The 114,508-nt window shown below is 58.8% G+C and carries 110 protein-coding genes (2 of these 110 cut by a window edge); 43 read left to right on the top strand and 67 right to left on the bottom strand.

From position 1 onward, the window contains the following. Positions 1–643, bottom strand: the beginning of a protein-coding gene (locus B9Z37_RS09255; protein WP_108312742.1) for a DNA translocase FtsK. Its footprint begins 1,757 nt before the window's first position; 643 of the gene's 2,400 nt are visible here — the first part of the coding sequence; its start codon is at positions 641–643; its stop codon lies beyond the left edge, outside the window. A 163-nt stretch (positions 644–806) separates the two neighbouring features. Between B9Z37_RS09255 and trxB the strand changes: the two genes are divergently transcribed. The 3 genes from trxB (at position 807) to rpmG (ending at position 2,588) form a co-directional block, all read left to right on the top strand. Further along, positions 807–1,766 (top strand): thioredoxin-disulfide reductase, encoded by a 960-nt coding sequence (gene trxB, locus B9Z37_RS09250; protein ID WP_108312741.1) that lies wholly within the window; start codon positions 807–809, stop codon positions 1,764–1,766. Between the two features lie 391 nt (positions 1,767–2,157). Further along, positions 2,158–2,391: a 50S ribosomal protein L28 gene (gene rpmB / locus B9Z37_RS09245; RefSeq protein ID WP_026039317.1), complete on the top strand. Its 234-nt coding sequence runs from the start codon at positions 2,158–2,160 to the stop codon at positions 2,389–2,391. A 26-nt stretch (positions 2,392–2,417) separates the two neighbouring features. After that, the gene (gene rpmG, locus B9Z37_RS09240; RefSeq protein ID WP_006298735.1) at positions 2,418–2,588 is read left to right on the top strand and encodes a 50S ribosomal protein L33; all 171 of its coding nucleotides are present in this window, start codon (positions 2,418–2,420) and stop codon (positions 2,586–2,588) included. A 340-nt stretch (positions 2,589–2,928) separates the two neighbouring features. On the opposite strand, the gene B9Z37_RS09235 is transcribed toward rpmG, so the two are convergent. After that, a complete protein-coding gene (locus B9Z37_RS09235) occupies positions 2,929–4,140 on the bottom strand; it encodes a DesA family fatty acid desaturase (protein WP_108312740.1) in 1,212 nt (403 codons plus the stop codon). 112 nt (positions 4,141–4,252) lie between these two features. Continuing rightward, positions 4,253–5,551 carry an RsmB/NOP family class I SAM-dependent RNA methyltransferase gene (locus B9Z37_RS09230; RefSeq protein WP_108312739.1) on the bottom strand — a complete coding sequence of 433 codons (1,299 nt, stop codon included), beginning with the start codon at positions 5,549–5,551 and terminating at the stop codon, positions 4,253–4,255. Between the two features lie 57 nt (positions 5,552–5,608). Between B9Z37_RS09230 and B9Z37_RS09225 the strand changes: the two genes are divergently transcribed. After that, complete coding sequence (locus B9Z37_RS09225; protein ID WP_108312738.1) at positions 5,609–5,845, top strand: DUF1653 domain-containing protein; 237 nt, start codon at positions 5,609–5,611, stop codon at positions 5,843–5,845. 36 nt (positions 5,846–5,881) lie between these two features. On the opposite strand, the gene purN is transcribed toward B9Z37_RS09225, so the two are convergent. Continuing rightward, positions 5,882–6,469 carry a phosphoribosylglycinamide formyltransferase gene (gene purN / locus B9Z37_RS09220; RefSeq protein ID WP_108312737.1) on the bottom strand — a complete coding sequence of 196 codons (588 nt, stop codon included), beginning with the start codon at positions 6,467–6,469 and terminating at the stop codon, positions 5,882–5,884. 194 nt (positions 6,470–6,663) lie between these two features. Between purN and B9Z37_RS09215 the strand changes: the two genes are divergently transcribed. Both B9Z37_RS09215 and B9Z37_RS09210 read left to right on the top strand, forming a co-directional pair. Further along, positions 6,664–7,845 (top strand): acyl-CoA dehydrogenase family protein, encoded by a 1,182-nt coding sequence (locus B9Z37_RS09215; RefSeq protein WP_108312736.1) that lies wholly within the window; start codon positions 6,664–6,666, stop codon positions 7,843–7,845. Between the two features lie 10 nt (positions 7,846–7,855). Then, on the top strand, positions 7,856–8,971 hold the full coding sequence (locus tag B9Z37_RS09210; RefSeq protein WP_108312735.1) for an acyl-CoA dehydrogenase family protein: 1,116 nt from the start codon (positions 7,856–7,858) through the stop codon (positions 8,969–8,971). 124 nt (positions 8,972–9,095) lie between these two features. On the opposite strand, the gene B9Z37_RS09205 is transcribed toward B9Z37_RS09210, so the two are convergent. After that, complete coding sequence (locus B9Z37_RS09205; protein WP_240606676.1) at positions 9,096–9,992, bottom strand: DNA ligase; 897 nt, start codon at positions 9,990–9,992, stop codon at positions 9,096–9,098. 111 nt (positions 9,993–10,103) lie between these two features. Beyond that, positions 10,104–10,661 carry an HNH endonuclease gene (locus B9Z37_RS09200; RefSeq protein ID WP_108312986.1) on the bottom strand — a complete coding sequence of 186 codons (558 nt, stop codon included), beginning with the start codon at positions 10,659–10,661 and terminating at the stop codon, positions 10,104–10,106. Between the two features lie 180 nt (positions 10,662–10,841). Between B9Z37_RS09200 and B9Z37_RS09195 the strand changes: the two genes are divergently transcribed. The 3 genes from B9Z37_RS09195 to lspA all read left to right on the top strand — a co-directional run bounded on the left by B9Z37_RS09195 (position 10,842) and on the right by lspA (position 15,446). Next, positions 10,842–11,879, top strand: a complete 1,038-nt coding sequence (locus B9Z37_RS09195; protein WP_108312734.1) for a bifunctional riboflavin kinase/FAD synthetase — start codon at positions 10,842–10,844, stop codon at positions 11,877–11,879. A 107-nt stretch (positions 11,880–11,986) separates the two neighbouring features. Further along, positions 11,987–14,899, top strand: coding sequence for an isoleucine--tRNA ligase (gene ileS, locus B9Z37_RS09190; protein ID WP_108312733.1), 2,913 nt, complete (start codon positions 11,987–11,989; stop codon positions 14,897–14,899). 31 nt (positions 14,900–14,930) lie between these two features. Further along, a complete protein-coding gene (lspA, locus tag B9Z37_RS09185; protein WP_108312732.1) occupies positions 14,931–15,446 on the top strand; it encodes a signal peptidase II in 516 nt (171 codons plus the stop codon). 56 nt (positions 15,447–15,502) lie between these two features. On the opposite strand, the gene B9Z37_RS09180 is transcribed toward lspA, so the two are convergent. Beyond that, positions 15,503–16,486 (bottom strand): quinone oxidoreductase family protein, encoded by a 984-nt coding sequence (locus B9Z37_RS09180; RefSeq protein ID WP_108312731.1) that lies wholly within the window; start codon positions 16,484–16,486, stop codon positions 15,503–15,505. A 124-nt stretch (positions 16,487–16,610) separates the two neighbouring features. On the opposite strand from B9Z37_RS09180, the gene B9Z37_RS09175 reads away from it, so the two are divergent. The 10 genes from B9Z37_RS09175 (at position 16,611) to B9Z37_RS09130 (ending at position 28,515) form a co-directional block, all read left to right on the top strand. After that, complete coding sequence (locus tag B9Z37_RS09175) at positions 16,611–17,510, top strand: DMT family transporter (protein WP_108312730.1); 900 nt, start codon at positions 16,611–16,613, stop codon at positions 17,508–17,510. Positions 17,511–17,688: 178 nt separating this feature from the next. Beyond that, positions 17,689–18,444 carry a Crp/Fnr family transcriptional regulator gene (locus B9Z37_RS09170; RefSeq protein ID WP_108312729.1) on the top strand — a complete coding sequence of 252 codons (756 nt, stop codon included), beginning with the start codon at positions 17,689–17,691 and terminating at the stop codon, positions 18,442–18,444. A 130-nt stretch (positions 18,445–18,574) separates the two neighbouring features. Next, positions 18,575–19,105 (top strand): thiamine pyrophosphate-binding protein, encoded by a 531-nt coding sequence (locus tag B9Z37_RS09165; RefSeq protein WP_108312728.1) that lies wholly within the window; start codon positions 18,575–18,577, stop codon positions 19,103–19,105. 22 nt (positions 19,106–19,127) lie between these two features. Further along, positions 19,128–19,847, top strand: coding sequence for a thiamine pyrophosphate-dependent enzyme (locus tag B9Z37_RS09160; RefSeq protein WP_240606675.1), 720 nt, complete (start codon positions 19,128–19,130; stop codon positions 19,845–19,847). Beyond that, a complete protein-coding gene (locus tag B9Z37_RS09155) occupies positions 19,844–21,460 on the top strand; it encodes a GMC family oxidoreductase (RefSeq protein ID WP_108312727.1) in 1,617 nt (538 codons plus the stop codon). Before B9Z37_RS09160 ends, B9Z37_RS09155 begins: the two co-directional genes overlap by 4 nt. Before the next feature lie 44 nt (positions 21,461–21,504). Further along, the gene (locus tag B9Z37_RS09150) at positions 21,505–23,811 is read left to right on the top strand and encodes an arylsulfatase (protein WP_108312726.1); all 2,307 of its coding nucleotides are present in this window, start codon (positions 21,505–21,507) and stop codon (positions 23,809–23,811) included. 33 nt (positions 23,812–23,844) lie between these two features. Further along, positions 23,845–24,834 (top strand): Bug family tripartite tricarboxylate transporter substrate binding protein, encoded by a 990-nt coding sequence (locus B9Z37_RS09145; RefSeq protein ID WP_108312725.1) that lies wholly within the window; start codon positions 23,845–23,847, stop codon positions 24,832–24,834. A 2-nt stretch (positions 24,835–24,836) separates the two neighbouring features. Further along, complete coding sequence (locus B9Z37_RS09140) at positions 24,837–26,621, top strand: N-acyl-D-amino-acid deacylase family protein (RefSeq protein ID WP_240606674.1); 1,785 nt, start codon at positions 24,837–24,839, stop codon at positions 26,619–26,621. Positions 26,622–26,661: 40 nt separating this feature from the next. Then, positions 26,662–27,645, top strand: coding sequence for a Bug family tripartite tricarboxylate transporter substrate binding protein (locus B9Z37_RS09135; protein WP_108312723.1), 984 nt, complete (start codon positions 26,662–26,664; stop codon positions 27,643–27,645). Between the two features lie 123 nt (positions 27,646–27,768). Further along, positions 27,769–28,515, top strand: a complete 747-nt coding sequence (locus tag B9Z37_RS09130) for a sulfite exporter TauE/SafE family protein (protein ID WP_108312722.1) — start codon at positions 27,769–27,771, stop codon at positions 28,513–28,515. 75 nt (positions 28,516–28,590) lie between these two features. On the opposite strand, the gene B9Z37_RS09125 is transcribed toward B9Z37_RS09130, so the two are convergent. From B9Z37_RS09125 to B9Z37_RS09065, 13 genes are all read right to left on the bottom strand, one after another. Continuing rightward, positions 28,591–30,915, bottom strand: a complete 2,325-nt coding sequence (locus B9Z37_RS09125) for an arylsulfatase (protein ID WP_108312721.1) — start codon at positions 30,913–30,915, stop codon at positions 28,591–28,593. 422 nt (positions 30,916–31,337) lie between these two features. Beyond that, positions 31,338–32,138 carry an SDR family oxidoreductase gene (locus tag B9Z37_RS09120; RefSeq protein ID WP_108312720.1) on the bottom strand — a complete coding sequence of 267 codons (801 nt, stop codon included), beginning with the start codon at positions 32,136–32,138 and terminating at the stop codon, positions 31,338–31,340. Between the two features lie 17 nt (positions 32,139–32,155). Beyond that, a complete protein-coding gene (locus B9Z37_RS09115; RefSeq protein ID WP_108312719.1) occupies positions 32,156–33,055 on the bottom strand; it encodes a DMT family transporter in 900 nt (299 codons plus the stop codon). Positions 33,056–33,057: 2 nt separating this feature from the next. Continuing rightward, positions 33,058–33,663 (bottom strand): alpha/beta hydrolase, encoded by a 606-nt coding sequence (locus B9Z37_RS09110; RefSeq protein WP_240606673.1) that lies wholly within the window; start codon positions 33,661–33,663, stop codon positions 33,058–33,060. Between the two features lie 188 nt (positions 33,664–33,851). Beyond that, positions 33,852–35,474, bottom strand: a complete 1,623-nt coding sequence (locus B9Z37_RS09105) for a gamma-glutamyltransferase family protein (RefSeq protein WP_108312717.1) — start codon at positions 35,472–35,474, stop codon at positions 33,852–33,854. A 1-nt stretch (position 35,475) separates the two neighbouring features. Beyond that, a complete protein-coding gene (locus tag B9Z37_RS09100) occupies positions 35,476–36,450 on the bottom strand; it encodes a Bug family tripartite tricarboxylate transporter substrate binding protein (RefSeq protein ID WP_108312716.1) in 975 nt (324 codons plus the stop codon). A 157-nt stretch (positions 36,451–36,607) separates the two neighbouring features. After that, entirely contained in the window at positions 36,608–38,119 is a 1,512-nt protein-coding gene (locus B9Z37_RS09095) for a tripartite tricarboxylate transporter permease (protein ID WP_108312715.1), read from the bottom strand. Positions 38,120–38,132: 13 nt separating this feature from the next. Next, complete coding sequence (locus B9Z37_RS09090) at positions 38,133–38,621, bottom strand: tripartite tricarboxylate transporter TctB family protein (protein ID WP_108312714.1); 489 nt, start codon at positions 38,619–38,621, stop codon at positions 38,133–38,135. A gap of 147 nt (positions 38,622–38,768) precedes the next feature. Continuing rightward, positions 38,769–39,539, bottom strand: a complete 771-nt coding sequence (locus B9Z37_RS09085) for a class I SAM-dependent methyltransferase (RefSeq protein ID WP_108312713.1) — start codon at positions 39,537–39,539, stop codon at positions 38,769–38,771. Positions 39,540–39,565: 26 nt separating this feature from the next. Next, complete coding sequence (locus B9Z37_RS09080) at positions 39,566–40,162, bottom strand: DNA-deoxyinosine glycosylase (protein WP_108312712.1); 597 nt, start codon at positions 40,160–40,162, stop codon at positions 39,566–39,568. Beyond that, positions 40,159–40,983, bottom strand: a complete 825-nt coding sequence (locus B9Z37_RS09075; protein WP_108312711.1) for a TatD family hydrolase — start codon at positions 40,981–40,983, stop codon at positions 40,159–40,161. Before B9Z37_RS09075 ends, B9Z37_RS09080 begins: the two co-directional genes overlap by 4 nt. Positions 40,984–40,991: 8 nt before the next feature. After that, the gene (gene lolD, locus B9Z37_RS09070) at positions 40,992–41,684 is read right to left on the bottom strand and encodes a lipoprotein-releasing ABC transporter ATP-binding protein LolD (protein ID WP_108312710.1); all 693 of its coding nucleotides are present in this window, start codon (positions 41,682–41,684) and stop codon (positions 40,992–40,994) included. Beyond that, positions 41,677–42,945, bottom strand: coding sequence for a lipoprotein-releasing ABC transporter permease subunit (locus B9Z37_RS09065; RefSeq protein WP_108312709.1), 1,269 nt, complete (start codon positions 42,943–42,945; stop codon positions 41,677–41,679). Before B9Z37_RS09065 ends, lolD begins: the two co-directional genes overlap by 8 nt. 198 nt (positions 42,946–43,143) lie before the next feature. On the opposite strand from B9Z37_RS09065, the gene B9Z37_RS09060 reads away from it, so the two are divergent. Genes B9Z37_RS09060 through recJ form a run of 3 tightly spaced genes read left to right on the top strand, consistent with a single transcriptional unit; the run spans position 43,144 to position 46,689 of the window. Beyond that, complete coding sequence (locus B9Z37_RS09060; protein WP_108312708.1) at positions 43,144–43,986, top strand: acid phosphatase; 843 nt, start codon at positions 43,144–43,146, stop codon at positions 43,984–43,986. 46 nt (positions 43,987–44,032) lie between these two features. Next, positions 44,033–44,983, top strand: coding sequence for a hypothetical protein (locus B9Z37_RS09055; protein ID WP_108312707.1), 951 nt, complete (start codon positions 44,033–44,035; stop codon positions 44,981–44,983). Continuing rightward, complete coding sequence (gene recJ / locus B9Z37_RS09050) at positions 44,980–46,689, top strand: single-stranded-DNA-specific exonuclease RecJ (protein WP_108312706.1); 1,710 nt, start codon at positions 44,980–44,982, stop codon at positions 46,687–46,689. The genes B9Z37_RS09055 and recJ overlap by 4 nt, the downstream gene beginning before the upstream one ends. A 76-nt stretch (positions 46,690–46,765) precedes the next feature. Here the strand turns inward: recJ and coaD are convergent, their stop codons facing one another. From coaD to B9Z37_RS09035, 3 genes are all read right to left on the bottom strand, one after another. Next, complete coding sequence (coaD, locus tag B9Z37_RS09045; protein ID WP_108312705.1) at positions 46,766–47,272, bottom strand: pantetheine-phosphate adenylyltransferase; 507 nt, start codon at positions 47,270–47,272, stop codon at positions 46,766–46,768. A gap of 51 nt (positions 47,273–47,323) precedes the next feature. Continuing rightward, a complete protein-coding gene (rsmD, locus tag B9Z37_RS09040; protein WP_108312704.1) occupies positions 47,324–47,971 on the bottom strand; it encodes a 16S rRNA (guanine(966)-N(2))-methyltransferase RsmD in 648 nt (215 codons plus the stop codon). Positions 47,972–48,121: 150 nt separating this feature from the next. Then, a complete protein-coding gene (locus tag B9Z37_RS09035) occupies positions 48,122–48,412 on the bottom strand; it encodes a cell envelope biogenesis protein TolA (RefSeq protein WP_108312703.1) in 291 nt (96 codons plus the stop codon). A 282-nt stretch (positions 48,413–48,694) separates the two neighbouring features. On the opposite strand from B9Z37_RS09035, the gene B9Z37_RS09030 reads away from it, so the two are divergent. Continuing rightward, entirely contained in the window at positions 48,695–49,225 is a 531-nt protein-coding gene (locus B9Z37_RS09030) for a hemerythrin domain-containing protein (RefSeq protein ID WP_108312702.1), read from the top strand. 3 nt (positions 49,226–49,228) lie between these two features. On the opposite strand, the gene B9Z37_RS09025 is transcribed toward B9Z37_RS09030, so the two are convergent. Both B9Z37_RS09025 and B9Z37_RS09020 read right to left on the bottom strand, forming a co-directional pair. Further along, positions 49,229–50,581, bottom strand: a complete 1,353-nt coding sequence (locus B9Z37_RS09025; protein WP_108312984.1) for a M16 family metallopeptidase — start codon at positions 50,579–50,581, stop codon at positions 49,229–49,231. 59 nt (positions 50,582–50,640) lie between these two features. Continuing rightward, positions 50,641–52,092 carry a M16 family metallopeptidase gene (locus B9Z37_RS09020; RefSeq protein ID WP_108312701.1) on the bottom strand — a complete coding sequence of 484 codons (1,452 nt, stop codon included), beginning with the start codon at positions 52,090–52,092 and terminating at the stop codon, positions 50,641–50,643. 28 nt (positions 52,093–52,120) lie between these two features. Here B9Z37_RS09020 and ftsY point away from each other — a divergent pair, with 28 nt between their 5' ends. The 3 genes from ftsY (at position 52,121) to B9Z37_RS09005 (ending at position 55,396) form a co-directional block, all read left to right on the top strand. Then, entirely contained in the window at positions 52,121–53,209 is a 1,089-nt protein-coding gene (gene ftsY, locus B9Z37_RS09015) for a signal recognition particle-docking protein FtsY (RefSeq protein ID WP_108312983.1), read from the top strand. Between the two features lie 143 nt (positions 53,210–53,352). Next, positions 53,353–54,285, top strand: a complete 933-nt coding sequence (rpoH, locus tag B9Z37_RS09010; protein WP_108312700.1) for an RNA polymerase sigma factor RpoH — start codon at positions 53,353–53,355, stop codon at positions 54,283–54,285. Positions 54,286–54,391: 106 nt separating this feature from the next. Next, positions 54,392–55,396 carry a Bug family tripartite tricarboxylate transporter substrate binding protein gene (locus tag B9Z37_RS09005; protein WP_108312699.1) on the top strand — a complete coding sequence of 335 codons (1,005 nt, stop codon included), beginning with the start codon at positions 54,392–54,394 and terminating at the stop codon, positions 55,394–55,396. Positions 55,397–55,432: 36 nt separating this feature from the next. Here B9Z37_RS09005 and B9Z37_RS09000 read toward each other — a convergent pair whose 3' ends face one another. From B9Z37_RS09000 to B9Z37_RS08980, 5 genes are read right to left on the bottom strand one after another with little or no spacing between them, the layout of a single operon-like run. Next, on the bottom strand, positions 55,433–56,026 hold the full coding sequence (locus tag B9Z37_RS09000; protein ID WP_108312698.1) for an SCO family protein: 594 nt from the start codon (positions 56,024–56,026) through the stop codon (positions 55,433–55,435). Between the two features lie 6 nt (positions 56,027–56,032). After that, positions 56,033–56,923 carry a heme o synthase gene (cyoE, locus tag B9Z37_RS08995; RefSeq protein ID WP_108312697.1) on the bottom strand — a complete coding sequence of 297 codons (891 nt, stop codon included), beginning with the start codon at positions 56,921–56,923 and terminating at the stop codon, positions 56,033–56,035. Further along, the gene (locus B9Z37_RS08990) at positions 56,920–58,083 is read right to left on the bottom strand and encodes a COX15/CtaA family protein (RefSeq protein WP_108312696.1); all 1,164 of its coding nucleotides are present in this window, start codon (positions 58,081–58,083) and stop codon (positions 56,920–56,922) included. The genes cyoE and B9Z37_RS08990 overlap by 4 nt, the downstream gene beginning before the upstream one ends. 3 nt (positions 58,084–58,086) lie before the next feature. After that, complete coding sequence (locus B9Z37_RS08985; RefSeq protein ID WP_108312695.1) at positions 58,087–58,800, bottom strand: SCO family protein; 714 nt, start codon at positions 58,798–58,800, stop codon at positions 58,087–58,089. After that, positions 58,751–59,494, bottom strand: a complete 744-nt coding sequence (locus B9Z37_RS08980; RefSeq protein WP_108312694.1) for an SURF1 family protein — start codon at positions 59,492–59,494, stop codon at positions 58,751–58,753. The genes B9Z37_RS08985 and B9Z37_RS08980 overlap by 50 nt, the downstream gene beginning before the upstream one ends. Positions 59,495–59,508: 14 nt before the next feature. Here B9Z37_RS08980 and B9Z37_RS08975 point away from each other — a divergent pair, with 14 nt between their 5' ends. Further along, positions 59,509–59,736 (top strand): twin transmembrane helix small protein, encoded by a 228-nt coding sequence (locus tag B9Z37_RS08975; protein ID WP_108312693.1) that lies wholly within the window; start codon positions 59,509–59,511, stop codon positions 59,734–59,736. A 65-nt stretch (positions 59,737–59,801) separates the two neighbouring features. On the opposite strand, the gene B9Z37_RS08970 is transcribed toward B9Z37_RS08975, so the two are convergent. From B9Z37_RS08970 to B9Z37_RS08940, 8 genes are all read right to left on the bottom strand, one after another. Continuing rightward, a complete protein-coding gene (locus B9Z37_RS08970; RefSeq protein ID WP_108312692.1) occupies positions 59,802–60,683 on the bottom strand; it encodes a cytochrome c oxidase subunit 3 in 882 nt (293 codons plus the stop codon). Between the two features lie 43 nt (positions 60,684–60,726). Then, entirely contained in the window at positions 60,727–60,954 is a 228-nt protein-coding gene (locus tag B9Z37_RS08965) for a DUF2970 domain-containing protein (RefSeq protein ID WP_108312691.1), read from the bottom strand. Further along, a complete protein-coding gene (locus B9Z37_RS08960; RefSeq protein ID WP_108312690.1) occupies positions 60,951–61,577 on the bottom strand; it encodes a cytochrome c oxidase assembly protein in 627 nt (208 codons plus the stop codon). Before B9Z37_RS08960 ends, B9Z37_RS08965 begins: the two co-directional genes overlap by 4 nt. 10 nt (positions 61,578–61,587) lie before the next feature. Beyond that, positions 61,588–61,704, bottom strand: a complete 117-nt coding sequence (locus B9Z37_RS14660) for a cytochrome oxidase small assembly protein (RefSeq protein WP_407067231.1) — start codon at positions 61,702–61,704, stop codon at positions 61,588–61,590. 5 nt (positions 61,705–61,709) lie between these two features. Further along, the gene (gene ctaD / locus B9Z37_RS08955; protein ID WP_108312689.1) at positions 61,710–63,326 is read right to left on the bottom strand and encodes a cytochrome c oxidase subunit I; all 1,617 of its coding nucleotides are present in this window, start codon (positions 63,324–63,326) and stop codon (positions 61,710–61,712) included. 32 nt (positions 63,327–63,358) lie between these two features. Next, positions 63,359–64,531, bottom strand: a complete 1,173-nt coding sequence (gene coxB / locus B9Z37_RS08950; RefSeq protein ID WP_108312688.1) for a cytochrome c oxidase subunit II — start codon at positions 64,529–64,531, stop codon at positions 63,359–63,361. Positions 64,532–64,609: 78 nt separating this feature from the next. Next, positions 64,610–65,086, bottom strand: coding sequence for a DUF2244 domain-containing protein (locus B9Z37_RS08945; RefSeq protein WP_108312687.1), 477 nt, complete (start codon positions 65,084–65,086; stop codon positions 64,610–64,612). A gap of 95 nt (positions 65,087–65,181) precedes the next feature. Next, complete coding sequence (locus B9Z37_RS08940) at positions 65,182–66,096, bottom strand: biotin synthase (RefSeq protein WP_108312686.1); 915 nt, start codon at positions 66,094–66,096, stop codon at positions 65,182–65,184. Between the two features lie 268 nt (positions 66,097–66,364). Here B9Z37_RS08940 and B9Z37_RS08935 point away from each other — a divergent pair, with 268 nt between their 5' ends. Together B9Z37_RS08935 and trmL are read left to right on the top strand one after the other, a co-directional pair. Then, a complete protein-coding gene (locus tag B9Z37_RS08935) occupies positions 66,365–66,928 on the top strand; it encodes a ComF family protein (RefSeq protein WP_338066590.1) in 564 nt (187 codons plus the stop codon). 59 nt (positions 66,929–66,987) lie between these two features. Next, entirely contained in the window at positions 66,988–67,485 is a 498-nt protein-coding gene (gene trmL, locus B9Z37_RS08930; RefSeq protein WP_108312684.1) for a tRNA (uridine(34)/cytosine(34)/5-carboxymethylaminomethyluridine(34)-2'-O)-methyltransferase TrmL, read from the top strand. Here trmL and B9Z37_RS08925 read toward each other — a convergent pair. Next, on the bottom strand, positions 67,476–67,931 hold the full coding sequence (locus B9Z37_RS08925) for a MaoC family dehydratase (RefSeq protein ID WP_108312683.1): 456 nt from the start codon (positions 67,929–67,931) through the stop codon (positions 67,476–67,478). The two genes, trmL and B9Z37_RS08925, sit on opposite strands and share 10 nt — an antisense overlap. A gap of 110 nt (positions 67,932–68,041) precedes the next feature. Then, the gene (locus B9Z37_RS08920) at positions 68,042–68,653 is read right to left on the bottom strand and encodes a hypothetical protein (protein WP_108312682.1); all 612 of its coding nucleotides are present in this window, start codon (positions 68,651–68,653) and stop codon (positions 68,042–68,044) included. 105 nt (positions 68,654–68,758) lie between these two features. Here B9Z37_RS08920 and B9Z37_RS08915 point away from each other — a divergent pair, with 105 nt between their 5' ends. Continuing rightward, positions 68,759–71,356, top strand: a complete 2,598-nt coding sequence (locus B9Z37_RS08915) for a cation-translocating P-type ATPase (RefSeq protein WP_108312681.1) — start codon at positions 68,759–68,761, stop codon at positions 71,354–71,356. A gap of 37 nt (positions 71,357–71,393) precedes the next feature. On the opposite strand, the gene B9Z37_RS08910 is transcribed toward B9Z37_RS08915, so the two are convergent. From B9Z37_RS08910 to pstS, 13 genes are all read right to left on the bottom strand, one after another. Then, complete coding sequence (locus tag B9Z37_RS08910; RefSeq protein WP_108312680.1) at positions 71,394–72,728, bottom strand: ATP-binding protein; 1,335 nt, start codon at positions 72,726–72,728, stop codon at positions 71,394–71,396. Next, complete coding sequence (locus B9Z37_RS08905; RefSeq protein ID WP_108312982.1) at positions 72,725–73,423, bottom strand: response regulator; 699 nt, start codon at positions 73,421–73,423, stop codon at positions 72,725–72,727. Before B9Z37_RS08905 ends, B9Z37_RS08910 begins: the two co-directional genes overlap by 4 nt. 32 nt (positions 73,424–73,455) lie before the next feature. Then, positions 73,456–74,193 (bottom strand): cytochrome b/b6 domain-containing protein, encoded by a 738-nt coding sequence (locus B9Z37_RS08900; RefSeq protein ID WP_240606672.1) that lies wholly within the window; start codon positions 74,191–74,193, stop codon positions 73,456–73,458. 65 nt (positions 74,194–74,258) lie between these two features. Next, positions 74,259–74,720 carry a diheme cytochrome c gene (locus B9Z37_RS08895; protein ID WP_240606671.1) on the bottom strand — a complete coding sequence of 154 codons (462 nt, stop codon included), beginning with the start codon at positions 74,718–74,720 and terminating at the stop codon, positions 74,259–74,261. A gap of 8 nt (positions 74,721–74,728) precedes the next feature. Further along, a complete protein-coding gene (locus tag B9Z37_RS08890) occupies positions 74,729–75,136 on the bottom strand; it encodes a DUF1924 domain-containing protein (RefSeq protein ID WP_108312981.1) in 408 nt (135 codons plus the stop codon). Between the two features lie 125 nt (positions 75,137–75,261). Continuing rightward, complete coding sequence (locus B9Z37_RS08885) at positions 75,262–76,146, bottom strand: sterol desaturase family protein (protein ID WP_108312677.1); 885 nt, start codon at positions 76,144–76,146, stop codon at positions 75,262–75,264. 241 nt (positions 76,147–76,387) lie between these two features. Next, complete coding sequence (gene phoR / locus B9Z37_RS08880) at positions 76,388–77,722, bottom strand: phosphate regulon sensor histidine kinase PhoR (RefSeq protein ID WP_108312676.1); 1,335 nt, start codon at positions 77,720–77,722, stop codon at positions 76,388–76,390. A gap of 14 nt (positions 77,723–77,736) precedes the next feature. Next, the gene (gene phoB / locus B9Z37_RS08875; protein ID WP_108287687.1) at positions 77,737–78,432 is read right to left on the bottom strand and encodes a phosphate regulon transcriptional regulator PhoB; all 696 of its coding nucleotides are present in this window, start codon (positions 78,430–78,432) and stop codon (positions 77,737–77,739) included. Beyond that, positions 78,429–79,127 carry a phosphate signaling complex protein PhoU gene (gene phoU / locus B9Z37_RS08870; RefSeq protein WP_108312675.1) on the bottom strand — a complete coding sequence of 233 codons (699 nt, stop codon included), beginning with the start codon at positions 79,125–79,127 and terminating at the stop codon, positions 78,429–78,431. Before phoU ends, phoB begins: the two co-directional genes overlap by 4 nt. 14 nt (positions 79,128–79,141) lie before the next feature. Continuing rightward, positions 79,142–79,921, bottom strand: a complete 780-nt coding sequence (pstB, locus tag B9Z37_RS08865) for a phosphate ABC transporter ATP-binding protein PstB (RefSeq protein ID WP_108312674.1) — start codon at positions 79,919–79,921, stop codon at positions 79,142–79,144. Between the two features lie 23 nt (positions 79,922–79,944). Next, the gene (gene pstA / locus B9Z37_RS08860) at positions 79,945–80,793 is read right to left on the bottom strand and encodes a phosphate ABC transporter permease PstA (protein WP_108312673.1); all 849 of its coding nucleotides are present in this window, start codon (positions 80,791–80,793) and stop codon (positions 79,945–79,947) included. A gap of 21 nt (positions 80,794–80,814) precedes the next feature. Beyond that, complete coding sequence (gene pstC, locus B9Z37_RS08855) at positions 80,815–81,801, bottom strand: phosphate ABC transporter permease subunit PstC (RefSeq protein WP_205872575.1); 987 nt, start codon at positions 81,799–81,801, stop codon at positions 80,815–80,817. Between the two features lie 109 nt (positions 81,802–81,910). Beyond that, complete coding sequence (gene pstS, locus B9Z37_RS08850; protein WP_108312671.1) at positions 81,911–82,927, bottom strand: phosphate ABC transporter substrate-binding protein PstS; 1,017 nt, start codon at positions 82,925–82,927, stop codon at positions 81,911–81,913. Positions 82,928–83,125: 198 nt separating this feature from the next. Between pstS and B9Z37_RS14350 the strand changes: the two genes are divergently transcribed. After that, positions 83,126–83,380, top strand: coding sequence for a hypothetical protein (locus B9Z37_RS14350; protein ID WP_146179725.1), 255 nt, complete (start codon positions 83,126–83,128; stop codon positions 83,378–83,380). A gap of 86 nt (positions 83,381–83,466) precedes the next feature. Here the strand turns inward: B9Z37_RS14350 and B9Z37_RS08840 are convergent, their stop codons facing one another. Further along, positions 83,467–85,692 (bottom strand): PhoX family protein, encoded by a 2,226-nt coding sequence (locus B9Z37_RS08840; protein ID WP_108312980.1) that lies wholly within the window; start codon positions 85,690–85,692, stop codon positions 83,467–83,469. A 183-nt stretch (positions 85,693–85,875) separates the two neighbouring features. On the opposite strand from B9Z37_RS08840, the gene B9Z37_RS08835 reads away from it, so the two are divergent. The 4 genes from B9Z37_RS08835 to ppx all read left to right on the top strand — a co-directional run bounded on the left by B9Z37_RS08835 (position 85,876) and on the right by ppx (position 90,199). Beyond that, a complete protein-coding gene (locus B9Z37_RS08835; protein ID WP_108312669.1) occupies positions 85,876–86,919 on the top strand; it encodes an ArsJ-associated glyceraldehyde-3-phosphate dehydrogenase in 1,044 nt (347 codons plus the stop codon). Position 86,920: 1 nt separating this feature from the next. Continuing rightward, the gene (gene arsJ, locus B9Z37_RS08830) at positions 86,921–88,207 is read left to right on the top strand and encodes an organoarsenical effux MFS transporter ArsJ (protein WP_108312668.1); all 1,287 of its coding nucleotides are present in this window, start codon (positions 86,921–86,923) and stop codon (positions 88,205–88,207) included. Positions 88,208–88,230: 23 nt separating this feature from the next. After that, complete coding sequence (locus tag B9Z37_RS08825; protein ID WP_108312979.1) at positions 88,231–88,587, top strand: ArsR/SmtB family transcription factor; 357 nt, start codon at positions 88,231–88,233, stop codon at positions 88,585–88,587. 109 nt (positions 88,588–88,696) lie between these two features. Further along, positions 88,697–90,199 (top strand): exopolyphosphatase, encoded by a 1,503-nt coding sequence (gene ppx / locus B9Z37_RS08820; RefSeq protein ID WP_108312667.1) that lies wholly within the window; start codon positions 88,697–88,699, stop codon positions 90,197–90,199. A 40-nt stretch (positions 90,200–90,239) separates the two neighbouring features. On the opposite strand, the gene B9Z37_RS14345 is transcribed toward ppx, so the two are convergent. Then, positions 90,240–90,641 (bottom strand): hypothetical protein, encoded by a 402-nt coding sequence (locus tag B9Z37_RS14345; RefSeq protein ID WP_146179724.1) that lies wholly within the window; start codon positions 90,639–90,641, stop codon positions 90,240–90,242. Between B9Z37_RS14345 and B9Z37_RS14340 the strand changes: the two genes are divergently transcribed. Continuing rightward, positions 90,631–90,861: a hypothetical protein gene (locus B9Z37_RS14340; RefSeq protein WP_146179723.1), complete on the top strand. Its 231-nt coding sequence runs from the start codon at positions 90,631–90,633 to the stop codon at positions 90,859–90,861. The two genes, B9Z37_RS14345 and B9Z37_RS14340, sit on opposite strands and share 11 nt — an antisense overlap. 6 nt (positions 90,862–90,867) lie before the next feature. On the opposite strand, the gene B9Z37_RS08810 is transcribed toward B9Z37_RS14340, so the two are convergent. The 8 genes from B9Z37_RS08810 to B9Z37_RS08775 all read right to left on the bottom strand — a co-directional run bounded on the left by B9Z37_RS08810 (position 90,868) and on the right by B9Z37_RS08775 (position 99,032). Continuing rightward, positions 90,868–91,329: a SixA phosphatase family protein gene (locus B9Z37_RS08810; protein ID WP_108312665.1), complete on the bottom strand. Its 462-nt coding sequence runs from the start codon at positions 91,327–91,329 to the stop codon at positions 90,868–90,870. A gap of 4 nt (positions 91,330–91,333) precedes the next feature. Further along, complete coding sequence (gene ppk1, locus B9Z37_RS08805) at positions 91,334–93,418, bottom strand: polyphosphate kinase 1 (protein ID WP_108312664.1); 2,085 nt, start codon at positions 93,416–93,418, stop codon at positions 91,334–91,336. A gap of 45 nt (positions 93,419–93,463) precedes the next feature. Beyond that, on the bottom strand, positions 93,464–94,531 hold the full coding sequence (locus B9Z37_RS08800) for a glycosyltransferase family 4 protein (RefSeq protein WP_108312663.1): 1,068 nt from the start codon (positions 94,529–94,531) through the stop codon (positions 93,464–93,466). After that, entirely contained in the window at positions 94,528–95,448 is a 921-nt protein-coding gene (locus B9Z37_RS08795; protein WP_108312662.1) for a UDP-2,3-diacylglucosamine diphosphatase, read from the bottom strand. The genes B9Z37_RS08800 and B9Z37_RS08795 overlap by 4 nt, the downstream gene beginning before the upstream one ends. Then, on the bottom strand, positions 95,445–96,290 hold the full coding sequence (locus B9Z37_RS08790) for a GNAT family N-acetyltransferase (RefSeq protein WP_108312661.1): 846 nt from the start codon (positions 96,288–96,290) through the stop codon (positions 95,445–95,447). Before B9Z37_RS08790 ends, B9Z37_RS08795 begins: the two co-directional genes overlap by 4 nt. A 138-nt stretch (positions 96,291–96,428) precedes the next feature. After that, positions 96,429–96,665 carry a DUF2789 domain-containing protein gene (locus tag B9Z37_RS08785; RefSeq protein ID WP_108312660.1) on the bottom strand — a complete coding sequence of 79 codons (237 nt, stop codon included), beginning with the start codon at positions 96,663–96,665 and terminating at the stop codon, positions 96,429–96,431. Positions 96,666–96,677: 12 nt separating this feature from the next. After that, positions 96,678–98,426: a PHA/PHB synthase family protein gene (locus tag B9Z37_RS08780; RefSeq protein ID WP_108312978.1), complete on the bottom strand. Its 1,749-nt coding sequence runs from the start codon at positions 98,424–98,426 to the stop codon at positions 96,678–96,680. A 111-nt stretch (positions 98,427–98,537) separates the two neighbouring features. Further along, complete coding sequence (locus B9Z37_RS08775) at positions 98,538–99,032, bottom strand: RrF2 family transcriptional regulator (protein WP_108312659.1); 495 nt, start codon at positions 99,030–99,032, stop codon at positions 98,538–98,540. 121 nt (positions 99,033–99,153) lie between these two features. Between B9Z37_RS08775 and B9Z37_RS08770 the strand changes: the two genes are divergently transcribed. Genes B9Z37_RS08770 through B9Z37_RS08745 form a run of 6 tightly spaced genes read left to right on the top strand, consistent with a single transcriptional unit; the run spans position 99,154 to position 105,281 of the window. Continuing rightward, positions 99,154–100,146 (top strand): MerR family transcriptional regulator, encoded by a 993-nt coding sequence (locus B9Z37_RS08770; protein ID WP_108312658.1) that lies wholly within the window; start codon positions 99,154–99,156, stop codon positions 100,144–100,146. Between the two features lie 24 nt (positions 100,147–100,170). Next, positions 100,171–100,710, top strand: a complete 540-nt coding sequence (locus B9Z37_RS08765) for a hypothetical protein (protein WP_108312657.1) — start codon at positions 100,171–100,173, stop codon at positions 100,708–100,710. Continuing rightward, on the top strand, positions 100,707–102,314 hold the full coding sequence (locus B9Z37_RS08760) for an FAD-binding domain-containing protein (protein WP_108312656.1): 1,608 nt from the start codon (positions 100,707–100,709) through the stop codon (positions 102,312–102,314). Before B9Z37_RS08765 ends, B9Z37_RS08760 begins: the two co-directional genes overlap by 4 nt. A 4-nt stretch (positions 102,315–102,318) precedes the next feature. Continuing rightward, positions 102,319–103,650 (top strand): DASH family cryptochrome, encoded by a 1,332-nt coding sequence (locus B9Z37_RS08755; RefSeq protein ID WP_108312655.1) that lies wholly within the window; start codon positions 102,319–102,321, stop codon positions 103,648–103,650. Between the two features lie 11 nt (positions 103,651–103,661). Next, positions 103,662–104,300 (top strand): trimeric intracellular cation channel family protein, encoded by a 639-nt coding sequence (locus tag B9Z37_RS08750; RefSeq protein WP_108312654.1) that lies wholly within the window; start codon positions 103,662–103,664, stop codon positions 104,298–104,300. A gap of 18 nt (positions 104,301–104,318) precedes the next feature. Further along, positions 104,319–105,281, top strand: a complete 963-nt coding sequence (locus B9Z37_RS08745) for a DMT family transporter (protein WP_108312653.1) — start codon at positions 104,319–104,321, stop codon at positions 105,279–105,281. 432 nt (positions 105,282–105,713) lie between these two features. Here the strand turns inward: B9Z37_RS08745 and B9Z37_RS08740 are convergent, their stop codons facing one another. From B9Z37_RS08740 to B9Z37_RS08725, 4 genes are all read right to left on the bottom strand, one after another. Further along, positions 105,714–106,841 (bottom strand): hypothetical protein, encoded by a 1,128-nt coding sequence (locus tag B9Z37_RS08740; RefSeq protein ID WP_108312652.1) that lies wholly within the window; start codon positions 106,839–106,841, stop codon positions 105,714–105,716. 219 nt (positions 106,842–107,060) lie between these two features. Next, on the bottom strand, positions 107,061–108,671 hold the full coding sequence (locus B9Z37_RS08735; protein ID WP_108312651.1) for a UvrD-helicase domain-containing protein: 1,611 nt from the start codon (positions 108,669–108,671) through the stop codon (positions 107,061–107,063). 331 nt (positions 108,672–109,002) lie between these two features. Then, positions 109,003–111,156 carry a 3-hydroxyacyl-CoA dehydrogenase NAD-binding domain-containing protein gene (locus B9Z37_RS08730; RefSeq protein WP_108312977.1) on the bottom strand — a complete coding sequence of 718 codons (2,154 nt, stop codon included), beginning with the start codon at positions 111,154–111,156 and terminating at the stop codon, positions 109,003–109,005. A gap of 22 nt (positions 111,157–111,178) precedes the next feature. After that, complete coding sequence (locus tag B9Z37_RS08725) at positions 111,179–112,426, bottom strand: acetyl-CoA C-acetyltransferase (protein ID WP_108312650.1); 1,248 nt, start codon at positions 112,424–112,426, stop codon at positions 111,179–111,181. Between the two features lie 140 nt (positions 112,427–112,566). Here B9Z37_RS08725 and B9Z37_RS08720 point away from each other — a divergent pair, with 140 nt between their 5' ends. After that, positions 112,567–114,508, top strand: partial view of an alpha/beta hydrolase family protein gene (locus tag B9Z37_RS08720; RefSeq protein ID WP_167394354.1) — the 5' portion only. Its footprint extends 89 nt past the window's final position; only the first 1,942 of its 2,031 coding nucleotides appear in the window; its start codon is at positions 112,567–112,569; the stop codon falls past the right edge of the window.

Below are 114,508 nucleotides of genomic sequence, written 5' to 3'. Positions count from 1 at the left end.
CATCAATGCGCGCACCGACCTGCTCTGCCAACTGCCCCCATGAGAAGCGGAACACCATCGCGACACCAGCCACCACCAGCGCAATGCTCATCAATGCAGCACCGGTAAAGCCCAACCATCGGACGCTGGTGGCCCCCACCAAATAACCGACCACACCGCCACTGTGCCCTGGCAGATGGGACTCAAGCCTGTAAAAACGCGCCCACTCGATGCTGGCACTGGCCGCAACCAGAACCAGCAAACCGATCCAAAAAATCCAACGGCTGCGCCGCCAATAAGCTGGCAAGTGCGGCATGTCTTCGCCTGATGGACCTCGCATCCAGCGGGCCAAGCCGACCAACCAGGCACGACCCGCAGCGGCCAAGCACCACCAAGCCGAATAGCCCAGCCCGAAATACGCCAAATCGGCCAACCAGGCACCTACCCGCCCAACCCAGTTGCGCACCACTGGGCCGCTGCCCGAGGTAGACCAGGCGGGATCGGAGGGTTGATAACTCAAAAAAGCCAGCAGGCACAATAAAAGCAAAGTGCCGCCCAGCAAAAGGACGATTTCTTGCGCAAATCGCGACCAAAAAGTCTGGGGCGCTTCAACCTCCGGGGCACGGGCCGTGGGGTTGGTCAATGTGTGCAGTGAATAGGTCATAAATTAAGCCTCAAGCTTACCCGATCAAGCCGACCTCGGGCAGCGCAGAAGCCCTGCGGAAACCCTCTCGGCCCCCTGCCTTTGGTGGTTTCTTACAATCACCGCACTGGATGTACTGCATCCACTTTGTCTTTCAACTGACCGATTAACCCGATTGCACACCATGTCTGCCACACCCAAACACGCCCAAGTCCTGATCCTCGGCTCTGGCCCTGCCGGTTACACCGCTGCTGTTTATGCCGCTCGAGCCAACCTGAAGCCTTTGTTGATCACCGGCATGGCGCAAGGCGGCCAGCTCATGACCACCACCGAAGTCGACAACTGGCCAGCGGACGTGCATGGCGTACAAGGCCCCGAGCTGATGCAGCGCTTTCAGGAGCACGCAGAGCGCTTCAACACCGAAATCGTGTTTGACCACATCCACACCGTGAAACTCGACCAGCGCCCCTTCACCCTGATCGGCGACAGCGGCACTTACACCTGCGACAGCCTGATCATTGCCACAGGTGCTTCGGCCAAATACCTGGGCCTGCCATCCGAGACCGCATTCATGGGCCGTGGCGTGAGCGGCTGCGCCACTTGCGATGGCTTTTTCTACCGCGAGCAGCTGTGCTGCGTGGTCGGCGGCGGCAACACCGCAGTCGAAGAAGCCCTGTACCTGTCCAATATCGCCAGCACGGTCTATTTGATTCACCGCCGTGACAAATTCAAGGCCGAGCCGATTTTGGTGGACAAGCTGATGGAAAAGGTGGCCGCTGGCAAGATCGTGCTCAAAACCTTCCAGACTCTGGAAGAAGTGCTGGGTGACGACACCGGCGTGACCGGCGTGCGCCTGAAAAGCACAGTGGATGGCAGCCTGGAAGACGTCGAACTCAAAGGTTGCTTCATTGCCATTGGCCATGCCCCCAACACCGAGATTTTCCAGGGCCAGCTGGAGCTGGAAAACGGCTACATCGTGACCCAAGGCGGTTTGAAGGGCTTTGCCACCCAAACCTCGGTGCCTGGCGTGTTTGCCGCTGGCGATGTACAAGACCATGTGTACCGCCAGGCCATCACCAGCGCGGGCACGGGCTGCATGGCGGCGCTGGATGCTCAGCGCTTTCTGGAACAGAACAACGGTTAACGCACCCGCGTCTTCGACACGGACGGGAACCTCAGCACAGCTGTATTGAAAGTCCCGCTAACAGTCAATGTGAGATGGGGGTGCCTGCAGGGGTGATGTGGCAAAGCGAAGCGCCTCTGAACCCCGGCAGGCACCCCCATCTCACAACCCACAAGGGGCAAACGTCGCCCTTTAAGCACTGGACCAACTGGCGCAACGATCCAAGCCATCGCTTTGAGGCTATAATTCAAGGCTTTGCTGGAACTGCCCGGGTTGTCATTCGGGATCACGGAGTCAGCGATCTGGGATACCGCCACCCATCTTGGCGAGGTGAGGCTGGAGCGCCAGGCCCCATGCAAGTCTGCATGAGACCCATCGGCACCGGCTGTTTTAAAAGTATCGGAGTGTCCACATGGCACGCGTTTGCGACGTAACGGGCAAAGGCCCAATGACGGGAAACAATGTTTCCCACGCCAACAACAAAACCAAGCGCCGGTTCCTGCCGAACCTGCAATACCGTCGTTTCTGGGTTGAAACAGAAAACCGTTGGGTGCGTCTGCGCGTTTCCAGCGCTGCTCTGCGCCTGATCGACAAAAACGGCATCGATGCCGTGCTCGCAGATCTGCGTGCACGCGGTCAAGCCTAAACCCAGAACATTAGGAGTCATACACCATGGCAACCAAAGGCGGACGCGAAAAAATCAAGCTGGAATCCACAGCTGGCACTGGTCACTTCTACACGACCAGCAAAAACAAAAAAACCATGCCCGAGAAAATGTCGATCATGAAGTTCGACCCCAAAGCTCGCAAGCACGTTGAATACAAGGAAATCAAGCTGAAGTAATTCAGTCTGAGCCTTCTCACAAAAAACCCGCTGGATACAGCGGGTTTTTTTATGCCTGAACAAGGTGAATGTGCCGGGCCGTACAGCTTCAATCTGCCAGCCTGGATACGTCTTTGGCAATTCGAACCCGTCAGAGCCTAAGTGGCTTCAACCGTCATGGATACCCGCATGCGCGGGTATGACAAATGGGCACAGCTATGACATGCGGCAACAGGTATGACATGCGGGCGCGGGCACAACAAATGGGCACGGGAGTATGACAAACGTCTACTCCAAAGCCTCCCATTGTCCAAAACAAACAGGGCCCAAAGGCCCTGCTGTTGACTGAACGTTGAAACGATCAGGCCGTCTGACGGACTGCGCGCAATTTCACGGAAAAGTCACGCAAAGCAGCGATGCCGCTTTCTTCAGCGCGGCGGCACCAGGCTTGCAAATCGGCTGCCAGTTGCTCGCGTGAATGCGATGTGTTGAGCCAGATTTGGCTCAACTCTTCGCGCATTTGCACCATCTTGTCGAGCACCGGACTCGCAGCACGGGCTTGCTTGAGTTGCGCCTGTGCTGCTGCCGGGACCTTGGCCGCATCGCGGTGCAACCAGCGCTGGGCCGCTTGCAAGGCGTTGGCATCCAGCTTGAGCTTGCTGCCTTCTTGCTGCATCACCGCGCGCACATGGCGTGCATAACCTGCCATCACTTCGTAACGGTTGGCGATCAGGGCTTCGAGCGTCTTCTCGTCTGCGACGGGGCGAATGTCACCATAAGCCAAACGGGGCGCCGTCTTTTTGACGGTGGCCATGCCCAAGGTTTCGAGGACACGGATGTACAACCAACCGATGTCGAATTCGTAAGGCTTGACCGACAGCTTGGCCGATGTGGGATAGGTGTGGTGGTTGTTGTGCAACTCTTCGCCACCGATCAGGATGCCCCAAGGGGAAATGTTGGTGCTGGCGTCATGCGCCTCGAAGTTGCGGTAACCCCAATAATGGGCCGCACCGTTGATGATGCCGGCTGCTGTGATCGGGATCCAGGCCATTTGAACCGCCCAGACCGTCAGGCCCAGAAAACCAAACAAGGCCACGTCGATGATCAGCATCAGCGCCACACCCTGCCATGAAAAGCGGGTGTACAGATTGCGCTCAATCCAGTCGTCAGGTGTGCCGTGGCCATAGCGCTTCATGGTTTCCAGGTTCTTGGACTCCTTGCGATACAGCTCGGCACCGGTGAACAACACGGTCTTGATGCCATAGACATGCGGGCTGTGCGGGTCTTCTGCTTGCTCGCACTTGGCATGGTGCTTACGGTGAATGGCGGCCCATTCCTTGGTCACTTGGCCGGTGGTCAACCACAGCCAGAACCGGAAGAAATGCGAGGGAATGGCATGCAAGTCCAAAGCGCGGTGCGCTTGGTGACGGTGCAGAAAAATCGTGACACTGGCGATGGTGATGTGGGTCAAGCCCAGGGTGACCAGCACCATTTGCCACCACGACAAGTCAAACAGGCCGTGGCCCATCCATTGAACCAACGCATCTAAAAAAGCCCAATCAGGCAACAACATGAGTCTGTCTTTCTACTGGCGCCTGATTTCAGGCAATTTGTCAATTTTAAGTTTTCCGTCCTCAAAAGGACAGCTATTTCGACCGAATCCGCACGCAAAGCGTCTTAAATGGTTACTTTCTAACCCATGCTGCGGCAAAAAAACCATCCGTGGCATGGCGATGCGGCCACAAGCGCAAGAATGTGCCGCTCGGTAGGGCGTCAGGGCTGGCATCTGCCGATGGCGCAGGAGAACACAAGCTCGCGGCGTCTGGCACCTTGAGTCGCTCCAGCTCTTGCGCCACATTCAAGGGCACAAAGTCAGGATTGGCCGCGCTGAAAGCTTGTGCAATCAGCTCATTTTCTTCCGGCAAGACACTGCACGTGGCATAGACCAAGCGACCGCCCGACTTGACCATGCGTGAGGCGCTTTGCAAGATGGCCAGCTGCTTCTCGGTCAACTCCTGCACAGCTTGGGGCTTTTGACGCCATTTCAAGTCAGGGTTGCGACGCAAGGTGCCCAGACCAGAGCACGGCGCATCGACCAGCACGCGGTCGATCTTGCCGGCCAAACGCTTGACGCGGTCGTCGCGCTCATGCGCAATGGCTGCAGGATGCACATTGGACAAACCGCTGCGGGCCATGCGGGGCTTGAGCGCATCCAGGCGGTGACCCGATACGTCAAAGGCATACAGGCGGCCCGTGCTGCGCATGGCCGCACCCAGCGCCAGCGTTTTACCGCCCGCACCGGCACAAAAATCCACCACCATTTCACCGCGGTGAGCGTCCACCAGCAAGGCCAGGAGCTGCGAGCCTTCGTCTTGCACCTCGATCGCGCCACGGGTGAAGGCATCGGTCTTTTGCAAAGCAGGCTTGCCTTCAAGGCGCAAGCCCCATGGCGAGTACGGCGTGGGTGTAGAGGGGATGCCCGCTTGCGCCAATTCTTTCTGAATCTCGCTGCGTTTGGCTTGAAACGTGTTGACACGCAAATCGAGCGTGCCCGGTTGTTGCAAGTTTTCGGCCAAGGCCCAGAAATCTTCGCCCAGTTGGGCTTGCAAAGCCTGCGCCATCCACTCAGGCAGGTTGTGGCGGTGCGGGGCCATCAGGGCATCGGCAGGTATGGCGTCGCATGTGGCCAACCATTGTTTTTCGGTGTCGTTCAGGGCCGCAGCCAAAAAGTCCCGCGGACCAAAGAAGCCCAAAATGGCCAGCTTGCGTTCTTTGGGACCCGAACCGGAGCGCGCCAATTGCTCAAACAGCAATTTCTTGCGCAAAACGGCAAAGGCCGTTTCGGCCAAAGTGGCCCGCTCACGCGGACCGAGCGAGCGGTGCTCGCGAAAATAGCGCGACACGACGGCGTCGGCGGGATGTTCAAATTGAAGAACCAGCCTGACCAGATCGGCACAGGCGTCTAAAAGGGCTTTTGGATGCATGAGGCGTATTGTCCCATCCCTGCCCTTGCAAATTGAACCCTCTTCCAGAAAGCACCCATGTCCGAGCCACTGCCACCATTGACCGAAACCCCAAAAGGCCTGTACCAACACTACAAAGGCGGGATGTACCGTGTGCTGGGGACCGTGCGGCACAGTGAAGACCTGCAAGCCATGACGCTGTACCAAGCCCTTTATGGGGAACAAGGCCTCTGGGTAAGACCTGCGGCCATGTTTGCAGATGTGGCGGAATTCAACGGGAAAGTCCAACCCCGCTTCACACGCGTCGGGGATTGACAAGGGCCTGGCAGATCGGTGGCTGAAGCCGTCGACCTACAAAGGCAGGTTTCGCAGAAATTCAGCCACGGCGCGCGGATACATCAGGTGCTCTTGTGTGAGCACCCTTGCAGCGAGGTCTTCCGCGCTGTCACCCTGCAGTACCGGCACCACCGCCTGGGCCAGAATGTGGCCATGGTCGAGTTCTGCGGTGACTTGGTGCACTGTGGCACCCGCAAACTGGCAACCCGCATCAAGCGCGCGCTGGTGTGTATTCAGCCCAGGGAACGCTGGCAACAAAGAAGGGTGAATGTTGAGCAAGCGCCCTTCGTAATGCGCCACAAAAGCAGGCGTCAGGATGCGCATGAAACCTGCCAAAACCACCAAGACAGGTTCAAAGCGGTCGATCTCGGCCATCAAGGCCTCATCAAAGGCTTCACGGCTGGAAAAGCCTTTGTGGTCCACAACTGCCGTGGCTATGCCGTGGTCCTTGGCGAAACGCAGCCCTTCAGCATCGGCACGGTTGCTCACCACCGTGGCCACGCGAGCGTTCAAGCGCTCGCCCCAGCGGCCTTGCTCTGCTGCACGCACGATGGCAGCCATATTGGAGCCCGAGCCAGAAATCAAAATGACAATGTTTTTCATGGTTTGTGCCCGATTATCCCCGCACCGCCGCGCCGTTAAACCGAATGAACCCAGCGCGTAGGCGAGCGACCGGGTTCATTTTTGTCGCAACCAGGACAGGCCTGCCCCGGTGGGGCATGATAAAAAGCACGACCGTTTGATTTTGCTCACACTGCGCATTGCTGCAGCCATCACCCCACCGGAGAAAGTCCCCCATGGATTTGGCATTCACCCCCGACGAACTCGCGTTCCGCGACGAGATCCGCACCTGGGTCAAGGACAACTTGCCCGCTGACATTTCACAAAAAGTGCACGCCGCCATGCGTTTGACGCGTGACGACATGCAGCGCTGGGCCAAAATTTTGGGCAAAAAAGGCTGGCTGGGCTGGGGTTGGCCCACACAGTTCGGCGGCCCCGGCTGGACTGCGGTGCAAAAGCATTTGTTTGAAGAAGAATGCGCCTTGGCTGGCGCCCCCCGCGTGGTGCCCTTTGGCCCCGTCATGGTGGCCCCGGTGATCATGGCTTTTGGCAATGCCGAACAGCACAAGCGCTTTTTGCCCGGCATCGCCAGCGGCGAAGTCTGGTGGAGCCAGGGCTACAGCGAGCCGGGTTCCGGCTCGGACCTGGCGTCCCTCAAGACCCGTGCCGAGCGCGTGGGTGACAAGTACATCGTGAACGGCCAGAAAACCTGGACCACGCTGGGCCAGTATGGCGAATGGATCTTCTGCCTGGTGCGCACCAGCACCGAAGGCAAGCCACAAACCGGCATCTCTTTCCTCTTGATCGACATGAAGTCGCCCGGCATCACCGTGCGCCCCATCAAACTGCTAGACGGCGAGTGCGAAGTCAACGAGGTCTGGTTTGACAACGTCGAAGTGCCCGCCGAGAACCTGATTGGCGAAGAAAACAAGGGCTGGAACTACGCCAAGCATCTGTTGGCCCACGAGCGCACCAACATCGCCGACGTGAACCGTGCCAAACGCGAACTCGAGCGCTTGAAGCGCATCGCCAAAGCCGAAGGCGTGTACGACGACCTGCGCTTCCGTGACGAAATCGCCAAGCTCGAAGTGGACATCGTGGCGCTGGAGATGCTGGTGCTGCGCGTGTTGTCGGCCGAAAAGTCCGGCAAGAACTCGCTCGACATCGCAGGCCTACTCAAGATCAAGGGCAGCGAAATCCAGCAGCGCTACACCGAGCTGATGATGCAAGCGGCGGGTCCCTTTGCCCTGCCCTTCATCTTTGAAGCGATGGACGCAGGCTGGCAAGGCAACTTCCCTGGCGGCGTGGTGGCCAATGCGCCCCTGGCCGCCAACTACTTCAACATGCGAAAGACCACCATTTACGGCGGCAGCAACGAAGTGCAACGCAACATCGTCGCTCAGACAGTTCTGGGTTAAGGAGACACACATGGATTTCGATTTTTCTGACGACCAGGAACAACTGCGCGACGCGGTCCGCAAATGGGTGGACAAGGGCTACGACTTCGAGCGTCGCCGCGCCATCGTGGCGGCGGGCGGTTTTGACCGCAGCGCCTACGGTGAACTGGCCGAATTGGGTCTGACGGGACTGTATGTAAGCGAAGACCACGGCGGCATGGGCATGGGCCCCACCGAAGCCATGGTCACCATGGAAGAACTCGGCCGCGGCATCGTGCTGGAACCCCTGACCCAGACCTTGATCACCAGCGCCACACTGCAGACCCATGCACCAGCAGCCCTGCAAGCCGCTTGGTTGCCCCGCATGGCAGCGGGCGAAGCGATCGTGGTTCTGGCCCACCAAGAACGTGGTGCTCGTTACCAACTGAACCGCTGCGCCGCGCTGGCCAACGAATCGGGTGGACAGTGGTCCGTGACGGGCACCAAGAGTGTGGTGGCTGCAGGCGATCAGGCCGATGCCTATGTGGTGCCTGCCATGGCCAATGGCCAACTGGCCTTGTTCTTGGTCGAGCGCAGCGCCAGCGGCGTCAGCACCCAGGCCTACGGCACACAAGACGGCGCACGTGCTGCAGAAGTGGTGTTGAACAAAGCGCCCGCGCAGCTCATCACCTTGAATGGCCTCGTCGCCCTTGAAGAAGCCGTGGACATTGGCATTGCCTGCGTTTGCGCCGAAGCCGTTGGTGTGATGGACAAGACTTTGGCCATCACCGTGGACTACATGAACACGCGCAAGCAGTTTGGCGTCAACATCGCCAGCTTCCAAGCTTTGCGTCACCGTGTGGCCGACATGAAAATGCAACTGGAGCTGGGCCGCTCCATGAGCTACTACGCCACACTCAAGCTGCATGCGCCAGCCGAAGAGCGCCGCCGTGCGATGGCCCGAGCCAAATACCAACTGGGCGTGTCCATGCGCTTCATTGGTCAGCAAGCGGTCCAACTGCATGGCGGCATCGCCGTGACGGACGAATACATCGTGAGCCACTATTTCAAGAAATTGACGCAGCTGGACATGACCTTTGGCGACACCCTGCACCAGCTGGGTGAGGTCTCAGCCCGCATGCAGGAGACTGCTGGCGTGTTCGCCTGAGGTCAACCCCAGGCCTTGGTTTTTTGTGGGAGGCTGCCCCTGCAGCCGAATGTTCGCGGTATCGCGTGCAAGTATTCGCGAGCAGGGGCTCGCTCCCACAGGCGACCTCACTTTTTTCTGCGCTTTACTCCGCCTCACGCACCCGCACAAAGCTGGCAAAACGCGGCAAACCTGAGGGCGTGCGGTCACGGTAGCGGTAAGTCACCCAAACGCCCACCGGGGGTGGATCACGGCGCAGCGCATCGCTCAGGCCTGCGCCCAAGGCAAACCGCTGACCTGAGGGCATCTGCACCAGCAAAGCGCCCGTCTGCCCCTGCAACCGCCCCTTGCCCGGTTGGTACCCCACCACCCGACCTTCTTCGTCGGGTTCGGGTTTGAGTTTGTACAGTGCCTCGGTACGGCCTGAGCGCCAATGGGCGTCGGTCCGGTGCAACACCAAGCCTTCACCACCATCACGCACGGTTTGTTGCAACAGCGACTGCAAAGCCGGGGCATCTTGCACAGCCTCTTGTGTCACCGACACCAACCAAGGCACTCGGGCTGCCTGCACGGTAGTTTGAACCAAGCGCACCCGATCTTTGAACGGGGCAGCGTGTCCGGGAACGTCAAACACCAGGTATTTCACCGCACGCCAGGCCTCGTCATCGGGCACCGCTTTGCGCACCACACCCGACAAACGGTCAAACTGCCCTCGCCCCATCCAAAGTTCACCGTCAAGTGGCATCGAGGGCAAGGCAGCCACAAACCATGCGGGAGCGCTCAGAACACGGCCACTGCGAAATCGCAAAACTTGTCCGTCCCAGACTGCGCGCACGCCGTCGAACTTTTCGCTCACCCAAAAGCCTTGCGGCGACCGACCAGGGGGCCAAGATGTGGCCAGTTGCACTGGCGCTTCATTGGCCGAGGCGTTGGGTGCGAGCAAGGGGATGCTGGTCAGCACCGCCAAGGCTTGCCGTCGGGTCATGGCCCAACTTGGCGCTGTTTCGTCAACACGTGTGAAGCCGTGTGCCTTGGTTCGCATGGTGTTCTCCCTGATGGCTCAGGATCTTGAAATCTGAGCCTTTTATTTTCAGAAAGCCATGATGCGACTGTTTGCCAGCCAGTGCAAGGGCCCCATCAAGGGCTAGCAGCTTTACCCCATCAAGCGGGAGTTTTTGGGCACATGCGCCATCAAGAAGGCCATCTGATCAGCCAGAATGCGGCGGTTGCGCAGAATGAAGTCTTCCCACAGGCTGGGAATGTAGGGCGCATACAACAGCGGCATGCGGGCCTGCTCGGGGGTGCGGTTGCTTTTGCGGTGGTTGCACGAACGGCAGGCCGTGACCACATTCATCCAGTGGTCGGGGCCGCGCTGAGCCAAGGGCACGATGTGCTCACGGGTGAGGTCTGCCTCATGAAAATGCCCACCGCAATAAGCGCACACATTGCGGTCACGCACAAACAGTTTGGTGTTGGTCAACCCAGACCGCATCTCAAACGGGTTGATGCGGGGCACCCCCTGGGTGCCGATGATGCTGTTGACCGTGATGATGGATTGCTCGCCCGTGAGCGCGTTGTGACCGCCATGAAAAACCGCCACTTGCTGGCCCGCCTCCCAACGCACCTCGTCGGCTGCGTAATGGGTGACCGCCTGCTCCAGAGTGATCCACGATTGCGGCAAGCCTTGGGCCGAGAGTTTCAAAACCTTCACAGACGCCTCCATCCAACAGTTCAAAGACCACTGACACGAAAAGTTCCGTCTCGATTCTGCGCCACCGGCATGGGGCCCCGGTTGAGAGGATCGGGCTCAGTCACAATATACCCTCTTACATTGACAAAACCGTGAAGGCTGGCGCATGGCCAGCCCACCGGACAGGACACCCCAAACGACATGAAGGTTTTTCGCGGCTTCCACCACCCTGATCTGGCCCCCGCCTGCGCCCTGACCATTGGCAACTTCGATGGCGTGCACCGCGGCCACCAAGCCATGCTGGCGCTCTTGCGAAGCGAAGCGGCCCACCGGGGCGTGCCCAGCTGCGTGATGACCTTTGAGCCCCACCCGCGCGACTACTTCGCCAAGGCCCTGAACAAGCCAGAGTTGGCCCCCGCCCGGATCGCCACCCTGCGCGACAAACTGCAAGAGCTGGAGCGCTGCGGGGTCGACCAGGTGGTGGTGGTGCCCTTCGATGCCGAATTGGCCAGTCAGTCCCCCGAAGACTTCATCCAGAGGGTGCTGATCCAAGGCCTGGGCGTGCGCTATGTGCTGGTGGGTGACGATTTCCGCTTCGGTGCCAAGCGGGCGGGTGACTACGCCATGCTCGACGCCACAGGCCAGCGTCTGGGCTTTGATGTGGCCCGCATGAACAGCTACGAGGTGCATGGCCTGCGCGTGTCCAGCTCGGCCGTGCGCGACGCGCTGGGCCAGGGCCGCCTGCAAGACGTGCAAGCCCTGCTGGGCCGGCCCTACAGCATCAGCGGGCATGTGGTGCACGGGCGCAAACTCGGGCGCGAGCTGGCCGCCACAACCGAAGGCGCAGGCGACGGCTTTCGCACCCTGAATTTGCGTTTTTCGCACTGGAAACCGGCTGCCAGCGGCATCTTTGTGGTGCAGGTGCACGGCCTGGCCAACCAGCCCATCCGGGGCGTGGCCAATCTGGGCATCCGCCCCTCCCTGGACCCGAATGACGTCAACGGCGGGCGTGTGCTGCTGGAGACCCACGCCTTCGACTGGCCCGCCCATCTGGGGGCCGAGGGGGGCTACGGTAAAATCATTCGTGTGGATCTGCTGCACAAACTACACGACGAGCTCAAATACGACGGTCTGGACGCCCTGACAAAGGGCATTGCCAAAGACTGCGATGACGCGCAAGCGTGGTTTGCCTCCCGCCATGGTGAAACCAGCCGCCAAACCACCCGCGACCGAATTTGACGCTCACGCGTCCCGGCGCACCGCAAGTGCCACACCTCCTTGGGCCCGTTTGCACTGCCCACCTTTTGCTCCCAGCGGCTTGATGGCCGCCCCCTCGGATTTCTCTCATGTCTGAACAAAACACCCCTTCCAGCCCAGACTACCGCGCCACGCTCAACCTGGCAGACACCCCCTTCCCCATGCGCGGCGACCTGCCCAAGCGCGAGCCGGGCTGGGTGAGCGAGTGGAACGACGGTGGTTTGTACAAGAAACTCCGTGCCGCCCGCCAAGGTGCCCCGCTGTTTGTGCTGCACGACGGCCCGCCCTATGCCAACGGCAAACTGCACATCGGCCACGCGCTCAACAAAGTGCTCAAAGACATGATCGTCAAGTCCAAGCAATTGGCGGGCTTTGACGCGCAGTACATCCCCGGCTGGGACTGCCACGGCTTGCCGATCGAAAACGCGATTGAAAAACTGCACGGCCGCAACCTGAGCCGCGACGACATGCAGGCCAAAAGCCGCGCCTTTGCCACCGAGCAAATCAACCAGCAGCGCGAAGACTTCAAGCGCCTGGGCGTGCTGGGCGACTGGGAGCGCCCTTACCGCACCATGGACCCAGCCAACGAGGCTGGGGAGATCCGCGCCTTCAAACGCGTGATCGAGCGCGGCTTTGTCTACCGTGGCCTGAAACCTGTGTACTGGTGCTTTGACTGCGGCTCGTCGCTGGCCGAGTTCGAGATCGAATACGCCGACAAAAAAAGCGACACGCTGGACGTGGCCTTTGAAGCCGACGACACCGCTGCATTGGCTGCGGCCTTTGGCCTGAGCGCACTGCCCGAGTCACTGGCCACGGGCAGCAAAAAAGCCTTTGCCGTGATCTGGACCACCACCGCCTGGACCATCCCCGCCAACCAAGCGCTCAATGCCCACCCCGAGCTGGAATACGCGCTGGTGGACACGCCCCGTGGCGTGCTGCTGCTGGCCACCAGCTTGGTCGAAAAATGCCTGGAGCGCTACAAGCTGCAAGGCACCGTGATCGCCACCGCTGTGGGCGAGAAGCTGCGCGGCCTGGTCTTCCGCCACCCGCTGCACGACACCGTGACTGCCGAAGAAGGCGGCGAATACAGCTACCGCCGCAAATCGCCGCTGTACCTGGCCGACTACGTGACCGCCACCGACGGTACAGGCATCGTGCACTCGGCCCCGGCCTATGGCGTGGACGACTTCAACTCCTGCGTAGCCAACGGCCTGAAATACGACGACATACTGAACCCGGTGCAAGGCAACGGCGTGTATGCCCAAGAGCTGCCCTTCTTTGGCGGTCAGCACATCTGGAAAGCCTGCGCCCGCGTGCTCGAGGTGCTGGGCCAAAGCGACCGCTTGATGGCCACGGTGGAAATCACCCACAGCTACCCGCACTGCTGGCGTCACAAAACCCCCGTGATTTACCGCGCCGCTGCCCAGTGGTTTGTGCGCATGGACGAGGGCGAGGGCGTCTTCACCCAAGACAAAGCCCCCAAGACCCTGCGCCAGCTGGCATTGGACGCCATCGAGCAAACGCAGTTCTACCCCGAGAATGGCAAAACCCGTCTGCGCGACATGATCGCCAACCGCCCCGACTGGTGCATCTCACGCCAGCGCTCATGGGGCGTGCCTGTGCCCTTCTTCTTGCACAAAGACAGCGGCGAGCTGCACCCGCGCACCATGGCCATCCTGGACCAGGCCGCTGACATTGTGGAAAAAGGTGGCATCGAAGCTTGGAGCCGCGTGACGGTGGAAGACATCTTGGGCGCAGCCGATGCACCCAGCTACACCAAGAGCACCGACATTTTGGAAGTCTGGTTCGATTCGGGCAGCACCTTCCAGCATGTGCTGCGCGGCAGCCACAAAGACGCGTATGGCGTGCCGCCTTTCCACAGCTCCCCGGACAATTCCAGCCCTGAGGCCGACTTGTATCTGGAAGGCCACGACCAACACCGCGGCTGGTTCCACAGCTCGCTGCTGCTGGGCTGCGCCTTGTACGACCGCGCCCCTTACCGGGGTCTGTTGACCCACGGATTTGCCACCGATGGCCAAGGCCGCAAGATGAGCAAGTCGCTGGGCAACACCGTCGAGCCGCAAACCATCACCTCCAAAATGGGCGCCGAAATCGTGCGCCTGTGGGTGGCCAGCACCGACTACTCGGGCGACCTCAACATCGATGACAAGATCCTCGCCCGCGTGGTCGACGCCTACCGCCGCATCCGCAACACCCTGCGCTTCTTGCTGGCCAACGTGAGCGACTTCGACCCGGCGACCGACACCGTGCCCGACGACCAACTGCTGGAAATCGACCGCTTTGCGCTGGCCCGTGCGGCCGAATTGCAAGCCGACATCCGTGTCCACTTCGACGCTTACGAATTCCACCCCGTGGTCTCCAAACTGCAAATCTATTGCTCGGAAGACCTGGGCGCGTTCTACCTGGACGTGCTCAAGGACCGCCTGTACACCACCGCCCCCAAGAGCCTGGCCCGCCGCAGCGCACAAACCGCTTTGTGGCGCATCACCCACGGCATGCTGCGGTGGATGGCACCTTTCCTGTCCTTCACGGCCGAAGAAGCCTGGGGCACCTTCGGAAAATCGGAATCCATCTTCATGGAAACCTTCAGCGACTTCGGCTCGGCCGATGCGGCGCTGCTCGCCAAGTGGGCACGCATCCGCGAGATCCGCGATCTGGTAAACAAAGACATCGAAACCCTGCGCACCGCAGGCCAAGTGGGCGCATCATTGCAAGCCGAAATCACCTTACAAGCGCCTGCCGCCGACCACGCCCTGTTGGCCAGCTTGGGCGAGGACATCAAGTTCGTGTTCATCACCTCCAAAGTGACTTTGCAGACTGGCGAACAACTGGCCGTGCAAGTAACGCCCAGCCAAGCCACCAAATGCGAACGCTGCTGGCACTACGCCGACGACGTAGGGCAGGATGCGGCACACCCCACGATTTGCGGTCGCTGCGTCAGCAACCTGCACGGCGCGGGCGAAACCCGCTTGATCGCCTGAACTTCACGCACAGAAAAGACAAGGCAAGCCCATGGCCAGCTCCAAAAAATTCGGCAAAAGCGGCTCCAGCAAAAGCCAAAGCATGGTGCTCTGGCTGGGCATTGCCCTGCTGGTGCTGCTGATCGACCAGTTCACCAAGGTGCTGGTGCTGGGCGCTTTTCAGTTGGGTGACAGCACGCCGATCACCTCGTTTTTCAACCTGGTGCGGGCACACAACCACGGTGCGGCATTTTCGTTTCTGGCAGGTGCAGGCGGCTGGCAGCGCTGGTTCTTCACGGGCATCGGCGTGGTTGCGGCCTTGTTCATGGTCTGGATGCTGCGCTCGCATGCGGGCCAAAAACTCTTCAGCCTGGCCATCGCCCTCATTCTGGGCGGTGCCATCGGCAACGTGGTGGACCGCCTGCTGCACGGCTATGTGGTCGACTTCCTCGACTTCTACTGGGGTGCTTGGCACTTCCCAGCTTTCAATGTGGCCGATGCCGGCATCAGCGTGGGCGCAGCCTTGCTGATCTTGGATGAAATTTTGCGGGTGCGGCGCGGCCGCTGATTCGCATCCACCCACAAAAAAGCCCGCCGTAGCGGGCTTTTCAATTCAGACCCGTTTTACAGCGTGATGATGGTGCACCCTGTCGTCTTGCGCGCTTCCAGCGCGATGTGCGCGTCCTGGATGTTGGCCAGCGGGAAGGTCTGGTCGATGTGGATCTTGACCTTGCCGCTCGTCACAGCCTCGAACAAATCATCGGCCATCTCTTGCGTGCTCTCGCGCGTGGTGATGTGGCTGAACAAGGTCTGGCGCGTCACATAGATCGAGCCCTTGGGGCCGAGGATGCCCGGTGCAAACGGGGCCACAGCGCCGGATGCATTGCCAAAGCTGGCCATCAGACCAAACGGGGCCAGGCAGTCGAGCGACTTGTCCCAGGTGTCCTTGCCCACCGAGTCGTAAACCACTTTCACGCCCGCACCGCCAGTGATTTCCTTCACTTTGGCCTGGAAATCTTCGGTCGAATAATTGATGCAAAACTCGGCGCCGTTGGCCAAAGCCAGCGCGCACTTGGCATCACTGCCGGCCGTGCCGATCAAGCGCAGGCCCATGGATTTGGCCCACTGGCAGGCGATCAGGCCCACACCACCCGCTGCGGCGTGAAACAGAACAAAGTCACCCGACTTCAGCCCGCCCTGGGGCAGCGTGCGCTTGAGCAAATATTGCGCCGTCAGGCCTTTGAGCATCATGGCTGCGCCCGTCTCGAACGAGATCGCATCGGGCAACTTGCACACGCACTTGGCGGGCATCACGCGCACTTCGCAATAGCTGCCAGGCGGCTGGCTGGCGTAGGCGGCGCGATCACCCATTTTGAGGTGAGTGACACCTTCGCCCACGGCCTCGACCACGCCAGAGGCTTCCATGCCCAGCTTGAGCGGCATGGGCAGCTGGTAGAGGCCGCTGCGCTGGTACACATCGATGAAATTCAGCCCGATGGCCTTGTGACGGATGCGGATCTCGCCGGGGCCAGGTTCGCCCACGGTCACATCGACCAGTTTCATGACTTCGGGACCACCGTTTTGGTCGATCTGGACGGCAAGGCTCATGGGAAAATTCTCCTGAATGGGTGAAAGCAAACGATGCGTGACTTTGCCACGAATCTCATGACTGCGTGTGGGGTGGGGACAGCTCTGCGACAGCGGGAAAACCCGAATACCGATACAGTGCCGCATGTCTCAAAAACTCTCTCCAGTCACCGCCTTGCTGCTGACCGTGCCGCCGCTCATGTGGGCGGGCAATGCGGTGGTGGGCCGCTTGGTCACGGACCTGGTCCCACCCATCACACTCAACTTCCTGCGCTGGCTGGTCGCCTTCTTCATTTTGCTGCCCCTGGCCTGGAAAGTTTTGCGCCCAGGCAGTGGCCTCTGGTCGCACTGGCAACGGTTTGGTCTGCTGAGCCTTTTGGGCGTGGGCTGCTACAACGCGCTGCAATACTTGGCGCTGCAGACTTCGACACCCCTGAACGTGACGCTGGTCGCGGCCAGCGGGCCATTTTGGATGCTGGTCATCGGTGCGCTGTTTTTCAAAGCACCCGTGCGGCGCAAACAACTGCTGGGGGCGATGCTGTCCATCACTGGCGTACTGGTGGTGCTGTCTCGCGGCGATTGGCAACAGCTCTTGGCGGTACGTTGGGTCATCGGCGACTTCTTCATTTTGCTGGCCACGGCCTGCTGGTCTTTGTACAGCTGGCTGCTCAGCCGCCGCGACGAACCCGAAGCCATCCGCAACGACTGGGCTGCCTTTTTGCTGGCGCAAGTGGTGTTTGGGCTGGTCTGGTCGGGCTTGTTTGCCGGGCTCGAATGGGGCCTAACCGATGCACACATCACCTGGGACTGGCCACTGATGGCGACCCTCGCCTTTGTGGCCGTGGGTCCGGCTGTGCTGGCCTACCGCTTCTGGGGCCTGGGCATCCAGCAGGCGGGCCCGGCGGTGGCAGGTTTCTTTGCCAACCTCACGCCGCTGTTTGCAGCAGTCCTGTCGGCCGCGTTCTTGGGCGAGCTGCCGCACCTGTACCACGTGGCGGCGTTTTCGCTGATTGTGGGCGGGATTGTGGTGTCGGCCAGGCAATGAGCCGCAAGGGTTTTGCACAGCTGCTTCAGAAATTTCTGATGTTGGACCGAGCTGAGTTAAGCTGAGCAGATAGCTAAAAGATCGTGCTGTTGATAGCAATTCGAAAAATAAAGTCCGAAAATATGTGGCAATCGAACAAAAGTGTGGCCTTTATTGAATTTAAAGATGGTGATTCTTGATGGAAAAAATTGTCAAAGCGAAGGCAAGTCAAGGTCCCTTTGGGCTTGTTGGTTCGTCATCTCCACAAGAACTTGCACAGCAACTTTTGGAGCGGTCGCCTGCATTCAATACATGTTCGCAAACAGTACTGAGTGCATTGATCAACATTGGAAGACCCAAGGAAGTTACAAAGGGCGAATACGTTTGCAGATCGGGCAATCCCGTCACCCGTGTCTGCATGCTCCTTGATGGCGTTCTAGAAATCGCCCGCATCCAGTCAGATGGTCATCGCCACCTGGTTGGACTGGCACTGCCCGGAGACTTCATCAGCTTCACAGGAATGATTGATGGTGGTGCGCATTTGCATGATGTGCTTGCGCGCAACGATGCATTGGTCATGGAGTTCAGTGCACAAGAATTTTCGAATTTGCGTCAGCAACACATCAGTTTGGTCATGGCTTGTGAACGTTTGTTGGTGCGACGGATGAGACTGATGTATGACCGTTTGGCAGCCGACCCAGCATGGGTTTTAGAAAATAGACTGGCTCATATGCTGTGCATGTGCGCAGATCTTTTTGCAAAGAAAGAGGCTGTTGTCGCTACCGACATCGACATTGGTCTTTCGCAAACCGATGTCGCAGACATGCTCGGAATCAGCCGTCAAAGTGTGAATTTCGCATTGAAAAAGATGGAGACTGAGGGGCTGGTGCGATTGCACTACTCCCGAATTTCTGTCGCCAACATGACTGCGCTGAAACAACTTGCGGAAAGTTGATTGTTGCCGGCGAGGTGCCATTCACTTCAGTTTGGCTTGGTGCCAATTTTTGATCGAATTGTCTGAGTTCTGACAGACTTGACGAGTGAGATCAACCAGACTCTGAGCAACTAATTAACTGGAATTGCTCATGAGTCTTGGTGAATTTTCCATTTCTGCGAGTGCATGTGTGAAGGCACTCACGCGCAATCAAGTTGACCATGTGGTGACCGTGCCGGACTGGATCCAGCTGTCACTGCACGATCGCCTGAACAAGGGGGTTGAAGGCATCCGCGTGATCAATGCCTGCAACGAGAACCAAGTCGTCACCGTTGCCGCAGGCCTGACCATTGGCGGCAAACGTCCGCTGGTGATGATGCAGAACCAAGGCCTTTACAACTGCTTCAACACCCTGCGCGCAGTCTGCCTTGATGCGCACATCCCTATGGTTTTCCTGGTCGGCCAGTTCGGCCGCGAGTTCAGCAACATCGGCCACCCCACATCAGAGTCCGCTCGAAGCATGGTGCGCATTGCTGAACCGTTCCTTGCATCCATCGGCGTACCCTATCACCTTCTGGACAAGGAGGAGGACCTGATGAAGTTGGATCAGGCCTATGAACAGGCACAACAACAGCGTACGGCGGTGGTCTTGCTTGTGGGCGCGCCCATGGCATGGCGTTGAAACAAGCAGGAGCGAGACGATGATGAATTTTGTGCAAGCTGTAGGTGTGGTCGCCAAGGGTAAGGGGGACGGCATCGTCGTCGCCACCATGGGAGCCATGTTCATATTTGACCGCATTGAAGGGGCCGATGGCAATGCCAATGGCGTACCACTGGTCAGCGGCAAGGCCGGGCTGGTACTGGGCCTGGGTGTGGCCAAGATCAAGACCGTGCTAAAACCCGCGCACGCCGAAGCCGCCAAGGGCTCGTTTGCTGGGCGCATCAACTCGGTACCGCTGATGGGCGGTGCCGCCGGCTTGGCCTTGGGTCTGGCTCTGGCGCGGCCGGATAAAAAAGTGATCGTCATGGATGGCGACGCCAGCCTGCTGATGGAGCTGGGTGGCCTGGCCACCGTGGCCCAGCAGGCGCCGAAAAACCTGCTCCACTGCGTGGTGCACAACGGCACGCAATTCACTGGACTCGACAACATGTCGACCCCAACGTCTGATTTCCAATTCGCCGAAGTGGCACTCAAGTGCGGCTATGTGCACGCCGAGCGCATCGCCGATGGCGCAACCTGGGCCGAGCGCTTTCCCCTGCTGCTGGCCATGAATGGCCCGGTGTTCGTCGAGCTGATGGTGGAGCCCGTACCCAAACAGACCAAGGACGGTTTTGAAGCTTGGGAACTGCCAGCCAATCAGTACACGCGCATGGGTGATGAAGCACTGGCTTTGCAAGACTGGCTGGCCCAGGATGCCGCATGAACATGCCCACCGACACCTACGATTTCATTGTGGTGGGGGCGGGCTCGTCTGGCGCGCCGTTGGCCGCGCGCCTGAGCGAGAACGGAAAGCACAGCGTGCTGCTGCTCGAAGCGGGTCCAGCAGACACCAATCTGTGGACCCGCATCCCTGCAGGGGTTGTGAAGGTGTTGCAGCAGGGCAAGGTTATCCGGGACTTTTTTACCGAACCCGATCCGCAGATGAAGGACCGCAAGATCTACTGGCCGCGCGGCTGGGTAGTGGGCGGCTCCAGCACGGTGAACGGCATGATCTGGGTGCATGGCACGCCTCACGAATACGACAAATGGGCGCAGGACGGCTGCCCCGGCTGGGCCCATGCGGACCTGCTGCCATGGTTCAAGAAAATCGAGAGCTTCACCGGTGGTGATCCGGACCGTCGAGGCAGCAACGGGCCAGTCACGGTCACCGAGTTCAAGCCGGTAGATGCCTTACCAGACGCCTTCTTGGACTCACTGGAACAGGCCGGTGTGACGCCGCGCGTGAAGGACTACAACGAACGCGGTTATGGCGGCAGCTATTTGCAATTCAACACCCGCAACGGCGTGCGCTGCAACACCCGCATGGCCTACCTCGACGATGCCATCGGGCGGCCCAACCTGACCTTGAAAACCGGCGTACTGGTCGGGCGCGTGCTCATCGAAGCTGGCCGTGCCACAGGCGTGTTGGCCAAAATCGACGGGGTCGACGTCACCCTGCATGCGCGGCGCGAAGTTATTTTGTGCGGCGGGGCGTTCAATTCGCCCCAGTTGCTGGAACTGTCAGGCGTGGGCAGACGGGAGGTGCTGGCGCAAGCTGGGGTGTCGCTGCTGCACGAGCTACCCATGGTGGGCGAAAACCTGAGCGAACACGTTTACAGCCCAGTCATGTACGAAGCCACGCGCGACGTGAGCTGGAACCGAGACCTGAGCAGCCCCCTCGGGCAAGCCAGACTGGCTTTGCGTTGGTTGACACAACGCGATGGCCCGCTCTCGTCAGTCACCATCACGGCTCAAGCCTTTGCAGCGATGCAGCCCGGCAGCACCGACGCCGACCTCAAGCTCCAGATTCAACAGGTCAGCAGTCCAGGAAACCGTGGCGCAGGAAAGATCGAGCTGGACACCTTCGATGGCATCACCCTCGCCTCTTTCCAAATCCGTCCGCGCTCGCGCGGGCATGCGCACATTCGCAGCCGCGACCCCGCAGCCGACCCAGTGCTGGTGTCCAACCACTTCACCCACCCAGACGATCTGAACGCTTGTCTGCAGGGGCTCAAGTTGTCGCGCAAGACCGCCGAGACCGGTCCCTTGTCGAAGCTGATTAAGCGCGAGGTGCGCCCGGGCCCAGAAAGGGCCAGTGACGAAGCCCTGGTGGACTATCTGCGCGCTACTGGTGCCACGGCCTACCATCCGGTGGGCACTTGCCGCATTGGCACAGACGCAGCGCAGTCGGTGGTCGACCCGCAATTGCGCGTGCATGGCATCCGCGGACTGCGCGTAGCCGACGGCTCCGTGATGCCCTCCATCGCTTCCACCAACACCAACGCCATCTGCATTGCCATAGGCGAGCGCGCGGCGGATTTCATCCTGAACGACTAAGCGCTGTTCATGGCCGAACCCACTTCCGCAGGAAAGCTCAATTCATGACCAAGCCAGACAACAGACGCAACGGCGACCCTGGGGCGCATTTCCAGGGCCACATCGAGCAGCTCATCAAGGACTCGACACCTTGGTGGCCTCAGACCAAGAGCCAACGCGTACATGGCAAGCCCAACGTGGTGGTGATCTACCTCGACGACTTGGGCTTTTCCGACTTAGGCTGCTACGGCAGTGAAATCGCCACGCCCCACATTGATGCCCTCGCCGCAGGCGGCCTGCGATTTGCCAACTACACGACGGTTCCCATGTGCTCGCCCGCGCGCGCGGCATTGCTGACAGGCAAGAACCCTCACTCAGTGGGCTGTGGCTGGATCGCACACGCCAACCCGGGCTTCCCGGGCTACTCGGGCGAGATCGCGCCCGATGCGCCCACCCTTGCCGAAATTCTGGGTGATGAGGGTTACAGCACCATGATGGTGGGCAAATGGCACAACACTTGGAGCCACAACGTTCACGAAGCCGGTGACCACAGCTCGTGGCCCTTGCAACGCGGCTTTGACAAATTCTACGGCTTCATGGATGCCGAGACCAGTTACTTCCAGCCCGAACGCCTGTACGAGGGCAACAACCCGGTCGAAGTGGACGCTTATCCCGACGACCACTTCGCCACCGACGACTGGACCAACCGCGCCATCCGTTGGATGAAAGAGCACCACGCCAGCGAGCCCGATCACCCGTTTTTTCTGTACACGGCATTCAACGCGCCACACATGCCGATCCAGGCCAAGGTGCAGGACATCGACAAATACAAGGGCCGCTACAACCAAGGCTGGAACGTATTTCGCCAGGCCCGCTTCGAGCGCCAGCGCGCCATGGGCCTGCTCGACGAGCGCCACCAGCTCGCCCCCTTGCCGCCTGGTGTACCCGAATGGGACAGCCTACCCGCTGAGCGTCAAGAGCTGTTTGCCAAATACATGGAGTTGTATGCCGCCCTGGTGGACAACATCGACCAAAATGTGGGCCGCATCGTCGGTTTCCTCAAGGAGGCCGGTCTGCTGGACAACACCATCATCGTGCTCAGTTCCGACAACGGCGCCAGCGCCGTCGGCGGGCTGGAGGGCACGCCCAACTACGTGGACCAGCGCGAAGGCCAGCCAGTTGACCACGCCCGTGCGCTGCAAATGGCGCGCGATGGCAGCCTGGGCCAGGACGAATCTCTGCCTGCCTACCCGACCGGCTGGGCGCAGGTGTCGAACACGCCGTTCCGCTTTTTCAAACGCACGCCCCTGAACGGCGGCATCCGCGTGCCCTTTGTTCTGCATTGGCCCGACAAAATCAAGGATGCTGGCGCGATCCGCCGCGAGTGGATTCACGTCACCGATGTCACGCCCACACTGCTTGACGTGTTGGGCATCGCGCACCCGCAATCGAGCCACGGCTTTGATGCCCGCAAGCCCGATGGCGTGAGCTTCGCGCCCATGTTGGTGGACGGCAGTGCGCCCACACAGCGCAGCCGCCAGCACTACGAGCTGGAGGTGAACCGCGCCTACATCGAGGGTCACTGGAAAATTGCATCACTGCAGCCGCGCGGCGGCGTGATCGCCTCTTTGGACAACTGGATGCTGTTTGACTTGGCGACCGATCCTTGCGAGACCACCGATCTGGCGGCGCAGCAGCCCGAGCGGGTGGCCCGCATGGCAGCCGCATTCGATGCCGATGCGCGCGCCAACTACGTCTATCCGCTGGACAACCGGGCGCTGGAGCGCGCGGTTACGATACCGCCCTTCATGGCCGACACGGTCAACCGGCCGCGCACGTTCTTCGCCGGCACGCCGACCGTGGCGCGCGCCATCGTGGCCCCGCTGCTGGGCGACCGCCACTTCACCATCCGCAGCCGGTTCGACTGGCAGCCCGGCCAAGAGGGCGTGATCTTCGCCATCGGCGAGGCCTTTGTCGGCCTGGTGCTCTATGTCATGGACGGGCAACTGCATTTTGTTTTCCACCGCTGGATGTCACCAGTGGAGCTGCCGCCAGTTGCGTTGGTAGCGGGCGCACAAGATGTCGTGCTCGAATACCGCGCCCTAGGCCAACGCCGCGGAGAAGGACGTCTGCTGGTGAACGGCATAGAGACTGTGCCCTACACCGGCATGTCCCCCACCATCATTGGCATCCACGTTGAGGGTATTGACATCGGCATGGACCGCCGCCAGCGTGTATCGCACCGCTATGCATCTAAGCGCACCTTTCCCTATACCGGGACGATTGACCGCGTGGTGATCGAACCGGGCCCCCAGGCTCCAGGCTCCATCATCAACTCGATTGAAGCGAACATCCATCGGCAACGCGATTGATGGGCTGACATAAATACCAACCAGGAGACAAGCATGAAATTTTTTAAAAATCGCCGAACATTGACTGGCATCACCGCTGCGGTGGTACTGGCTTGCCTTGCACCGATGGCCATGGCACAGACTGCTGCTGGACCCGACACCTACAAGATTGTTGTGCCACTGCCAGCAGGCGGTGGCGTGGATGTGTTTGTCCGAAAGCTGGGCGAAGCACTCGCCAAAAATCTGAATAAATCAGTGATCGTGGACAACAAGCCCGGTGCTGCCGGTCAACTCGCGGTGCAGGCCGTGGCCAGCGGTCCGACCGACGGAAGCGCAATCCTGTACATGCACTCGGGTATTCTGACGGTTCAAGAGATAACAGGCCGTATGAACGTGTTGCGCGACTTCAAGCCCATCGGCAAAGTCAGTTCGTCTCCGCATGTGCTGGTGGTTTCCGCCGCATCACCCTACACCACACTGGCCGACCTGATCAAGGCGATGCAATCTGCGCCTAACAAACTCAATTTCGGCAGTGGCGGCAAGGGCTCGCCCACCCATTTGATGTTCGAGCAGATGGATGAAAAATTCCCAGGCGGACTGAAGGCCACGCACGTACCCTTTAAGGGGGCGATCGAGGGCGTTTTCGCCGTAGTGAGTGGATCGATCGACTTCGTCTTTGCGCCACCCGGTGCGGTGATGGAACAAATGAAAGCTGGGAAACTGCGAGCACTGGCAACCACCGGTGCCGTGCGCATGCCTCAGCTGCCAAACATACCTACCGTGGCCGAAGGCGGCATTGGCAACTACCAGGATGAACCTTGGGGTGGACTGGTGGTCGCTGCCGCAACGCCGGATGCCCAAGTCAACCGTCTCGTCAATGCACTGAAAGCCGCTGTGGCCGAACCCGCATTAGTGGACATGATCAGCAAGGTGGGCGGCAAGTTGGAAATCAACCCATCACCCGCCGCCTTTGCGACTCAGATACGAGAAGAACTTGTTGTCAATAAAGCAATGGTCGTCAAACTCGGACTGAAAGCAGAATGAACATGCTGGACACCCTCATCAAAGGTGGCACCGTCATCGACGGCACCGGAACCGAGCCCTTCGTTGCGGACGTAGGCATTCGAGATGGTCGAATCACTGCCGTGGGCCAAATCGACGAACCCGCACAACGCACCATTGATGCCAAGGGCCTGCACGTGCTGCCTGGCTTTGTGGACATCCATACACACTACGACGGTCAAGCCTCATGGGACGAAACCTTTGCACCGAGTATTTACCACGGTGTGACCACCGTTGTGATGGGCAACTGTGGGGTCGGCTTTGCACCCGTGCGCCCAGGAGATCGAGACGTCCTGATTGACCTCATGGAGGGTGTGGAGGAGATCCCTGGAACCGCGCTCACCGAAGGCATGAAATGGAACTGGGAAAGCTTTACCGACTATGGCCGAGCCCTCGACGCCCAGCCGCATTCCCTCGATTTCATGACGCTGGTGCCGCATGACACACTGCGCCTGTATGTGATGGGCGAGCGCGCTGCACGCGGCGAGCCGGCCACGGCCGATGACATCGTGCAGATGCAGGACCTGCTGCGCCAAGCGCTGCTGGACGGAGCCTGTGGCCTGGCTGTGGGCAGCACTGAAACACATCGCACAGCCCAAGGGCGGATGACCCCATCGTTTGAGGTGTCGCCGGTCGAGCTCAACAGCCTTGCCGCCGTGCTCAAAGACCTGCCTTACCGCGTGCTACAAGGCATCAGCGACTTCGCCAGCCCACGGGGTGCGCCTGCGGAAGAAAAAGCCCGCTTTGACTGCGAGTACGCCAAGCTCGAAGACATGGCCAAAGTCGCTGGGCGGCCCATTTCCATCACCTGGATGGACCGCGTCATCGCGCCTCAGCAAAGCCAATGGTTGGGCGATGCTTCGCTGGCCAGCGCAGCCAAAGGAGTCGACGTCAAGCTACAGGCCTCACCACGCGGAATTGGCGTATTCAACGGGCTGGACACCACGCTCAACCTGCTGGCCGCATTCCCAAGTTATCAAGCCATTGCGCATCTACCGGCAAAGGATCGCGCAGCTCAACTGCGCGATCCCGCCACTCGGGCACGCATCCTATCGGAAGCACCGGTGAGTTTGTCGGTCGAAGGCTCGTCGGTGCCACCGCTGGCAGACTTCGTGATCCAACACTTCGAGCAAATTGCCTTCACACTGTTCCCATTGCTGCCCAGTGCAGATGGCAGCATGGACTATGAACCGCTGCCCGAGCTGTCGTTCGGGGCCCAAGCCAAGGCGCGCGGAGTGTCTGCCCGCGAACTGATGTACGACCACCTCGCGCAAGGCGATGGCAACAACTTGGTCTATTTTCCGATCCACAACTACCTCAACGGTTCGCTAGACCGGGTGCGCGAAATGCTGATGCACCCCCACGTGCTCTGCTCACTGGGTGACGCAGGTGCCCATGTGGGCACCATCTGCGATGCCAGCATCTCGACCACGATGCTCGCGCATTGGGGGCTGCAACGCACACGGGGTGAAAAGATCGCGCTGCCACAGGTGGTGCAAATGCTGACGCAGCGCAACGCATTGCACATGGGACTGAGTGACCGTGGTGTCATCGCTGCGGGCATGAAGGCCGACATCAACCTCGTCGACTTCGATCGCCTCGCCTTACCCATGCCCGAGATCGTGCGCGACTTGCCCATGGGCGGTCGCCGCATGATCCAGAAATCCATGGGCTATGTAGCCACATTGGTCTCAGGGCAGGTCGTGATCGAGAACGGCCACATCACCGACGCGCGACCCGGACGCTGGACACACGGGGCAAAAGCCTAAGACAGATACGTTGAACCAAAACATTCGAAAGGGATCCCCCATGACAAAGCAACTCATCTGCCGACGCTTGGCCTTGTGTTTGGCTGGCGCATCGCTGCTTGGTTCGGCGCTGCCAGTGCTTGCGCAGACCGACTTTCCAAACCGTCCAATCAAGATCGTCATTCCTTTGCCAGCCGGCGGTGCAGCCGATGTAGGTGTTCGCACCATGGCGCTGGAGTTGGAAAAGTCGCTCAAACAACCCGTGGTGGTCGAAAACAAACCAGGTGGTCTGTTCATGCTGGGCTTGCAGTCGGTGCTGTCTGCGCCAGCCGATGGTTACTCGGTGATGCATCTGAATCTGGGCATGGTGGGCGTGCAGGTGGTGCAAAAGAAGTTTGATTTGAACAAGCAGTTGATTCCACTGACCATCGCGGGCGATACACCCATGGTGCTGATGGTTGGTCCAAACTCACCGCATAAAACCATGAAAGACCTGGTGGCTTTTGGGCGTGCCAACCCTGGCAAGCTGAACTACGCAACACCAGGCCAGGGCGCCATTGAACACCTCAAAATCGCACAGATGGAAAAAGCGGCAGGCTTCACAGGCGTGAATGTGGCATACAAGGGTGGTCCCGACATGGTCAAAGCCGTCATCGGTGGAGAGGTGGATTTCACTGTGGCACCGGCCATCTTCGCCATGCAGTTCGCACCCAAAGGTCAAGTAAGAGTTCTGGCTGCGATCGATCAGACCCGACTCAAAGAGTTTCCGGATGTGCCCACCATCGTCGAAGCGGGCGTGAACGTCTCGCCCCTGCGGATCTGGTCTGGCTTTGCTGTCCATCCAGATACGCCGCCCGCCATCGTGCAGCGCTTGCAGCGAGAACTGGCGGCAGCGGGAGTATCCCTCCCGGTGGTTGAGAAACTGACCCCTTTTGGCATGACGCTGAAATCCAGCAAGACATCGGAAGAATTCCGCCAGCAGATCGCTTCGGATGTACTTTGGATGAGCGAAGTCGTCAAAGACCTGAAGCTCGAACCGAACTGAAGCACCGATGCAGGTCAGTGGGCATGTGGCCCTCATTACGGGGGGCGCGACCGGCACGGTCATGGCCAAGGAGCGTCACGGTGTCTGAGGGTTTACGATACACCATTGACTTTGAGCTTGCTCATGGGTGACATCAGTTCTGTGGCCCTGCTGTGGCTCGGAACATCCGTGCTGTTGGCCTCCGTTGTTCGAGCCATGACCGGTTGGGCTTTCTCGATCATTGCGGTCCCCATGCTGAGTTTGGTGTTTCCACCCGAACAAGCGGTGGTGCTGAACATCCTGCTGGCGCTCGCCGCCACTTTGAAGAATGTGCCGGCAATGCGAGGCCAGATCTCGCGTCGGATTTTTTTGCCCTTGCTGTTCTCGGGGCTGGTAGGTACGCCGATGGGTTACTGGCTGCATACCATGGTGGGCGATGCGGGCCTGCGCTTGGTTATGGGCCTATTGGTACTTGCGTTGTCGGCAGCCATGCTCCTGATACCGCCCCGTCACCAAGCCTTGACTCTGCCGGCGCTGGCGCTCGCAGGGCTGGCCTCAGGCGTGTTAGGAGGTGCCGTGGGCATTGCCGGGCCGCCGGTGGTGGTGTTGTTCATGCTCACCGCAACCGACATAGGCCAGGCCCGCGCGACTCTTGCACTGGGGCTGTTGACTGTGTGTCTTTTGGCGACCTGCGCCTACCTGTTTGGCGGCCACATCACACCACCGGTGATGCTGCTCTTTGCTCTGGCCTTGCCAGTGGTATTGCTGGGCGATACGCTCGGCAACCGGTTGTTCGCCCGCTACGGCGGCCACACAGCGCGACGCGTGAGCGTCGTACTGACATGTGCGTTGGGGCTTCTAAGCATAGCCCGCGCCCTGCTCGGGCCGTGAGGAACGCTGTGCCGTTTCAGTTTTTCACGGCACTGTAGCGCTAAACAGCAGCACGAATCCTTGCAAGGGTGCTGATCAGTTCTGTCTGGCCGCAGCCCGCAGTCGGGCTTGCACGGCTGCTTCGTCCAGCACCATCGGCGAATCGGCAGGTTGGTCACCGGGCTCAAGTCTCACCAGGTCAATTTGACCGCTGTAGCGGAACGCACCTCGGTCGGCGTAGCGTTCGCTGATGGCTCGGCGCTTGTTGATGCCCACGCTCAGACCACCCGAGGGCAGGCGCACCATCGTGGGCGAAAGGTCTGCCCCCGCAGCAACGACCTGTCCGTTCAAGCTGAAGTGGCCTTGGCCTTTGCGATCGCCGAGAGCTCGGTAGTTCAACACGAAGTCCTGTGTACCTGGCGTCAACAGGATCGGGATCAACTCGATGGGGCGATACCAGAGCTGGTAGGTGAAGTGCAGCGCACCGTCCATAACGAACAGCACCATACCGCTAAAGTGATCACCCAGCGCCACGATCACACCTTCGTCGCCGGTGCGCCATTCAAACTGTGCGCGGAGCACGAAATCCCTGTCAGCGATCATGGGCGAAACAGTCACACCGGGAATGGCTTCGCTCTCGCGATAGAAGTCGCGCGGAACAAGGGCTTGTGCCAGCTCGTGCGGCGGTAACGTGATGGCGCGCCTGTCATCGCGGTTGTCAATGGGGTAGACATAGTTCGCCGTGGCTTCGACCTCAAACTCAGCAATCAGACGTTGCAGCACCTCGGGCTGGCTAGCGGCCACGTCCTTCACCTCCGTTGGATCGCTGGCGATGTGAAACAGCATCCAGTTGTTCAGATCGAGTGGTTGCAGTGGCGGTTGAAGCGAAACGATTTTCCACTCGCCACTGATATAACCGCGGTTGCCCTGCAGCTCGTAGTACTGTCGCTGGCGTTGCACCGGGGCATCGACTTGGCGCAGCGAGGTAGCAAAGCTCTTGCCATCCATGGAACGCGTGCGGTAACCGTTGTGCACCGAGGGATAGCGACCACCGGTCAGGTCGAGCAGGGTCGGCAGCAAGTCGGTGACGTGGATCCATTGGGAGCGCAATCCACCCGGGTCGGCCAAGCCCTTGGGCCAGTGTGCGACAAAAGGTACCCGGATGCCGCCGGCCATGGGTGTGCGCTTGTAGAACCGGTACGGCGTGTTGGACACCTGTGACCACCCGCTGGGGTAAGCCGCGTAGGTGGCGTCGTCGCCGACGGCGTTCGTCTCCACCAGGCGGCGCACCAGCGCAGCGTCTTCCGGAAAACCCTGGCGACGGTCCTGCAGGTTCATCACGCCGGTCGGACCGCCGATGGAATTGGCGCCGTTGTCCGATGTGATCATGATCAGCGTGTTGTCCAGTTGGCCGCTTTTTTCCAAGAAGGCCAGCAAGCGCCCCACGTTCTGATCGACGTTGTCCACCAGCCCTGCGTAACACGCCATGTAGCGTGCGTAAAGTTCTTTCTGCTCGGCCGGCAAGCTTGCCCACTCGGGGATGCCGGGATTGCGCGGTGGCAGTACGGCGTTGGGTTCGATCAGCCCCATGGCCCGCTGGCGCTCGAAACGCGCCAGCCGCAAGGCGTCCCAGCCGGCCTCGTAAACACCGTTGTATTTGGCTTGGTCTTCGGGCTTGGCCTGATGCGGCGTGTGCGGCGACTGGAATGCGAGGTAAGTGAAGAAGGGTTTGTCCGGCGCGCTGGCGCGGTTTTCAGCAATCCAGGCGATGGCGCGGCTGGTGTAATCATCTGGGGCAAAGTAGCCCTCTGGGTAGCCATCCACCTGTGCCAGCTGGTTGCCTTCGAGCATGCGATCGGGCTGGTAGTAGCTGGTCTCGGCCCCCATGAATCCGTAGAAACGGTCGAAGCCACGTTGCAGGGGCCAGCCACTGTTGTCAGCGGCGCTGTGCAGGTTGCGGTCGTAAGTGTTGTGCCATTTGCCCAGGGCCATGGTGGACCAGCCCTGTTCGCGCAACAACTCGGACATCAATGGCGCATCCCTGGATATTTCGCCACGGTAACCCGGGTAACCCGGATCATTGTGCGTCAGCCAGCCACAACCAACACTGTGCGGGTTCTTGCCCGTCAGCAGAGCCGCGCGGGCCGGCGTGCACATGGGCACTGTGGTGTAGTTGGTGTAGCGCAGTCCCTGCGCGGCAAGACGGTCGATGTTAGGGGTTTGAATCTCACCACCGTAACAACCGAAGTCGGAGAAGCCCAGGTCGTCGAGCAGGATCACAATGATGTTCGGACTGCCTTGTGGCGCACCCAGTCGAGGCGACCAACTTGGCGAGGACTCTGGCAACGTTTGGCCGATATGACCGGAAAATTGGGCACTTGGGTCGGCGACTTTCAGCGATTGCGAGTCTTTGGAGGGCATGTAGGTACCTTACGCATAAATGGGCATTCGGTAACGCCAAATGCCATCAATAGATCGATGGCTAATTTTATGGAGCGTGATCGTTCATGAATGTCAAAACACCGACATATGGCTACCTTTGCGCTAGTGGTTCGCCCTAGGATCCAGCAAGACAAAGCGTTGAAACTCTGTGCGCGAATTCAATTGCCTTCCGTCATCTGTGATTTAGCCATGTTGGATGCAGCTGTGAGCTGTAGACCGGTCACTGGATGCACTGCATAGCGAACGACCGGTTATGGCAGGCGCCAAACATCAGCCTCAGCCTCGGGATGTCCGCTACCAGCCAAAAAAAGACCACTGACCGCAAGCTCAAATATCAAACCAAGGCAACAGCAATGGCCCGACAGCCATTGCAAAACTTCAGCTCAGTCACCAGACCGCTGTCAAAACGTCCCCGGATAAGCCCCGCCATCGGCCAACACGTTCTGGCCCGTCATGTAAGCCGCGTGCTGGCTGCACAAAAAGGCGCAGATGGCACCAAACTCTTGCGGGTTGCCGTAGCGCCCTGCCGGGATTTGCGCTTGCTGGATGGCGCGCATTTCTTCCACCGTTTTGCCTTGCTTTTGCGCCATCGCGGGCAGCGTCGAGCGGATGCGGTCGGTGTCGAACTTGCCGGGTAGCAAGTTGTTGATGGTCACGCCCTGGCCCGCAATTTTGCTGCGCGATGTGCCGGCCACAAAACCCGTCAGGCCACTGCGGGCGCCATTGGACAAGCCCAGCACGTCGATGGGCGACTTCACCGAGCTGGAGGTGATGTTGACGATGCGACCAAAGCCGCGTGCGGCCATGCCGTCCACCGTGGCTTTGATCAACTCAATCGGCGTGAGCATGTTGGCATCGATGGCCTTGAGCCAGGCCTCGCGGTCCCAGTCACGAAAGTCACCGGGTGGCGGGCCGCCTGCGTTGGTGACCACGATGTCGTAGTCTTTGCCGGGGCCACCCGCCACGTTCCAGATGGCTTCGCGCCCAGCTTCGGTGGTGATGTCTTGCGCCACGGCGATCAACTGCACTTTGCCACCCGTTTCGGCACGCAAGTCATCCACTGCCTTGTTCAGCACTTCGGCGCCACGCGCCACCATGACCACGTTCACGCCTTCCAGCGCCAATGCCCGTGCGCAACCCCAGCCCAAGCCTTTGCTCGCGCCACCCACCAAAGCCCACTTGCCTGCAATGCCCAAATCCATTTTCGCTCCTGTTGATTTCAAACTTTGGGTGCGCGTGTCACCCAAAAAACACCCGACAGCACCAGCACGGTGCCGCCCACAATCCATATGTTGAAAGGCTCACCCAAAAGGACCACACCCATGAGCAGCGTGGACATGGGGCCGATCATGCCGGTCTGCGCCGTCAGGCCCGAGCCGATGCGTTCGATGGCCATCATGACCAAGACCACGGGCACCGCCGTGCAAGCCGTGGCGTTGAGCAGTGACAACCAGATCACGGGCTCGGGAACCTGCGCCAGCGACAACGGGCGCAGCACCGCAAATTGAGCAATGCACAAGACACACGCCACCGAGGTGGCCCAGCCCGCCAAACGCAGCGAACCAAGCCGCTGCACCATCTGCCCGCTGTAACTCAGGTACAGCGCATAGCTGATGGCACTGCCCAACACCAGCGCCGCGCCCAGTACGGCGTTTTTGCCGTCGAGTGCCGCTTCATGGCCGAACACCAGCATCACACCGGCATAGCTGATGGCCATGCCCACCCCTTGGTGGTAGCTGATTTTGCGGCGATACAAGAACCAGCCCAGCACCAGCACCAGTGTGGGGTTGAGGTACAAGATCAGGCGCTCCAAAGAAGCGCTGATGTATTCCAAGCCCCAGAAATCCAGAAATGAGGCCAAGTAATAACCGCTGAAGCCCAGACCCAAAATGCCCAGCCAGTCACGCTTGGCGATCCGGGGTTTGCCGCGTCCGGCCCACCAGGCCATACACAAAAACAGGGGCAAGGCAAAGAGCATGCGCAGCATGACCAGAGTGACGGCATCGACACCATGGCGATAAGCCAACTTGACGATGATGGCTTTGCCGCTGAAGGCGATCGAACCGGCCATGGCCATGATCAGGCCAGTGGTCAGATGGGCATTTCTTTGTGCTTGCATCGTCAACGCCCAATCCGGCCCCATATCCATTGCACAGCCTCGTCCGCGGCCAGCTCGGGCGTGTTGGCATGGTTGGCATTCAGCACAAGATACCGGCTGTCAGGGTGTGGCGGCAATTTTTGATAAATCGCAGCTGAGGCAGAGGGGTACAGCATGTCTTGCTTGCCGATCGCCCAAAACACCGGGACGGGTTTTCGAAACGCGGCAGCACTCAGACCCATATTGCCCCAGCCTTGCGGGTTGAAATAACTCCACAAAGCTGTGGCAGTGGTTTTGATCGGGCGACGTTGCCCTTGGTTGATGTCGTTCATCTCGATCAAGGTGTCGCCCTGACCCGATTGCACCAACTGACGCGCCGCATCGACACTGCGCCGCACATCGGGCACTTGGTCAAAGACCTCGGGCACATGGCCTGGAGCCATAGGCAAGACAGCGTCCGCATCGCCAACCTGGGCCATGTAGGCCAGTGTGGCATTGGCACCAAAACTCTGGCCTCCCACTGCTACCCATTGGATGCCTGATTGACGCAAGGCCAGAACTGTGGACTGAATTTGTGCCAGCGCGTCGGCGTAAGGGCGGTCGTAAAGTCGATGACGTGACCATGGCATTTCAAGCATCCGAACCTGGCAATAGGGTTCAATTTTTTGAGCTATGGGCTTGAGATAAGGCGATTGCGCTGTGCCCCATTTGCCATGCAAGAGCACCACAGCACAGGACAGCGGTTGTGCCGATGCAAGAGCGCATGCCCATGCCCCCACAACCAGCACAACCCCACGCAACAACAGCGCCTGGCGCATCAAAAGCCCACAGCCTGCCCATCACGGCGCGGGTCGCTGGCGGCCATGTAACCTTCCACGCCCGGATTGCCCATGCGCCAGATGAACTGGCCGGCACCAAAGTCTTGGTAGGAGTCGTTGATGACGTCCAACTCGTGACCACGGGCGATCAGGCCCTGCACGGTCTGGCTGTTCATGGCGGCTTCGACGTTGATGTTCATACCGGTGTTGTAACGCCAGCGCGGTGCATCGCATGCGGCTTGAGGGTTTTGCTTGTAGTCGAGCATGCGCACCAGGGTTTGCATGTGGCCTTGGGGCTGCATGTTGCCGCCCATCACGCCGTAGCTCATGACGGGCTGACCGTCTTGGGTCAGGAAAGCGGGGATGATGGTCTGGAAAGGCCGCTTGCCGGGCATCACCAAGTTGGCCTTGTTGGGGCCGTTCAGGTTGGTGCTGAAACCGTGGCCCCGGTTTTGCAGGCTGATGCCGTAGTTCGGTTCCACCACACCGGAGCCAAAGCCCATGAAGTTGCTTTGGATGAAGCTGACCATCATGCCGTTTTCATCGGCCGCCGTCAGGTAAATCGTGCCGCCCTTGACCGGGTTGCCCGCTTGGAAGTTTTGCGCCTTCTTCATGTCGATCAGCCTGGCGCGACTGGCCAGATAAGCCGGGTCGAGCATCTGCTCGGGCGTGACCTCCATGTAGCGCGGGTCGGCCACGTAGCGGTACACGTCGGCAAAGGCCAGTTTCATGGCTTCGATTTGCAGGTGCTGCGAATCCACGCCGTCGACCGCGTGGCTGGCCAGGTCGAAGTTGGACAAGATCCCCAAGGCGATCAGCGCCGCGATGCCTTGCCCGTTGGGCGGGATCTCGTGCAGGGTGTAACCACGGTAGTCTTGCGCAATGGGCTTGACCCACTCGGGCTTGAAGTCGGCCAGGTCTTTGGCCGTGATGCTGCCGCCGTTTTCCTTGGCGAACTTTTCAATCGCCTCGGCAATCTCGCCACCGTAGAGGGCTTGACCCTTGGTGGCCGCAATGGCTTTGAGGCCACGCGCCGCGTTCTTGAACTGAAACAGCTCACCCACTTCGGGGGCGCGGCCCCAGGGCAAAAAACTTTGTGCAAAACCGGGTTGTGACTGCAGCTCGGGCGTGGCCGCAGCCCACTTTTGCTGCACCACCACAGGGATCAAATAACCGCGCTCGGCCACCTCGATGGCGGGCTCAAGCAAGTCAGCAAAAGGCAGCTTGCCAAAGCGCTCGCTCAAGGCAACCCAACCGGCCACCGCGCCGGGCACGGTGACCGAGTCGAAGCCGCGCTTGGGCGGTGTGATTGCGTCAGCGCCGTATTTGCGGTGAAAGTAGTCGGGCGTCCAAGTGGCAGGGGCAGGACCAGACGAGTTGAGGCCGTGCAACTCTTTGCCGTCCCACAAAATGGCAAAAGCATCCGAACCCAAACCGCAACTCACGGGCTCGGTCAGCGTGATCACCGCTGCAGCGGCAATGGCGGCGTCAACCGCATTGCCGCCCTTGAGCATCATGCGCAAGCCGGCTTGGGCGGCCAAAGGGTGCGAGGTGGAAACGATGTTGCGCGCGAACAGCGGCAAACGGGTGCTGGTGTAGGGGAACTGGTGATTGAAGTTCATGTCATTCCAAAGTGATCTTGCGCTCGGTGATGATTTTTTTCCACTTGGCCGATTCTTTCGCCAGCATGGCGGTGAACTGGGCTGGCGTACCCCCCACAGGCTCAATGCCAAACCGTTGCAGCTTGTCCAACACCTCGGGGTCTTGCAGCACTTGATTGGCAGCCATGTTCACGCGGCTGACCACTTCAGGCGGCAACCCTTTGGGGCCAAACAAACCAAACCAAGTGTTGGACTCGTAACCGGGCAAGACATCGGCGATGGGCTGCACACCCGGCGCCAGCGCTGTAGGCTTGAGCGTGGTCACGCCCAAAGCGCGCAAACGGCCATCGCGCACGTGCGGCAAACCGGTGGGCAAGCTGTCAAACAGCACATCCACCTTGCCACTGACCAAATCGGGAATGGCCAAGGCTGTGCCCTTGTAGGGAATGTGGACGACAAACACATCGGCCTGCGCCTTGAACAACTCTGCCGACAACTGGACGATGGTGCCATTGCCGCTCGACGCATAGTTCAAGCGGCCAGGGTTCTTCTTGGCGTGATCGATCCATTCCTTGACGGTTTTGGCGGGCGAGCTGTTGGGCACCAGCATGATGCTGGGCGCATTGCCCACTTGGCTGATCGGAGTGAAGTCTTTGACCGCGTCATAGGGCATGCGCGGGTTCAGGTTGGGCCCGATCGAGTGCGTGCTGGAAGTGGACAGCAGCAAGGTATAGCCATCTGGGCTGGCCTTGGCGGCCAGGTCCGAGCCCAAGGTGCCGCCCGCGCCGGGGCGGTTTTCGACCACCAGCGTTGTGCCCATTTTTTCGCCCAGCTTTTGCGACAAGGTGCGCGCAAACAAGTCGGTGGCCCCACCCGCCGGGAATGGCACGATGAGGCGGATGGGCTTGGTCGGGTAGGACTGGGCTTGCACGGAAGTCGCACAAACCAGCCCCACAAAAGCGGCCAGCAGGGTATGGATCACATCGTGTCTTTTCATGAAGTCCCCAAAAGCAAAAAAACAGGGCCCAAGCCCATGCAAAAGTGATTTTGGCAGAGCTGAGGCCGGGATGACGCCCTCTGGTGACATGCCCCTTGGACGCACCAAAGAAAACGGCCTCCAAGGAGGCCGCTTTCGCATTCAAAGCATCAATCGGTCATTCTTCGACGAAAGCCTCTTCACGCTTGGACTTGATCGAGGGCAAGGCCACGATGACCAACAGCAGCAAGGCCGCAGCCAACAGGCCCGCAGACAGAGGCCGCGTCACAAAAACGCTCCAGTCGCCACGCGACAAGAGCATGGCCCGGCGCAGGTTTTCTTCCATCATCGGGCCCAGAATGAAGCCCAGCAGCAGGGGCGCTGGCTCCATGCCCAGCTTGATGAAGGTGTAGCCGATCACACCAAACATGGCCACCATCCAGATGTCCCAGGTGTTGTTGTTGGTCGAATACACACCGATCGCGCAAAACAGCACGATGGCAGGGAACAACCAGCGGTAAGGCACCGTCAGCAGCTTGATCCAGATGCCGATCAAAGGCAGGTTCAAGATGATCAACATGGCGTTGCCGATCCACATCGAAGCGATCAGGCCCCAGAACAACTCGGGGTTGCTGGTCATCACCTGAGGGCCAGGCTGGATGTTGTGGATCGTCATCGCACCCACCATCAAGGCCATCACAGCGTTAGGCGGAATGCCCAGTGTCAGCAAGGGGATGAAGGAGGTCTGCGAGGCCGAGTTGTTGGCCGACTCGGGCGAGGCCACACCACGGATGTTGCCTTGACCGAAAGGCACTTCGCCGGGGCGCAGCTTGGTTTTCTTCTCGATGGTGTAGGCCGCAAAAGCCGCCAGCAAAGCACCGCCACCAGGCAAGATGCCCAGGGCCGAACCCAAAGCCGTGCCGCGCAAAACCGCAGGAATCATGTTCTTGAAGTCTTCGGCATTGGGCATCAAGCCAGTCACTTTGGCGGTGAAGACTTCACGGTCTTCCTCAGGCTTGGACAGGTTGGAGATGATCTCGCCGTAACCAAACACACCCATGGCGATGGTGATGAAACCCACACCGTCGGTCAGTTCAGGAATGTCGAAGCTGAAACGGGCCACACCCGAGTTCACGTCGGTACCAATCAGGCCCATGAGCAAACCCAAAACGATCATGCCCACCGCTTTGATCAGGGAACCCGAAGCCAGCACCACGGCCCCGATCAAGCCCAGAATCATCAGCGAAAAGTATTCGGCAGGACCGAACTTGAAAGCGACTTCGGTCAAGGGACCGGCGAAGGCCGCCAAAATCAAGGTACCCACGCAACCGGCAAAGAAAGAACCCAGACCCGCCGCTGCCAAAGCAGGACCGGCACGGCCTTTACGGGCCATCTGGTAACCGTCGATCATGGTCACGACCGAAGAGGCTTCACCCGGCAGGTTCACCAAAATAGCGGTGGTCGAGCCGCCGTATTGGGCGCCGTAGTAAATACCTGCCAACATGATCAGCGCAGCCACGGGGGGCAGCGCGTAGGTGGCGGGCAGCAGCATAGCGATGGTCGCCACAGGACCCACGCCAGGCAAAACGCCGATCAGTGTGCCCAGCAAACAGCCGATAAAGGCGTAAATCAGGTTTTGAAAGGTGAAAGCCACCCCAAAACCAAGGGCAAGGTTGTCAAACAGTTCCATGAATTATTTCTCCTCAACCGGTGATGAATGTGGGCCAGACAGGGAACTGCAGCTTCAGCAGCAGCACGAAAGCGCCGTAACTGCCGGCCGACAGGACCGCGGCCAGAATCAATACTTCTTTGAGCTTGAAGGTGTCACCCGCCAGGCTGACCACCAATGTGGTGCCGAAAATCGCGACGATCAAACCCATGGCTGGCACGCCAAAAGAAGGCAAGCCTCCCAGCAAAATGCCAAACAAGACGTTGCCGGCAATGATGAAAACCAAAGGCTTCCAGGCCCATGCACCGATCTTGTCACCGTCCTGAGTCTCCACCGTCAAGGCTTTGAACATGACGAAGGCACCAATCAGTGCCAACAAAACGCCCAACAGCAGCGGAAAGTAGCCAGGCCCCATGCGGGCACCGGTGCCCACGGTGTAGTTGGTCGCACCATAAGCAAAGGCAGCGCCAGCCACGGTGTAAAACAGGCCGGAAAAAAAGTCTTTTTGACTCTTGATGTTCACGAGATATCTCCTCTGATTTGAGTTGACGAGATTCTGCGTGAACAATCTGGTTTTAACGATGTGGGTTACACCTATGTTTCCGAGGTGACAAACACATGGTTTACCCTGATGCGAAGCCGGTTCGAGCTGCCTGTGCAGCCCGCAAGATCATTTAACCAAGGGCTTGAACACCTTGAGCCATTTGGGTGCGGGCAAGCCCCACTTCTCCTCGATATTGTCAGCAGCAGCGGTCAACGCTTCGCGTTGAGGCCGGCTGGCGGTTCGCTGCGCCAGCACAATGGCGTTGCCCTCGCGTGTGGGCTTGAATGCCCACACGGCGTCTTCGCCAAAAGCGGCGCAAATTTTCTCCACACTTTCGCCATAACTGGACGAACGGCCAAACAGGTTCACCGTCATGCAGCCTTGTTGGCTGAGCAGTTCACGGCAATGGCGGTAAAAGTCGGGGGTGTCCAGCACCGGGGCGGCGGCTTCTTCGTCGTAGAGGTCGACCTGCAACGCATCGACCGTGCCGCGCCATTCGTCCTTCTGGATTTCCAGCGCGGCATCGGCCAGCACCACGCGCAAGCGCTCGTCGTCGGGCGGCAAACGGAACCAGCCCCGGCAGGCATGCAGCACGCCGGGGTTCAGCTCGATCGCGGTGCAGGTCATCTTGAGCTTTTTGTAGCAAAACTTGGTGATCGTGCCGGCACCGAGGCCCAACTGCATGGCATGAGCCCCCTTGACTTCGTCGTGCGGGAAAAACAGCAGCCAGCCGAACATGCGCTGCACGTACTCCAGTTCGATGTCATAGGGCTTGTCCAGAAACATCGAGCCCTGAATCCACTCGGTGCCCAAGTGCAGGTAGCGGATTTTTCCATCTTCTGAGAAATTGACTTCGGGCAGTTCAATGGCTTTGTCGGCGGCTTTTTTGCGGGTCATTCAGGGTTTCCGTGCGGGTGCGCCGTTCAGGCGTCAGGTGTATCGGGTCGGTCAGGGGCATCGCCAGACAGCAGGCCATGCGCTTGCATGACCGCGCCCCAGGCAACGCGTTTTTGATCAAAGGTCCATGAAGCATGGGCGGGACTGGTCGATGGTAGGCGATGCAGCGTGACTTGCTCAGCCAATCCGGCTTGCAGCAGTGATTTTTCAACCGCCTTGGCATGCCGAAAGCTCTCGCCCCCGTTGTGAGCGATACCGCTCAGCCGGGGACAGCGTTGCAACAGGGCCGGAAAATTGTTCAATTGGGCCTGACGGATCGCGCTGTCCAGACTGCCCTCGCGTTCGCATTGCGCGTACACATCCCACACGCCCACACCTTGCGCCAGCAAACATTGGCAACGGCGGGCATGGTCTTTGTCGCCAGGCCAAGGGGCCTGCGGCCACAAGGCTTGCATGATGCGCCAAAAATGGTTTTGCGGATGGGCGTAATACTGCTGCAACTGCAAAGACTTGACGCTCGGAAAACTGCCCAGCACCAGCACACGTGTATCAGCGCAAACCAGTGGCGGCAAGCCTTGAAGAAGAAGGGACGCCGAGGCATCGGTCTGCACAAGCCCGTTCATATCTGAGCCAGTTTGGGCAAGACCCGCAGCGCATTGCCCGTGCTGGCGCTGGCCAGCTCGGCCAGCGACGCACCGCGCACATCGGCCAGCACCTGCGCGATGCGGAGCAGCTCGGCCGGACTGTTGCGGCCTTGGGCTGCGCCTTGGGCACGTTGTTCGGCGGTTTGGTAAAGCCACTGCGGCGGAATGTCGGGTGCGTCGGTTTCCAGCACGAGCGCACTCAAAGGCAAATCGCGGGCCAGGCGGCGCAACTGCAAAGAGCGCTCATAAGTCAGCGTGCCGCCAAAACCCAGCGCAAAGCCCAGGTCTACAAAAGCCTGCGCCTGCTGGCTGCTGCCATTGAATGCATGCGCGATGCCGGAAAGCACCGGGTACTGGCGCAGACCTTTGATCAAGAGGTCGGCCGAGCGCCGCACATGCAAGATGACAGGAAGGCCGTGCTTTTGCGCCAGCTTCAGCTGCTCGGTGTAAAAAAACCATTGGCGTTCGCGCATTTCGGGGGTGCACAGCGCAGGCACAAAAAAGTCCAGCCCGATCTCGCCCACCGCCACCAGCCTCGGGTCGCTTGCTCGCTCGCTCAGGGCCTGGTCCAGCGCCAGCAAGTCACTGTCCTGCGCGTGCGGCACAAACAAAGGGTGGATGCCCAAGGCGTAAGCGTCGCCGTGCCGCTGGGCCAGCTGCGCCACATCGGTCCAGTGCTTGGCGTGCACCGCCGGAATCACGCAACGCGTCACGCCCGCTTGACGGGCCGCTGCGCGCACGGCGTCGCGGTCGGCGTCAAACTCGGCAGCGTCCAGATGGCAATGCGTGTCGATCCACATTCAAAAATTCAGACAGGCGCTTGCAACACACCCTTGACCAGATGCAGCTGCCGGTCGCAACGTGCGGCCAGGGCTTGGTCGTGCGTGACCACCACAAAGGCAGTGCCGCGCTCGCGGGCCAGTTGCAACATCATGGCAAACACACCGTCCGCCGTTTCGCGGTCCAGGTTGCCGGTGGGCTCGTCGGCCAACACGCAGGCCGGGTCGTTCACCAAGGCGCGGGCCAGGGCAACGCGCTGGCGTTCACCCCCCGACAACTCGGCCGGTCGGTGATGCAGACGCTCCCCCAAACCCACACGCTGCAGCCACTGCGTGGCCACGGCGGCGGCTTCGGCGCGGTCCTGGCGGCGAATCCACAGCGGCATGGCCACGTTGTCCAGAGCACTGAACTCGGGCAGCAAGTGATGAAACTGGTAGACAAAACCCAGGTAGCGGTTGCGCCACTGGCCTTGCTCGGCCGCACTCAAGGCCGACAACAGCTGCCCCTTGAGCTGCACCGAACCCTGTGTGGGCGCGTCCAGCCCGCCCAGCAAATGCAGCAAGGTGCTTTTACCCGAACCCGAAGCGCCCACGATGGCGAGCGTCTCACCCGCGTACACGGCCAGGTCCACGCCTTGCAATACGGTCACATCCAGACGTCCCTCGGTGAAACGCTTGGTCAGGCCGTGGGCCTGAAGCACCACAGGGTTCATGTCATTCATAACGCAGTGCCTCCGCCGGGTTGACCTGGCTGGCCCGCCAGCTGGGGTAGAGCGTGGCCACAAAGGCCAACACCAAAGAAATGATAGCCACCGGCAAAATGTCGCTGGCCAGCGGCTCGCTGGGCATGCGGCTAATCAGGTAAATGTCGCGCGGCAAAAAGCTGGCGTTGAACAGCTTTTCCAACGCGGGCACGATCACGTCGATGTTGAACGCCACCAGCAGGCCCAGCAACAAACCACTCAGGGTGCCGATCACGCCCACCGTCGCGCCCTGCACCACAAAAATGCCCATGATGCTGCGCGGGCTGGCCCCCAGCGTGCGCAAGATCGCGATGTCGGCGCGTTTGTCGGTCACCGTCATCACCAGCGTGCTGACCAAATTGAAAGCCGCCACCGCCACGATGAGCGTGAGGATGATGAACATCATGCGTTTTTCGACCTGCACGGCCGCAAACCAGGTCTTGTTTTGTTGGGTCCAGTCGCGCACAAAAAACTGCGGGCCCAAATCCAATTGCAAGTCACGCGCGACTGCACGCGCCAGGTGCAAATCACGCAACTTCAGGCGCACGCCGCTGGGGCCTTCCAGCCGGAACATGCGGGCAGCGTCATCCACATGCATCAGCGCCAGCGCCGAGTCGTATTCGTAATGGCCGGAAGAAAACAGGCCCACCACACCCATCTGCTTCATGCGCGGCACCACGCCCGCAGGCGTGACTTGGCCGGACGGCGACACCAAGGTCACTGGGTCACCGGTCTGCACGCCCAGGTTGCTGGCCAGGTCGCGCCCCAGCACCAAGCCAAACTCGCCCGCTTGCAAGCGCGACAACACGCTGGCTTGGCTGTCCGATGACAAGTCGCTGACTTCCGGCTCCAGCGCCGGGTCAATGCCGCGCACCAGCACGCCCTTCATGTCCTCGCCCCGCGCCAGCAACGCCTGCGCGGTGATGAAGGGCGCAGCACCCACCACCTGCGGGTGGGCCTTCAGCCGGGCCAACAAGGCAGGCAAATCGGCCACGGCCGCGCCGTCGGCGGCATACACCTCGATGTGTGACACCACGCCCAGCATGCGGTCGCGCACCTCTTTTTGAAACCCGTTCATCACGCTCAGCACGATGATGAGTGCCGCCACGCCCAGGCCAATGCCCATCATGGACACGCCCGAAATGAAAGAAATGAAGCCGTTGCGCCGGGTGGTCCGGCCTGCGCGCGTGTAGCGCCAGCCCAGCACCAGCTCGTAGGGAATGTTTTTGAAAAATGCCATAGGCCGCTATTGTGACCAATCGGTCAATGCCTCGATGAAACCGTAGAAACATTTGGCAAGCATGGTGTTTTCACTTAGAAAGTCGCGGCAGTGACGGTATTTGAATGGCTTTGAATCAAAACTTTGGCATCTTGGACCATGACATGCGTTGGCTTGGGGTCAAGGTCGCATGCATCACTTGCCAAAAGGAGACAAGCCATGAGCCATCCACGCGCCACCTTGTGTGCCATTGCCGCAGCCGCACTGCTGAGCGCCTGCCAGACAGCCCCTGTCCAGCCCACCGCGCCGTCCACCTCGGCCGAGGAGGTGGGGGAATTCCGCAAAGGCTCGGGCTACCTGAACGGTTACCTCGACCGCAAAGCCTTGCCCGATAGCCTGGCCTTGGTGCCCCCACCACCCCCACCGGGCTCGGCGCGCCAAGCGGCTGACCTGGAAATGCACCAACAAACCCGAAACCTGCGCAACACGCCACGCTGGGAACAGGCCGCCAAGGATGTGAACCTCAAGTTCCCAGAAGCAGCGGGGGTGTTTTCATGCGCACTCGACATGCCGATCTCGCACGAAGCCACGCCCCACTTGAACATGCTGCTGCGGCGGACCCTGATCGATGCGGGTCTGGCCACCTACAAGGCCAAAGACCACTACAAGCGACAACGTCCTTTTGCACAGTTGGGGGAAAGCACCTGCGCGCCCAAAGAAGAGGCCCAATTGACGAAAGACGGCTCTTACCCGTCGGGCCATGCGGCCTTGGGTTGGGCGTGGGGGCTGATCTTGGCGGGCGCAGCCCCTGACAAAGCAGATGCCTTGTTGCAACGCGCCCATGCATTTGGCGACAGCCGCATGGTGTGCGGGGTGCACTGGCAAAGCGATCTGGAGGCCGGACGCGTGGTGGGTGCCGCCGCCGTGGCGCGCCTGCAGGCCGACCCGGTGTTTCAAGCACAAGCGCAATTGGCCAAAGCCGAAATTGCCGCCGCCCGTGCCAAAGGCCTCAAGTCAGATCGGTCCGACTGCGCGGCAGAGGCGGCAGCCCTCAAGCGCTGAACGCGCGCTACCTTGGCGTGCATGGGGCCTGCGACAATCAGGCCCCATGCACCTGATCATTCCCTATGCGGCCAGCCACAGCCTGCAAAGCCCCGAGGCCTTGGCCCACTTGCAGTTGCCGAATTTGCGGGCCCTGCTGGCCGTCTTGCAGCGCCAAGAGGTGCTGCAAGACGGCGCTGAAACGCCTCTGCACATGCCCCATGAGCGCCTGCATGCCCAGGCCTTGGGCTGGGGGACAGGGGCGACCACCCTGCCCTGGGCCGCTTGGCAAACTAGGCAAAGCAGCCCCGAACCGCAAGCCTGGATGACCCCCTGTCATTGGCAAATTGGTATGGACCAGGTGGTCATGCTCGACCCCGCCAGTTTGTCCCTGTCAGATGAGGAATCGCAGCAATTGCTGCAGGCCATGCAACCGTTCTTGCAAGAAGACGGTCTGCAAGTCACCTGGCACAGCGCGCTGAAATGGCATGTTCAGGGCAGCATGCTGGCCGATCTGAGCTGCGCCTGCCTGGACCGGGTGATCGGTCAAAACGTGAAGGACTGGATGCCTACCGGCACGGCCGAACGCCCCTTGCAACGCCTGCAAAGCGAAATGCAAATGCTGCTGTACAACCACCCAGTGAACAATGCACGCGACGCACGCAGGCAAATCGCCGTCAATTCTTTTTGGCTGCACGGAGCGGGCACGCTGCCGGTTGATGCGGCCATCTCTGCACCCCACTTGGAAATACCCGACGCCCTGCGTCACAGTGCTTTGCGCGGCGATGTGCAGGCCTGGCGACAAGCCTGGCAACAACTCGATGCGACGGCCGTGGCCGACTTGCTGGCCCACTTCAAAGCCACCGGCCAGGCCACGCTGAGCCTGTGCAGCGAACACGCGGCGCACACCTACACGGCAGAGCCAGCCGGCTGGCACCAGCGCACAACACGCGCATTCCAACGTCTCTTCAACAAAGCCACACCTGCAGCGGCTCTTCAAGCCCTCATCACCCCATGAATTTGCTCACCCGAGATGTGCCTCCCCGCAGCGCCTGGGCGCTGGAACAAGCGGGCATCCACCCCCTGCTGGCCCGCCTGTATGCCGCCCGTGGCGTCCAATCCAAAGACGAACTCGACGACGCCCTGAACCTGCTGCTGCCCCCGGCCGGCATGCTGGGCACGCACGAAGCGGCCAAGCTGCTGGCCGACGCCATGGCGCAAAACAAGCGCCTGTGCATCGTGGCCGATTACGACTGCGACGGCGCGACCGCCTGTGCCGTGGGCGTACGTGGCCTGCGCATGCTGGGGGCCCAAAACGTGAGCTACTTGGTGCCCGACCGCGTGGTCGACGGCTACGGCCTCACGCCGCCGATTGCCCAGCGGGTGCACGCGCAAGGCGCCGACGTGCTGATCACGGTGGACAACGGCATCGCCAGCGTGGCGGGCGTGCAAGCGGCGCAAGCCCTGGGCCTGCAGGTGCTGGTGACCGACCACCATTTGCCCGGCAGCGAACTGCCCACCGCCGAAGTCATCGTCAACCCCAACCAGCCCGGCTGCAGCTTCACCAGCAAATCCATCGCGGGTGTGGGCGTGATGTTTTATGTGCTGCTGGCCCTGCGTGCCGAGCTGCGCCAGCGCGGTGTGTTTGACGCCAGCAACCAGCCGCGCCTGGACGCGCTGCTGCCACTGGTGGCTTTGGGCACCGTGGCCGACGTGGTCAAGCTCGACGCCAACAACCGCCGCCTGGTGGCGCAAGGTCTGCGCCGTGTGCGGGCTGGGGCGCTGCCCCCGGGCATGGCCGCGCTCATGCGTGCGGCCAGCCGTGAAACCGCCAAGGCCACGACTTTTGACTTTGGCTTTGCCTTGGGGCCGCGCATCAATGCCGCAGGCCGTCTGGCCGACATGACGCTGGGCATCGAATGCCTGCTGACCGACGACACGGGTCGCGCTGACGAGCTGGCCAAACAGCTGGACGCGATCAACCGCGAACGCCGCGTGATCGAGGGCGACATGCGTGAGATGGCTATGGAAATGGCCGAATCGCTGTTTGACGAAGGCGACGAGCCGCCGCCCGCCATTTGCGTGTTCGACCCCGATTTTCACGAAGGCGTGGTGGGCATCGTGGCCTCGCGCATCAAGGACAAATTGCACCGACCCACTTTTGTGTTTGCGGCCAGCAGCGCCCCGGGCAAAGAGCACGAACTCAAAGGCTCAGGCCGATCCATTGCGGGCTTTCATTTGCGCGACGCGCTCGACTTGGTGGCCAAACGTGCGCCCGGCGTGCTGCTGCGCTTTGGCGGCCACGCCATGGCGGCAGGCTGCACCATTGCCGAAGAGCATCTGGATGTGTTCGAGGAGACGCTCAACCAAGTGGCGCTGGAATGGCTGGACGCCACCACACTGCAACGCCGACTGGAGACGGATGGGCCGCTGCCTGCCGAATACCGCCGGGTGGACCTGGTCGAGATGCTGCACCACGAGGTCTGGGGCCAGGGCTTTGCGCCACCTGTATTTTGCGAAGAGATCGAGATCGTGTCGCAGCGGCTGGTGGGCGAAAAGCACCTGTCGCTCAAGATGAAGCACCAAGGCCAGCCGGTGGACGGCATCTGGTTCGGCCGCACCGAGCCTTTGCCTGCGCGTGTGAAACTGGCTTATCGGCTCGACGCAGACGAGTGGCAGGGCCAAAAGCGTGTGCGGTTTTTGGTGGAAGGCGCTGAGCTTTGAAGAACGTCGGACCTGAAGGTCCGACCTACAGGGAGCGTCTCTGGTAGGTCGGCGGCTTCAGCCCCGACATGCCCCTTCAGTGCTTGGTCGCCACCTTGGCTTGCAAGGCGTTGAGCACGGGGGCTGACACCAGCCCCGACACATCGCCGCCGAGTTTGGAAATTTCGCGCACCAAGGTGCTGCTGATGTGCTGCACGCCCGCGCTGGTGTGCAAAAACACGGTATCCACCTCGGGGGCCAGATGGCGGTTCATGCCCGACATTTGCGTTTCGTAGTCGTAATCGGTGACCGAGCGCAGGCCGCGCACGATGACCTGGGCGTTTTGCGAACGCACAAACTCCACAATCAAGCCATCAAATGGCAGTGCCTTCACGTTGGGGCAATCGGCCAGCGCGGCTTGCGCCAAAGCCAGCCGTTCGTCCAAAGAGAACATCGTGTTTTTATGGTGCGCCCGGGCCACGGCGATGATGACTTGGTCAAAGAGCTGAGCGGCGCGGCGAATCGCGTCCTCGTGCCCCAGCGTCAGCGGGTCAAAGGTGCCTGAATACACGGCGGTCACAGCGGCGTTGGCAGATCGGCTCATGGTGGGGTCCTTGAAAAACGGGGACGGGTTTTAGGTAGCTTGGCCGGCAAATTATGCGGCCCGTTGCAACAAATGCGCATGCACGGCACCTGCTTTGAGGTGGCGTTCACATTGGAGCCCCAATACACCCAGTGCTTCAGCGGTCCAGGCCACAGGCGCTTCCAGATAAATCCAGCCCCCCGCAGGCACGGCCTTGGCCGCTGCTTTCAGGGCGGGCTCAAACCAGGGTCCGTCAAACGGTGGGTCGAGAAAGACCAGGTCCACGCTGCCCGCAGGCAAGCGGCCCAAAGCCGTGACAGCATCACCCCGCTGGACGTTGACCCTGTCGGCTTTCAGGCGCGCAGCATTCTCTTGCAAATCACGCACCAGCACAGCGTCTTGCTCGACCATCAGCACATGGGCTGCGCCACGCGAAGCGGCTTCCAGGCCCAGCACGCCGGTGCCTGCGAACGCGTCCACACAGCGCCAGCCACTCAGGTCTTGGCCCAACCAGTTGAAAAGAGTTTCGCGCACGCGGTCGGGTGTGGGGCGCAAGCCCGGTTTGTCGATCACCTTGAGCCGAGTGCGGCGCCACTGCCCACCGATGATCCGGATCTCGTGCGAAGGTGGGCCTTTGGGCGCACGGTGCACCGGCTTTTTGGCATCAGGTTTGCGGGCATTGCCGCTGGGCGACTGCCGTGAAGATTTGGATGAGGGCATAGGCAGCAAGTGTAAAGGCCATGAAGCCAGGCGATTTGCCGGCTCATCCACGAAGACCCGCACCCTGCACGACACACAGACAGAAAAAAACCAGCACGCAGCTGGTCTTTTTCTGAAGCCTGCGTCCAGGCCGAGGCCTGGCCATTCAGCTCACTTGGGTTGAGCGGTTTTGACATCCGCTTTGGCTTCGGCCTTGGCCGCTGGGGCATCAGCCTTGGCGGCTGCTTTGGCTGCTTTCTTTTCCGCTTTGGCGGCGGCTTTTTTCTCGGCTTTGACTTTGGCATCGGCTTTTGCGTCGGCCTTCACATCTTTGGCCTCGACCTTGGCTGGCGCAACAGCTGCAGCAGGTGTCGCGGCCACAGTGGGCGCAGCAGCGGGGGCTTGGGCAAATGCACCGACAGCAAAGAAACCGGCGACGAGGGTGGCGAGCAGCTTGTTCATGAGAGATGTCCTTGATTCAGGTTTTCAGTTCAACACCTTGTTGAACTTGCAACTACAACGCGACCCGATCGTGCGCTGATGACCGCCAGAGACGTGCAGTTGTAACGCCATGTTTCTTGTGCAAACACCCCCTACAACTTCCTTGCCCCATCCCACACAGGTGTCATCTCTTTTTTTGCATGAGTCAACATGACTTACATCAAAAAAATAGAAACTGCTGCTTGGCCGCATTGCGGCTTGAATCTAAAGTGAAACATCGATAGACGTTTAAGAGAAACCCCCATGAACACATCTGATACAGAAGCCCCTATTTCACACTTCTCCAACTGCCACTTGGGTATTTTTGCCCAGCTGTCGCGCGTGGGGGACCTGCCTGCCTTGCTGGGCCCTGCCGCCCAGGCCCGGAAAATCGCAGAAGACTCCTTGGCCTTCTTTAGCAAAGCCATGTACAGCCACCACAGCGAAGAAGAAAAAGACCTTTTCCCTGCTGTTCGCCAAAGCGCTGACGCAGGTGTCGAACGCCTGCGGGTAGAGGGCTTGGTGGAACAACTGACGCACGACCACAGAGCGCTTGAGAAACTGTGGGAGTCGCTGGAGCCCGGTTTGCGTAAAGTCGCCAAAGGCCAAGACACAACGCTGAACGTGTTGGCGCTGGAATCACTGGTTCAGCGCTACCAAGCTCACGCCAAATTGGAGGAGCAGGATTTTTTACCCTTGGCTCAGACCATTTTGGGGCGCAACGACAACCACATGGCTGCTTTGGGGCTGACCTTGCACATGCGGCACGTACCGTATTTTGCGACCCATATTTGACATTCAGGGCGTGGGTGCCCCCACCACCACCGTGACCATGCGTTGGGGTTGCAGCACCCGCGCCATGGCGCGGCGAACATCGGTCACGGTGGCACGTTCCACTTGCTGGGTCCAGGTGTCCAGGTAATTCAATGGCAAACGGTTCCAGGCGATGTTGGCCACGTTGTCCAGCAGCTTGCGGTTGCTGTCAATGCGCAGCGCAAAGCCCCCCACCAAATTGGATTTGGCAGCCTGCAACTCGGCCTCGGTCGGACCTTCGCTCACAAAGGCCTGCACCACCTCCTTGGCCACGGTCACGGCTTGCGCTGCCTGGTCTGGCCGGGTTTGCAGGCCGACGGTGAAAGCCCCCGCATGCAAGCCCGGCGAAAAATAGCTGTACACGCTGTAGCTCAGTCCTCGCTTTTCGCGCACCTGTTCGGTCAAGCGCGACACAAAGCCGCCGCCACCCAAAATGTGGTTGCCGATCAGCAACGGGAAAAAATCCGGGTCGTTGCGTTTGTAGCCCGGCTGACCAATCAAGACATGGGCTTGGGCGGAATCAAAAACCACATTCAGGTTTCGGGGTTCAGCCAATGGCTGAACCTCGGGCACCGCTGGCAATGCTTGGCAAGCGGCGTCGGCAGGCCACATTGCCAACAAACGCTGAACCAGTTGATCGGTCTGAGCACGGGTCAGCGCACCCACCACACTGACCGATGCGCGACAAGCGCGCAGCGACCTGGCGTGCTGCGCCTTCAAGTCTTTCACATCGATGCGTGACAAAGACTCGGGGGTGACACGGTATCCGTAGGGATGGAGGCCATACACCGCGGCAGCGAAGCTGTTTTGCACCAGCGTGCCTGGCTGGGTCAAAGACTCGCGCAAGGAGGCGGACATGCGTTCCCGGTCGCGCAGCCAAACGTCTTCGGGAAAAGACGGGTTCGCCATTTGCCGGGCAGCCAAAGCCACCGCCTTGCCCAGCAAATCCGGATAACTCAGGCTGCGCAAGGCAAAACTCAAACGGTCAGCGCTGGCGCTGCTCGAGAAACTGGCGCCCAAATCAGCCCAAGCTTCCCCGATCTGGTTTTCATCCAGCGCCTGTGCATAGGGGCCCTTGCCAGCAAGGTCTGCACGCATGCCGCTGGAAATTTGCCCCGCCATCACCGATGTCAAACCAGCTTGGGTGGAGGGATCGCGTCGGCTGCCGGCATCCAGGTCAATCTGCACATCGACCATGGGGATGGCGTGGCTTTCCACCAAATACACACGGGCACCGCTTGCTTGTGTCCAGTGCTGAATCGGCAAAGCGGCTTGCGCCCAACCAGCAGCACACCAGCCTGAGAGCGCCAAAACCGAGTGCACCAGAAAACGCGACATGACCGACGGGTAAGGAATCAAGGTCATTTTGCTTTTGACTTTCATGAAATAACGGTGGCTCAATGCCGGGCACCGGGAACTGCACGTCGTGCACGCGGCTGCCCTGACAAAGGCTGGGGTCGCAAAATCGCGACCGTGAGGCTGTCGTCTCCAAAATATTTTTGAGCGACGGCCTGCACCTGTGCTGGCGTCACTTGACGCAAACGCGAAATCAATTGCGCGCTGTAATCCGGTGGCAAGCCCAAAGTCCAGGCCACGCCCAATTCACGCCCTTGGTTGAACACCGAATCCAGTTTGTAAATTTCACTGGCCACCCACTGGGTTTTGACACGCTGCAATTCCGCCTCGGTCACACCATCTGTCGCCACGCGCTGGACCTGTGCACGCAAGGCCACCTCCAGCGCTTCAGGTTTTTGCCCCTTGGCGGGCACACCGTCCAGATAAAAGAACTGCGGGCCTCTGCCCATCAGCCCGTTGTGCGCACCCACGCTGTCGGCCAGCCGTTTGTCACCCTGGGTCAGGCTGCGCTCCAGGCGTGCGCCGCTGTAGCCGTCCAGCACGGCAGCGAGCACCGTCAAGGCCAGGGCATCGTCGTGCTCGGGCGTGACCTCCAGACTGGCCAAGCGCGGTACTTTGAAGGCCAGCGCCACATAAGACTGCTCGGCGGGCGCTTTGAACTCCAAACGCCGCACACCCTGCTGCACGGGCTCTTGCTGGGGCTTGCGATCGGCTACGGGCCGCGCGGGGATGGTGCCGTAGTATTTTTCAGCCAGCGACTTCACCTGTAGCGGATCGACATCCCCGGCCACCACCACCACCGCATTGCCTGGCGCATACCACTTGCGGAAAAAATCGCGTGCGTCTTGTGCCGTCATGGCGTCCAAGTCGCTCATCCAGCCCACAATGGGGCGGCGGTACGGCGACGCAGACAAGGCAGTAGCCGACAGCATCTCGTGCAATTGGGCACGGGGGTTGTCATCGGTGCGCATACGGCGCTCTTCCTTGACCACCTCCAGCTCCTTGGCAAACTCCGCATCGGGCCACTGGTTGTTGGCAAAACGATCCGCCTCTAGGCGCATCACGGCTTCGAGCTTCTTGGATGGGATTTGCTGGTAATAACCGGTGTAGTCCTTGGATGTGAAGGCGTTTTCCCGCCCACCCAAAGCGGCCACACGGCGAGAAAACTCCCCGGCTGCCAGACTGGGCGTGCCCTTGAACAACATGTGCTCCAGCACATGCGCCACGCCACTGGTGCCATCCACCTCATCCATCGAGCCCACACGCACCCAGACCATGTGCACCGCTGTAGGAGCGCGGCGGTCGGGTTTGACCCACAGCGTCATGCCGTTGGCTAAAGTGAAGGTGTGAACTGGCGTGGTCAGACTGCTCGAAGCCCCCGGTGCCGGACTTACAGGGCTTGCAAGGCCCATTGAGACTTGTGCCCCAGCGCTCCAGGAGGCTGCCAGCAGGGCCATCGCCAGAGAAATATCCAGAAGAAAGTTCGGTTTCATAGAATGCATGATCCTTGAAATCCACACCATGTTCAGTTTTTTCAAAAAAAAATCCCCTGCCCCAGAGGCCCAATCCGTTACTGCGCCATGGCCACAGCCCGCGCAAACGCCTGACGCCGGGGTTTCCACTACAGCGGTGCAGCCCACGGCTGCTGCCAACCCTGCCATTGCCCGCCAAGCAGAACCCCCTCCAAACGGCGCTGAAAACGTTCCTGCCGCCCGCCAAGGCTGGCTGGACCGCCTGAAGGCGGGCTTGCGCAAAACCGGCTCCAGCATCACGACCGTCTTCACCGGCACCCGCATCGACGACGAACTGTACGAAGAGCTGGAAACCGCCTTGTTGATGGCCGATACCGGCGTCAAAGCCACCGAGCATTTGCTGCAAGACCTCAAGCGCCGCGTCAAAGAAGCCAAGGCCACCGACCCCTCACAGGTGAAAACCCTGCTGACCGACGCCATCACCGACCTGCTGCAACCCTTGCAAAAACCGCTGGCCATTGGCGACCACCAGCCCACCGTGATCATGGTGGCGGGTGTGAACGGCGCGGGCAAGACCACTTCGATCGGCAAGCTGACCAAGCACCTGGCCGACGAAGGCCTGAGCGTGCTGCTGGCTGCCGCCGACACCTTCCGCGCCGCCGCCAAAGAGCAGCTGGCCGTCTGGGCCGACCGCAACACGGTGGAGATCGTCAGCCAACAAGGCGGAGACCCGGCGGCCGTGAGCTTTGACGCGGTGAGCGCTGGCCGCGCACGCGGTCGCGATGTGGTGCTGGTGGACACGGCGGGCCGTCTGCCCACCCAAACCCACCTGATGGAAGAGCTGAAAAAGATCAAGCGCGTGGTGCAAAAGGCCGATGGCACCGCCCCGCACGAGGTGCTGCTGGTGATCGATGGCAACACCGGTCAAAACGCCCTGGCCCAGGTCAAAGCCTTTGACGACACGCTGGGCCTGACGGGCCTGATCGTGACCAAGCTGGACGGCACCGCCAAGGGCGGGGTGCTGTGCGCCATTGCACGCGAAAAGCCGATTCCCGTGTACTTCATTGGGGTGGGCGAAAAACTGGAAGACCTCGAAACCTTCAATGCCCGGGAGTTTGCCCAAGCACTGTTGAGCTAAAGCCTGTCTTTAAGCACACAGACACCTGCCCCGCCTAAGTTCAGAATTCGGGAAAACCCTGATTTCAGCATGCCATCAGGGACGCCTTTAGCACTCGACCGCCCAGAGTGCTAATATCTCGGTATTCTGAAAGGAGTTCTGGTATGAACATTCAAACTGGTTCCCCCGCCACAGCCATCACGCTGAGCAATCCTTGGGCGGTGGTGCCCTCGCTCGGCCACCTCGATGCATACATTTCTGCGGTCAACCGCATGCCCATGCTCACCCTCGAGGAAGAGCAAGAAGCAGCCCGTCAACTCAAAGCCAACGACGATCTCGAAGCGGCACGCAAGCTGGTGCTCTCGCACCTGCGCTTGGTGGTGTCGGTGTCACGCCAATACCTGGGCTATGGCCTGCCTCACGGCGACCTGATTCAGGAGGGCAACGTCGGCCTCATGAAAGCCGTCAAGCGTTTCGACCCGGATCAGGGCGTGCGCTTGGTGAGCTACGCATTGCACTGGATCAAGGCTGAGATTCACGAGTACATCCTGAAAAACTGGCGCATGGTCAAGGTGGCCACCACCAAGGCCCAGCGCAAGCTGTTTTTCAACCTGCGCTCGATGAAGCAAGGTTTTAAAGCCGAAGCCGAAGACGGTACACACCGGGACACCCTGACACCCGAGCAAATTGATGTGATGGCCCACAACCTGAACGTCAAACGCGAAGAAGTCATGGAAATGGAAATGCGCATGTCCGGGGGCGATGTGTTGCTGGACCCGGCACCTTCCGACGATGGCGAGCAGTCTTTTGGCCCAATTGCTTATTTGGCCGACGTGAACCACGAGCCCACCGCCATGATCGAAGCGCATCAACGTGATGTGATGGCCAGCGACGGCTTGGCCACTGCGCTCAATGCACTGGACGAGCGCAGCCGCCGCATCGTCGAGGAGCGCTGGCTCAAGGTCAACGACAATGGCTCAGGCGGTATGACGCTGCACGACCTGGCTGACGAGTACGGCGTGAGCGCCGAGCGCATCCGCCAGATCGAAGTCGCGGCCATGAAAAAGATGAAAAAGGCGCTGGTCGAGTTCGCCTGACCATCGCGCCCGTGGGCGAACATGGATTCATATACCCGGCCTGGTTCGGGTATTTTTTGGTCTGCGGTGCGCTAAAGTCGGGGCCATTCAATTGAAAGATCCTGACATGACCGATCACATCCCCACAGGTTTTTCTCGCCGCCATTTGAGTCGAATCCTTGGCGCTGCTTTGGCTTTGGGACTGGCCCCTGCATGGGCCGCCCCGACGCATGCGCCATGGCCCACACAGACGGTGCGCCTGGTGGTCGGTTTCCCGGCAGGCTCCAGCCCCGACCTGACGGCTCGTGCTTTGGCGGAACCTTTGTCCAAAGCTTTGGGGCAAAACGTGATCGTCGAAAACAAGGTCGGCGCTGGCGGCAACATCGCCGCCGACTTCGTTGCGAAATCGACCGACGGACATACCTTGGGCCTGATGATCAACGGCAACATGACCATCGCCCGCATCCTGAACCCCAAGGTGCCGTATGACCCACTGAAAGATTTAGCCCCAATCAGTTTGATTGGCAAAGCGCCCTTGGTGCTGACGGTGCCGACCAATGCGCCCGGACAAACAGCTCAAGAATGGCTGAGCCAAGCCCAAAAAGCGGGTGACCAACTCAGCTATGCCTCACCCGGAGTGGGCACTGTGGCGCACTTGGGCATGGAGTTGCTGAAAACAAAGGCGAACATCGCCCCCGTGCACGTGCCCTACCCCGGCAACCCTCAAATCGTGACAGCGATGATCGGTGGTCAAATTCAATTGGCCTTGCTCCCTCCAGCCATGGCAGCAGCGCAAGTGCGTGGCGGAAAGCTGCGTGCCATCGGCAGCACCAGTACCGGCCGCAGCTCTGTAGCGCCTGAGGTGCCCAGCCTGTCAGAAATCGGTGTGAAGAATTACCAATTGGAAATCTGGAATGCCTTGGCTGCCCCCGTCTCGATGCCCACACCCGTGGCCAAGCAGCTGTCGGCCGTGATCAGCGAAATCGTGCGTTCACCTGACATGCGCGCGAGGTTGTTTCAACAGGGCTGGCAGGTGGTGGGCTCATCGCCAGAAGGTTTACGCAACCGGATCGAGGCCGACACGCAAGCGCTGGGCCAAATCATCCGCAATCAGAACATTCAAAGCCCCTGAAAGCACTGCCCCGACCTGCAGTGCCGTAGGGGCTCGTCACTGGCCCTTGAGCAAGATCTTCACATCTTGGGCCAGTGCCGCAGCGCCGCTGCCGTAACGGTTGTACAAGCGCACACGCCCTTGCGGATCAAAGGTGAAGCTGCCAGCCGAATGGTCCATGGTGTAGCTGGTTGGCGTTTTACCTTCGACCTTTTTGAAATAGATCTTGAAATCCTTGGTGACCTTGGTCAACTGCTCGGGTGTGGGGCGCAAGGCCACAAAATCGGGCCCAAAATTGGCCAGATAGGCTTTGAGCAATTCGGTAGTGTCGCGCTCCGGGTCCACCGTGATGAAGACGCTTTGCAGCTTGTCTGCATCAGCCCCCAGCAACTGCTTGGCCTCCACCATCTCTTGCATGGATGTAGGACACACATCAGGACACTGTGTGTACCCAAAAAATACCACCACCGCTTTGCCTGAAAAGTCTTTCAAGGTCCGCACCTGACCGTTGTGATCGGTCAGCTCCCAACCTTGGGCATAGTCAGCGCCCGTGATGTCCACTCCTTTGAAAGCCGGTTTGTCTTTGCCGCAGCCGCTCAGACCCAACATAACCCACAGGCACAAAGCCCCTAAGCATTGACGTTTGTTCATGGCAACTCAAAAAAGGTAATGGTCCACCAGCAGCGCGGCAAACAAGGCGCTCAGGTGAATCAGGGAAAAACGGAAGGTCTTGCGGGCCAGCTCGTCCGAATAGGCCCGATACAAAGCGATGGCATAGGCCATGAAGCCGAGACTCAACACCACGGCCACACCGAGGTAAAGCCACGAACTCATGCCGTACACAAAAGGCATCAAACAAGCGGCCATCAAGACCACGGTGTACAACAAAATTTGCAAGCGGGTGAACTCGTTGCCATGGGTCACGGGCAACATGGGCAGGCCCGATTTGCGGTAGTCCTCCACGCGGTACAAGGCCAGTGCCCAGAAGTGCGGGGGGGTCCACAAGAAAATAATCAAAAACAAAATCAGCGCTTCAGGGCCGACATCACCCGTCATGGCGGCCCAACCCAACACGGGTGGCATGGCACCACTGGCTCCACCAATCACAATGTTCTGCGGCGTGAGCGGTTTCAGGATCACGGTGTAAATGATGGCGTAACCCACAAAGGTGGCAAACGTCAGCCACATGGTCAAGGGGTTGACCATCACGTAAAGCACGGCCGAGCCCACAGCACACAACAGACCTGAAAACAACAAGGCCTGGCGGTCACTCAACTCCCCCTTGGCCGTCGGACGCCAAGCTGTGCGTTTCATTTTGGAATCGATCGTTTTCTCAACCAGGCAGTTGAACGCTGCGGCAGCGCCTGCCACCAGCCAGATCCCTGCGCAAGCCCAGAGCCCAAGCCACAATTCCTGCGGGCCAGGGGCACCGGGTACAGCCAGCACCATGCCAATCAGTGCACAAAACACGATCAGTTGCACCACACGGGGTTTGGTCAGCGCGTAATACTGGCGCCAAGTCGATAGAGAAGCAGTCGCAGCAGTCATGCAGCAGGCCTTGAATCAAAAGAAGGATGTCTCGCTTTGGACGGCACATCAGAAACAACAAAAATACCTGACCGGCTGCTGGCCAGCACCCAGGTCAATGACATCACCATGGCCGCAGCCCCTCCGGTGTGCAGCACAGCAGCGATCAGTGGCCACTCGAACACCACATTGCTCACGCCCGTGAGCAATTGCAACGCCGACAAAGCCAACAACACCTGTCCTGCGCGTTGTATGCCCGGCACTTGGCGCAAACGCCAAGCCACCGCAACCAACACCGCCAAAACCACCCAAGCGGCACTGCGGTGCACAAAGTGAAGTGCCGACAAGGCAGCGAATGGCAGGATTTGACCATCTGCTGCGAGCCCCAGTTCGCGCCACAAAGCGAATCCTTGCAGGTTCATTTCGGGGACCCACTGGCCGTTGCAGGTCGGAAAGTCCGGGCATGCCAGCACGGCATAGTTGGTACTGACCCAACCGCCCAAGGCAATTTGTACCCCGAGCAATGCGAAAGCCAGCCACAAGCCCTTGCGCAAACCCGGGGAAACTGTGCGCGATTGCCAGCCGTCATAACGCACGGCCTGAGCCATGAGCAAAGCCAACAGGCCGATGCCCAGCATCAGATGCAAGGTCACGATGAAAGGGAAGAGCTTCATTGTGACGGTCAGGGCACCAAATGCACCTTGCAAGCAAACCCAAACCAGCGTCAGCGTGGGCCACCAAGGGCTGACCGCCGAAGTCGTTTGTCGCAGGCGCTGCCACCAGGTCATGGCGGCCAAGGTCAGAATCAACACGCCAACCCCCGTCGCCAGATAACGGTGGATCATTTCAACCCAGGCTTTACCGTGGGTCACCGGACCTGTGGGCATGGCGGTCTGTGCCGCAGTGATGTGCACCTGGGCACCCACGGGGCTGGCGCTGCCATAGCAACCAGGCCAATCCGGACAGCCCAAGCCCGAGTCGGTCAAACGCGTGAAAGCGCCAAACAGCACCAGGTCGAAAGTGAGGAACAGCGTCAACACGGTCAAGGCCTGCAGGCGGCGCGAAGGCGCTGCGTGGCGTTGTCGCCAAGCCAGCCACCCCAAGGGCAAGGCGGCCACAGCCAAACCCACCCCCATGAGGTGAAAGACAGGCTGCAGGTTGTACAACTCGACATCGGTCATGGCTCAGCGTCCTGGTTGATCCCAAGATGCAGAGGCACGCAGCAAGCGCTCCAGATCTTTCTTGGCCTTGGACGCACTGGCCACATCCATGTTCGCAGGGAAGCGCATCATCCAATTGCCCATCGGGTCCACCACATACAAGTGGTCTTGCAATGCATGGCCCGGCGCTGGACTGAGCCACGCCTGCAACACAGCAGGCGCCATGCGCAGCACATGGGCTTGACTCAAGGCGGGCATCAGAGTTTCAGGCACAGGCGCGTCATCACTCACCAGCCAGACGCGATCCAGCCGGTCTTTTTCTTTGCCCATGATTTCACGCAATTGGCGCTGAAAATACAAATTCTTCTGGCAATGATCGTCACAAGCACCCGGGGCCACCGTGACCAGCAACCACTGGCCTTTCAGGTCGGCCAAAGGCACCCGTTCACCTTTCAGGTTCATCGCCTCGGCCTGTGGCAAATCTTTCTGCGGCGAAATCAATTCACCGTAATTGCGACGTGCCTCAGGACGCAACACGTAATACGTGAAGTACGACGCCATGACAGGTGCAGCACACACCAACATCAAGGCCACCATCTTCCATCGACCCACGCGTGTGCGCTGGCCATCTGCCTGCGCCACTTCACCAGGCTGCGGAATGGAATGCACGGTCATGCTGAGCGGGCCGTCAGGCAGTGCGTTTTTTTCGACGGGGTTGGACAATTTGAAACCAGACATAAAGTAAAGCGATCAAGGCACTGAGCCCGAACCATTGAAAAGCATATCCGTGGTGCTTTTCGACACCACTGGCCACAACGGGCCAATCACGCAACAAACCTTCCGATGCAGCGCCTTGCTGAAGCACACTGATTTCCAGCAAGGGCAAGCCCGTTTGTTGCCTGAACAACGGCAAGTCGAGATTTTGCCGTATCGGGCCCTCCTCGACACCACCAAAGTCATACAGCCGTGAAGGCCATGGGGCCAAATGCCCGACCACTTGCACCTCACCGCCGGGGGTGACGATGGCAGGCAAAGCCGCCCGGTCCGTGAACGAACGAGACGCCCAGCCCCGCTGGACCAACACAAGGGTTCCGGTTTCGGCCACCTTGAACGGTGTCATGACAAAAAATCCAGGTCTTCCGTGCATCTGGCGGTTTTCCAGGTAGGCCGTGTGTTCTGCTTGCCAATGACCTGTGAGGACCACCTTACGGTAGAGCACGCCTTGTCGATTGGCCACCGAATCCGAAATGCCGCCCAGCGTACGCCCATCCAGAGGCGCCAAAGCCGACTGCTGGTCTTTGGCCTGCTGCAAAGCCATTTTTTCGGCTCCACGCCCCAATTGCCACAGGCCCAACGACACGGTGACAGCCACGCCCAACAGGGCCACCATCAGGACCAGGATGCGTTGCCAAGCAGGGGTTTGCTGACTCATTGATAATGCCGGTTATGAAAATTCTGGTTGCAATCGCTTTTATCGCCATCTTGGCAAGTTTGGCTTCGGCCTTGATCTACATGATGCGAGCCCCTCGCGAAGAGGGTGCACCGCCGCCAAAAGGCAGCATGGCGACCGCTTTGGCCTTGCGTGTGGGCTTGTCGATTGTGCTCTTTGTTTGTGTGCTGATTTCATGGAAGATGGGCTGGATTCAACCCACAGGCATACCACCTGGCGCCTGAAACACGGCCTCTTGATGCACCAACAAAAAAGCGCCTCGGCGCTTTTTTGTTGCTGGCTGTGTGCATTACATCCAGTAAACCAGGATGTACAAGCCCAGCCACACCACGTCCACAAAGTGCCAGTACCAGGCCGCCCCTTCAAAACCGAAGTGACGCTCTTTGGTGAAATGGCCTTTTTGCAAGCGCAAAGTGATGAACAACAGCATGAGCATGCCCACCAGCACGTGGAAACCGTGGAAGCCGGTCAACATGTAGAAGGTGGAGCCGTATATGCCCGAAGAAAGCTTCAAATTCAGGTCACCCCAAGCGTGAGCGTATTCATAACCCTGAACAAACAAGAAAGTCACACCCAAAAGCACCGTCATCCACATGAACTTGATGGTCTTGCTGCGATCACCGTGTTGCAAAGCGTGGTGCGCAACCGTCAAAGTCACGCCCGAAGTCAACAACAAAGCCGTGTTGATTGTGGGCAACCAGAATGGGCCCATGGTCTGGAAGGGCTCAATGATGCCCGCCGGCGATGTCGTCGCACCAGCGACCAGGCTTGGCCAAGCGGCTTTGAAGTCTGGCCAGAGCAAGGCGTTTTCGAGGCTGCCCAATGCGGGCACAGAGTGCGAACGGGCCCACCACAACGCAGTGAAGAATGCGCCGAAGAACATGACTTCGGAGAAGATGAACCAGGTCATGCTCCAACGGTAAGACAGGTCGATTTTGCGACCATACATACCGCCTTCACTCTCACCCACCGCCTCTTTGAACCACTGGTACAACACGGTCAACCACCAGACCAGTCCAAAATAGAGCGAATACATGCCCCAATCGGCACCATTGATCCATTGACCTGCGCCCAGAATGACAAAAAACAAACCAATGGCGGCCATCACGGGATGGCGCGACTCATGTGGCACGTAGTAATAAGGCGTTGTGCCGTGTGCTGCTGAACTCATGGTGACTCCTGCTCTCTCTTCTTTCGAAATCTAATCTTGCGGATCAAAGTCCAGTTGGCTGGACAACGACCCAATTGACCAAGGCGATCAGCCCTAGAACAAACAACAATACAGCTGCAATCGCCACACCAATGGTGTAGAACGGGTTGAGCTTTTCAATATCTTGCTGGTAATCGGTATTCTTGCGAACCCCGATAAATGACCAAAGAACGGCCTGAACAGTTCGCAACAAACTGGCTCTTTCCGAGGTCTTTGGTGGTTGCATGCTCATGAACCCACCCCTGTTTTGATCACGGGGGAGATGGGTTGAGCCACAGATGCCAACGGCGCAGCTGGCGTTTTGCCACCCACTTCAAAAAAGGTGTACGACAACGTGATGGTCGTCACGTCTTTGGACAACTTGGGGTCAATCACAAATGCCACTGGCCAAGACTTCTTTTCACCAGGCTCGAGTGTGTATTGATTGAAACAAAAGCACTCGAGCTTGTTGAAATGGTTGGCTGCCTGACGAGGTGCATAACTGGGAATGGCTTGCGCCGCCATGCGGCGGTTTTGCACATTCTGAAACTCGTACATCACGGTGCTCAGCTCACCTGGGTGAACCTGCATGGATCGCTTTTCAGGCTTGAACTGCCAGGGACCACGCACATTGGCGTCAAACTCGACGGTGATCGTGCGTGTGGTGTCGACTTGGCTGTTGCGCAGGACCTCGGCCGCTTTCCCTGCCTTGGCATTACCTGGGATCTGGGTCTCGGAAATCGACAGGATGTTGATGCCCGTGATTTCACAAATGGCCTTGTAGATGGGCACCAGCGCGTAACCGAAGCAGAACATGCCTGCGGTCACCACCGCCAGCTTGCCCACCATCTTCAGATTTTCACCGCGCAGGTTCATCTTAGGTCTCTCAAGAATTGAGCAACAACAACTTGGCCACAAAACCCAGCAACACGGTCAAAGCGACCGAGGCCAAAATCAGGCCCAGGCGCACATTGCTTTTTCTTTGCTCTGGTGTCATGGCCATGAGGTTCAACCAATCACGCGGGTCGCAGTAGCGTCCAGCTTGGGTGGGTTCTCAAAAGTATGGAAAGGTGCTGGGGATGGAACTTCCCACTCCAGACCCTCGGCTGCTTCCCAAGGTTTTTGAGGTGCTTTTTCACCTTGACCGCGCATGGTTGGCACCACGACGAACAGGAAGAAGTAAACCTGCGCAAAGCCGAAGAAGAAGGCACCCACAGAAGCGACCATATTGAAGTCGGTGAACTGCATGGGGTAGTCGGCATAGCGACGGGGCATGCCAGCCAGACCCAAGAAGTGCATGGGGAAGAAAGTGACGTTGAAGGAAATCAGCGACCACCAGAAGTGGATCTTGCCGCGTGTTTCGTTGTACATCACGCCGCTCCACTTGGGCACCCAGTAGTAGAAGCCTGCAAACAAAGCAAACAAGGAGCCTGCCACCAACACGTAGTGGAAGTGAGCCACCACGTAGTACGTGTCTTGCAATTGGATGTCGATAGGAGCCATCGCCAGGATCAGACCCGTGAAACCACCCATGGTGAACACGAAGATGAAGCCCACAGCAAACAGCATGGGGGTTTCAAACGTCATGGAGCCGCGCCACATGGTGGCGATCCAGTTGAAAATCTTCACAGCAGTCGGCACCGCGATCAACATCGTGGCGTACATGAAGAACAACTGACCGGTCACAGGCATACCAGTCGTGAACATGTGGTGCGCCCACACGATGAACGACAAAATGGCGATCGAAGAAGTCGCGTACACCATGGAGGCGTAGCCGAACAGCTTCTTGCGTGCAAAAGCAGGCACGATCTGGCTGATGATGCCGAAAGCCGGCAAGATCATGATGTAGACCTCGGGGTGACCGAAGAACCAGAAGATGTGCTGGTACATGACAGGGTCACCGCCGCCGGCGGGGTTGAAGAAGCTGGTACCAAAGTGACGGTCTGTCAGGGTCATGGTGATCGCGCCAGCCAACACGGGCATCACAGCGATCAGCAGGTAAGCAGTGATCAACCATGTCCAAGCGAACATGGGCATCTTCATCAAAGTCATGCCAGGCGCGCGCATGTTCAAGATGGTCACGATGATGTTGATCGAACCCATGATGGACGAAGCACCCAGGATGTGCATGGCAAAAATACCAGCGTCCATGGAAGGACCCATTTGCAGGGTCAAAGGTGCGTACAAGGTCCAACCCGCAGCAGGTGCGCCGCCGGGCATGAAGAAAGAACCCACCAACATGGCACCAGCAGGAATCATCAGCCAGAAGCTGAAGTTGTTCATGCGGGCAAAGGCCATGTCAGACGCGCCGATTTGCAAGGGCAGCATCCAGTTCGCAAAGCCGACAAAGGCCGGCATGATCGCGCCGAACACCATGATGATGCCGTGCATGGTGGTGAACTGGTTGAACAGCTCAGGATTGACCACTTGCAGGCCTGGCTGGAACAACTCGGCACGGATGCCCAGCGCCAGCACGCCACCAATCATGAGCATGGCAAAGCTGAACAACAGGTACAAAGTACCAATGTCTTTGTGGTTGGTGGCATACACCCAACGACGCCAGCCCGCAGGCGCGTGACCGTGATCGTCATGGGCGTGATCGTGATGGTCTAGAACGGCACTCATCTTGATTTCCTTTGATTTGAATACGGTACGGCTTATTTGCGGGCGGCCAGGACTTCAGCCGGCTGCACGATTTGCCCGGTCTTGTTGGACCAGTTGTTTTTGGTATAGGTGATCACAGCGGCGATCTCGGTGTCAGACAACTGCTTCCATGCGGGCATGGCGCCGTTATTTTGACCATTGAGCAACACTGCAATTTGCTTGGACTTGTCGGCATCCAGAACTACCGCAGAACCATCCACGGGCTTGATCGCACCAGCACCTTTGCCGTTGGCTTGGTGGCAAGCAGCACAATTGGCCGCATACACCTTTTCACCGCGCTTGGACAAATCATCCAATGCCCAGACTTTGCTTGGATCATCGGCTTTGGCAGATTGTTTTTTCTTCTCGGCCACGACCCAAGCAGCGTAGTCTTGTGCGGACAAAACTTTCACATGGATGGGCATGTAAGCGTGCTCTTTGCCACACAACTCGGCACATTGACCGTAGAAGTCACCTGTTTTCTCAGCGCGGAACCATGTATCACGCACAAAACCAGGAATGGCATCTTGTTTGATACCAAAAGCAGGCACCATGAAAGCATGAATCACGTCATTGGCGGTGGTGATCACACGCACTTTTTGACCCACTGGCACAACCAAGGGGTTGTCCACCTTCAACAGATAGTTGTCGCCTTCTGGCTTGCCCGCATCGGACATGGCGCGCTGGGAAGAATCAAGTGTCGAGATGTAGCTCAGGCCTTCACCTTCGCCTTTGATGTAGTCATAGCCCCACTTCCACTGATAACCCGTCACTTTGACAGTCAAATCAGCGTTGGTGGTGTCTTTCTGGGCAACCAGCACTTTGGTCGCAGGCAACGCCATCAAGATCACGATCAGAAACGGCACTGCAGTCCAGACAATTTCCACCGTCACCGATTCGGTGAAAGTAGCAGGCTTGTGACCCACTGATTTGCGATGCTTCCAGATGGAATAAAACATGACCGCAAACACGGCAATGAAAACCACCGTGCAGATGATCAACATCATCCAGTGAAGCCAATGCTGTTCTTCAGCAATCTTGGTCACCGGAGCGGCAAAGTTGAGCTGGTTGACCGAAGGGCCGCCCGGCAAATCTTGGACCGCGTGGGCGGCAGTGGCCAGCCAAGCGCCGACAAAAATGCCCGCACGCGACAGCAGCGAAGCCAATTGGTTGGAAATATTCTTCATGGTTCTCACTAACTTCCAAGTCTCTGTTGAACTCACACCATGGACAAGACCAGCACAGGCCAATCTTGCCTACCAGCATCACGCAGTGCGCAATGCCCTTCTGATTTCTCGCGCCAGCACTTGGCGCAACTCGGGACGCACGAAACGCCCCACCTCAATCGAACGACCTTGGCCTGACAACTCGATCAGACTGTGGTCGCCAGACTTTGGCTCGACCCTCACCCATTGACGCGCAAACTCTGCTCGTTCACGGCGCCCCGCGGATTCGCATTCCACGACAAGGCTTGCGCCCTGCAATGAAATCCATTCGCCATCGGCTGCGTGTCGGGCATAGGCCAAAAAGGCCACACCCACCAGCGTGATTTCCAAACCTGCAAAGGCCAACACCAAAGTAGCCCCCTGCAACCAGAAGAACACGCCAATGCCCAGCGACAGCGCACACAACGAAAGATAAAGCCACCCCAATTGGGCCGGCGTCACCGAGCAATTGCGCCTGAGCCGCCAATGAATGGCTGGGCCAGACTCTTGTGCAAACTGGTAAGTGGGATTTGACACGCGTCAACTTTCAATAACCTAACATGCCCTTGGGCACGTATTCTGGCTAAATTCGGGCGGATTTTACCCGAGTTACGAAGGGGTTTTGATTTAACTCAAACTTTGTCGGATATGCCGGCAGGGGTGCGCAGCATTTGTCGCATTTGATCCAGTCCGATTTCCGTGTGCGCACTCAGCCTGGCACGCGGCTGGGGTTTGAGGGCATGGCCATACACCACTTCAAAGCTCAGCGACAGTCGCCCGCCCTCTTCTGGACGCGCCAAGGTCATCAAAAGCTCAAGCAGTGCATCACGCCAGCGGCGACCCCGCCAACCGGCAAAACGCTGAACATGCAGATTTCGGCCCAATTCACGCAATTCGGCCAGCATGCGTTCTGGCGTCTCATAAGTCAGGGTGATGCGCTCCATGTCCATGACAGGCTCGGCAAAGCCCGCTTCCACCAGCATGTCCCCCCAATCGTGCATGTCGGTGAATTCATGCGCTGGCTCAGGCCAGCCCCATTGCGCGTAGGCACCGCGCAACTCCCGCAAAGTGTCAGGCCCCAAACAGGAAAACATCAAAAAACCGTCAACGGCCAGCGCCTGATGCCAGGTTTTCAGCAAATTCTGGGGATAGGCTGACGTGTGCAACAACATGTTGGCCCACAACATTTGCGCCTGCCCCTCAGGTGGCGAACCAGTCTGAATGCGGGGCTCCGTCCAGCGTGCCACTTGCCACCACCGCGATTTCAACAAGGACTTCGCCCGTAAAGTCTGAGTAGACTGGTCACCGCTGAGCCAGACCTGCGCCTGCGGATAACGCTGTCGCAAAGCCTCATGAGCCTGCAAGCCGCCACGCAAAGGCTCCCAATGGACCCATTGACGGGGCTGCTGCTTGATGAAGTCCAACCGATCCAGCATGCGAGAGGCCACCTCTTCGTGCAGCCAGGGGGAGGCCTCCCCCACAGGATGCGCAGCCCAGCGGGCTGCAGCAACAGGGTCAAGCGAAGGAGGACGTTCGGGTGCAGACATGGTCAAAAAAGAGAAAAGCCTGGCCTCCAACAAACATCGGGGTGCCGCGCTTGTGGTCAAGCCAAGGCGGCAGTATATTGATTCCATGTGGCCCAAATGGTTCAGGGGGATAGGCTCAACGCCTGCAGTACACCACCCCGACAGGGCTTGGGGTTGGCTGCCCAGCCGCTGCGCCATCTGCCGCAGTTGGCCGCAAGCCCCATTGTGCGATACCTGCATCAGCCGTTTTGCCCCTCCGCTGCACAGGTGCCGCACTTGTGCTTTGCCCTTGCCCAGCAAGGCCCAACGATGCGGTGCATGCCTGACCGCCCCTCCTCCACTGGACCAGTGCCTGACAGCGACCGCCTACAGCTGGCCTTGGACCCAACTGATCGCAGATTTCAAATTTCACCAAGGCGCAGGCTGGGCAGGTCCACTGGCGACCCTTATGGTGAGCGCCACCAGCGCTGAAGACGTGCTGGATGCCGCCGACTGGGTGCTGCCCATTCCGCTGTCAGCACAACGCCTTTCCGAGCGTGGCTACAACCAGGCCTTGCTGCTGGCCCAACAGCTCAGTCCGAACAAAACCGATGCAGGCTTGCTTTTGCGCACACGCCACACCCTGGCTCAACGTACCCTGCCAAGGGCTGAGCGGCTGTCCAATCTGGCAGGGGCCTTTGCTGTTGACCCCTTGCGAACGCACGAAATCAAAGGCCGGAGACTGGTTCTGGTGGACGATGTCATGACCAGCGGGGCCTCACTGCACACCGCTGCCCTGGCTTTGCGACAAGCCGGTGCAGCGCACATTTGCGCGCTTGTGCTGGCGCGCACAGAGGCCGAACAGGAAGGCTGACACACACGAGGCTGCCATCGAGGCATAGGCGCAGGCAGGGCCAAGGCACAATACCCTCCATGTTTCACATTGTCTTGGTCGAACCCGAAATTCCCCCCAACACGGGCAACATCATCCGTTTGGCTGCCAACACCGGCTGCACACTGCATTTGATCGAACCCTTGGGTTTTTCAATGGACGACAAACACATGCGCCGAGCAGGTCTGGATTACCACGAATACGCGCAACTGCGCCGTCACGCCGATTGGGCGACTTTCCTGACCCACGAAAAGCCTGCGATCCAACGCATGTTTGCCCTGACCACCCGGGGCAGCCGCGCTGTGCACGGTGTGGCGTTCGAGCCAGGCGACTGGCTGGTTTTTGGCTCAGAAACCCGAGGTCTAGCACCTGAGTTGCGCGAGCAATTTGCGCCCGAGCAACGCATCAAGCTGCCCATGCGCGAAGGCCAGCGCAGCCTGAACCTGTCGAACGCGGTGGCCGTCACCGTGTTCGAGGCATGGCGTCAAAACGGTTTTGGGGGCGCCAGCCTGGAAGCCGGCGGCGACGCTCAGGCGTAAAGACGCACCAGCGACTCGGCGGCACAAACGGGTTTGTCGCTGCCCTCACGCTCCAGCGTGACGTTCCACTGCAATTGCAGGCCATTGCCTTCAATCGGGGTGGCGGAATGCAAATGCAAATGCGCTCGCAAGCGGCTGCCCACGGGCACCGGTGCCATGAAGCGCACCTTGTTCAGGCCGTAATTGACCCCCATGCGTACAGAGGACACCACGATGGTCTTGTCAAAAAACTGAGACAACAAAGACAGCGTCAAAAAGCCATGGGCAATGGGCGCACCAAAGGGCCCCTGCTGTGCCCGCTCCACGTCCACATGGATCCATTGGTGGTCGCCTGTCGCCTCGGCGAACTGGTTGACTTGCTGCTGGGTAATGTCTACCCACTCGGTGGTAGCCACATGCTGGCCGACACAGGCGGCCAAATCGGCCAATGTTTCAAATTTTTTCATAGGGGTAACTGTATTCACCTTGCACCCAAGGGGGTGTCGATAGCGTGACAGGGTTTGAAGGCATGGTCCGTATTCACCCGCTTTGTGTTTACGGTCTCAGACAGCCCCCCTCAAAGGTTTGACCCGGCATCGCCCTGCCGCATGTTCATCAACTCGGCACGCAAGCGTGCCAATTCAGCTTGGTAATTTTCGGCATCACCATAATCTGCAAACCCATGGTAGTGAGGATGTGCCTGCATCACCCGGCGTGCGTGCTTGATGGGGCACCAGTATTGCTCGGTCAAGCCCACCACTTCGCGGCAATAAGCGATCAGGCCGTTGGCATAAGAACAATAGGCGCAATTGATTTTTTCAAGCACATTCAAATACGCCAAATGTGTTCGGTCATACACAAAATAGTCTGACCGTTTGACACGCGCAATCCGATACAAAGGAAAGCAAACCCATTGGTACAGGGTGACAAAGAAATCCAGCAAAACCATGGGCAAGAGCACGGGGTAAATGAAAGGCACGCTCAGCACATGCCGCCAGTCCGCTGTCAACACATAGCGAAGCAGCCCCTCCTTGAAGCGTCGTTGTTGGGCCAGAACTTCCTTTTCGAACTTCACTTTGCGTTGGTCAAAGTCCACTTGCAGTTGCTGCCTGCGAAGCTGAATTTCCTGTTCCATATCGGCTTCCAATTGACGGATGCGCTCCAGAAATTCATTGATATTGGCGTTCATGATCGTCTTTCAGAAAAATTGGGCACCAACCCCAGGCACCCTCTTCAAGGGACTTGACCCGCATCAAGCCAGCACATTCTCCAACGCGGCACAGTCAGTGCTCTTATGCCTGCAAATCACCTTAACACTCTTGGCGGTCTGACGACAACCGAAGCATCAAAACGCTTGACCGCGTACGGGCCCAACGAGATCCAGCAGACACCGCCAAGATCGTTATGGCGGCGCAGCCTCGACATACTGCGTCAGCCCATGTTTGCCTTGCTGTGCATCGCGGCCTTGCTTTACATCTTTTTGGGTGATTTGACGGAGGGCCTGACGTTGTCCGTTTTTGTGCTGGCCGTTTTGGCACTCACGTTTTACCAAGAGGGCAAGTCAGAAAAATCGATACAGGCCTTGCGCGACCTGACCCAAGCCTATGCCCAAGTGGTGCGTTCAGGCCAAGCCCTCAAAGTGCCCGCGCGCGATGTGGTGGTCGGAGATTGGCTGATGTTGTCAGAGGGCGACCGGGTCGCGGCTGATGGCCGCCTCATCCGTTCTGATCATCTGCAAATCGACGAATCCCTGTTAACCGGTGAATCGGTGCCTGTCAACAAAGCCCCCTTGGCCAATGGCAAGGCCTCAGTCCGCGGCACCGTCAGCGCAGGCACCTTTGTCGTGAGGGGCCAGGGCTTGGCCGAAGTCACGGCCACGGGCAACCAAAGTCAGATCGGACGCATCGGCCAGTCACTGGCCCAGCTGCACACAGACGCCACACCACTGCAAAAGCAAACTGCACGGCTGGTCAAAGTACTGGCTGGCATCGTGGGTGTTTTGTGTGTGGCCATGGTGATCACCTTGGGCATACGGACAGGGCAATGGTTGCCTGCACTGCTGTCTGGCATTGCACTGGCCATGGCCATACTGCCTGAAGAATATGCGGTGGTGCTCACGATTTTCCCGGCCATGGGAGCGCACCGCCTTGCACATGAAGGCGTGCTCACCCGGCACATCAATGCGATTGAAACACTGGGTGCCACCAGCGTACTGTGCACCGACAAAACCGGCACCTTGACGGAAAACCGCATGACAGTGACTGCACTGGCGGTACCGAAATACCCTGACCCCAACCACTCCCCGTCCGAGCCAGCAGAAGTCGTAACTTGGAACACAGCGGCAGGTGAACTGTCTGAAGCATTTCATGCTTTGGTCGAGCACGCCATTTTGGCCAGCGCCCCCGAACCGTTTGACCCCATGGAAACGGCTTTTCACACGATGGGTCAGCAGCATTTGAGCGACACCGGTCACCTGCACAGCGACTGGGCGCTGGTGCAAACCTACGCACTCAGCCCTGCATTGAAAGCCATGTCGCATATTTGGAAAATGGATGCCGGCCCTGCACGCAGCGTGTCAGCCAAAGGAGCCCCCGAAGCAGTGATGGACCTGTGCCATCTGACAGAGGCACAACGCCAAATCTGGGGCCGCGCAGCAGATGACATGGCGGCACAAGGTTTGCGTGTTTTGGCCGTGGCACAAAGCCGCTTTGTGGGCGACGACTGGCCAGAAACCCCACATGCTTTCGACTTTCAATGGCTGGGACTGATGGGCTTGACCGATCCGCTGCGTGCTGAGATTCGCCAAGCCGTGGCCGAATGCCAATCTGCGGGTATTCGGGTGATCATGATCACCGGGGACTATCCGACCACCGCGCGCGTGATCGCAACTCAAGCCGGCCTGCCCGATGGCGAAACCCTGACAGGTGATGCACTGGACCAACTGAGCGATGTGCAATTGCGCACAATCCTGCCCCGTGTGACGGTTTGTGCTCGCATCTCACCACACCAGAAGTTGCGGATCGTGCATGCGCTGCAAGCAGATGGCGACGTGGTCACCATGACCGGCGACGGCGTGAACGATGCACCGGCCTTGAAAGCCGCGCATGTGGGTGTGGCCATGGGCGCACGCGGGACCGACGTTGCGCGCGAAGCAGCAGACCTGATCCTGGTCGACGACAACTTTGCGTCCATCGTACGAGGCATCCGTGTCGGCAGACGCATCTTTGGCAATCTGCAAAAGTCCATGGGTTACATCTTTGCCATCCACATTCCCATTGCAGGCATCGCACTCTTGCCCATGGTGATGGGCTGGCCACCCTTGGTGTTGCCATTGCATGTGGCCCTGCTGGAGTTGGTGGTTGACCCTGCATGCTCGATCGCATTTGAAAACGAACCTGCCGAAGCCGACGTGATGCAAAGACCGCCACGCGACACCCGCGCACCCTTGTTTGGTGGCGATGCCATCGCTTTGGCCATGGGCCAGGGCTTGTGCGTATTGGCCAGTGTGGCACTGACATTTTTTGCGGCGCATGCCGGTTATGGCTCGGTGTTTACCGCCGTTTTGAGTGTGGAACAAATCCGCACCATGGTTTTCATCACCTTGATCGCAGGCAATGCAGCGCTCATCTTGGCCAACCGGGCTGGCGGTGGAAAATTTTGGCGCAGTTGGCGCACCCCCAACCGCACAGCCTATGCCGTGATCGGCTTGGCCATGGCATTTCTGGCTTTGGCCATCCACTGGCCTTGGCTGTCTACCCCCTTGAAGTTTGAGCCCTTACCGCTTGGGCCCACGGTCATCGCCATGGGCTCAGGTCTGCTCAGTTTGATCAGCGTCGCGGTTTTGCAGTGGGTGGTCGCAGCATGGCCACAAAAATCCAAAGAGCCACATTGATCCGTTCAGCCACATCGCCATCTCGAACGGCTCTGCTTCACACCTCGGGCCAGGTCACCACCACACGCAAGCCCCCAAGCTCGGCACTCCGATCAACCACCACCTGCAAGCGGTAACGCTGCGCCAAGCGCCGCACGATGGACCACCCCAAGCCACTGCCATCTGCACCATTGGCAGCCACACGGAAAAAGCGATCACCCAAGCGCGCCAAATCCGCAGTGTTCAACCCCGGACCACTGTCCTGCACCACCAGTTGCGGCCGTGGTGTGGCATGCCATTGCACATGGATACTCGCCCCTTCAGGACTGTAGCGCTGGGCGTTATCAACCAAGTTGCCCACAAGCACCCCCACCAAACCAGGCGGCATGGCAAGGGGCAAACTCTCTGGTGCGTTCAGACTCAGGTTCTGCCATCTGGCCAAAGCCTGTGACCCCAAGTCTGCCAAAGTCGTGCGGGTTTCCATCACGGCATCGCAGTGGCCCACACCTCCAGCGGCATCATCGGCCTCCAGTCTGGCCAACTGCAACAACTGCGCCACCAGGCGTGTGGCGCGATCACAGCCTTGCAACACGGCATCCAGGGCGCTCTTTCGGTCAATGTCCTCATGTGCGCCGCGTGCCACTTGGGCCTGCATGCGGATCGCGGCAATCGGCGTTCTCAATTCATGCGCGGCATCGGCTGTGAAACGTCGCTCCCCCTCCATTTGCAAGGCCATCTTCTCAAACAAACGGTTGAGCGCCTCAACCAAAGGCTTGACCTCTGCCGAAACCTGCTCGCTCAGTGGCTGCCGGGCATCGGGATGCCGCTGAGACACCGACAGACTCAATTGACGCAATGGTGCAAGCGACTTGAAGATCGCGCCCCAAATCAGAAAAGCCAGAACAGGCAGGGCCAGCAGCATGGGCACGATGGCAGACTGCAATCCGGCCATCAAAATATCGTTGCGCGCCGAGTGCAACTCGGCCACCACCACCCAAACATCCTCTTCACGTCCGGGCGTTGCAAAGACCCGCCAGTACTTCTGGCCTTGCCATTGATCGGAAATACCGCTTTGCCCCAAGGGTGCAAAAGGTGCTATCGGGGCTCCGGCTGAACGCGCCATCAAAGCCTTGTCGTGCCAGATCTGGAAGGCGACGCGCGGCTGGTATTTGTGCAGTACCGCTGCGGTCGTGAAATCATCGTCATGCGCATCGTCTGTTTGAACCGCGAGCACAGCGGCCGTTTGGGCTAGATGGGCATCCAGCAGTTCACTGAGCTCATGCTCCGTCTTGAACCAGGTCATCACCAACACCAGCAACCAAATCAGGCCGGTTGCCATCAACAGGCTGAATGTCAACCGCCATTGCAAGGAAGATTGTGACCAGGACTTCATGCCGTGCCTTTGTGGCCGGTAACTGGGGCAGGCTTGACCTGCTGCGGCAGCATATAGCCCACACCCCGCAAAGTTTCGATCACATCCGAGCGCAGCTTTTTGCGCAAGTTGTAAATATGAACCTCTACCGTGTTGCTGCTGACCTCGGTGCCCCACTGATACAGCTGCTGCTCAATCTGGGTGCGGGTCAAAACCCGCCCGGCATGAAGCATGAAAATTTGCAAAACCTCATATTCGCGCAAAGACAAGTCGATCAAGCGATCACCCAACCAAACTTGTCGCGAAGCAGGGTCCATTCGCAAGGCACCTGCCTCCAGCGTGGGTTCTGACACACCATGGGCTCTGCGCACCAAAGCGCGCAAACGTGCAGCCAATTCCATCAAATCCACAGGCTTGACGAGGTAGTCATCCGCTCCGGCATCCAGCCCGGCGATGCGATGGGGCACACCATCACGAGCGGTCAGGATCAACACAGGTGTCGTGATTTTTTGTTGCCGGACCGCGGCCAGACATTGCATGCCATCCTGTCTGGGCAAACCCAAATCAAGCACGCAAGCCTGATAAACACCGGTCAACAATTCTCGCTGAGCCGCCACACCATCTCGAACCCAGTCGACTTGAAAACCTTGTTGCTGCAAACCCGCCCGGAGGCCAGACCCCAGCAATTGATCATCTTCAGCCAATAAAACGCGCATGTGCAGCACCTGACTTTCCATTCAGAAAAACATCAATCATCGTCTTCTTCAGATTGTGCCTTGCCAGATACCGAGTGCGATCCAACCGCACCGCCGCTCGTCTGCAATGGTGAACCCGACTGCCATTGCCACACCCAAAATGACAGCACCGCCGTCAGCAACACAGCCGCCAAAACCGCATGGTTGCGCTTGACCAAATCCGGCCCAACGCCAGGCACGCGCCCCGTGAACATGGGCGTAGCCAGATTGCGACGGCGCAACAAACTGAGCACCAGCACACCAACAATGTGAGCCAACACGGCCATCAACATGAAATTACCGAAAAACTCATGCACTTCTTCCATCCAGTCACCCGTCCACTCCTGGTAGGTCACATAGCCCGACACCACCACAGGTGCGATGACCAACAAGAGCAGCGCCACCGACACCGCCATGTACAAATTCTGAGCTTGGCTCCAGGATGCCTGGCCTGCTCGCAGCCCCTGAAACCAATTAACCAAACCACGCAGCTTGCCCCACAAGGCCGAAAAGCGTGCATGACGGGGCCCCAGCACGCCCCAGACCACACGAGCCAACAGCAAGCCGCCCAAGGTATAACCCAAGCTCACATGCACCCATCTGAAAATCTCACTTTCCGCTGTGACGTAGGCCCCCACAAAGCTCAAAGCCAGCAAGGCATGCAAGGTCCGAGTGAAAGCATCCACGGTGCGGCGAGTGGGTGTGGGCACGCCATGGCGCGCATCGGCAACTGAAGAAATGTTCGACGTCATTGAAGGACTCCTTGTACACATGTGTGTGACGTATGGCTTGAAGAACTGGGATGTAAAGCGAACTGTCAGCGCGGAATCCGCACCTGATGCTCATCAAAGTTCCCCGCGTCGGCTTGGGTATGGCAGGCGCTGCACTGCGCGGCACTCTTGATACTGGCCCGCTTCCAGACCGAGGATTCCACTTCGCGATGTTTGCGAACAAACCAGGCCGATCGGGTGATCCGGTCATCGGCCGGCTCTTCGCGCACGCGTTTGTAAGTGCCCGCATTGGCTTGCAACCAGGCCCCAATTTGCTGAACTTGTGCAGGTTCCATCGACGCATCGCTGCCGTAGTGCTGATCCAGCCCATGCAGGATGCGTCTCCAAGACGCCGCAGGCAACAGGCCCGGCGGATAGGCCATGTGACAGGCCGCACATTCTTGTTTGTACACGGCAGGCACTTGTGCAGGCATGAGTCGCCCATCGGCCCATGCCGATACCAAGCCACTCCAACCTGCACAGAACAAGACCACCGATTTGATGCACATTGATTTCATCATTTCAACCCGATCAGGTAAGCCAGCACGTCGGCCTTTTCAAGGGCCGTGCACTCACGTGACAAAACGTCCTTGCAGTTGCGCTTGAACCATTTGTCAACTTTTGCACTGTCGGTGAAGCGTTCGGCATTTAACCCCGGTGCCAACGCAGAGATCTTCTTGCCTGTAGAGGCGTGCTTGCTGTCCTGCGTGGGGGGTTGACCGTGGCATGACGCGCACGACCACTCACCGTTATGACGCCGTCCGAAAAAAACCTGTCCTCGGTCTGCATCACCCGGCTGCCCTGCCGCCTGCTGCCAACGCAGCAATTCGCTTTGGGGTGTAGCCGCTAAAGCCACAAGCGGCAACATCAAGGCACTGATGGCCAGGGCAGCCACTTTTGTAAAGGAAATTTTGTTCAAGCTCATCATGGATTCGACCTTTCATGGCATCTCAATTCAGAGATTAAAGATCGTGGATGAAGCACGGCTTAAACAAAAAAGCCCACAGGCCAGAGCACAAACACTCTGACCTGTGGGCGGATGAACCTCGATCAGGCTTGTGGTGCCTGCCCCTCTGACCCTTCGTACACACTGCCGCCAAACTTCAAGGCCGTGTGCTCACGCTTGGATTGCAGCAAGGGGTACCACATCTGATGGTACCAGCGCTCTTGACCAAACAACTTGTCATCAATCAAGCCGACCTGCGCAGGGTAGCGGCGTGTGATGTGCGCGCTGCCAAAAATGATGTCCCACAAAAACAGCAGGTTGCCAAAGTTGCCTTTGTAGTGACCCACACCATCGGCATTGGAGATCGCATGATGCGCCCAGTGCGTTGCCGGTGTTGAAATGGTCCGCTCCAGAACCCACATGACCGGATGCAATGCGCGGATGCGGTACAAGGGCTCGTCCCAGCGCCAAGCGCTGTGCGCCCCCAAAATGACAAAGAGCTTGACCACGATGTAGCCCGCGTAAACCATGCCCCCAAAACCCAAATACAACAGAGCGCCTGCAAACCAAAGGCCCGGCATCATCAGGTAATAGAAGAAATTGTTGCGGAACGTCACCCGAATGCTCATGTACTCAGCAGAGTGGTGCGCACGGTGCAGGGGCCACAAGAACGACGTGTGCGAGAGACGGTGCCACCAATACTGCGTCATGTCATCGAACACCAGCAAAACACCCACCATGGCCCACCATGGCATGTCGGCCAACACACCCTTGTATTGCGGCACCCACAAGGCACCCAGTTTCGCCGTGACAAAAATGGCCAAGGGCTGCGTCACAGCCAGCACGCTCAGAAACATCAACAGTTCAAGTTTGGTGTCATTGCCTGTCGCATGGACGGTTTGTTTGTAGCGTCGACTGACAAACTCCATGGTTGCAAAACCCACAATGGTGCAAAGCACCAACGCGTTCTGTATCTGCGCAGCGGTCATGGATGTGTCTCCTCTAATGGATCTGCGACCCTCAAGACGGTAGAGGGCCAGATGCCGCTTAAGGTATCAAATCATCCAGGGATCGAACATCCGGGTATTCCCCTTCCTGCTCGCGAGTGATTAAAAAGGATTCAACGTATTTCATGAATTCCAGACCATCCATGGCGATTCACATGGGTGCAAGGACCTCGGACACCGCGCATGCCCCGACATGGGCGAAGCAGCTTTGACGGCCTTTGCCTCAGTCAGACAAAGGCTCAATTCGACCAGCAGGCAACACCAACATGAAGGTCGATCCCTTGCCAACTTGGCTCTGGATGCGCAGTTCCCCACCGTGGCGTTGCACCACATGTTTGGCAATGGCCAAGCCCAAGCCTGTACCACCCGTTTCGCGCGATCGGCTGCGATCCACGCGGTAAAACCGCTCTGACAAGCGCGGCAAATGTTCAGGCGCAATACCAAGCCCGGTATCGCTGACTGAAAAAATCGCACCATCCGCCGTGCGAGACCACGCCACACGGATCTGACCACCTGCAGGTGTGTACCGAACGGCATTGCTCACCAAATTCGAAATGGCACTGAGCAGTTCCGACCGAACACCCAGCAAAGACCAATGCGGTACCGGCTCAAAAATCAACTCATGAACAGGCACCCGCTCGTCACCCTCTTGATCAGACAACACCGAGGACAAAGCCGCGGCATCTGTGGCCACGCGGCCCATCAAGTCCGGCAAGTTCACTTTCTCGTACAAACCGGGGGGCAAGCTGCCTTCGAGCTGAGACAAAGTCAACAAATCAGCCACCAGGCTTTGCATGCGGTCGGCCTGAACGGCCATCAAGTGCAGGTAACGTTGCTGTTCATCAGCCTCCAAGGGGATGGACTGCAAGGTTTCCACAAAGCCACCGAGCACCGTAAGCGGGGTTCGAATTTCGTGCGACACATTGGCTACAAAATCACGGCGCATGGCATCGGCCAGGGTGACCGAAGTGATGTCCCGAGTGAGCAACAACTGCTGACCTTCGCCATACGCATGAAGCTGCACCGATAACTTGGGTGTTTTGACCAAGGAGCTGGCACGACCATCGATGACCACTTCCGAGTCATGCTGGTCCACGGCGAAGTATTTGGAAAAAACAGGATCGCGAACCAAATGGACAATGTGTTGCTTTAAATCGCGACTGACATCCAAGCCCAAATGGCTGGATGCAGTGGCGTTGCACCACTCGATACGGCCTTGCGCATCCAGCAAAGTCACGCCATTGGGTGAAGCCTGAATGGCCTGCAAAAAATACTGCAATCGCTGCTCTGCAGCAGTCACTTGATTTTCGCGTTGGCGCAACAAGCGCTGAATGCGATGAGCAATCTCCGACCAGACACCCTTCCAGGGCAGGGGGGTATGCAAATCAGATTCAGACAACCACCGTTCAATGCGGTAAGTTTTCCAGATCACCCCAACCGCACAGACCAAAACGACCAACAGCGCAGCGAGGGCAGCTTCTGTCAAGCCAGCCCACCACCAGACCGCCAAAGCCACCACCAGTACTGAGAAAAACAGCTTAATTAATGGGACAAGCATTCAAACGCCAACCGTTAAATCGCGGGAGAGCCGGTCATGCGGTAGCCTGCACCGCGCACCGTTTCGATCATGCTGCCAGCATCACCCAGTGACTCTCGCAAGCGCTTGACATGCACGTCCACCGTCCGTTCTTCAATGTAAACGTGATCACCCCAAATTTTGTCAAGCAACATGCCGCGCGTGTGCACACGCTCCGGATGGCGCATCAGGTATTGCAGCAACTTGAATTCGGTCGGGCCGACTTTGATCGGCTTGTCTTGCCAGCTGACACGGTAGGTATCCGCATCCAGTTGCAATTCGCCAATCTTCACGGCACCACCAGCGGACTCAGGGACCCGGCGGCGAAGAACCGCACGGATTCGGGCCAGAAGTTCACGCGGCGAAAACGGTTTAACGATGTAATCGTCAGCGCCTGCGTCCAAACCAGCGACCCGATCGGCCTCATCACCACGCGCAGTGAGCATGAGGATGGGAATGGCCTTGGTGCGCGCAGCAGACCTCCAGCGGCGTGCCAATGCCAACCCACTTTCACCCGGAAGCATCCAGTCGAGCAAAATCACATCGGGCAAGATTTCGTCCAATTCACGCTGCGCCGACTCCGAGTCCATGGCCCAGACGGGTTGAAAACCGTTGTGGCGCAAGTTCACCGAGATCAACTCGGCAATCGGAGCCTCGTCCTCGACGATCAGAATTCTGGGCAAGCTTCTCATTGGACCGCTTTTTCGATGTCCGTCAGGGCCGTGTGGCGTACGTCGGCACCCTTGACCACATAAATCACAAATTCTGCAATGTTCTTGGCATGGTCACCAATGCGTTCAATCGCCTTGGCCACAAACAACAGATCCAGGCTGGCCGAAATGGTGCGGGGGTCTTCCATCATGTAGGTGACCAGCTTGCGCACAAAGCCATTGAACTCGGCATCGATCAGATCGTCTTCTTTGAGAATCACAAGTGCCGTATTGACATCCAGGCGGGCAAACGCGTCCAACGCTTTGCGCAGCAAATCTGAGGCCAAATCTGACGCGATGCGCAACTCGGAAGAAGGCAGGTTGCGAGGACTGCCTTGCTCCAGAATCTGCTTGACCATGCGGGCAATGCGCTCGGCTTCATCACCCGCACGCTCCAGGTTGCCGGTGATCTTGGAGATGGCCATCAGCAAGCGCAAATCGCGGGCAGTCGGCTGGCGGCGGGCAATGATCGAAGCCAGTTCAGCGTCAATTTCCACTTCAAGCATGTTGACTTGCTTTTCGGTGGCAATGACCTGGTTGGCAACTTCCATGCTGAACTGGGCCAAAGAGTAGACGGCATGGCGCGTTTGCGACTCCACCAGTCCCCCCAACTCCAGAACGCGGGACGACACGTTGGTCAGGTCGGCATCGAATTGGCTAGAAATGTGTTTTTCCATGGTACTTCTCCTGATCAGCCGAAACGGCCGGTGATGTAGTCTTCGGTCTCTTGGCGTGCAGGCTTCATGAAGATTTGCTCGGTCTGCCCGAACTCAACCAACTCGCCCAAATACATGTAGGCCGTGAAGTCAGACACACGAGCTGCTTGCTGCATGTTGTGCGTCACGATGGCCACGGTGTGGTCTTTCTTGAGCTCACTCACCAGCTCTTCGACCTTGGCGGTCGAAATCGGATCCAACGCAGAAGTCGGCTCGTCCAGCAAAATCACAGAAGGCTTGACGGCCACGGTGCGGGCAATGCACAGGCGTTGCTGCTGCCCCCCGGACAGCGACAAACCGCTTTGGCCAAGTTTGTCCTTGACTTCGTTCCAGATCGCCGCCTTGGACAATGCCCACTCCACACGCTCGTCCATGTCGGCTCGGCCCAGATTTTCATAAAGACGGATACCGAAGGCAATGTTGTCGTAAATCGACATCGGGAATGGCGTCGGTTTCTGAAACACCATGCCCACCCGGGCGCGCAGCAAGTTCAAGTCCTGCTTGGCATCGAGCACGTTCTGGCCATGCAGGTTGATCTCACCTTCGGCGCGCTGGCCGGGGTAGAGGCTGTACATGCGGTTGAGCGTGCGCAGCAAAGTCGATTTGCCGCAGCCCGAAGGCCCGATGAAAGCGGTGACCTTGTTCTCGGCGATGTCAAGGTTGACGTTTTTCAGGCCCTTGAAGGAACCATAGAAAAAGTTCAGATTGCGAATTTCAATCGCATTCTTCAATGGCAATGGTGAAGTTGCAGGCATGTCAATTCCGATTCATTCAAAAATTAGGCTTGGGCTTTGTCGCGGAAAAACACGCGCGCCAGGATGTTCAAGATCAGCACCGTCAAGGTGATCAGCAAAGCGCCGCCCCAGGCCAAGCGAACCCAGTTGTCGTAAGGGCTCATGGCGAACTGGAAGATCACCACCGGCAGGTTGGCCATGGGTGCGTTCATGTCGGTCGAAAAGAACTGGTTGTTGAGCGCCGTAAAAAGCAAAGGCGCTGTCTCGCCGCTGATGCGCGCGAGTGCCAGCAGCAAACCGGTCATGACACCCGACTTGGCCGCACGCAACGTGATGAAGGTGGCCACTTTCCAGCGGGGTGCACCCAGCGCAAAAGCCGCCTCGCGCAGGCTGCCCGGGACCAGGCGCAGCATGTTTTCAGTGGTGCGAACCACCACCGGCACGGCAATCAGCGACAGGGCCAGCGAACCAGCCCAACCGGAAAAATGCTGCACCTGCGCCACCAAAATGGCATAGACAAACAGGCCCAAAACGATCGAGGGCGCTGACAACATGATGTCGGTCACAAAGCGGGTCAGCTCGGCGGTTTTGCTCTGGTCGCCATATTCGGCCAGGTACACCCCGGCAAAGATGCCGATCGGTGTGCTCACAAAGGCCGTGACCAGCACCATCATCAAGCTGCCCACAATGGCGTTGGCCAGGCCACCGCCTTCCGAGCCGGGCGCGGGGGTGGATTGCGTGAACATGGCCCAATCGAGCGCAGCGATGCCGTTCGAGAACAGCACATACAAGATCCACAACAAAACGAACAAGCCGAGACCCATGGCCATCATGGACAAGCTCAGTCCGACCCGATTGGCCAGTTGCCTGCGTTTGTAAATTTTCAAATCCATCAAATTTCTCCTGTGCGGTGCTCAGCTTTTGGTGCCTTTGGCTTTTTCTGCACGGATCAACATGATCTTGGCAATGCTCAAGACAATGAAAGTGATCACGAACAGCAAGAAGCCCAATGCAAAGAGGGTGGACAAATGGAAGTCTGCAGCCTCGCCGAATTCATTGGCCAAGGTAGAGGCGATGGTGGTGCCTGGCGAAAACAGCGATGCGCTCAAGCGCTGTGAATTGCCGATCACAAAGGTCACGGCCATGGTTTCACCCAGTGCACGCCCCAAGCCCAGCATGACGCCACCGATCACACCTTTTTGGGTGTAGGGCAACACAATGCTGCGCACCACTTCCCATGTGGTGCAGCCCAAACCATAAGCCGACTCACGCAAGATGGGCGGCACGATTTCAAACACATCGCGCATCACAGCGGCGATGAAGGGCAAGATCATGAAAGCCAAAATGATGCCAGCCGCCAAAATGCCCACGCCGTTCATGGCACCACCGAACAGGCTGCCGATGATGGGCATCTGACCCAAGGTGGACTGCAAGGCAGGCTGTCCGTACTCGGCAAAGAGCGGGGCAAAGATGAACAAACCGAACATGCCGTAAATGATGGATGGCACTGCAGCCAGCAATTCGATGGCCGTGCCCAGGGGGCGGCGCAAATATGTGGGGCAGGTTTCAGTCAGAAACAAAGCAATGCCAAACGACAAAGGCACTGCAATCACCAATGCAATGACCGCACTGACCAGCGTGCCAAAGATCGCAATCGCTGCACCAAACTCGTCATTGACGATGTCCCACTCCACGCGCCAGATGAACTGAAAGCCGAACTTAGACAGTGACGGCCAGGCGTTGAGGAGCAAAGAAATGATGATGCCCAAGAGGGCAAACAAGACCAGCAGGGAAAAGCCCAGCGTGATCTTGTGAAAAAAGAAATCCTGGATGCGTTGTCGCTTCACGACGGACAGCATGTTTTGATCGGGCACTTGGCTGGCCGTTTCGATCGAGCCCATAGTTATTCCTTGTGACAACTGCATAGCAAATACCACTGTTTTACGCCAAGACCCCTCACCCACATGGGCAAGGGGTCAGTGAAACCTGTACAGCAGGCTTCAACTCGGTTTACTTGATCTCGGACCAGACTTTGGCGCGGATCTGGCTGGTCAATGCATCTGGCAATGGCACATAGTCCAGATCAGAGGCCAGTTTCTTGCCGTTCTTGAAAGCCCAGTCAAAGAATTTCAGCACTTCGTCCGAAGCCGCTTTGTCGGCAGGCTTTTTGTACATCAAGATGAAGGAGGCGGTGCTGATGGGCCAGCTGTCGTTGCCCTTAGCGTTCACCATGGACACACCCATGCCAGGCACGCTGAACCAATCGGCACCGGCAGCAGCGGCTGCAAAAGTCAGGTCGTCAGGGTTCACATATTTGCCCGCAGCGTTTTGCAACTGCAGGAAAGTCATATTGTTTTTCTTGACGTAGGCGTATTCCACATAACCCACAGCGCCCTTGACGCGGTTCACGTTGGCGGCCACGCCTTCGTTGCCCTTGCCACCGACAGAAGAGTCAGCAGGCCACTTCACAGCAGCACCCTTGCCCACTTTGTCGGCCCAAGCTTTGCTGACCGCCGTCAGGTAATCGGTGAAGTTGAACGTGGTGCCTGAACCGTCAGCGCGGTGCACCACGGTGATGGCCTGGTCAGGCAACTTTTTGCCAGGGTTCAGCGCCGCCAATTTGGCATCGTTCCACTTGCTGATGGTGCCCATGTACACCTCGGCCAGCACAGGGCCGGTGATGCGCAATTCGCCGGGCTTGAAGCCTTCCAAGTTCACAACCGGCACAGTGCCGCCCACAATGGCAGGAAACTGGACCATGCCATCTTTGTCCAGATCAGCACCAGACACGGGCGCATCAGAAGCGCCAAAGCTCACGGTTTTGGCACGAATTTGCTTCAAGCCACCCGAAGAACCAATGGATTGGTAGTTCAGGCCCACACCGGTGGCGGCTTTGTAAGCCTCGGCCCATTTGGCGTAGATGGGGTAAGGGAATGTGGCGCCGGCGCCTGTGATGTCAGCAGCCCATGTGGTGGCAGCCACCACACTCAGGCCAATCGCAACGATGGCAGGTTTCATTTTCAACATGTCAACTCCTGGTTCAGGGTGATAAAAATTCGGGATTCGGACGGGTGCTCACGAGAGCTTTTCGGCACCTGTTTCAACTTTATCCGCCGATTGTGACAATGCCGTGTCAGAAAACCCTTTGTTTTGATGACGAACACTGGCCGTATCCGCTAAAACTGGGTCCAAATCAAGTTTTCAACCGCCTAAAGGACTAGGCTCATGAGCCTTTCTGTTCTCAAAAAGCATCAAATGCCGAGCTTTCTCTCTGTTTCGGTTCTTTTTGATCTTTCTGTCGCTTTGGGCATTGGTTTGCTGATCGGGGCTGAAAGAGAGCGCCAACAGCCTGAGCAAAGCATTGATGGCCGTGCTGGTGGGTGGCAAGGCCTTTGCGATGCAGTTTTTGCAAGGCCTGTTCACCCTCATTGCGGCGGCCTGGCTCAGTTTGCTGGTGGTGAATGCGCCGTTTTTCGATGAGCCACGCACAGTGCAAACAAAAAAGGCCACGCACGGGGCGTGGCCTTGGCGTCACCCGGAAAACGGGCAAACCGACTCTGTTGTTTTTACAGGCCGATCAGACCACCGTCTTTGCGTGTGATGACGATGGTGGCTGAACGAGGACGCCCCGCCACACCATAGCCTTGATTGCCAGGCCAGGTGCTTTGAGGCGCTTCGCCAGACGACAAAGGCTTGGACAACTCACCAGGGTGCTGAATGTTCACAAACAAAGTGCGACCATCTGCGGTTTCGGTGATGCCCGTGACTTCTGCGCCTTTGGGAGCCACCAGGAACCGGCGCAATTTGGCCTCGCCCAAAGCCGCGCCAAGGAAGGTTTCTTGCGTGCCGGTTTGTTCAATGCCGCCCACCAACATCTTGTTTTTGACGGTGACCTTGCCACCGTCACCCACCTGTCCCGGAATGGCGGCCAACATCATGCAGTTGGTTTCGTCGGTGAAAGCGCCATCGTCCGTCTGGATCCAGCAGATGCCGGTGGCCTTGCTGAACCACAAACCATCGGGTGAAGAAAACGCATTCTTGGCAGTCAAGCCCGACAAATTGGCATCGCCCGAGTCGTCTTCGGCACCAAACAAGAAAATGTCCCAGGTAAAAGCCTTGGCTGTACCTTTGTGGCCTGCTTCTTTGAAACGGATGATGTGACCGTTGGGGTTGCCAGCCACTTTTTTGCCATCCAAATCCATGTAAGCACGGGGGTTGGCCGGGTCTACCTTGGTGGGCGTGCGGTTGGCGGCGCTGTTGTTGGTCAACGCAAAATAAATCTCGCCATTGCGGTGGTTGACTGCACCCCATTCTGGACGGTCCATTTTGGTGGCACCCACCGCGTCTGCGGCGTGACGGGCATTGACCAACACATCGGCTTGGTTGGCAAATTTGTAGGCGCTGTGCTGGGCAATGCGCGGGTCAGCGATGTTCAGCTCCAGCCATTCACCCTGGCCATTGGCGTCAAAACGCGCGGCATACAGCTTGCCTTCGCTCAGGTATTTGTCACCCGCCACCATGCCACCGCCCACATCACGCGGATCCCACACAGCTGTCGTCACGAACTTGTAGATGTATTCGTTGCGCGAATCACAGCCCATGTAAAACGCGAGCGGCTCGCCTGCCTTGGGCACGCCACACACAGCGGCTTCGTGGGCAAAACGCCCCATGGCCGTGCGCTTGGCTGGCGTGGAGTTGGGAGCCAAGGGATCAATCTCGACGATGAAACCAAAGGTGTTGGCCTCATTCCGGAAATCCTTCTCCGCGTTGGCACCCAAGGCAGCAAGGTTCCAGCGGGCAAATCGGTCGTCTGTTGCAGACACGGTGTGCCAGCCTTGGCCAGCGGCTTTTTTGACCCCCGCAGCGGGCACTGCAGCAGCCACGCCATAGCGTTTGCGCGATGCCACTTCGTTGACAGACAATGCCGCACCCGCGCCCGTTGTCTGAAAATAATAAGCCCAGTTTTCCTCGCAGCCCAAATAAGTGCCCCATGGCGTTTTTCCGTGACCGCAGTTGTTGAGCGTGCCACGGGCCATGGCTCCGGCTGTGTCCCAGCGGCTGACCATGAAGTTGCGAACATGCTCAATGTGCACACGCGGTCCGCTGACACGCACCGGAGTTTGCGCCGTGATGCGGCGGTTCAATGGTGAGTCTTGCTGGATGCGCCAGCCTTGTGGACCTTTGACAATTTCAACCACCGAAACACCGTGAAGGTTGATTTCCTTGAGCACTTCCAACTCGGGGCGGGTGCCCAGGTCCCATTCGCCGAACTGGTCAAATTTCTTGCCGCTCACGTTGTTGGAGGTTTGCCCGTTGGGATGCAGGAAATGCGAATCGGCAGAGCTCTCGTGGTTCACGCACAGCACAGCACGGGGAGTTTCCTTATCGGAGTAGCGGCCATCCGCATCGATGTAATAGATGTCCATGCCATCATGGTGATCGCCAATGCGGCGCGACCAATCGTCCGATTCGATGCCTCGGTTGGAGTAAGCAGCCAAAGCAGAGTCCAACGCATCCCCCGTGGCGTGCAGCACGCTGTACTGGTAGCCAGGTGGCAACATCACGTTGTCGAGCAAGCTTTTATCCACAGCCGCAAAACCCAACGCGGTGGGCGCAGCGGCCATGCCGGAGGTCAAGGTCGCGCAGCCGGGCAACATGGCCAGACCCGCCAGGCCCAAACCACCGCGCAACAAGCCACGGCGCATGGGGTTTTGCAAGGATTGTGTCAAAACATCCTGGAAATGGAGGTTGTCAGAGGTGTTGCAAACAGGGTCAAGGTCGTGGTTGGACATGGTCATCAGCTCCATTGAGAAAAACCTGATTTCATGTTTTTGATGTGACCATTTCATGGCTTTATTTTGACAATTTAAAGACGAGCAGACGAGGTGTTTGCCGTGCCTGAACGTCACGGAATCGTCACAGAGTCATGACAAAATCCAGAAAACTACATTTCCAGAACCATTGAAAGATAAAACATGAAAGTCGGTATCAACGGCATGGGCCGCATCGGCCGTTTGGCCTTGCGTGCGGCCATGGGCGCTGCCGAGCGCCAGCTGGACGACCCCCGCGCAGGCAACCGCCTGGAGGTGGTGCACCTGAATGAACTCAAAGGCGGCGCAGCGGCCACGGCGCATTTGCTGGCCTTTGACTCGGTGCAGGGCAAGTGGCGTGAGCACATCGAAGCCGAAGGCGAGAGCCAGATCCGCATCGGTGAACGCACACTGGGTTTTTCATCGCACGCCAACCCGGCCGACATCCCCTGGGGCGACATGGGCGTTGACTTGGTGCTGGAGTGCACCGGCAAATTTTTAACGCCCGAAACCATTCAAGGCCACCTGGACCGGGGCGCTAAACGCGTCATCGTGGCCGCCCCCGTCAAGGTGGGCGATGTGCTGAACATCGTGGTCGGCATCAACCACACGCAGTACAACCCGGCCAAAGACCGCATCGTCACGGCTGCGTCCTGCACCACCAATTGTCTGGCCCCAGTGGTCAAGGTGGTGCACGAAGCCATTGGCATCAAGCACGGGCAGATCACCACCATCCACGATCCGACCAACACCAACTTGGTGGTGGACGCGCCGCACAAAGACTTGCGCCGCGCCCGCAGCGCCATGATGAGTTTGGCCCCCACCACCACCGGCAGCGCCACAGCGATTGCCCTGATCTACCCCGAGCTCAAGGGCAAGCTCAACGGCCACGCGGTGCGTGCCCCGGTGCTCAACGCCTCGCTCACCGACTGCGTGTTCGAGATGAAGCGCGAGACCAGCGCTGAAGAAGTCAACGCCTTGTTTGCCGCCGCAGCCCAAGGCCCGCTGGCCGGCATCCTCGGCTACGAAACACGCCCCTTGGTCAGCGTGGATTACGCCCGCGACACGCGCAGCGCCATCGTGGACGCGCTGTCCACACTGGTGACCGACGGCACACTGCTGAAAATTTACGCTTGGTACGACAACGAAATGGGTTACGCCTGCCGCATGGTGGATTTGGCCTGCCACATGAACGAAGTCGGCATCTGAGATGAACGCTGCTGAACGCCACTACGGCGGTGTCACCGCCGCTGAACGCAACTACGGCATCGTCACCGCAGCCTATTGGGGCTTCACCCTGACCGATGGCGCTTTGCGCATGTTGGTGCTGCTGCATTTTTACAAGCTGGGCTACTCGCCTTTCACGCTGGCCTTTTTGTTCTTACTGTACGAAGCGGCGGGTGTGCTGGCCAACCTGATCGGCGGCTGGCTGGCCACGCGCTTTGGCATTGCCCGCATGCTCACCGTGGGTTTGACCACGCAGATCATTGGCTTTGGCTTGCTGTCGGCACTGCAACCCGAATGGACCGCCAACCTGTCGGTCGCCTGGGTGGTGCTGGCGCAAGGGGTGTGCGGTGTGGCCAAAGACCTGACCAAAACCGCCAGCAAGTCGGCCATCAAGATCACGCAGGCGCAAGCCAAAGACCAAGGCAACGGCCAATTGTTCAAATGGGTAGCCTGGTTCACCGGCAGCAAAAACGCCATGAAAGGCTTTGGCTTCTTTTTGGGCGGCTTGCTTTTGGAAACGCTGGGTTTTCAGGGCTCACTCTGGGCCATGTCAGGCCTCTTGGCTTTGGTGTTGATCGGGGTGGTGAGCAGCTTGCCACCCATGATGGGCAAGAGCAAAGCCTCGGGTTCGGCGCGTGAGTTGTTTGCCAAGAGTGAAGGCATCAACGCGCTGGCTGCTGCCCGTGTGGCCTTGTTTGGCGCACGCGACGTGTGGTTTGTGGTGGGCGTGCCGGTGTTTTTGTATTCGGTGGGCTGGACCTTCACCATGGTGGGCGGCTTTTTGGCCGCCTGGACGATTGGCTACGGCCTGGTGCAAGCGCTGGCCCCGCAACTGGTGCGCCGCAGCGTCGACGGCCTGAGCCGCGAGGTGCCTGCAGCCCGCTGGTGGTCGGCGGCGCTCACGCTCATTCCACTGGGCATTGCCGCCGCCGTTTGGCTGCAAGCGCCGCAGCTGCAGTGGTGGGTGGTCGGAGGCCTGAGCCTCTTCGGCTTTGCCTTTGCCATCAACTCGTCGGTGCACAGTTACCTGATATTGGCCTACGCGGGCTCTGAAAAAGCGGCCGAAGACGTGGGCTTTTACTACGCGGCCAACGCACTGGGCCGCTTCATGGGGACGCTGCTGTCGGGCCTGTTGTACCAGTGGGGCGGGCTGCTGTACGCCTTGCTGGGTTCGGCGCTCATGCTCTTGCTGTGCTGGCTGACCACCTTGCGTCTGCCCGTAGGTTTGCTTGAACACACCAAGCCCTCAGAAAAGACAGGCACCCCATGAGCACAGACACCGTTTTGAACGCCATGGACGAAGACCTCGCCGTCAAGGCCCTGGCGGCGTTGGCACAAACCTCGCGCTTGCGCGTGTTCCGGGCCATCGTGGGTGCAGGCCCCGAAGGCATGCAGCCAGGCCAGCTGTCGCAAGCGCTGGAACTGCCACCCAACACATTGTCCTTTCACCTCAAGGAACTGCACCATGCGGGCCTGGTGAGCGTGCAACGCGAAGGGCGATTTTTGCGTTACCGCGCCGACATGACCGCCATGCAAAGCCTGGTCGGATTTTTGACAGACCACTGCTGCCAAGGCGTTCCTTGCGTTGACATGTCGCCTGTGGCTTGTGGGCCGGACCACTGCTGGACAGCGGAGCCTGCGATACGTTGAACCCAGGCGCTTGCTGTCAGCATCGCGTTCCGAACCCAGCGCCCGTCATTGAATCGACATACATCCGTCACATAATCTGAATTTCCCTTTGTCACCAACGCCTGCCCTCATGCAAACCAAGTCTCTCTACGCCGCCATTGATCTGGGATCCAACAGTTTTCGGCTCGAAATTGGTCAAATGGATGCGGGTCAGTTGCGGCGCGTGGAGTACATCAAGGAAACCGTGCGACAAGGCAATGGCCTGGACGCCGAGCGCAACCTGACAGACGAAGCGATGGAGCGCGGTTGGGATTGCCTGGCCCGCTTCGGCGAACGCATTGCAGGCTTCAGGCCCAGCCATGTGCGTGCGGTGGCCACACAAACCCTGCGCGAAGCGCGCAACCGCGATGTGTTTTTGGCCAAGGCCAAGCGCATTCTGGGTTTTCCAATCGAAGTGATCGCCGGCAAGGAAGAAGCCCGTCTGATCTACCTCGGTGTCTCGCACCTGTTGCCTCAGTCCGATGAGCGCCGCCTGGTGGTGGACATTGGCGGGCGTTCTACCGAAATGATTTTGGGCCAGCACGAAAGCGCCAGCACCCTGGAGTCTTACCGCGTGGGCAGCGTGGCCTGGTCAATGAAGTTTTTCCCCGACGGTTTGTGGACCCCCTCGGCCTTCAAGTCAGCCGAAATCGCAGCCAAAGCCGTGCTGGACGAAGCCCAAATTTTGTTCAACCGGAGCCACTGGGACAAGTGTTACGGCTCGTCGGGCACCGTAGGTGCCGTGTCGGATGTGTTGACCGCAGCAGGATGGCCGCCAGGCCAAATTACGCGCGAGGGACTGGCTTGGCTTAAAGACCGCTTGCTCAAAGCCCAAAAACCAGACAATCTGCGACTCGAAGGTGTCAAAGAAGACCGCAAACCCGTCATTGGCGGGGGCTTGGCGGTCTTGCAAGCGGTGTTTGACTTGCTGCAAATCAATGAAATGCACGTGGCCCAAGGCGCGCTCAGGCATGGCGCGTTGTACGACCTGATTGACCGTGAAGGCACGCAGGATGTCCGTTCCTCGATGGTCGATTGGCTGGCGCAACGCTTTGGCACTGACAAAGTGCAAGCAGACAGAGTGTCCCGAACGGCCCAAAGCCTTTTGCAAGCACTGATTCCAGACAACGCCGACACACCCACTGATGAGCGTCAGCGTTATTTGCAAAAGCTGCATTGGGCGTGCCAATTGCACGAAACCGGTCTGCGCATCTCGCACAGCGATTACCACAAGCATGGTGCCTACATTCTGGACAACACCGACTTGCCGGGCTTCACCCTAGACGAGCTGCACCGCCTGAGCCAATTGGTGCTGGGCCACCGGGGCAAATTGCGCAAACTTGAACTCGAGATGGAAGACGCCAGTTTTGCGCAGCAACTCATGGCCCTGCGACTGGCCGTGATTGTGTGCCATGCACGACGTGACCCCGACTTGTCGGGTTTGGACATCAGCTGTGATGCGCTGCGACGCACAGCCCGTCTGAAAATCAGCCCCGATTGGGCAGAACTCTGGCCTCAGTCCACCCACCTGCTGCGGGAAGAAAAAACGGCCTGGCAAAAAACCGACTGGACGTTTCAAGTTCAGACAGATTGAACATCTGCCTGCGTGCAGGCGCACACAAGCGCCTGCGTTTTCAGCCCCGACGAGGAACGGTAACGACGTCCCCAACCTGCTGACTTGTCATTTTTGAATCAACGGTATAAACTGTATACACCGTTAATTTTAAAAATTCACTTGCCATGAACATGACCTCACGCACCTCCACCCCATCCACACCTGCTGTCGATGCCACCCCAACGTCTAAATCGAGCAACACCCACGCACCCGCGCGCAAAAAAGCAGCAGCACCGTTGAAAGCGGCATCCGCCAAAACACAGCGGGCCCAGCCAGTGGCGAAAAAAGCCACCACAAAACCCACAGTCAAGGCGACCGTCGCCAAGGCTGTCAAGCCCGTTGCGGAACCCGCTGCCAAACCAGCTTCCAAGCCCACACTCAAAAAGCAGGCAGCAGCACCTGCAAAACCTTTGAAAGACAAAAAAGTCAAAGTGGTGCGTGACAGTTTCACCATCCCCAAAACCGAGCTGCTGCAAATCGGCGAGATGAAAAAGCGTGCATTGACGCTGGGTGTTGGCGTCAAGAAAAGCGAACTGATTCGCGCAGGCTTGAGTGCACTGGCGGGAATGACAGATGCATCATTCAAAAAGGCCTTGGCCAGCATTCCGACCATCAAGACCGGACGTCCAGCCAAAGACTGACGTCTATTACAGTTTTTCCGGGGAGGTCACGGCCAAAAGCACTGTCTGGTCCAGCCCTTCCCGGCTGCGTCGGCGCAACCACCAGACAGCGCCTTTGCGGATGGCACATGCGTCATCCGGCATTTTCAGCAAATGGGCGATCACGCTGCCCAATGCGGGCTGGTGCCCCACCAGCAAAACCGGGTACTTGGCATCAGGCCAGCCCGAAGTTTCCAGAACATCCTGAACCGAAGCACCCGGCGACAAGGCATCACGCACTTTGTATTTACGACCCAAGGCACGCACCGTTTGCTCTGACCTGACGGCCGGGCTGCTCAAAATCCGGGTGCCTTGTGGCAGCTGGTTTTCAAGCCAGACCGCCATGCGCTCCGCCTGTTTTCGGCCACGGGGCGTCAAGACCCGTTGCATATCGTCTTCACCCGGCCCAGCCTCGTGGGCTTCGGCATGACGCCAGACAATCAAGTCCATCGCGTTACTCCTGGTGGGTAGCGGCGCTGTAGCGTTGCATCAAAGCGTTCTGAGCGCCATGGCCGGGCGCCGTCAAACCCACACGGTGGTACTGACCGTCAGGGGCCAAATCCCAGGCATCGCGGCCATCGTGCAGGTAGGCAATCAGGCATTCGTCAATGATGCGTTGACGCAAAACTGGGTCTGTCACGGGCCATGCCAACTCGATCCTGCGGGTCATGTTGCGGCTCATCCAGTCGGCACTCGACAAATACAGCGATTCGTCCTGATCTGCGCAAAAGTAAAAGACCCGAGAGTGCTCCAGAAAGCGGCCAATGACCGAGCGCACCCGGATGTTTTCACTGAAGCCCGCCACACCGGCAGGTAACATGCAGGCCCCGCGCACGATCAGGTCAATCTTGGCGCCTTTTTGCCCCGCCTCCAGCAAAGCCTCAATCAGAGGCTCATCGGTCAAAGCGTTCATCTTGATCACGATGCGCCCCACAGCGCCTCGCGCCGCCGCGTCGCCTACGGCCGCGATGCGCGCTTGCATGTCGGCATGCAGCTGAAAAGGGGCCACCAGCAAACGCTTCATTTTCGGCAAACGGCTCTGGCTGGCCAAGTGGCCAAACAACTGGTCCATGTCCGAGGTGATGTCGGCATCGGCGGTGAGGTAGCTGATATCGGTGTAAAGGGCTGCGGTGCGGCGGTTGTAATTGCCTGTCGATAAATGCCCATAACGCTTGAGCGATCGCCCCTCGCTCCGCGTGACCAACAACATCTTGGCGTGGGTCTTCAGACCCACGATGCCGTAAACCACCTGCACGCCAATCGATTCGAGTTGCTCAGCCCAGTTGATGTTGGCCTCTTCGTCAAATCGGGCTTTCAACTCCACCACCGCGGTCACTTCCTTGCCGCGGCGGACGGCTTCGCGCAGCAAATCCATCATGGTTGGATCGCTGCCTGCACGGTAAATCGTTTGCTTGATGGCCAGCACATTCGGATCCATGACGGCTTCGCGCAAAAACGCCAGCACGCCATCGAAACTCTCAAACGGCTGGTGGATCATCACATCACCGTCTTTGAGGCGCGCAAAGATCGAACCGTGCTGCGGCACTTGTATTGGGAAACTGGCTTTGTAAGGCGGGAACAGCAATTCGGGGGCATCGATCAGATCGATCAGCTGCATCAAGCGCACCAGATTCACCGGTCCATTGACCCGAAACACCGATGGCTCTGGCAGCTGAAATTCCTTGCGTAAAAACTCCACCAAGCGGGGTGAACAGTTGGCAGACACTTCCAGTCGAACCGCCTGGCCGTAGTGACGGTGCTGCAGTCCTTGGCGCAAGGCCATGCGCAGATTGGCGATTTCGTCTTCGTCTACCGCGAGATCCGAGTTACGCGTGACCCGAAACTGCGAGAACTGCCCAACCTCACGGCCCGGAAACAATTCGGCCAAATGCGCCCGAATCACACTGGACAGCATGACAAAAGCGGTGCTGCCATCGCACACTCTGGCAGGCAAGGGAATCAAACGGGGCAGTACACGCGGGACTTTGACGATCGCGATCTCATTGGATCGGCCAAAAGCATCTTTGCCAGACAACTGCACGATGAAGTTCAAGGACTTGTTTGCCACCTGAGGAAACGGGTGTGCGGGGTCAAGGCCCACAGGCACCAGCAACGGCTGGACTTCACGGTGAAAATAGCTGCGCACCCATTGGCGCTGCGCGGCATTGCGCTCGCCGTGCGACAGGATGCGGTAACCCTTGCGCTGCAAAGTGGGCAGCAAATCGTCGTTGTACAGCGCGTATTGCCGCGCGATCATCGCGTTGGTTTTTTCAGAAATGGCGGCCAGACTCGCTGCGGTGTACTGTCCCGATTTCAAACTCTGCAAACTGCCCATCACGTGCGGCTCTGCACGCACCTCAAAAAACTCGTCCAGATTTGACGACACGATGCACAGGTAACGCAAACGCTCCAGCACGGGCACTTCCGGGCGGTGCGCCCAGTCCAGCACACGCTCATTGAAAGCCAGAATGCTCAGATCCCGGTCCAGCAAGGCGTACCGATCGTCTGCAAATGAAGTCACGTCTTTTGAATGAACCATGGCACTGTGTAATGAATTGAAAAATCATTCTAGGAAGCCACCGTGTCAATTTAATGACATCTTCATGAACCGCAAACCAGTACTCGCGCCAGATGCAGGCACCAGATGCGACACGAACAGTTCTACCGTTTTGGGCCAACCAAACGCCTCGGCACGCTGACGCGGCTCTGCGCGGTGAATCGAAAGGCACTTCAAAACCGCCGCATTCAAATCCTCGGACAACTCACCGCCCATCATTTGCCCATCCGCATCACCCAGCACTTGCAAGGGCCCATCCACCGGAAACGCCGCCACCGGGGTGCCGCACGCCATGGCTTCCAACATGACCAAGCCAAAAGTCTCGTTGCGCGAAGGAAAGACAAACACGTCGGCAGCCGCATACACCTTGGCCAGCTGATCGCGTGGCAACACGCCCATCCATACCACGTCCGGATACCGCGCCTTGAGCTGCGCCTCCAGCGGACCGACGCCGCAGACAATGCGCGTGCCTTCCAGCGTCAAGTCCAAAAAAGCATCGATGTTTTTCTCGTAAGAAACACGTCCCACGAACAAGGTGTACGGTCTCGGGTGCCCCTGTAATTCGGGGATGTCCAGGGGCAAAGCGTGGTGGTCAAACAAATCCAGGTCAACACCGTGTGTCCAAGGCTTGAGCGACTTGAATCCCCGGCTTTCCAGCATGTTCAACACCCCTTGCGTGGGCACCATCACCCCCGAAGACGGGCGGTGGAAATGGCGAAACAAGCCGTAGCCCAGGAACAAAGGCACACGCAACGCGGCCTTGAGGATTTCAGGAAATTTGGTGTGAAATGCGGTGGTGAATTTCCACCCCCTTTTCAGGCAATGCTTGCGTGCAGCCCAACCCAAAGGGCCTTCAGTGGCAATGTGCACCGCATCCGGCTGCAGCGCATCCAGCATCGCGGCCAGCGCTTTATAGGGGCGCACGGCCAGATCAATGCCCGCATAACCGGGACAGCTTCGATTCTTGAAAAGGCCCGGGTGCATGACCGACACATCCACGCCCCATGGGCCCATGGCTTGCACCAACTCATGCAAGGTGGTGACCACGCCATTGACCTGGGGGTGCCAGGCATCGGTGATGAGTGCCAGCTTCATACAGGCACCACCGCAGCCACAGGCGCACGGCTGAGCACCACCGCCTGGCCACCCCAGTGGATGATCTCCAGCCGGCCATCAGGGTGTTCCACCAAAGCGGTTCGGCTTTCCACCCAATCGCCATCGTTGCAATACAAAGTGCCATTCACTTCGCGAATTTCAGCATGGTGAATGTGCCCGCACACCACGCCGTCAAAGCCCCGGCGCTTGGCTTCGTGCGAGACAGCCACCTCAAAATCACTGATGAAGTTGACCGCCTTTTTGACCTTCAGCTTGAGGTAGGCTGACAAAGACCAATATTCCAGTCCGATTCGGGCCCTGAAACTGTTCAAGTGCCGATTGATCTTGAGGGTCAGCTCATACAACCAGTCACCCACATAGGCCAGCCACTTGGCACACTGGATCACACCATCGAAATGGTCACCATGCACCACCCACAGCTTGAGGCCCTTGGCGGTGGTGTGGGCCGCTTCGTGCATCACCTCCACACCACCAAATGCGTGACCCACAAAATGCCTGGCGAACTCATCATGGTTGCCCGGCACATAAATCACGCGACACCCTTTGCGGGCCCTACGCAACAGTTTTTGCACCACATCGTTGTGGCTTTGTGGCCAGAACCAGCGCCTGCGCAACTGCCAGCCATCCACAATGTCGCCCACCAGATACAACACATCGCTGGGGTGGTGCCGCAAAAAGTCGAGCAAGGCTTCGGCCTGAAACCCCGGTGTCCCGATGTGCAGGTCTGAAATGAAAACCGCCCGCAACCGTTGAGGGTCTGCAGGCGATGCTTCTTCATCGTGGGGCAGGATTCGCCCCACGACACCCAGTGGCTCCCCCACCAAGGTCTCGTCCCAACCCTCATAAGAGGTCTTGAACAGGGGGCTTTTTTGCAGTGGCCCAAGCGGCGACGTCATGGCACGCCCATCGAAAAATGCCTGCGGTACCGGGCAGGCAAATCTGCTGTGCGCATCATCATGGGCAAGTCGGCCGTATTGAAGTCAGGGTCCCATGCCGGTGCGCCCAAGACCTTGGCCCCCAGCCTCAAATAGCCTTTGATGAGCGCAGGCGGATCGATCTGCACACCATGGCCCAGCTCGTCCACAGGCAAAGGCAAGCGTGGGCGAACATGGTATTGAATATTGGCCAGGTGTGTCTCACGAAGCTGGTGCCAGATGCTGGCAGCAGCGTCGCCCGTGACCACGCCGTTGTGGAGCATGGGAATGCTGGCGCAGCCGATCATGGTGTCCAGGCGGTTGCGGTCCATGAACTCAAACAAGGCGCCCCACAAAGCCATGATCACGCCGCCATGCCGGTGCTCGGCATGGACACAGCTGCGGCCCAGCTCCACCATGCGTTTGCGCAGATCACGCAAACGGGTCAAATCAAATTCGGTGTCGCTGTAAGTGCTGCCGGCACGCTTGGCTTGTGCGGGCGTGAGCACCCTGTAAGTGCCAATCACCTGCCCGCGCAAGGTGTCACGAACCAGCAGATGCTCGCAGTAGTCATCGAACAAATCGATGTCATGACCGGGCAAGGTCTTGGGCAGTCTTGCGCCCATCTCGGTCGCGAAGACCGAATACCTCAGTTGCTGTGCCTCCCGAACTTCATCCTGATGCTTCGCCCAAGCCACTTGAATGGTGCTTTGCACACGCCGAGGCAGAAAATCCACATTGGGGTTGGCTGGCCCTGGATGAAGTGACCCCCTGGGAAAATACACGGGCGATAGCGCAAAAGTGGGATTTGGCAACTCTTTCATGGCAACAACTCCTTGTGATCCATGCCACCATGGTCCCCAAAAGCAATGACAGGAAAAAGTCTGCTGTATGAATATTTCGTGTCACCTGCAACGTATGCAGGGAGTGCTAGCGCCAACGCGCTCCCATTCAAAAGCGACTCAGATGGCCCGCAGCGCCTCACTCAACTGGTCGATGCGATTGGCCCAGTCGGCATCTTCCAGCAATTTCTCACGCAAAAAATCCGCTTGGGCCGAGGTCCAAAAATCGGCATCGGGCAGTGCAATGTCAGCTGCCAGTGGCGTGTGCGTTTTGATAAACGCCGCAATGCTCAACCCATCACAAGGCAAGCCCAGTTGCGCAAACAGTTCATGAAATGGATGGTGAGGAGTGTCCATGGCATCAACCCTTCATTTTTGCAACACATACTGACCCGGTGCATCGTCCATGGGAGACAAGCCCATGTCGGGTGCGCCCATGGCAGGCAAAGGCCCCACTTCGCCCGAATGGGCTTTCAACCACGCCAGCCAATGCGGCCACCAAGAGCCTTCATGGCGGACTGCAGCTTGCAGCCAGGCTTCAGGATCGAGATACGGGCCATCGTGCCTGCGGGTCAACACCTGATAACTTCGCCCCGGCAACCCTGGCGGATTGACAATGCCCACATTGTGCCCCCCTGATGTCAACAAAAAAGTGGTGTCCACATGGGTCAGCAGGTGTAATTTGTGCACCGAGCGCCAAGGTGCAACATGGTCACGCACTGTGCCAATGCCGTAAATCGGGCATTGAACATCGGTCAAGGCCACCGGCTTGCCATTGACGGGGTAGCGGCCACTGGCCAAATCGTTTTTCAAAAACATGCGGTGCAAATATTGGGTGTGCATGCGGTAAGGCAAACGTGTGCCATCGGCATTCCAAGCCATCAAGTCACTGAACGGCGTGCGTTCTCCCAGCAAATAATTCTTGAGCAGTCGCGACCAGATGAGGTCGTTGGAGTTCATCCATTGGAACGCGCCCGCCATCTGCGCACTGTCCAGATAACCCCGGTCCCACATGATGTCCTCCAGATGGGCCACCTGGCTGTCGTCTATGAAAAGTTCCAACTCACCCGGCTCGGTGAAATCGGTTTGGGCGGCGATCAGTGTCATGCTGGCCAGGCGGTCATCGGCCTCTCTGGCCATGGCCGCTGCAGCGATGGCCAGCAGCGTTCCGCCCAGGCAATAGCCCACAGCGTGCACTTTGAGTCTGGGCACCACCGCGCACACCACCTCCAGCGCGTCCATGATGCCCATGCGCAAGTAGTCGTCCATGTCCAAGTCTCGGTCATCGGCGGTGGGGTTAGCCCAAGACATGGCAAACACAGTGTGCCCTTGATCGACCAAGTATTTGATCAGTGAGTTGTGCGGCGACAAGTCGAGGATGTAGTACTTCATGATCCATGAGGGCACGATCAACACTGGCTCGGGTCTCACCTGCTGCGTGGTGGGTGTGTACTGAATCAACTCGATCAGGTGGTTGCGGTAAATGACCTGCCCCGGCGTCACGGCCAGATGGCGTCCCACCTCATAAAGTTCGGCCCCTTTGGTCGCAGCACCCGATTGCAAGCGCTGGAGGTCTTCGACCCAATTTTGAAAACCTTGCCGCAAATTGGCCCCCATGGTTTTCTGGGTGCGCTCCAGCACTTCGGGGTTGGTCAGCACAAAATTGGCTGGGGACAGCATGTCCAGACACTGTCTGGCCGTGAAGTTGACCACGGCTTCGTGGTGCGGCGAAACGCCCCTCACACCCATCGTCGCGTCTTGCCACCACTGTTGCGTCAACAAAAACGACTGGCTGATCGCGTTGAACGGCCATTGCTGCCAACCAGCATGCGTGAAACGGGTGTCGTGCACCATGGGTTCGATGCAGGGCTTGCAGTCGTTTCTTTGCGATTGAACGGCGTAGTTGAGCCCCTGCTGCACGCTTTGCAAGGCCAGTTGAAACAATGTGAGTTGCTCAGCCGGGTTTATGGACAAATGTGTCACCCAGTCGTCAAACGCCATGCGCAAGGAGGCCGTGGAAACCCCTCGTGTAAAAGGCGACAACTGGGCATGTGCCCAACGGTCAAGCGTGGGCCCTGGGTGGTGAGAGTCGGCAGAACGGGGGCGATGATGAGGCATGTTCACCACACCATGCTATGCCGCTCTGCGGCTGCCCAACAAGGGCCTTTCGGTGTGTTTTGCTACACCCTAAGACCTATACCTTGAAGGCATGCCCGGATGCCACGCGGCTCAGAGCATCATGCTCAGCTGGAATACCGAGTTGGGCGCTTTGGGCATGACCGGCGCAGGCATGGGCTTCAGACGGAACTGACCCAGCATGGACGCGACGCGGGAATCCCGTGGCATGTAAGGCACCGCCACATCATCCAATGTTTGTTCAGACAAAGCCTCTTGCAGGTGCCGCTGGATTTCGGACTCCAACTGCTTCATCGGATGCGCGTCATCCGGGTACACCTCGTCAAAGCTGTGCACCACCTCAAAGTGCTTCACCACATCCCACAGTGTGATGTCTTCAGGGTTGCCGCGAATTTGATAACCACCACCTGGACCCCGGTGGGCCCTGATCAGACCGGCTTCGCGCAGCTCCTTGAGGATCGACTCTGTGTAAGAGCAAGACAGGCCCAAACCCGAAGCAATTTCTTCAGTCGTGACAGGCTTCACGGTGGCCCTAGAAGTGATGAAAACCGCGATATCGACGGCTTTGGCTGTTTTCTTCAAGATCATGGCTTGTCCTTATTCGCACAGCAATTGTATTGTTTAAATCCAAAAAATCAATTCAAAACATATTTTATTTTTTCAAAATACTTTTATGCCATAAAATATCTATTCAATACATTAACAAAACATGAACACACCTCACTCGCTCAATTCGGCGCTTTACCGCATCGGTGCGGTCTCCAAGCTCAGCGGCATTCCCGTGCCGACCTTGCGCGTTTGGCAAACGCGCTACGGCGCTTTTTCGCCCATCACCACGCTCGGACAGCACAGGCTGTACAACGAAGACGATGTGAAAAAAGCGGTGTTGTTGAAATCGCTGACCAGCCAAGGCCACGGCATCAGCCAAATTGCGGGTTTTTCAAGCACGCAATTGCAGCAATTGCTGCAAACAGGTTCTGGCTTTGCCACGGCACAAGCACCCGAGTCGCCGGGCCAGGCCACAGGCACATGGGCGGTGATTGGCCAGGGCTTGGCCCATCGGCTGCAATCCGACACATTCAGCGCAACAGGCTGGGGGCAGCCGCTACCCATCCAGCAGGTATGGGTTGATCTGGCGGCGGCCAGTTGCAACCCTCTTGACCAAGCGCCTGATCTGTTGATGGTGTCGGTCAATGGCCTGAATGAGCACACGGCACAACAGATTCAAGCCGTGGCACAGCAACACGCAGCGCGCAAAACAGTGGTGCTCTACGCATTTGGCCAAACGGCTGCCGTCTCGCGCTTGCGCCATGCAGGCTATGGGGTACACCGAGACCCTTTGAACGACAGCGCATTGATAGACATCATCCAAAGCACCCGCCCACCGCTGTCCGCTGCGTCGTGGGCACTGGACCAGCTCGCCAACCCGATTCCGGCACGCCAGTTTTCGGACGAAGTTCTGCAACGCGTGGCCAACATTCCCAGCCAGGTGCTCTGCGAATGCCCCCGGCATGTGGCAGAACTCATTGGCCAGCTGGGACGGTTCGAAGACTACAGCCGCGACTGTCTGAACCAAAGCCCCAAAGACGCCGAACTGCACACACAACTGAACATCATGGCCGCCACAGCGCGCGCCTTGTTCGAAAAGGCACTGCAGATGGTGGCCACGCACGAAGGCATCTCATTGAAAGAAGCGGCGTAAGCTGATCACCCGCAAAGCCAACACATGAAACGCCACGTCGCAGCCACCTTGATGGGTGTGCTCGGTTTTTTCATCATCGACAGCCACATCGACTGGGTACGCCATGACAACGGCATGCTGCTGGAGGTGAGCGGCCAGCCGTTTGACCCGCATGGCTGGATGGCCGAGCAATGGCTGCAACTGCGCAAAGACTGCCGCCTTGTTCAAAATGAACCCACCACCAGTGCCACCGCCCAGGCCGTGCTGCAAGTCATTCAGCAGCACAGTCTTCCAGACTCACTCGAATCCCAACTGCTGCAGTTGCAGCTGCAAGCGGATTGGGGCCTTGCCGAAGTCGAATTCAAAACCCTCAATCCCAGCATCGTCGTGCTGCGTCAAGTAGACGGGCACTGGAAAATACAAGAGACCGCGGTTTGGAGCGGATCCACATCACCCTGGTTGGCGGCCGATTTTGTGCGGCGTTACCTACACCAGCAAGCACCTCAGTTGCCACAAGCGCTGCTGGACTGCATGCCCATCGAAGCATCCCGCTATGCCGCAGTAACGCCCAGGCCCAAGGCATGACCTACCGTGTCGTCTGGTTCAAACGCGACTTGCGCCTGCACGACCATGCGGCGCTGGTACACGCGGCCCGGCAGGGGCCCGTGCTGTGCCTGTACATCGTCGAGCCCCAACTGTGGGCGCAGCCCGATGCCGCCTTGCAGCACTTCGAATTTGTGCGCGAATCGCTGGTCGAATTGCACGCCGACTTGCAAGCGCTGGGCGGTGCCTTGCATCTACGTGTGGGGTCTGCCGTGCAGGTGCTGGCCGAGCTGCACCAACAAGCGCCGTTTGCCGAGCTGGTCTCGCACATGGAAACCGGCAACGCCTTCACCTATGAGCGTGACTTGGCGGTGGCTGCTTGGTGCCGCAGCAGCGACCTGAGTTGGACCGAGCTGCCCCACTTTGGCGTAGTGCGCCGCCTGAAAGACCGCAACACCTGGCAACGCCGCTGGGAGGCGCACATGGCCACGCCACAAACGGTTTTGCCGGCCCTGCACTTTGTCAGCACGCCAAGCCACACACCCCATCTGACCCCAGCGCTGCTGCAAGCCCCTGCGGGTCTGCACCACAACCCGGCGCAGCGGCAGCTGGGCGGACGCCGCCTGGCCATGGAAACCTTGCACAGTTTTTTGAACGCACGGGCGCTGGGCTACCGCGGCGGCATCTCGTCGCCGCTGTCTGCGCCCGATGCGTGTTCGCGTCTGTCGGCTTACCTTGCGTGGGGCTGCATCAGCCTGCGCGAAGTGGTGCAGGCCACCCGCGCTGCGCTGGACGCCCTGCCGCCGCAAGCCAGTCGCCACCGGGCGGGCTTGGTGGGTTTCATGAGCCGCTTGTATTGGCATTGCCACTTCATCCAGAAGCTCGAAAGCGAGCCCGAGATCGAATGGCGCAACATGCACCGTGGATACGACGGCCTGCGCGAAGACGGCTGGAACGACGCGCACTTTGCGGCCCTGACCTCAGGCCGTACCGGTTGGCCCATGGTGGATGCCTGTGTGGTCATGCTTTATGCAACCGGTTGGCTCAACTTTCGCATGCGTGCCATGCTGGTGTCGGTGGCGGCCTACCCGCTGTGGCTGGACTGGCGGCCCGTGGGCCATTGGCTGGCCACGCAGTTTTTGGACTACGAACCCGGCATCCACTGGAGCCAGCTGCAAATGCAGTCGGGCACCACGGGCATCAACACCACACGGGTGTACAACCCCATCAAGCAAGCGCAAGACCACGACCCCAAAGGTATTTTTGTGCGCCGCTGGCTGCCTCACATGCGGCGTGTACCCGACACCTGGCTGTTCGAGCCTTGGCTCATGCCCCCTGAAGTGCAGCGCCACTGCGGCCTGACGGTGGGCAGCGGGCCAGAGGCCGACATCCCCCTGCCTGTGGTGGACCTGGCCGAGGCCACACGCCAATCCAAAGCCGCGCTGCACGAGCGCCGAGCCGAACCTGGAGTGAAGGCAGGCAAAAAAGCCATCGTCGAAAAACACGCTTCGCGCAAACATGGCAACGGCGCACAACGTGACGTGTTCACACGCGACTCGGATACCCCCAAGGCCAGCCGCCGAAAGTCGGCCAAGTCCTCTTCAGACAACACCCCACCCAGCAAGCAGCTGGGCTTTGATTTTTAAAAGCATGCGCACCACCATCTACTGGTTTCGAAACGACTTGCGCTTACACGACCAACGCGCACTCCAGCACGCCGTTGAGCACGCTCAGGAGCACCAACAAGCCCTGCTGCTGGTTTATGTGCACGAACCCGTGCAAGACGAAGACACAGCCTGGGGCTTTCGCCGCATGGGCGCACACCGCAGACGTTTTGTGGCCGACACGCTGCAAGACCTTCAAGCAGCGCTGCAGACAATGGGCCAGCGCCTGGTATTGCTGCACGGCCCCGTGGCCGATGTGTTGCCCGCCTGCGCACGCCTGGTCCAAGCCGACACCGTGTTTTGCGAGGACATCGCCGCGCCCGAAGAAGAAGCCCAAGTGCAGGCCCTGATCAACGCGGGCCTCAACGTCAAAACCTTGTGGCAGTCCAGCCTCATCGAACCCGACGCCCTGCCCTTTTCGGCCGAAGCCATGCCGCAGGTCTTCACCGAGTTTCGCCAGCGCATCGAATCGGCGCGGCTCCAACCTCTGGCCCCACTGCCTGCGCCCACGCAGCTGCCCGCGCCGCCCCATGACAACTTGGCTACTCTGACCGGCTGGACCGACAGCCCCTTCACGCTACTGCAAGCCCACACCGAGGGCGATGCGCAAGAGGACGCGCACCCACGCTCGAACTTTCCGTACACCCAAGCGCAGTGCCGAGGCGGCGAAACCAGCGCCTTGGCCCACCTGCAAAGCTACCTCACGCCCCCTTGGCCCGACCGCTACAAACAAACCCGCAACGCACTGCAAGGCCAGCACACCAGCAGCCACTGGTCTCCCTGGTTGGCCACGGGGGCGGTGTCGGCGCGCCGCATTTGGGCAGAACTCCACGCCTACGAACAAACCCACGGCAACAACGACGGCACCTATTGGCTCTGGTTTGAGCTGCTGTGGCGCGACAACTTCCGCATGCTGCATTTGCAACATGGCCCGCAACTCTATGCGGCACGGGGTTTGTCCAACTTGTCCAAGCCCTCGCACTTTCCCAAAGACTTTCAGCGTTGGTGCCAAGGCCAAACCGGCGAGCCCATCGTGGATGCAGGCATGCGCGAGCTGGCCGCCACCGGTTTCACCTCCAACCGCATGCGCCAAATTGTGGCGAGCTTCTTGGTGCACGACCTGTCTTGCGACTGGCGCGCAGGCGCGGCTTGGTTCGAATCGCAGCTGGTGGACTTTGACGTGAGCAGCAACCAAGGCAACTGGCTGTATGTCAGCGGCCGGGGCACCGACCCGCGTGTGGGCCGGCGCTTCAACCCCACCAAACAAACCCAGGACCACGATGCACAAGGCCGGTATCGGCAAGTCTGGCTGGCCTGATAATCCTTGGCATGTATGCCATTCAATCCTGGGGAGACACGCTTCGCCTGTTGGTCGAGCTGTCGGCCACCGCCGCCTTTGCCCTCTCGGGCCTGATGGAAGCGGCGCGCAAACAGCTGGACGCGGTGGGCGTGTGTGTGGTCGCTTTTTTGGCGGCATTTGGTGGCGGCACGCTGCGCGACTTGCTGCTCGACCAACGCCCCTTCTTTTGGGTGCAACACACCGAAATCCTTTGGGGCGTGTTGGCCCTGTGCGTGCTGGCCATGGTCTTCATGCGACAGCGACATTTTGAAGTGACTGAAAAAGCCATCCTCTGGCCCGACGCGCTGGGCCTGGGCCTGTTCACCGCCACCGGTGTGCACCAAGCACTGCAAGCGAATATGCCGCCTGTGGTGGCTGTGCTCATGGGTCTCATCACCGGCGTGTTTGGCGGTGTGCTGCGCGACATGGTGTGCAACGAAATCCCCACGGCTTTTAAAGACCATCGCCCTTACGCGGTCTGCGCCTTTGCGGGCGGCTGGACTTATGTGGGCTTGTGGTTCACCGACGTGCCGGGCTGGGCGGCCCTGCTTGGCTGCCTGTTGGTCACGGTGGGTTTGCGCGCGCTGGCGCTTTGGCGCAACTGGCAACTGCCCGCTTGGCGTGCCTGAACCGATTCCTCAAGACGCATGTCCAACCACACCAACGCTTTCTGGGGCGGTATCTTCTTTTCTTTGGCCGCCGGACTCATGTGGGGCCTGGTGTTTGTCGGCCCGCTGATGCTGCCCGAATACCCCGCCGCGCTGCACACCTTTGGTCGCTACCTGGCCTTTGGCCTGATAGCCCTGCCCTTGGCGTTTGTCGACCGCGCTGAAATCAAACGACTGACACGGGCCGACTGGCTGGCCGCGCTCAAGCTGGCGGCCATCGGCAACGTGATTTATTACCTGTTCCTGTCCAGCGCCATCCAGCGTGCGGGCGGCGCGCTGCCCACCATGATCATCGGCACGCTGCCGGTGGTGATTGCGGTCGCAGCCAACTTGCTCAACCACCAGCGCGACGGGCGTTTTCCGTGGATCAAACTGGCTCCGCCCTTGGCGCTGATTTTGCTGGGGATTGCGTGTGTCAATCATGTGGAGTGGGCCGCCTTACTGCAAAACCCGCAAGCCGATACGGGCCGCTACATCACCGGCGCGGTGCTGGCCGTGGGTGCGGTGGTTTGCTGGACCTGGTATCCACTCAAAAATGCCGATTGGCTGCGCGGCCACCCCGACCGCAACGCCCGCGTGTGGGCCACCGCGCAAGGCCTGGCCACGCTGCCCCTGGCCCTGCTGGGCTATGCCGCGTTCTGGCTGTGGAGCAGCGCCACCAACAACCCGCTGCCCATGCCCCTGGGACCGCGCCCCCTCGAATTCATCGGCCTGATGATGGCGATTGCCCTGTTCGCCTCGTGGCTGGGCACCCTGTGCTGGAACGCCGCCAGCCAGCGGCTGCCCACCGCCTTGGCGGGCCAATTGATCGTTTTTGAAACCTTGGCGGCGCTGGCTTACGCCTTTTGGCTGCGCGGCCACTGGCCCGAACCGCTGACGCTGGCGGGCATTGCGCTGCTGGTAGCGGGGGTGATTGGCGGGGTGCGGGTCAAAGCGGTTTGATTGGTTATCCGAATATTTGGCATTTATTTGTTTTACGAATAAACCGCCGTGCTGCACCTGAACTTTTGAGCAACAGCCCGAGAACATTGGTCTTGGCCTGCTGCTGTCCGTGCTCAATGCGCTGAGTATGGAACTCACCGTTAAACCACTTCAGAACACAGCACCGAAAGCACTGCTTGCGAGGAATAGCCACTTGTCGAAGTGTTGACATGGGCCGCCCTTGAGGGGCAACTTCAAGCAAAGATTCAGCGCAACGGGACTAACGTCAGCTCTGCAGCGAGAGCGGCCCCTTCGCACAAGGTCAGTGGACGTCAGATTACGACAACATAACGGTCTACATGAACCGTTCAGGAAAACCACCCGCAACGGCTTGGTAGACCGCTTTGTTAGAGCATGGTTGCGTTAACGATCTGTTTTCTTTTTTTCTGGTTTTTAAGCAACGTCTTCATTGAACACAAAACCCCATAGCCATGTTCCGTTGGTCATTTGGCTCACGTGCCAGAAAGGACCATCACCCTTCAATCCTTCAACTCGATAATCGGTGTCAATTTGAGTCATACCAACGGGCGTCGTCGCGGTCACTTTAGAGTCAATATCTGCCTTCTCATAGACTGGCACGCCTTCGCGAGCCAGTTTGACTAAGTAGCGCCCATGCTGCTTTGATCTAACCGCCCTTCGGACAGCGTGAATGGCCAAGGCCATATCCACTACAGTGGAAAACACATACTCTGCGGTATCGGCAAGGGTGGCAGCATCAAGCTTGCCGAAATCGTGCTTGATCACCCATTGCTTGTCTTCAGACCGATACACCTCCGGCGTCAGCCGCCAAACATTCCAAAAAGCTGTGGTGTCAACCCCCTCCTTGAGCAGGTCCTGATCAATTCGACTATGGTCCCGTACTATGTAGTCCGTTGGGTCTTTAACGTTTTCTTGAATGTACTGCGGATCCCTCGCGTAATAGGGGGCGTAGCTGAGTGCGGCGAAAATACCTTGAGGCGTTGCCTCTTTGAATTTCGAAACGTCGTACTTATGCTCCACTGCTACATAAAGCACTTTCCGACATCCGATAACGCATGCCTCAAGATCGTCCGATTCGCGTGCCATCTTCGCCTCAAGCAGCAGATCTTTCATCTCTCCGTCATCTAGCAGATCGATTGCGCTGACGGTAGAGAAGTTAACGCCAAGCACCGAACTTGAGGCCTCTTCAAAGAACTCCCGTACGCTTACAACTACCCGCTCACACTCGTCGCGGGCAGGTTGAATCCCATAGTGCTTCGAATCCACGCGGATGCGATTAAGACGAATTAGCTTGTTCTTGAAAGGAAGCTCCTTCGGGGAAATTTTTTCATTTATTTGAAGGAAATACTTGTCGAACTTCGTGTTTTGATCAATTTCAGCCTTTACGTGGTCACCCAATGCGATCAAGAAGGCTTCAACAGCATCTTGCAGAAGGTTTACAGCTGCGAACAAGTACATGTCGTTTGGTGACGCAAGACTTGTCTTCCCCAGTTGGTACAAGTGCCGCGCAAGCGACAACCGCCGAATTGTTTCGATGTCCATAGACGTAAAGATTAATGTTTGAAATCACCGACCTACGCTTCTTTGCGTGCAAGCCTGGAGTCCGCTTTCAGCGAACTCAATCACTGAACTGAGACTTATGAACGCCTGCTTCCAGACTTTTGGCGAATTACAAGGGTGAAGTTTTGGAATGCTACGAAAGCGGCCGTCCATCCAAGCTGGATATTGCTTCGAAGCTTTCCTGTTAGGTCATCGCGCGCCCTACCTGTTGGCGATATACAACCGCTTCTTAGAACGGGTGAGCGCGACGTAGAGCAAGCGTGCATCGTGGTTCAGCAAGTAGCTGTCTCCACGCGAGATAGATACGAGGGCTGTGTTGTCCATACCCATTCCTTTGGAGGTGTGTATCGTCTGAACTTGGATCTTGCTGTCGGTCCCCAGCACATCCTTTCGGTGGCAGAAATGCGGAATCTGCAAAGCGGCAAGTCCAGCAGAAACCATATCGCAAGTGGCCCGCGTAGGCGCCATGATGAGCCATTCCTCATTCTTAGCTGCTTCGACCATACGCAATAGTCTTTTAAGGCTCAAGGACTCGCGGGTGGACTTTCCGGATGCATCCTTCACTGGTAGTTGAATCGACTGAATCACCTCTCCTCCGTGCTGTTCATCCATATGTTCCGACCACTGCTTATCTTTGCGCCCCACGCGCTGCGCCAATATGGGAACGATCGCCTTGTCGATGAAGTTCTTGATGTTTTTCGGCAGTCGATACGAGACAGGTAACACCTGATCAGGTTCAGTTGTCGGGAATGCATTAAATAGGTGCGGTGCAGCCCCGAAACCCTCCATGATTGCTTGATCATCATCGCCGGCAATGATGGTTGTTCGAGCCTTATCAGCGAGCTTGTTGACGACGTCCCACTGCAGAGCACTAAGGTCCTGGGCTTCATCGATTATGAGCAGCTCGAATGTCGGAATCCTATCCGCCGGAAAGGCATCATTAGCCACTGAAAGGATCACATCGTTGAAGTCAGCTAGCCTATTGCCATGTTTGAATGCTTGGTAGGCACCAAAGTACTTTTCGGCGTACTCATGAACATCTTCTTCGTCGAGCGACTGGCCGAAATATTGACCTAAGCACTGTTTGGCTGTTTCTAGTGACTTGCCCGAGAAGGATGGCACCTTATGTTTTCGGTTGAACATGATGCTGTACTCGCTGAGCACTGGGTGTTCGGGCCGAACTACAACGCTCGACGCATCGCCTGCTCGAAGCCATTCCTCTCGAATGCCTATGCTAGGGTCAAAGACCTTGAAGTGCTCCTTCTGGCACAGTCCCTTCCCTTCATTGCCCCCCATGCGCGTCGTGAGGCTGTGCAGCGTCGAAAAATTTGCGAACCGATTCGGTTCGAGGTCCAAGTCCTTGGCAATGCGGTCCCTCGCCTCATCGGCCGCCACGTTGGTGAATGCAAAGTAGCCTACGTCTTCTGGAGGCATGCCGGCTGCAATGGCGGTCTTGGCTATGTTCACAAGACTAGTGGTCTTGCCGGTTCCGGGTGGGCCGAAGATGCGCCGAACTGACTTTGTGCTCCAAGTCCTGTTCAAGGGAAACTGGCTTGGACTAGCCAAAGGAGCTGTTATGGCCGTATTCATTGCAACGGCTGCCGATGCTGGCTTGACTGACATTACGTCCTGAAACCAAACCTCCTTGTCCCAGGATCCTGATGTCGCGTGCCGGATTTCTTGGCCAATCAAAGACCGGCACTTCTGCTCAAGTTGCTCAACGCCTCGCCAAGCAAGTGACTGCTTCCTTGTGCCCTCGTCGGTGTGGATGTAAAGATAACGGAGGTCTTTTGAGACGTCTATAAGCTTCATAGGAGAGCGCCTGCTGCAAGTTAAGTATTGCGCTACGACAGCCTTGCTTGGGCCACGAATTCGATGACACCATCATTAAGTGCCATTCGTATAATTATAAAGAGCTTAAAAGTTTTACAAATTAACAGTAATACGCAATTTCAGAATTGTTTCATTACACAACAGCGTGGACCGCATTCAGCCTACACCCGACGGAGAACTTAACTTTTTGAACGGCGGATTCTCTTCGTCCCAAGAAGCCTCAACCGCTTTCATAGCCCCATAAATAAACGCAGCAGCCCAGTAACCCAGGCGCTGCGTTTTTTCTTGCAAGCCTTCTCAGGCTTGAGGCTCAATACACCGGCTGATGCTGCTTCAAGCTGGCGATCACTTCCGTCGTCAGCACAAACCCCGCGCCATACTTCGCGGCCAATTCAGCGCAACGCTTGGCGAACGCATCCACCCCCTGCCCATAGATGAACTGCAGCGCGCCACCCGTCCAGGCCGGAAAGCCGATCCCGAAGATCGAGCCGATGTTGCCGTCGTGCACCGAGGTCAGCACGCCTTCTTGCAGGCAGCGGGCGGTTTCCACGGCTTGGCGGTACAGCAGGCGATCTTTGATATCTTGCTGGCTGTAGGCCACGTCGACTTTTTCAAAGCGGGTTTTAAGCTCAGGCCACAGCACTTTTTTCTGGCCAGCGGGGTAGTCGTAAAAACCACCGCCTGCGGCACGGCCGGGGCGCTTGAGTTCTTTGACCATCCGCTCGACAAACAGCTCACCGGGCGTGGCGGTGTGCGTTTTGCCTTCTTTGGCAAAGTCTTCGCGGGTTTGGTCCAGCACATGCACCGACAGCGAGAGGGCCGTTTCGTCCAGCACGGCCAGCGGGCCGACGGGCATGCCCACTTGCATGGCCAGGTTTTCGATCACAGGGGCTGGGATGCCTTCGCCCAACATGGCCGCGCCTTCCATCACAAAGGTGCCAAAGGTGCGGCTGGTGTAAAAGCCGCGCGAGTCGTTCACCACAATCGGCAGCTTGCCCAGCGCCTGCACATAGTCATACGCACGGGCGATGGTTTCGTCGTCGGTCTGTGCGCCGCGAATGATCTCCACCAGCTGCATCTTGTCCACCGGGCTGAAGAAGTGGATGCCGACAAATTTATTCGCATTGGCGCTGGCCGTGGCCAGGCCGCTGATGGGCAAGGTCGAGGTGTTGCTGGCAAAGAAGCCACCTTCGGCGAGCATGGGCTCGGCCTCTTGCGTCACCTTGGCCTTGAGTTCGCGGTTTTCAAACACGGCTTCGATGATCAGGTCGCAGCCCTTCAGGTCTGCGGCGCTGGCGGTGGGCTGGATCAGTGACAACAAGGCCGCTTGTTTGTCTGCGGTCATGCGGCCTTTGTCCACGCGCTTTTGTGTGAGCTTGTGGCTGTAGGCCTTGCCTTTTTCTGCGGCTTCAACGCTCACGTCTTTGAGCACCGTGGCGATGCCCCGGCTGGCTTGTGAATACGCAATGCCCGAGCCCATCATCCCCGCGCCCAAGATGCCCACCTTTTGTGGCTTGTAGCGCGGTGCAGCCTTGGGGCGGCTTTGGCCACCCTTGATGCTGTTCATGTTGAAGAAGAAGGTGTTGATCATGTTGCGCGCCACCTGGCTGGTCATGAGACCTGCGAGGTAACGGCTTTCGATGCGCATGGCGGTGTCAAAGTCCACCATCGCGCCTTCGACCATAGCAGCCAACGCCGCTTCGGGCGCGGGGTACAGGCCGCGTGTTTTTTGCTTGAGCACGGCCGGGGCCACACTCAGCATGCCCGCGATCTTGGGGTTGCTGGGCGTGCCGCCGGGCATTTTGTAATCCTTGCGGTCCCACAGGTGCTGGGCCGCTTCGGGCTGGCCTTGGGCTGCCGCAATGTGCGCCAGAGCGCGGGGGCGCAGCTCGTCGTCGCTGGCCACAATCTCGTGCACCAGGCCCAGCTTTTGCGCTTCTTCAGGGACAAAGAGTTTGCTCTCCAGCACATAGGGCTGCGCTGCCAAAAGACCCAGTTGGCGTGTCATCTTGGTGATGCCGCCGCCACCGGGAATCAAGCCCAGCGTGACTTCGGGCAAACCAAACTGCGTTTTGGGATTGGCCGTGGCGATGCGGTAGTGACCGATCAAGGCCACTTCCCAACCACCACCCAGGGCCGAGCCATTGAGGCAGCTGACCACGGGAACGCCTTGCGTTTCAATGGTGCGAAAAGCTTTCTTGATGCCTTCGATCTCGGTAAAGACACGCGGGCCGTCCGAGGCTTGCGAGCGCATCACGCCCTTGAGGTCGGCCCCTGCAAAAAATGTCGACTTGGCCGAGGCCAGGATGACGCCCTTGATCTGGGCTTTGTCTTGGAGGACTTGCTCAGCCGCCTGGGTCAGATCGGCCTGCCATTGCAGGCACATGGTGTTGACCGGCGAGCCCTGCTCGTCAAAGGTGATGGTGGCGATGCCGTCCGCCAGTTCGTAGCGCAGTGTTTTCAAAATCATTTTGGTGTCTCCCAGGTCAAACGCGTTCAACGATGGTGGCGATGCCCATGCCGCCGCCCACACACAAAGTGGCCATGCCGTAACGCAGCTTGCGGCGGTGCAGCTCGTCAATCAAGATGCCCATGATCATCGCGCCCGTAGCCCCCAGCGGGTGGCCCATGGCGATGGCACCGCCGTTCACGTTAACCTTGTCGTGCGACACGCTCATCTCCTGCATGAACTTCATGGGCACGGCGGCAAAGGCTTCGTTGATCTCGAACAAATCGATCTGGTCAATCGTGAGGCCCGCCTTGGCCAGCGCCTTGCGTGCAGCAGGCATGGGGCCTGTCAGCATGATGGTCGGGTCAGCCCCCGACAAAGCCACCGACACGATGCGGGCGCGTGGCGTGAGGCCGTGGGTCTTGCCTGCGGCTTCCGAACCGATCAGCACAGCCGCTGCGCCGTCCACGATGCCGGACGAATTGCCTGCGTGGTGCACATGGTGGATGCGCTCGACCTGCGGGTAGCGTTGCAAAGCCACGGCGTCAAAACCCATCGCACCCAGTTGTTCAAACGAAGCTTTGAGGCCGCCCAGTGTTTCCACCGTGGTGCTGGGTTTTATGAATTCGTCTTGCGCCAGGATGATCTGGCCCAGCTTGTCTTTGACCGGCACGACCGAGCCATCGAAATAGCCCGCTGCACGCGCTGCGGTGGCACGTTTTTGCGACTCAACCGCGAAGGCATCGACATCGTGACGCGTGAAGCCGCTCATGGTGGCGATCAAGTCAGCGCCAATGCCTTGCGGCACAAACAGCGTGGCGCTGTTGGTTTCGGGGTCTTGCGCCCAGGCACCGCCGTCCGAACCGATTGGCACGCGGCTCATGCTCTCCAGGCCACCGGCCACCACCAGGTCTTCCCAGCCGCTGCGCACTTTCATGGCAGCCATGTTGACCGCTTCGAGGCCCGAGGCGCAAAAACGGTTGAGCTGCACGCCCGAGCAGCGCCAGTCCCAGCCCGCTGCCAGCGCCGCCACTTTGGGGATGACCGAGCCTTGTTCACCAATGGGCGAGACCACGCCCATCACCACATCATCTACCGCAGCGGTGTCGAACTGGTTTCGGCTTTGCAGCTCGCGCAACACGCCTGAGAGCAGGCTGATGGGCTTGACCTCGTGCAGGCTGCCGTCTTTTTTACCTTTGCCACGCGGTGTGCGTATGGCGTCGTACACAAATGCTTCGCTCATGGGGTTTGTCTCCTCGGTGTCATCAGGGGGTTTGCCCTGTATTGGGGGGGTAGCAAACAGTATAAACTTTTACCAAGCAAATGCTTGGCATAAATAAACAGATGGGGCATCCAGTCCACTGGAATCAAACCAGAATGATCCCGACTGGCGAACCCCACCCCAAAGCGTTAAGGAGGACCAAGATGATGAAAACACAATGGATGGTCAGGACTGCAGGCAGACTGGGCGCTTTGGTGATAGCCCTTGCGTTGTCAGCATGTGCCGTATCACCACAACACCCCAGACTCCAAGCAGCCCAGGTGGCCGGGCAGCTTGCGCCTTTGTTGCCGGTGCGTGCTTTTGTGGCCAATACCGAGCGCACCGGTGGTTTTGTAATGTCGCCCGACGGCGAGCGCTTGTTGTGGTCGCAGACCGTGGGACTGGACACGGGACTGGTGGTGCGTGCTGTGCAGGCCAACGCAGCCGTCACGGCCTACCCCGTAGGCAATCAAGGACGTGGTGGTGGTTATTACAACTGGTTGCCCAACAGCCGCCATTTCGTGTTCAGCAAAGACGAGCAAGGCAACGAGAACATCCGTCTTTTTGTCCAGGATGCCGATCAAGGCACTTTGGCGCCTTGGGTTTTGACGCCTGCGCAAGGCGTACGCAGCTTCGTGGTTGGCATGGGGCCAGAGGGCAGTTCCCGGTTCTTCTTGGCCAGCAACCAGCGCGACCGCGCCTCGTTCGATCTGTACGAGGCCGATGCGGGCAGCCGCACGCTGCGTGAAGTGGCCCGCAACAATGGTCTGGTGTTGCACTGGTTGATCGATACCCAAGGCCAGCTCTCTGGGCGGGTGCGCCAGCTCGCCAGACCTGACGGCTCAGACAGTGTGGTCGAGCTGCTGCTGCCAGATGGCCAGTGGCGCGTCTTGCAAACTGTGGGCGGCTTTGACAGCTTCTGGGTGCTGCGCATTGACAACTCGGCTCGGCGCGTTTGGGCCTTGTCCAACTTGGGCCGAGACAAGACCGCGCTGATTGAACTGAACCTGGACAGTGGTCAGCAGAGTGTGCTGGCCGAGCATGAGCGGGTGGATCTGGTCCAGGTGCTGTTTGAGGGCAGGCATGGCGGACCGGTGGGCTATGTGGTGGAGCCGGGCTACCCGCAGGTGCACCACCTGAATTCAGCCTTCGGACAAGAGGTTCAAGCGGTGGCGGCGCAGGCCTTGAAACAAGGCCTGCTGACTGCCCCGCCCACCACCCTTGTCCGCAGGAGCGGCAGCGCCGACGGCCGCCGGGTTTTGCTGCGCAGCCAGAGCGACTTTGACACAGCCGAGCTGTTGTGGGACCGCCAAACGGGCAGCGTGCAGCGGCTCAATTCGCAGTTCAAAGAGCTGGCGGAGGTGCTTTCACCCACGGTGCCCTTCGAGTTCAATGCCAGCGACGGGCGCAAGATTGCGGGTTACCTGATACGACCACGCGGGGTGCAGGGCGCAACACCCATGGTGGTGGAAATTCACGGCGGCCCTTGGGCGCGTGACAACTGGCTGCCCGCCGCTTACAACGCCCGTCAATTGCTGGTCAACCGAGGCTATGCGGTGCTGCAGGTGAATTACAGAGGTTCTACTGGGTATGGTCGCGCGCACTTGGAGGCCGCCAACCGGCAAACCAACGGCCGGGTGCAGCAAGACATTGCTGAAGCGGTGCAGTGGGCGGTGGACCAAGGTGTGGCAGATCCGCAGCGACTGGCAGTGATGGGAGGCAGCTTCGGTGGTTTCTCCGTGCTGGCGCAGCTGGCACAGAAACCACACAACTACCGCTGCGGCGTGAACGTGGTGGGTGTGGCGAACTGGCCTCGTGTGATGGAAAATTTGCCACCTTTCTGGCGCAACCGCCACTATTTCACCCGCACCTACGGCGACGTGAACAAACCCGACGAGCGAGCCGACCTGCTGCGCAACTCACCCGTGTCCTACCTCGACCAGATCCAAGCACCTCTGCTGGTGATCCACGGGGCCAACGACGTCCGTGTGCTGCGACAGGACTCTGACGATGTGGTCAACGCGTTGCGCCAGCGTGAGCATCCGGTGAACTACTTGGTGTTCCCCAACGAGGGGCACGGCATCAACAAATGGCGAAACCGACTGA

It is taken from the genome of Limnohabitans parvus II-B4 (assembly GCF_003063455.1).
Classification (GTDB): Bacteria; Pseudomonadota; Gammaproteobacteria; order Burkholderiales; family Burkholderiaceae_C; genus Limnohabitans_A; species Limnohabitans_A parvus.
The sequence above is the reverse complement of the archived record's forward strand: the minus strand, read 5'-3'. Positions and strand labels throughout refer to the sequence as shown.

Coding starts and splice junctions, on each gene's coding strand:
- pstC (WP_205872575.1), bottom strand. CDS start 81,801: ATGGGCTCGATCGAAACGGCCAGCCAAGTGCCCGATCAAAACATGCTG.
- B9Z37_RS08785 (WP_108312660.1), bottom strand. CDS start 96,665: ATGGACACTCCTCACCATCCATTTCATGAACTGTTTGCGCAACTGGGC.
- B9Z37_RS08970 (WP_108312692.1), bottom strand. CDS start 60,683: ATGAGTTCAGCAGCACACGGCACAACGCCTTATTACTACGTGCCACAT.
- B9Z37_RS09155 (WP_108312727.1), top strand. CDS start 19,844: ATGAACATGCCCACCGACACCTACGATTTCATTGTGGTGGGGGCGGGC.
- B9Z37_RS09175 (WP_108312730.1), top strand. CDS start 16,611: ATGTCTCAAAAACTCTCTCCAGTCACCGCCTTGCTGCTGACCGTGCCG.
- B9Z37_RS09170 (WP_108312729.1), top strand. CDS start 17,689: ATGGAAAAAATTGTCAAAGCGAAGGCAAGTCAAGGTCCCTTTGGGCTT.
- B9Z37_RS09000 (WP_108312698.1), bottom strand. CDS start 56,026: ATGAACAAACGTCAATGCTTAGGGGCTTTGTGCCTGTGGGTTATGTTG.
- B9Z37_RS08800 (WP_108312663.1), bottom strand. CDS start 94,531: ATGAAGCTGGCACTCATCACCGATGCCTGGCACCCCCAGGTCAATGGC.
- B9Z37_RS09065 (WP_108312709.1), bottom strand. CDS start 42,945: ATGGCATTTTTCAAAAACATTCCCTACGAGCTGGTGCTGGGCTGGCGC.
- B9Z37_RS08980 (WP_108312694.1), bottom strand. CDS start 59,494: ATGAGTCAGCAAACCCCTGCTTGGCAACGCATCCTGGTCCTGATGGTG.
- B9Z37_RS08940 (WP_108312686.1), bottom strand. CDS start 66,096: ATGTCTGCACCCGAACGTCCTCCTTCGCTTGACCCTGTTGCTGCAGCC.
- B9Z37_RS08795 (WP_108312662.1), bottom strand. CDS start 95,448: ATGACGTCGCCGCTTGGGCCACTGCAAAAAAGCCCCCTGTTCAAGACC.
- ppx (WP_108312667.1), top strand. CDS start 88,697: ATGCAAACCAAGTCTCTCTACGCCGCCATTGATCTGGGATCCAACAGT.
- B9Z37_RS08765 (WP_108312657.1), top strand. CDS start 100,171: ATGAAACGCCACGTCGCAGCCACCTTGATGGGTGTGCTCGGTTTTTTC.
- B9Z37_RS08760 (WP_108312656.1), top strand. CDS start 100,707: ATGACCTACCGTGTCGTCTGGTTCAAACGCGACTTGCGCCTGCACGAC.
- B9Z37_RS08770 (WP_108312658.1), top strand. CDS start 99,154: ATGAACACACCTCACTCGCTCAATTCGGCGCTTTACCGCATCGGTGCG.
- B9Z37_RS09145 (WP_108312725.1), top strand. CDS start 23,845: ATGAAATTTTTTAAAAATCGCCGAACATTGACTGGCATCACCGCTGCG.
- B9Z37_RS08740 (WP_108312652.1), bottom strand. CDS start 106,841: ATGGACATCGAAACAATTCGGCGGTTGTCGCTTGCGCGGCACTTGTAC.
- B9Z37_RS09080 (WP_108312712.1), bottom strand. CDS start 40,162: ATGAACGGGCTTGTGCAGACCGATGCCTCGGCGTCCCTTCTTCTTCAA.
- B9Z37_RS08890 (WP_108312981.1), bottom strand. CDS start 75,136: ATGAGCTTGAACAAAATTTCCTTTACAAAAGTGGCTGCCCTGGCCATC.
- B9Z37_RS09025 (WP_108312984.1), bottom strand. CDS start 50,581: ATGTCGCGTTTTCTGGTGCACTCGGTTTTGGCGCTCTCAGGCTGGTGT.
- B9Z37_RS08915 (WP_108312681.1), top strand. CDS start 68,759: ATGCCTGCAAATCACCTTAACACTCTTGGCGGTCTGACGACAACCGAA.
- B9Z37_RS09150 (WP_108312726.1), top strand. CDS start 21,505: ATGACCAAGCCAGACAACAGACGCAACGGCGACCCTGGGGCGCATTTC.
- coxB (WP_108312688.1), bottom strand. CDS start 64,531: ATGAAGAATATTTCCAACCAATTGGCTTCGCTGCTGTCGCGTGCGGGC.
- ftsY (WP_108312983.1), top strand. CDS start 52,121: ATGTTCAGTTTTTTCAAAAAAAAATCCCCTGCCCCAGAGGCCCAATCC.
- B9Z37_RS08960 (WP_108312690.1), bottom strand. CDS start 61,577: ATGAACCTGCGCGGTGAAAATCTGAAGATGGTGGGCAAGCTGGCGGTG.
- B9Z37_RS08985 (WP_108312695.1), bottom strand. CDS start 58,800: ATGTCTGGTTTCAAATTGTCCAACCCCGTCGAAAAAAACGCACTGCCT.
- B9Z37_RS09110 (WP_240606673.1), bottom strand. CDS start 33,663: ATGCCATGGTCACGTCATCGACTTTACGACCGCCCTTACGCCGACGCG.
- pstS (WP_108312671.1), bottom strand. CDS start 82,927: ATGTTGAAAATGAAACCTGCCATCGTTGCGATTGGCCTGAGTGTGGTG.
- B9Z37_RS09160 (WP_240606675.1), top strand. CDS start 19,128: ATGAATTTTGTGCAAGCTGTAGGTGTGGTCGCCAAGGGTAAGGGGGAC.
- B9Z37_RS08775 (WP_108312659.1), bottom strand. CDS start 99,032: ATGATCTTGAAGAAAACAGCCAAAGCCGTCGATATCGCGGTTTTCATC.
- B9Z37_RS09125 (WP_108312721.1), bottom strand. CDS start 30,915: ATGCCCTCCAAAGACTCGCAATCGCTGAAAGTCGCCGACCCAAGTGCC.
- lspA (WP_108312732.1), top strand. CDS start 14,931: ATGGCCAGCTCCAAAAAATTCGGCAAAAGCGGCTCCAGCAAAAGCCAA.
- B9Z37_RS09055 (WP_108312707.1), top strand. CDS start 44,033: ATGCACCTGATCATTCCCTATGCGGCCAGCCACAGCCTGCAAAGCCCC.
- B9Z37_RS08840 (WP_108312980.1), bottom strand. CDS start 85,692: ATGTCCAACCACGACCTTGACCCTGTTTGCAACACCTCTGACAACCTC.
- B9Z37_RS09075 (WP_108312711.1), bottom strand. CDS start 40,983: ATGTGGATCGACACGCATTGCCATCTGGACGCTGCCGAGTTTGACGCC.
- B9Z37_RS09095 (WP_108312715.1), bottom strand. CDS start 38,119: ATGGAACTGTTTGACAACCTTGCCCTTGGTTTTGGGGTGGCTTTCACC.
- B9Z37_RS08750 (WP_108312654.1), top strand. CDS start 103,662: ATGTATGCCATTCAATCCTGGGGAGACACGCTTCGCCTGTTGGTCGAG.
- trmL (WP_108312684.1), top strand. CDS start 66,988: ATGTTTCACATTGTCTTGGTCGAACCCGAAATTCCCCCCAACACGGGC.
- pstA (WP_108312673.1), bottom strand. CDS start 80,793: ATGGATTTGAAAATTTACAAACGCAGGCAACTGGCCAATCGGGTCGGA.
- ppk1 (WP_108312664.1), bottom strand. CDS start 93,418: ATGGTTCATTCAAAAGACGTGACTTCATTTGCAGACGATCGGTACGCC.
- arsJ (WP_108312668.1), top strand. CDS start 86,921: ATGAACGCTGCTGAACGCCACTACGGCGGTGTCACCGCCGCTGAACGC.
- recJ (WP_108312706.1), top strand. CDS start 44,980: ATGAATTTGCTCACCCGAGATGTGCCTCCCCGCAGCGCCTGGGCGCTG.
- B9Z37_RS08780 (WP_108312978.1), bottom strand. CDS start 98,426: ATGCCTCATCATCGCCCCCGTTCTGCCGACTCTCACCACCCAGGGCCC.
- B9Z37_RS08905 (WP_108312982.1), bottom strand. CDS start 73,423: ATGCGCGTTTTATTGGCTGAAGATGATCAATTGCTGGGGTCTGGCCTC.
- cyoE (WP_108312697.1), bottom strand. CDS start 56,923: ATGACTGCTGCGACTGCTTCTCTATCGACTTGGCGCCAGTATTACGCG.
- B9Z37_RS08885 (WP_108312677.1), bottom strand. CDS start 76,146: ATGACCGCTGCGCAGATACAGAACGCGTTGGTGCTTTGCACCATTGTG.
- B9Z37_RS08835 (WP_108312669.1), top strand. CDS start 85,876: ATGAAAGTCGGTATCAACGGCATGGGCCGCATCGGCCGTTTGGCCTTG.
- rpmB (WP_026039317.1), top strand. CDS start 2,158: ATGGCACGCGTTTGCGACGTAACGGGCAAAGGCCCAATGACGGGAAAC.
- phoR (WP_108312676.1), bottom strand. CDS start 77,722: ATGCTTGTCCCATTAATTAAGCTGTTTTTCTCAGTACTGGTGGTGGCT.
- B9Z37_RS14660 (WP_407067231.1), bottom strand. CDS start 61,704: ATGGCCATGACACCAGAGCAAAGAAAAAGCAATGTGCGCCTGGGCCTG.
- B9Z37_RS08745 (WP_108312653.1), top strand. CDS start 104,319: ATGTCCAACCACACCAACGCTTTCTGGGGCGGTATCTTCTTTTCTTTG.
- B9Z37_RS09115 (WP_108312719.1), bottom strand. CDS start 33,055: ATGCAAGCACAAAGAAATGCCCATCTGACCACTGGCCTGATCATGGCC.
- B9Z37_RS09215 (WP_108312736.1), top strand. CDS start 6,664: ATGGATTTGGCATTCACCCCCGACGAACTCGCGTTCCGCGACGAGATC.
- B9Z37_RS08790 (WP_108312661.1), bottom strand. CDS start 96,290: ATGAAAGAGTTGCCAAATCCCACTTTTGCGCTATCGCCCGTGTATTTT.
- B9Z37_RS08895 (WP_240606671.1), bottom strand. CDS start 74,720: ATGTGCATCAAATCGGTGGTCTTGTTCTGTGCAGGTTGGAGTGGCTTG.
- lolD (WP_108312710.1), bottom strand. CDS start 41,684: ATGAATGACATGAACCCTGTGGTGCTTCAGGCCCACGGCCTGACCAAG.
- B9Z37_RS09140 (WP_240606674.1), top strand. CDS start 24,837: ATGCTGGACACCCTCATCAAAGGTGGCACCGTCATCGACGGCACCGGA.
- B9Z37_RS09230 (WP_108312739.1), bottom strand. CDS start 5,551: ATGCATCCAAAAGCCCTTTTAGACGCCTGTGCCGATCTGGTCAGGCTG.
- pstB (WP_108312674.1), bottom strand. CDS start 79,921: ATGCCTGCAACTTCACCATTGCCATTGAAGAATGCGATTGAAATTCGC.
- coaD (WP_108312705.1), bottom strand. CDS start 47,272: ATGAGCCGATCTGCCAACGCCGCTGTGACCGCCGTGTATTCAGGCACC.
- B9Z37_RS09235 (WP_108312740.1), bottom strand. CDS start 4,140: ATGTTGTTGCCTGATTGGGCTTTTTTAGATGCGTTGGTTCAATGGATG.
- phoB (WP_108287687.1), bottom strand. CDS start 78,432: ATGAGAAGCTTGCCCAGAATTCTGATCGTCGAGGACGAGGCTCCGATT.
- B9Z37_RS09030 (WP_108312702.1), top strand. CDS start 48,695: ATGAACACATCTGATACAGAAGCCCCTATTTCACACTTCTCCAACTGC.
- rpoH (WP_108312700.1), top strand. CDS start 53,353: ATGAACATTCAAACTGGTTCCCCCGCCACAGCCATCACGCTGAGCAAT.
- B9Z37_RS14350 (WP_146179725.1), top strand. CDS start 83,126: ATGAGCCTTTCTGTTCTCAAAAAGCATCAAATGCCGAGCTTTCTCTCT.
- B9Z37_RS08925 (WP_108312683.1), bottom strand. CDS start 67,931: ATGAAAAAATTTGAAACATTGGCCGATTTGGCCGCCTGTGTCGGCCAG.
- B9Z37_RS09195 (WP_108312734.1), top strand. CDS start 10,842: ATGAAGGTTTTTCGCGGCTTCCACCACCCTGATCTGGCCCCCGCCTGC.
- ctaD (WP_108312689.1), bottom strand. CDS start 63,326: ATGAGTGCCGTTCTAGACCATCACGATCACGCCCATGACGATCACGGT.
- B9Z37_RS09100 (WP_108312716.1), bottom strand. CDS start 36,450: ATGAAAAGACACGATGTGATCCATACCCTGCTGGCCGCTTTTGTGGGG.
- B9Z37_RS08965 (WP_108312691.1), bottom strand. CDS start 60,954: ATGAGCATGCAACCACCAAAGACCTCGGAAAGAGCCAGTTTGTTGCGA.
- B9Z37_RS09180 (WP_108312731.1), bottom strand. CDS start 16,486: ATGAGCCTTGCCGTCCAGATCGACCAAAACGGTGGTCCCGAAGTCATG.
- B9Z37_RS08920 (WP_108312682.1), bottom strand. CDS start 68,653: ATGAACGCCAATATCAATGAATTTCTGGAGCGCATCCGTCAATTGGAA.
- B9Z37_RS08735 (WP_108312651.1), bottom strand. CDS start 108,671: ATGAAGCTTATAGACGTCTCAAAAGACCTCCGTTATCTTTACATCCAC.
- B9Z37_RS09035 (WP_108312703.1), bottom strand. CDS start 48,412: ATGAACAAGCTGCTCGCCACCCTCGTCGCCGGTTTCTTTGCTGTCGGT.
- B9Z37_RS09020 (WP_108312701.1), bottom strand. CDS start 52,092: ATGAAACCGAACTTTCTTCTGGATATTTCTCTGGCGATGGCCCTGCTG.
- B9Z37_RS09085 (WP_108312713.1), bottom strand. CDS start 39,539: ATGACCCGCAAAAAAGCCGCCGACAAAGCCATTGAACTGCCCGAAGTC.
- trxB (WP_108312741.1), top strand. CDS start 807: ATGTCTGCCACACCCAAACACGCCCAAGTCCTGATCCTCGGCTCTGGC.
- rpmG (WP_006298735.1), top strand. CDS start 2,418: ATGGCAACCAAAGGCGGACGCGAAAAAATCAAGCTGGAATCCACAGCT.
- phoU (WP_108312675.1), bottom strand. CDS start 79,127: ATGGAAAAACACATTTCTAGCCAATTCGATGCCGACCTGACCAACGTG.
- B9Z37_RS08825 (WP_108312979.1), top strand. CDS start 88,231: ATGGACGAAGACCTCGCCGTCAAGGCCCTGGCGGCGTTGGCACAAACC.
- B9Z37_RS09120 (WP_108312720.1), bottom strand. CDS start 32,138: ATGGATTTGGGCATTGCAGGCAAGTGGGCTTTGGTGGGTGGCGCGAGC.
- B9Z37_RS09225 (WP_108312738.1), top strand. CDS start 5,609: ATGTCCGAGCCACTGCCACCATTGACCGAAACCCCAAAAGGCCTGTAC.
- B9Z37_RS09210 (WP_108312735.1), top strand. CDS start 7,856: ATGGATTTCGATTTTTCTGACGACCAGGAACAACTGCGCGACGCGGTC.
- B9Z37_RS09060 (WP_108312708.1), top strand. CDS start 43,144: ATGAGCCATCCACGCGCCACCTTGTGTGCCATTGCCGCAGCCGCACTG.
- B9Z37_RS09205 (WP_240606676.1), bottom strand. CDS start 9,992: ATGCGAACCAAGGCACACGGCTTCACACGTGTTGACGAAACAGCGCCA.
- B9Z37_RS09165 (WP_108312728.1), top strand. CDS start 18,575: ATGAGTCTTGGTGAATTTTCCATTTCTGCGAGTGCATGTGTGAAGGCA.
- B9Z37_RS09135 (WP_108312723.1), top strand. CDS start 26,662: ATGACAAAGCAACTCATCTGCCGACGCTTGGCCTTGTGTTTGGCTGGC.
- ileS (WP_108312733.1), top strand. CDS start 11,987: ATGTCTGAACAAAACACCCCTTCCAGCCCAGACTACCGCGCCACGCTC.
- B9Z37_RS08910 (WP_108312680.1), bottom strand. CDS start 72,728: ATGAAGTCCTGGTCACAATCTTCCTTGCAATGGCGGTTGACATTCAGC.
- B9Z37_RS08900 (WP_240606672.1), bottom strand. CDS start 74,193: ATGACGTCGAACATTTCTTCAGTTGCCGATGCGCGCCATGGCGTGCCC.
- B9Z37_RS08975 (WP_108312693.1), top strand. CDS start 59,509: ATGAAAATTCTGGTTGCAATCGCTTTTATCGCCATCTTGGCAAGTTTG.
- B9Z37_RS09105 (WP_108312717.1), bottom strand. CDS start 35,474: ATGAACTTCAATCACCAGTTCCCCTACACCAGCACCCGTTTGCCGCTG.
- B9Z37_RS09005 (WP_108312699.1), top strand. CDS start 54,392: ATGACCGATCACATCCCCACAGGTTTTTCTCGCCGCCATTTGAGTCGA.
- B9Z37_RS08810 (WP_108312665.1), bottom strand. CDS start 91,329: ATGGACTTGATTGTCTGGCGTCATGCCGAAGCCCACGAGGCTGGGCCG.
- rsmD (WP_108312704.1), bottom strand. CDS start 47,971: ATGCCCTCATCCAAATCTTCACGGCAGTCGCCCAGCGGCAATGCCCGC.
- purN (WP_108312737.1), bottom strand. CDS start 6,469: ATGAAAAACATTGTCATTTTGATTTCTGGCTCGGGCTCCAATATGGCT.
- B9Z37_RS08755 (WP_108312655.1), top strand. CDS start 102,319: ATGCGCACCACCATCTACTGGTTTCGAAACGACTTGCGCTTACACGAC.
- B9Z37_RS08990 (WP_108312696.1), bottom strand. CDS start 58,083: ATGACCGATGTCGAGTTGTACAACCTGCAGCCTGTCTTTCACCTCATG.
- B9Z37_RS09130 (WP_108312722.1), top strand. CDS start 27,769: ATGGGTGACATCAGTTCTGTGGCCCTGCTGTGGCTCGGAACATCCGTG.